The 115,343-nt window shown below is 72.3% G+C and carries 102 protein-coding genes and 1 pseudogene (1 of these 103 running past the window's edge); 40 read left to right on the top strand and 63 right to left on the bottom strand.

The features are described 5' to 3' along the window. Both AB0F58_RS23350 and AB0F58_RS23345 read left to right on the top strand, forming a co-directional pair. Positions 1-407: the 3' end of an amino acid adenylation domain-containing protein gene (locus AB0F58_RS23350; RefSeq protein ID WP_357146590.1), read on the top strand. The gene continues 10,639 nt to the left of window position 1, outside the view; only the last 407 of its 11,046 coding nucleotides appear in the window; the start codon falls outside the window, past its left edge; its stop codon occupies positions 405-407. 27 nt (positions 408-434) lie between these two features. Further along, on the top strand, positions 435-1,076 hold the full coding sequence (locus AB0F58_RS23345) for a methyltransferase domain-containing protein (RefSeq protein WP_357146587.1): 642 nt from the start codon (positions 435-437) through the stop codon (positions 1,074-1,076). A 141-nt stretch (positions 1,077-1,217) separates the two neighbouring features. Here AB0F58_RS23345 and AB0F58_RS23340 read toward each other — a convergent pair whose 3' ends face one another. The 9 genes from AB0F58_RS23340 to AB0F58_RS23300 form a co-directional block, all read right to left on the bottom strand. Beyond that, complete coding sequence (locus AB0F58_RS23340; protein ID WP_357146584.1) at positions 1,218-2,429, bottom strand: hypothetical protein; 1,212 nt, start codon at positions 2,427-2,429, stop codon at positions 1,218-1,220. Between the two features lie 342 nt (positions 2,430-2,771). Beyond that, complete coding sequence (locus AB0F58_RS23335; protein ID WP_357146581.1) at positions 2,772-3,707, bottom strand: NAD(P)-dependent oxidoreductase; 936 nt, start codon at positions 3,705-3,707, stop codon at positions 2,772-2,774. Beyond that, a complete protein-coding gene (locus AB0F58_RS23330; protein WP_357146578.1) occupies positions 3,704-4,558 on the bottom strand; it encodes a class II fructose-bisphosphate aldolase in 855 nt (284 codons plus the stop codon). Before AB0F58_RS23330 ends, AB0F58_RS23335 begins: the two co-directional genes overlap by 4 nt. A gap of 5 nt (positions 4,559-4,563) precedes the next feature. Beyond that, complete coding sequence (locus AB0F58_RS23325) at positions 4,564-6,084, bottom strand: FGGY family carbohydrate kinase (RefSeq protein WP_357146576.1); 1,521 nt, start codon at positions 6,082-6,084, stop codon at positions 4,564-4,566. After that, entirely contained in the window at positions 6,081-6,968 is an 888-nt protein-coding gene (locus AB0F58_RS23320) for a MurR/RpiR family transcriptional regulator (RefSeq protein ID WP_357146573.1), read from the bottom strand. The genes AB0F58_RS23325 and AB0F58_RS23320 overlap by 4 nt, the downstream gene beginning before the upstream one ends. Next, positions 6,965-7,771: an MBL fold metallo-hydrolase gene (locus AB0F58_RS23315; protein ID WP_357146570.1), complete on the bottom strand. Its 807-nt coding sequence runs from the start codon at positions 7,769-7,771 to the stop codon at positions 6,965-6,967. Before AB0F58_RS23315 ends, AB0F58_RS23320 begins: the two co-directional genes overlap by 4 nt. Then, complete coding sequence (locus AB0F58_RS23310; protein ID WP_357146567.1) at positions 7,768-8,706, bottom strand: hypothetical protein; 939 nt, start codon at positions 8,704-8,706, stop codon at positions 7,768-7,770. The genes AB0F58_RS23315 and AB0F58_RS23310 overlap by 4 nt, the downstream gene beginning before the upstream one ends. Then, positions 8,703-9,386, bottom strand: coding sequence for a deoxyribose-phosphate aldolase (gene deoC / locus AB0F58_RS23305; protein ID WP_357146564.1), 684 nt, complete (start codon positions 9,384-9,386; stop codon positions 8,703-8,705). Before deoC ends, AB0F58_RS23310 begins: the two co-directional genes overlap by 4 nt. After that, positions 9,373-9,954 carry a glucose-6-phosphate isomerase family protein gene (locus AB0F58_RS23300; protein ID WP_357146561.1) on the bottom strand — a complete coding sequence of 194 codons (582 nt, stop codon included), beginning with the start codon at positions 9,952-9,954 and terminating at the stop codon, positions 9,373-9,375. The genes deoC and AB0F58_RS23300 overlap by 14 nt, the downstream gene beginning before the upstream one ends. Positions 9,955-10,392: 438 nt before the next feature. Here AB0F58_RS23300 and AB0F58_RS23295 point away from each other — a divergent pair, with 438 nt between their 5' ends. The 7 genes from AB0F58_RS23295 to eda are packed head-to-tail and all read left to right on the top strand — an operon-like array spanning position 10,393 to position 18,001. Further along, positions 10,393-11,457: a sugar ABC transporter substrate-binding protein gene (locus AB0F58_RS23295; RefSeq protein WP_357146558.1), complete on the top strand. Its 1,065-nt coding sequence runs from the start codon at positions 10,393-10,395 to the stop codon at positions 11,455-11,457. A gap of 19 nt (positions 11,458-11,476) precedes the next feature. Continuing rightward, complete coding sequence (locus AB0F58_RS23290; protein ID WP_357146555.1) at positions 11,477-13,030, top strand: sugar ABC transporter ATP-binding protein; 1,554 nt, start codon at positions 11,477-11,479, stop codon at positions 13,028-13,030. Further along, positions 13,027-14,058: an ABC transporter permease gene (locus AB0F58_RS23285; RefSeq protein WP_357146552.1), complete on the top strand. Its 1,032-nt coding sequence runs from the start codon at positions 13,027-13,029 to the stop codon at positions 14,056-14,058. Before AB0F58_RS23290 ends, AB0F58_RS23285 begins: the two co-directional genes overlap by 4 nt. A 29-nt stretch (positions 14,059-14,087) precedes the next feature. Continuing rightward, positions 14,088-15,074, top strand: a complete 987-nt coding sequence (locus tag AB0F58_RS23280; protein ID WP_357146549.1) for a sugar phosphate isomerase/epimerase family protein — start codon at positions 14,088-14,090, stop codon at positions 15,072-15,074. Positions 15,075-15,079: 5 nt separating this feature from the next. Beyond that, positions 15,080-16,051, top strand: a complete 972-nt coding sequence (locus AB0F58_RS23275; RefSeq protein ID WP_357146546.1) for a hexose kinase — start codon at positions 15,080-15,082, stop codon at positions 16,049-16,051. After that, on the top strand, positions 16,048-17,391 hold the full coding sequence (locus AB0F58_RS23270) for an FGGY family carbohydrate kinase (RefSeq protein ID WP_357146543.1): 1,344 nt from the start codon (positions 16,048-16,050) through the stop codon (positions 17,389-17,391). Before AB0F58_RS23275 ends, AB0F58_RS23270 begins: the two co-directional genes overlap by 4 nt. Continuing rightward, positions 17,378-18,001, top strand: coding sequence for a bifunctional 4-hydroxy-2-oxoglutarate aldolase/2-dehydro-3-deoxy-phosphogluconate aldolase (gene eda / locus AB0F58_RS23265; protein WP_357146540.1), 624 nt, complete (start codon positions 17,378-17,380; stop codon positions 17,999-18,001). The genes AB0F58_RS23270 and eda overlap by 14 nt, the downstream gene beginning before the upstream one ends. Before the next feature lie 93 nt (positions 18,002-18,094). Here the strand turns inward: eda and fxsT are convergent, their stop codons facing one another. The 7 genes and pseudogenes from fxsT to AB0F58_RS23230 all read right to left on the bottom strand — a co-directional run bounded on the left by fxsT (position 18,095) and on the right by AB0F58_RS23230 (position 26,485). Continuing rightward, the gene (gene fxsT, locus AB0F58_RS23260; protein ID WP_357146537.1) at positions 18,095-20,302 is read right to left on the bottom strand and encodes an FxSxx-COOH system tetratricopeptide repeat protein; all 2,208 of its coding nucleotides are present in this window, start codon (positions 20,300-20,302) and stop codon (positions 18,095-18,097) included. After that, positions 20,299-20,736, bottom strand: coding sequence for a hypothetical protein (locus tag AB0F58_RS23255; RefSeq protein ID WP_357146535.1), 438 nt, complete (start codon positions 20,734-20,736; stop codon positions 20,299-20,301). Before AB0F58_RS23255 ends, fxsT begins: the two co-directional genes overlap by 4 nt. 157 nt (positions 20,737-20,893) lie before the next feature. Beyond that, positions 20,894-23,083, bottom strand: coding sequence for a transglycosylase domain-containing protein (locus tag AB0F58_RS23250; protein WP_357146532.1), 2,190 nt, complete (start codon positions 23,081-23,083; stop codon positions 20,894-20,896). Between the two features lie 143 nt (positions 23,084-23,226). Further along, entirely contained in the window at positions 23,227-24,009 is a 783-nt protein-coding gene (locus AB0F58_RS23245; protein ID WP_357146529.1) for a hypothetical protein, read from the bottom strand. A 208-nt stretch (positions 24,010-24,217) separates the two neighbouring features. Beyond that, positions 24,218-25,327 carry an SPFH domain-containing protein gene (locus tag AB0F58_RS23240; RefSeq protein WP_357146526.1) on the bottom strand — a complete coding sequence of 370 codons (1,110 nt, stop codon included), beginning with the start codon at positions 25,325-25,327 and terminating at the stop codon, positions 24,218-24,220. A 101-nt stretch (positions 25,328-25,428) separates the two neighbouring features. Then, positions 25,429-26,011 (bottom strand): annotated as a pseudogene (locus tag AB0F58_RS23235) (paraslipin); the annotation flags it as partial. 3 nt (positions 26,012-26,014) lie between these two features. Continuing rightward, positions 26,015-26,485 (bottom strand): NfeD family protein, encoded by a 471-nt coding sequence (locus AB0F58_RS23230; RefSeq protein ID WP_357146523.1) that lies wholly within the window; start codon positions 26,483-26,485, stop codon positions 26,015-26,017. A 92-nt stretch (positions 26,486-26,577) separates the two neighbouring features. On the opposite strand from AB0F58_RS23230, the gene AB0F58_RS23225 reads away from it, so the two are divergent. Further along, positions 26,578-27,894, top strand: coding sequence for a serine hydrolase domain-containing protein (locus AB0F58_RS23225; RefSeq protein ID WP_357146520.1), 1,317 nt, complete (start codon positions 26,578-26,580; stop codon positions 27,892-27,894). A 74-nt stretch (positions 27,895-27,968) separates the two neighbouring features. Here AB0F58_RS23225 and AB0F58_RS23220 read toward each other — a convergent pair whose 3' ends face one another. Further along, positions 27,969-28,796 (bottom strand): DUF3097 domain-containing protein, encoded by an 828-nt coding sequence (locus tag AB0F58_RS23220; RefSeq protein ID WP_357146518.1) that lies wholly within the window; start codon positions 28,794-28,796, stop codon positions 27,969-27,971. Positions 28,797-28,950: 154 nt separating this feature from the next. Between AB0F58_RS23220 and AB0F58_RS23215 the strand changes: the two genes are divergently transcribed. Beyond that, complete coding sequence (locus AB0F58_RS23215) at positions 28,951-29,742, top strand: hypothetical protein (RefSeq protein ID WP_357146516.1); 792 nt, start codon at positions 28,951-28,953, stop codon at positions 29,740-29,742. Between the two features lie 15 nt (positions 29,743-29,757). Here the strand turns inward: AB0F58_RS23215 and AB0F58_RS23210 are convergent, their stop codons facing one another. The 7 genes from AB0F58_RS23210 to AB0F58_RS23180 form a co-directional block, all read right to left on the bottom strand. Next, entirely contained in the window at positions 29,758-30,627 is an 870-nt protein-coding gene (locus AB0F58_RS23210) for an HAD-IIA family hydrolase (RefSeq protein ID WP_357146772.1), read from the bottom strand. Continuing rightward, positions 30,546-31,604, bottom strand: a complete 1,059-nt coding sequence (locus AB0F58_RS23205; RefSeq protein ID WP_357146513.1) for a ferrochelatase — start codon at positions 31,602-31,604, stop codon at positions 30,546-30,548. The genes AB0F58_RS23210 and AB0F58_RS23205 overlap by 82 nt, the downstream gene beginning before the upstream one ends. 111 nt (positions 31,605-31,715) lie before the next feature. After that, a complete protein-coding gene (fabI, locus tag AB0F58_RS23200) occupies positions 31,716-32,483 on the bottom strand; it encodes an enoyl-ACP reductase FabI (protein ID WP_357146510.1) in 768 nt (255 codons plus the stop codon). 39 nt (positions 32,484-32,522) lie between these two features. Continuing rightward, positions 32,523-33,227 carry a beta-ketoacyl-ACP reductase gene (locus AB0F58_RS23195; RefSeq protein ID WP_357146507.1) on the bottom strand — a complete coding sequence of 235 codons (705 nt, stop codon included), beginning with the start codon at positions 33,225-33,227 and terminating at the stop codon, positions 32,523-32,525. A gap of 629 nt (positions 33,228-33,856) precedes the next feature. Next, the gene (locus AB0F58_RS23190) at positions 33,857-34,807 is read right to left on the bottom strand and encodes a VWA domain-containing protein (protein ID WP_357146504.1); all 951 of its coding nucleotides are present in this window, start codon (positions 34,805-34,807) and stop codon (positions 33,857-33,859) included. Continuing rightward, the gene (locus tag AB0F58_RS23185) at positions 34,804-35,799 is read right to left on the bottom strand and encodes a DUF58 domain-containing protein (RefSeq protein WP_357146770.1); all 996 of its coding nucleotides are present in this window, start codon (positions 35,797-35,799) and stop codon (positions 34,804-34,806) included. The genes AB0F58_RS23190 and AB0F58_RS23185 overlap by 4 nt, the downstream gene beginning before the upstream one ends. Further along, positions 35,778-36,896 (bottom strand): MoxR family ATPase, encoded by a 1,119-nt coding sequence (locus AB0F58_RS23180; RefSeq protein ID WP_357146500.1) that lies wholly within the window; start codon positions 36,894-36,896, stop codon positions 35,778-35,780. Before AB0F58_RS23180 ends, AB0F58_RS23185 begins: the two co-directional genes overlap by 22 nt. Before the next feature lie 493 nt (positions 36,897-37,389). Here AB0F58_RS23180 and AB0F58_RS23175 point away from each other — a divergent pair, with 493 nt between their 5' ends. Then, positions 37,390-37,917, top strand: coding sequence for a PH domain-containing protein (locus AB0F58_RS23175; RefSeq protein ID WP_357146497.1), 528 nt, complete (start codon positions 37,390-37,392; stop codon positions 37,915-37,917). A 203-nt stretch (positions 37,918-38,120) separates the two neighbouring features. Continuing rightward, positions 38,121-39,401: a PH domain-containing protein gene (locus tag AB0F58_RS23170; protein ID WP_357146767.1), complete on the top strand. Its 1,281-nt coding sequence runs from the start codon at positions 38,121-38,123 to the stop codon at positions 39,399-39,401. On the opposite strand, the gene AB0F58_RS23165 is transcribed toward AB0F58_RS23170, so the two are convergent. Continuing rightward, a complete protein-coding gene (locus tag AB0F58_RS23165; protein ID WP_357146494.1) occupies positions 39,391-40,473 on the bottom strand; it encodes a phosphatase PAP2 family protein in 1,083 nt (360 codons plus the stop codon). The genes AB0F58_RS23170 and AB0F58_RS23165 overlap by 11 nt on opposite strands. Positions 40,474-40,549: 76 nt before the next feature. On the opposite strand from AB0F58_RS23165, the gene AB0F58_RS23160 reads away from it, so the two are divergent. Both AB0F58_RS23160 and AB0F58_RS23155 read left to right on the top strand, forming a co-directional pair. Then, on the top strand, positions 40,550-40,945 hold the full coding sequence (locus AB0F58_RS23160) for a hotdog domain-containing protein (protein WP_357146491.1): 396 nt from the start codon (positions 40,550-40,552) through the stop codon (positions 40,943-40,945). Continuing rightward, a complete protein-coding gene (locus tag AB0F58_RS23155; protein ID WP_357146488.1) occupies positions 40,942-41,772 on the top strand; it encodes an MBL fold metallo-hydrolase in 831 nt (276 codons plus the stop codon). Before AB0F58_RS23160 ends, AB0F58_RS23155 begins: the two co-directional genes overlap by 4 nt. Positions 41,773-42,403: 631 nt before the next feature. Here AB0F58_RS23155 and AB0F58_RS23150 read toward each other — a convergent pair. Together AB0F58_RS23150 and asnB are read right to left on the bottom strand one after the other, a co-directional pair. Continuing rightward, on the bottom strand, positions 42,404-43,336 hold the full coding sequence (locus tag AB0F58_RS23150; RefSeq protein ID WP_357146485.1) for a carbohydrate kinase: 933 nt from the start codon (positions 43,334-43,336) through the stop codon (positions 42,404-42,406). Positions 43,337-43,385: 49 nt separating this feature from the next. Further along, on the bottom strand, positions 43,386-45,347 hold the full coding sequence (gene asnB, locus AB0F58_RS23145; protein ID WP_357146482.1) for an asparagine synthase (glutamine-hydrolyzing): 1,962 nt from the start codon (positions 45,345-45,347) through the stop codon (positions 43,386-43,388). Between the two features lie 112 nt (positions 45,348-45,459). Here asnB and AB0F58_RS23140 point away from each other — a divergent pair, with 112 nt between their 5' ends. Both AB0F58_RS23140 and AB0F58_RS23135 read left to right on the top strand, forming a co-directional pair. Further along, complete coding sequence (locus tag AB0F58_RS23140) at positions 45,460-46,941, top strand: aminopeptidase P family protein (protein ID WP_357146480.1); 1,482 nt, start codon at positions 45,460-45,462, stop codon at positions 46,939-46,941. Positions 46,942-47,484: 543 nt separating this feature from the next. Beyond that, positions 47,485-49,101 (top strand): right-handed parallel beta-helix repeat-containing protein, encoded by a 1,617-nt coding sequence (locus AB0F58_RS23135; protein ID WP_357146477.1) that lies wholly within the window; start codon positions 47,485-47,487, stop codon positions 49,099-49,101. Between the two features lie 94 nt (positions 49,102-49,195). On the opposite strand, the gene pulA is transcribed toward AB0F58_RS23135, so the two are convergent. From pulA to AB0F58_RS23115, 4 genes are all read right to left on the bottom strand, one after another. Continuing rightward, positions 49,196-54,688, bottom strand: coding sequence for a pullulanase-type alpha-1,6-glucosidase (gene pulA / locus AB0F58_RS23130; RefSeq protein WP_357146474.1), 5,493 nt, complete (start codon positions 54,686-54,688; stop codon positions 49,196-49,198). A 144-nt stretch (positions 54,689-54,832) separates the two neighbouring features. Then, positions 54,833-55,510 carry a cellulose binding domain-containing protein gene (locus AB0F58_RS23125; RefSeq protein WP_357146471.1) on the bottom strand — a complete coding sequence of 226 codons (678 nt, stop codon included), beginning with the start codon at positions 55,508-55,510 and terminating at the stop codon, positions 54,833-54,835. Positions 55,511-55,622: 112 nt separating this feature from the next. Beyond that, positions 55,623-56,012 (bottom strand): hypothetical protein, encoded by a 390-nt coding sequence (locus AB0F58_RS23120; RefSeq protein ID WP_357146469.1) that lies wholly within the window; start codon positions 56,010-56,012, stop codon positions 55,623-55,625. A gap of 37 nt (positions 56,013-56,049) precedes the next feature. After that, positions 56,050-56,733 (bottom strand): hypothetical protein, encoded by a 684-nt coding sequence (locus tag AB0F58_RS23115; RefSeq protein ID WP_357146466.1) that lies wholly within the window; start codon positions 56,731-56,733, stop codon positions 56,050-56,052. A 19-nt stretch (positions 56,734-56,752) separates the two neighbouring features. Here AB0F58_RS23115 and AB0F58_RS23110 point away from each other — a divergent pair, with 19 nt between their 5' ends. Continuing rightward, positions 56,753-56,941, top strand: coding sequence for a hypothetical protein (locus AB0F58_RS23110; RefSeq protein ID WP_357146463.1), 189 nt, complete (start codon positions 56,753-56,755; stop codon positions 56,939-56,941). A 4-nt stretch (positions 56,942-56,945) separates the two neighbouring features. Here AB0F58_RS23110 and AB0F58_RS23105 read toward each other — a convergent pair whose 3' ends face one another. After that, a complete protein-coding gene (locus tag AB0F58_RS23105) occupies positions 56,946-58,616 on the bottom strand; it encodes a right-handed parallel beta-helix repeat-containing protein (RefSeq protein ID WP_357146460.1) in 1,671 nt (556 codons plus the stop codon). Positions 58,617-58,729: 113 nt separating this feature from the next. Then, a complete protein-coding gene (locus AB0F58_RS23100; protein WP_357146457.1) occupies positions 58,730-59,104 on the bottom strand; it encodes an ArsC/Spx/MgsR family protein in 375 nt (124 codons plus the stop codon). Positions 59,105-59,470: 366 nt separating this feature from the next. On the opposite strand from AB0F58_RS23100, the gene AB0F58_RS23095 reads away from it, so the two are divergent. Both AB0F58_RS23095 and AB0F58_RS23090 read left to right on the top strand, forming a co-directional pair. After that, positions 59,471-60,139 carry a C39 family peptidase gene (locus AB0F58_RS23095; RefSeq protein WP_357146454.1) on the top strand — a complete coding sequence of 223 codons (669 nt, stop codon included), beginning with the start codon at positions 59,471-59,473 and terminating at the stop codon, positions 60,137-60,139. A 450-nt stretch (positions 60,140-60,589) separates the two neighbouring features. Then, positions 60,590-63,445 carry an aconitate hydratase gene (locus AB0F58_RS23090; protein WP_357146451.1) on the top strand — a complete coding sequence of 952 codons (2,856 nt, stop codon included), beginning with the start codon at positions 60,590-60,592 and terminating at the stop codon, positions 63,443-63,445. Positions 63,446-63,538: 93 nt separating this feature from the next. Here the strand turns inward: AB0F58_RS23090 and AB0F58_RS23085 are convergent, their stop codons facing one another. Then, a complete protein-coding gene (locus AB0F58_RS23085) occupies positions 63,539-65,521 on the bottom strand; it encodes a right-handed parallel beta-helix repeat-containing protein (protein ID WP_357146449.1) in 1,983 nt (660 codons plus the stop codon). A 550-nt stretch (positions 65,522-66,071) separates the two neighbouring features. Between AB0F58_RS23085 and AB0F58_RS23080 the strand changes: the two genes are divergently transcribed. Genes AB0F58_RS23080 through AB0F58_RS23060 form a run of 5 tightly spaced genes read left to right on the top strand, consistent with a single transcriptional unit; the run spans position 66,072 to position 72,664 of the window. Then, a complete protein-coding gene (locus tag AB0F58_RS23080; RefSeq protein ID WP_357146446.1) occupies positions 66,072-66,758 on the top strand; it encodes a class I SAM-dependent methyltransferase in 687 nt (228 codons plus the stop codon). Between the two features lie 44 nt (positions 66,759-66,802). Then, a complete protein-coding gene (locus AB0F58_RS23075; RefSeq protein ID WP_357146443.1) occupies positions 66,803-69,091 on the top strand; it encodes an alpha/beta fold hydrolase in 2,289 nt (762 codons plus the stop codon). Further along, positions 69,088-70,086: a hypothetical protein gene (locus AB0F58_RS23070; protein WP_357146440.1), complete on the top strand. Its 999-nt coding sequence runs from the start codon at positions 69,088-69,090 to the stop codon at positions 70,084-70,086. Before AB0F58_RS23075 ends, AB0F58_RS23070 begins: the two co-directional genes overlap by 4 nt. Continuing rightward, positions 70,083-71,240, top strand: coding sequence for an AMP-binding protein (locus AB0F58_RS23065; protein ID WP_357146437.1), 1,158 nt, complete (start codon positions 70,083-70,085; stop codon positions 71,238-71,240). Before AB0F58_RS23070 ends, AB0F58_RS23065 begins: the two co-directional genes overlap by 4 nt. After that, positions 71,237-72,664 (top strand): DHA2 family efflux MFS transporter permease subunit, encoded by a 1,428-nt coding sequence (locus AB0F58_RS23060; RefSeq protein WP_357146434.1) that lies wholly within the window; start codon positions 71,237-71,239, stop codon positions 72,662-72,664. Before AB0F58_RS23065 ends, AB0F58_RS23060 begins: the two co-directional genes overlap by 4 nt. A gap of 92 nt (positions 72,665-72,756) precedes the next feature. On the opposite strand, the gene AB0F58_RS23055 is transcribed toward AB0F58_RS23060, so the two are convergent. The 8 genes from AB0F58_RS23055 to AB0F58_RS23020 form a co-directional block, all read right to left on the bottom strand. After that, on the bottom strand, positions 72,757-73,353 hold the full coding sequence (locus AB0F58_RS23055; RefSeq protein WP_357146431.1) for an ATP/GTP-binding protein: 597 nt from the start codon (positions 73,351-73,353) through the stop codon (positions 72,757-72,759). Further along, positions 73,334-73,720, bottom strand: a complete 387-nt coding sequence (locus tag AB0F58_RS23050; RefSeq protein WP_357146428.1) for a DUF742 domain-containing protein — start codon at positions 73,718-73,720, stop codon at positions 73,334-73,336. Before AB0F58_RS23050 ends, AB0F58_RS23055 begins: the two co-directional genes overlap by 20 nt. A gap of 6 nt (positions 73,721-73,726) precedes the next feature. Then, a complete protein-coding gene (locus tag AB0F58_RS23045; RefSeq protein ID WP_088983080.1) occupies positions 73,727-74,152 on the bottom strand; it encodes a roadblock/LC7 domain-containing protein in 426 nt (141 codons plus the stop codon). A 91-nt stretch (positions 74,153-74,243) separates the two neighbouring features. Further along, positions 74,244-76,757 carry a nitrate- and nitrite sensing domain-containing protein gene (locus tag AB0F58_RS23040; RefSeq protein WP_357146424.1) on the bottom strand — a complete coding sequence of 838 codons (2,514 nt, stop codon included), beginning with the start codon at positions 76,755-76,757 and terminating at the stop codon, positions 74,244-74,246. A gap of 98 nt (positions 76,758-76,855) precedes the next feature. Beyond that, complete coding sequence (locus tag AB0F58_RS23035; RefSeq protein WP_357146421.1) at positions 76,856-78,466, bottom strand: prenyltransferase/squalene oxidase repeat-containing protein; 1,611 nt, start codon at positions 78,464-78,466, stop codon at positions 76,856-76,858. Continuing rightward, positions 78,463-79,356, bottom strand: coding sequence for a terpene synthase family protein (locus tag AB0F58_RS23030; RefSeq protein ID WP_357146418.1), 894 nt, complete (start codon positions 79,354-79,356; stop codon positions 78,463-78,465). The genes AB0F58_RS23035 and AB0F58_RS23030 overlap by 4 nt, the downstream gene beginning before the upstream one ends. A gap of 14 nt (positions 79,357-79,370) precedes the next feature. Beyond that, the gene (locus tag AB0F58_RS23025; protein ID WP_357146764.1) at positions 79,371-80,693 is read right to left on the bottom strand and encodes a cytochrome P450; all 1,323 of its coding nucleotides are present in this window, start codon (positions 80,691-80,693) and stop codon (positions 79,371-79,373) included. Between the two features lie 225 nt (positions 80,694-80,918). Then, positions 80,919-81,836 carry a GNAT family N-acetyltransferase gene (locus AB0F58_RS23020; protein ID WP_357146415.1) on the bottom strand — a complete coding sequence of 306 codons (918 nt, stop codon included), beginning with the start codon at positions 81,834-81,836 and terminating at the stop codon, positions 80,919-80,921. A 76-nt stretch (positions 81,837-81,912) separates the two neighbouring features. On the opposite strand from AB0F58_RS23020, the gene AB0F58_RS23015 reads away from it, so the two are divergent. Beyond that, positions 81,913-82,161 (top strand): DUF2630 family protein, encoded by a 249-nt coding sequence (locus AB0F58_RS23015; protein ID WP_357146413.1) that lies wholly within the window; start codon positions 81,913-81,915, stop codon positions 82,159-82,161. A 122-nt stretch (positions 82,162-82,283) separates the two neighbouring features. Here the strand turns inward: AB0F58_RS23015 and AB0F58_RS23010 are convergent, their stop codons facing one another. Next, on the bottom strand, positions 82,284-83,228 hold the full coding sequence (locus AB0F58_RS23010; protein WP_357146410.1) for an RIO1 family regulatory kinase/ATPase: 945 nt from the start codon (positions 83,226-83,228) through the stop codon (positions 82,284-82,286). A 208-nt stretch (positions 83,229-83,436) separates the two neighbouring features. Further along, positions 83,437-84,288 carry a carbon-nitrogen hydrolase family protein gene (locus AB0F58_RS23005; protein ID WP_357146407.1) on the bottom strand — a complete coding sequence of 284 codons (852 nt, stop codon included), beginning with the start codon at positions 84,286-84,288 and terminating at the stop codon, positions 83,437-83,439. A gap of 92 nt (positions 84,289-84,380) precedes the next feature. Here AB0F58_RS23005 and AB0F58_RS23000 point away from each other — a divergent pair, with 92 nt between their 5' ends. The 4 genes from AB0F58_RS23000 (at position 84,381) to AB0F58_RS22985 (ending at position 87,442) form a co-directional block, all read left to right on the top strand. Beyond that, complete coding sequence (locus tag AB0F58_RS23000; RefSeq protein ID WP_357146404.1) at positions 84,381-84,953, top strand: helix-turn-helix domain-containing protein; 573 nt, start codon at positions 84,381-84,383, stop codon at positions 84,951-84,953. Positions 84,954-85,140: 187 nt separating this feature from the next. Continuing rightward, complete coding sequence (locus AB0F58_RS22995; RefSeq protein WP_357146402.1) at positions 85,141-86,067, top strand: TIGR04222 domain-containing membrane protein; 927 nt, start codon at positions 85,141-85,143, stop codon at positions 86,065-86,067. Continuing rightward, positions 86,064-86,918: a DUF692 domain-containing protein gene (locus AB0F58_RS22990; RefSeq protein WP_357146400.1), complete on the top strand. Its 855-nt coding sequence runs from the start codon at positions 86,064-86,066 to the stop codon at positions 86,916-86,918. The genes AB0F58_RS22995 and AB0F58_RS22990 overlap by 4 nt, the downstream gene beginning before the upstream one ends. A 65-nt stretch (positions 86,919-86,983) precedes the next feature. Next, complete coding sequence (locus AB0F58_RS22985; RefSeq protein ID WP_357146762.1) at positions 86,984-87,442, top strand: hypothetical protein; 459 nt, start codon at positions 86,984-86,986, stop codon at positions 87,440-87,442. On the opposite strand, the gene AB0F58_RS22980 is transcribed toward AB0F58_RS22985, so the two are convergent. Both AB0F58_RS22980 and AB0F58_RS22975 read right to left on the bottom strand, forming a co-directional pair. Next, positions 87,434-88,135 (bottom strand): hypothetical protein, encoded by a 702-nt coding sequence (locus AB0F58_RS22980; protein WP_357146397.1) that lies wholly within the window; start codon positions 88,133-88,135, stop codon positions 87,434-87,436. The two genes, AB0F58_RS22985 and AB0F58_RS22980, sit on opposite strands and share 9 nt — an antisense overlap. Before the next feature lie 155 nt (positions 88,136-88,290). After that, positions 88,291-92,424, bottom strand: coding sequence for a DEAD/DEAH box helicase (locus tag AB0F58_RS22975; RefSeq protein WP_357146759.1), 4,134 nt, complete (start codon positions 92,422-92,424; stop codon positions 88,291-88,293). Between the two features lie 290 nt (positions 92,425-92,714). Here AB0F58_RS22975 and AB0F58_RS22970 point away from each other — a divergent pair, with 290 nt between their 5' ends. Together AB0F58_RS22970 and mug are read left to right on the top strand one after the other, a co-directional pair. Next, positions 92,715-93,476 (top strand): SDR family oxidoreductase, encoded by a 762-nt coding sequence (locus AB0F58_RS22970; RefSeq protein ID WP_357146395.1) that lies wholly within the window; start codon positions 92,715-92,717, stop codon positions 93,474-93,476. A 50-nt stretch (positions 93,477-93,526) separates the two neighbouring features. Continuing rightward, entirely contained in the window at positions 93,527-94,099 is a 573-nt protein-coding gene (gene mug, locus AB0F58_RS22965; RefSeq protein WP_357146392.1) for a G/U mismatch-specific DNA glycosylase, read from the top strand. Between the two features lie 59 nt (positions 94,100-94,158). Here mug and AB0F58_RS22960 read toward each other — a convergent pair whose 3' ends face one another. The 3 genes from AB0F58_RS22960 to AB0F58_RS22950 form a co-directional block, all read right to left on the bottom strand. Then, positions 94,159-96,144: an ABC transporter ATP-binding protein gene (locus AB0F58_RS22960; RefSeq protein WP_357146757.1), complete on the bottom strand. Its 1,986-nt coding sequence runs from the start codon at positions 96,142-96,144 to the stop codon at positions 94,159-94,161. A 180-nt stretch (positions 96,145-96,324) separates the two neighbouring features. Beyond that, a complete protein-coding gene (locus AB0F58_RS22955; RefSeq protein WP_357146389.1) occupies positions 96,325-97,089 on the bottom strand; it encodes an enoyl-CoA hydratase/isomerase family protein in 765 nt (254 codons plus the stop codon). 46 nt (positions 97,090-97,135) lie between these two features. After that, positions 97,136-97,363, bottom strand: a complete 228-nt coding sequence (locus AB0F58_RS22950; RefSeq protein ID WP_007072022.1) for a helix-turn-helix domain-containing protein — start codon at positions 97,361-97,363, stop codon at positions 97,136-97,138. Between the two features lie 240 nt (positions 97,364-97,603). Between AB0F58_RS22950 and AB0F58_RS22945 the strand changes: the two genes are divergently transcribed. Both AB0F58_RS22945 and AB0F58_RS22940 read left to right on the top strand, forming a co-directional pair. Beyond that, complete coding sequence (locus AB0F58_RS22945; protein ID WP_357146386.1) at positions 97,604-98,206, top strand: cadmium resistance transporter; 603 nt, start codon at positions 97,604-97,606, stop codon at positions 98,204-98,206. Positions 98,207-98,218: 12 nt separating this feature from the next. Then, complete coding sequence (locus AB0F58_RS22940) at positions 98,219-98,842, top strand: GNAT family protein (protein WP_357146383.1); 624 nt, start codon at positions 98,219-98,221, stop codon at positions 98,840-98,842. A 43-nt stretch (positions 98,843-98,885) separates the two neighbouring features. Here the strand turns inward: AB0F58_RS22940 and AB0F58_RS22935 are convergent, their stop codons facing one another. Further along, entirely contained in the window at positions 98,886-100,490 is a 1,605-nt protein-coding gene (locus AB0F58_RS22935) for an ABC-F family ATP-binding cassette domain-containing protein (RefSeq protein ID WP_357146379.1), read from the bottom strand. A 229-nt stretch (positions 100,491-100,719) separates the two neighbouring features. Between AB0F58_RS22935 and AB0F58_RS22930 the strand changes: the two genes are divergently transcribed. Next, positions 100,720-101,634 (top strand): neutral zinc metallopeptidase, encoded by a 915-nt coding sequence (locus tag AB0F58_RS22930; protein ID WP_357146376.1) that lies wholly within the window; start codon positions 100,720-100,722, stop codon positions 101,632-101,634. 176 nt (positions 101,635-101,810) lie between these two features. After that, positions 101,811-102,671, top strand: coding sequence for an iron uptake transporter permease EfeU (gene efeU, locus AB0F58_RS22925; RefSeq protein ID WP_357146373.1), 861 nt, complete (start codon positions 101,811-101,813; stop codon positions 102,669-102,671). Here efeU and AB0F58_RS22920 read toward each other — a convergent pair. After that, the gene (locus tag AB0F58_RS22920) at positions 102,637-102,876 is read right to left on the bottom strand and encodes a winged helix-turn-helix domain-containing protein (protein ID WP_357146370.1); all 240 of its coding nucleotides are present in this window, start codon (positions 102,874-102,876) and stop codon (positions 102,637-102,639) included. The genes efeU and AB0F58_RS22920 overlap by 35 nt on opposite strands. 308 nt (positions 102,877-103,184) lie before the next feature. Between AB0F58_RS22920 and AB0F58_RS22915 the strand changes: the two genes are divergently transcribed. From AB0F58_RS22915 to AB0F58_RS22905, 3 genes are read left to right on the top strand one after another with little or no spacing between them, the layout of a single operon-like run. After that, complete coding sequence (locus AB0F58_RS22915; RefSeq protein WP_357146367.1) at positions 103,185-103,460, top strand: DivIVA domain-containing protein; 276 nt, start codon at positions 103,185-103,187, stop codon at positions 103,458-103,460. Positions 103,461-103,462: 2 nt separating this feature from the next. Beyond that, entirely contained in the window at positions 103,463-103,726 is a 264-nt protein-coding gene (locus AB0F58_RS22910; RefSeq protein ID WP_357146364.1) for a hypothetical protein, read from the top strand. A gap of 16 nt (positions 103,727-103,742) precedes the next feature. After that, the gene (locus tag AB0F58_RS22905) at positions 103,743-104,276 is read left to right on the top strand and encodes a hypothetical protein (protein WP_357146362.1); all 534 of its coding nucleotides are present in this window, start codon (positions 103,743-103,745) and stop codon (positions 104,274-104,276) included. A gap of 104 nt (positions 104,277-104,380) precedes the next feature. Here the strand turns inward: AB0F58_RS22905 and AB0F58_RS22900 are convergent, their stop codons facing one another. From AB0F58_RS22900 to AB0F58_RS22855, 10 genes are all read right to left on the bottom strand, one after another. Next, positions 104,381-105,028, bottom strand: coding sequence for an acVLRF1 family peptidyl-tRNA hydrolase (locus AB0F58_RS22900; RefSeq protein ID WP_357146359.1), 648 nt, complete (start codon positions 105,026-105,028; stop codon positions 104,381-104,383). Between the two features lie 96 nt (positions 105,029-105,124). Next, positions 105,125-105,736, bottom strand: coding sequence for a LysE family transporter (locus AB0F58_RS22895; RefSeq protein ID WP_357146356.1), 612 nt, complete (start codon positions 105,734-105,736; stop codon positions 105,125-105,127). 324 nt (positions 105,737-106,060) lie between these two features. Next, positions 106,061-106,426 carry a metal-sulfur cluster assembly factor gene (locus tag AB0F58_RS22890; protein ID WP_357146754.1) on the bottom strand — a complete coding sequence of 122 codons (366 nt, stop codon included), beginning with the start codon at positions 106,424-106,426 and terminating at the stop codon, positions 106,061-106,063. Positions 106,427-106,617: 191 nt separating this feature from the next. After that, the gene (gene sufU / locus AB0F58_RS22885; RefSeq protein WP_357146353.1) at positions 106,618-107,091 is read right to left on the bottom strand and encodes a Fe-S cluster assembly sulfur transfer protein SufU; all 474 of its coding nucleotides are present in this window, start codon (positions 107,089-107,091) and stop codon (positions 106,618-106,620) included. Then, complete coding sequence (locus tag AB0F58_RS22880) at positions 107,091-108,395, bottom strand: cysteine desulfurase (RefSeq protein WP_357146350.1); 1,305 nt, start codon at positions 108,393-108,395, stop codon at positions 107,091-107,093. Before AB0F58_RS22880 ends, sufU begins: the two co-directional genes overlap by 1 nt. 20 nt (positions 108,396-108,415) lie before the next feature. Further along, positions 108,416-109,189 carry a Fe-S cluster assembly ATPase SufC gene (gene sufC, locus AB0F58_RS22875; protein WP_357146347.1) on the bottom strand — a complete coding sequence of 258 codons (774 nt, stop codon included), beginning with the start codon at positions 109,187-109,189 and terminating at the stop codon, positions 108,416-108,418. Continuing rightward, positions 109,189-109,515 (bottom strand): non-heme iron oxygenase ferredoxin subunit, encoded by a 327-nt coding sequence (locus tag AB0F58_RS22870; protein WP_357146344.1) that lies wholly within the window; start codon positions 109,513-109,515, stop codon positions 109,189-109,191. Before AB0F58_RS22870 ends, sufC begins: the two co-directional genes overlap by 1 nt. Continuing rightward, complete coding sequence (gene sufD / locus AB0F58_RS22865) at positions 109,515-110,666, bottom strand: Fe-S cluster assembly protein SufD (protein ID WP_357146341.1); 1,152 nt, start codon at positions 110,664-110,666, stop codon at positions 109,515-109,517. Before sufD ends, AB0F58_RS22870 begins: the two co-directional genes overlap by 1 nt. 94 nt (positions 110,667-110,760) lie before the next feature. After that, positions 110,761-112,191, bottom strand: a complete 1,431-nt coding sequence (gene sufB / locus AB0F58_RS22860) for a Fe-S cluster assembly protein SufB (protein ID WP_357146338.1) — start codon at positions 112,189-112,191, stop codon at positions 110,761-110,763. After that, positions 112,188-112,946 (bottom strand): transcriptional regulator, encoded by a 759-nt coding sequence (locus tag AB0F58_RS22855; RefSeq protein ID WP_357146335.1) that lies wholly within the window; start codon positions 112,944-112,946, stop codon positions 112,188-112,190. The genes sufB and AB0F58_RS22855 overlap by 4 nt, the downstream gene beginning before the upstream one ends. 99 nt (positions 112,947-113,045) lie before the next feature. Here AB0F58_RS22855 and AB0F58_RS22850 point away from each other — a divergent pair, with 99 nt between their 5' ends. Further along, positions 113,046-114,044, top strand: coding sequence for a COX15/CtaA family protein (locus AB0F58_RS22850; protein ID WP_357146332.1), 999 nt, complete (start codon positions 113,046-113,048; stop codon positions 114,042-114,044). 79 nt (positions 114,045-114,123) lie between these two features. On the opposite strand, the gene AB0F58_RS22845 is transcribed toward AB0F58_RS22850, so the two are convergent. Both AB0F58_RS22845 and AB0F58_RS22840 read right to left on the bottom strand, forming a co-directional pair. Then, complete coding sequence (locus tag AB0F58_RS22845) at positions 114,124-115,029, bottom strand: hypothetical protein (protein ID WP_357146329.1); 906 nt, start codon at positions 115,027-115,029, stop codon at positions 114,124-114,126. Positions 115,030-115,043: 14 nt separating this feature from the next. Beyond that, on the bottom strand, positions 115,044-115,313 hold the full coding sequence (locus AB0F58_RS22840; RefSeq protein ID WP_357146751.1) for a hypothetical protein: 270 nt from the start codon (positions 115,311-115,313) through the stop codon (positions 115,044-115,046). Positions 115,314-115,343: the final 30 nt, after the last annotated feature.

The following is a 115,343-nucleotide window of genomic DNA, read 5'->3' as shown; positions in this document are numbered from 1 at the left end:
CCCGCACCGACCGGGCGTTCCTGGACGCGCTGCGCCACCAGCCGGCGCCGGTGGGGGCGATCTACTCGGCCGTCGACCCGGCGTGGCGACCCGGGGAGCCGCCGCCGGTCGGCACCGCCCTGTTCGGCTGGAACCCGGGCCTCCCGTCGTTGCGACTGCCCGGCCTGGACACGGAGGTGGTGGACCTGGGCCTGGCCTGCGCCCGCCGCGACCTGGGGGTGGTGTTCTCGCCCGTCGGGTCGGTGCTGCGGGGGGTGGTGGAGTACTCCACCGACCTGTACGACCGCTCCACGGTGGCCCGCTGGTGCGCCGAGTACGTCGACCTGCTCACCGCCGCCCTCGCCGACCCGGGCCGCCACCGGCTGCCGGCTGCCGCCACCGGGGAGGTGGCCGGGCGACGTCCGTGACACCGGGGGCGCGACTATCGTCAGCCGGTGACCGACCACCATCTCGACAGTGTCCGCGTGCTGTACGACACCGTCGCGGAGAGCTACCACGACCTCGTGCCGCCCCGTTTCGCGACGGACGCGGTCGGTCGGGGCATGCTGACCGCCCTCGCCGAACTGGTCCTGGCCGACGGCGGCCTCCCGGTCGCCGACCTCGGCTGCGGGCCGGGCCACGTCACCGGGCATCTCGCCGCCCTCGGCCTGTCGGTCACCGGCATCGACCTGTCGCCGGCGATGGTGGCGATCGCCCGCCGCTCCCACCCCGCCCTGCGCTTCGAGGTCGGGTCGATGACCGACCTGCCGCTGCCCGACGCGCGGCTCGGCGGGATCGTCGCCTGGTGGTCGATCGTGCACACCCCACCGCAGGTCCTCCCGACCGTCGTCGCGGAGTTCCACCGCACCCTCGCGCCCGGTGGGCACCTGCTCCTCGGGTTCCACGCCGGCGACGAACTGGTGCGCCGCGACCACGCCTACGGCCACCCGGTCACCGTCGAGTCCTACCGGCATCCGCCGGAGCGGGTCGCCGGGCTGCTGGAGCGGGCCGGGTTCACCGTCACCGCGCGGCTGGTCAGCGGGGAGACCGGTGTCCCGCAGGCGTGCCTGCTGGCCCGCCGGCCCGTGGCCGACTGACCGGTCCGCGCGGTTCCCGGCCGCCAACGGTAACGGCGGGACCATTCCTCACCTGCGGCTTTCCTTGACGTGCGGGGCCGGGCGAGGTGCGGTGCCGGCGCGGCCGTGACGGAGGTCGCGCCGGCACCCTGCGGGATGGGATCAGCCGGGTAGGCGGTCGAGGATCCAGACGCAGAGTTCCTCGGTGACCGCGGTGTGCGCGGTGGTGGTGGAGGAACAGAGGAACTCGTCGAGTTCGCTCTCGTTCGGGTCGAGCGCGTCGACCTTGGCGTACAGGTCGTCCTGGTCGTCGAGATCCCGGATCGCGACCGCACTCACGGTGGGGACGAAGCACACGGTCGGTTTGCGCAGGTCGACCCGGCCGCCGTTCTCCTTCAGCGCCTCGGCGATGATCCGGTAGGAGTCCAGGGTGCCTCCCGGTGCGCCGTCGATCTCCGGGAATCCGCTGGTGGTGATGACCTTGCGGGCGGGTGGGAGGGTCCGGACCAACTCGGCGACGGTGACGTCGTCACCGGCCGCCTGGATGCGGAAGTTGGTGCCGGGAAAGAGCAGTCCGTCGACGGTCAACGCGAACTCACCCGGTTCGACGGGAATCGGCATACCCTCGCCCGAGCCGTTGGCGACCCCGATCTTGCGGGGGCCGACCGGCCATCCGCCGACGGCCCGCAACTGGTCGAGGAACTCGTCCCGGTCGGGGTGGCGACGGCTCGTGCCGTCCTCGCTGTCGTAGTGCCGCCACAACATCTCCTTGGCGGCGGGACTGTTCATCTGGATGGCGAAGTCGTTCGCGGGCCCCGGGATGAAGTGGGCGAACGCCTGGATGCCGATCGGGATGTGGCCGCCCCGGTGCGGAGTGTCGTAGGAGAAGTAGAGACCGGTCCGGTGCGTGATGTTCTCGTGTTCCATCCTGGCGAGCGCGTAGCGGGTGATGAGACCGCCCATGCTGAATCCGCCGACGGTCAGGGGGACGTCGTCGACCTGGGCCGCGATGGTCCGCTGGATCACCGCGATCGCCGCCTGAGCGTTGACCGTGATCGGTGCGGTGCGTTCGTCGAAACCGAGGAGGATCACGGTCCTGCCCTGCCGCCTCAGCGTGGTCAGCAACGGGAAGACCCCGTCCAGCCCCTGATAGAGCCAGTCCAGGTCGCTGCGGCCGAGGTTGAAACCGTCGGCCATGATCACCGGTCGCCGGATTCCGGGCGGGCCGTCTCCGTAGTAGACCCGGGCGAAACCGTGGGGTATTCCCTCGTTCCATTCCTCGTTCGCCGCCGGCACCTCGACCGGTACGGCCGGCGCGCCGGCCACCCGAGCCGCCAGGGATGTCCTGCCCACCGCCTGCTCCTGTTCGGACACGCGTTCTCCTTCCTCGTACCCGCACGCCGTTGCGCAGACGGAAATCGCCTACCCCACGGGGGATTGCGAGACTGCGACAACCACCATTACGAGGACGATAGACCAGAAAATGCGCCCGCCAATTCCCCCGAAAGCGTGAAAACGCCGTACGCGGAAATTCCACGACAGAATTAGTGAATGTTCCACGACATGATTCGCCGGATCGGAATCGTCCTCGAATTCAGGTCACAGACATTGTTCGGCCGGGTCGGATGGCCGTGACCTGCGCCGGTCCCTGTCCGGGACAGGGTCGGACGCCCCGCCCCCCGTCGTCGTGGTCAGGAGGACGGGCACCAGCCCCGGCTACCCGCCCCGGACCCCGAGGGTGGCGAGGGTGGCGAGCAGGTTGTCCACCGCCGCGTCCGAGGCCCGCCGGACGCTCTCGACCGTCGCCGCGCCCAGGTGCGGCGTCGGCACGACCCGGGGGTGGGCAAGCAGGGCCGACGGCTCCGGCGGCTCCCGGTCGAAGGCGTCGACCGAGTACAGCGCGATCTGGCCGGACTCCAGTCGGGCCAGCAGGGCCACCTCGTCGACGAGGGTCGACCGGGCGGTGTTGAGCAGGACCACGTCGTCGCGGAGCAGGGCCAGTTCGGCGGCTCCCAGCAACGGCCCGTCCGGTGACGGCGGGACGTGCAGCGACACCACCTCGCTACGGCTCAGCAGCTCCGCCAGGGGCAGCAGCGGCACGTCACCGCCGTCGGTGACGTACGGGTCGTGCGCCACGACGAGCATGCCGAGGCCCTGCGCCAGCTGGGCGAGCCGCCGCCCGATCGCGCCGAACCCGACCACCCCGAGGGTCCGGCCGGCGGCCTCGCGCCCGGTGCTGCGTCGCCAGTGACCGGCGCGGAGGGCCGCGCTGGCCTCGGGCAGTCCGCGCAGACCCGTCAGGGCGAGCGCGAGGGCGAGTTCGGCGACGCCCTGTGCGTTGGCGCCCCGGGCGGTGAGCACCTGGACACCGGCCGCGTCGGCGGCGGTGGCGTCGATGGCGTCGCGGCCGGCACCGTTGCGACTGATCACCTTCAGGGCGTCGGCGTGCGCCAGCACGTCCGCGCCGATCCGTTCCACCCCGGCGACCCAGCCGACGACGCCCGGGACCGTCGCGGCGAGGTCCGCCCCGGTCGGCTGGCGCCCCGGAGTGGGGGTGACCACGGTGAAGCCGGCCGCCCGCAACCGGGCCACGGCGGGCGAGTCCGGGGTCGACATCGACCGGGGGGTGACCAGGATCCGGGGCGCGGTCACGACCGGGCCGCCGGTGTGGCCGGGCCGAGCAGCGTGATCAGGCGCTCGACCTCCTTCGCCATGGCGTCGCGGGCCGGGGCGACGTACTTGCGCGCGTCGAGCAGCTTCGGATCGGCGGCGAGCCGGTCGCGCACCACACCGGTGAACACCTTGTTGAGGTGGGTGGCGATGTTGACCTTCGTCATCCCCCGGGCCACCACGGCCCGCAGGGTCCCGTCGTCCACCCCGGAGGAGCCGTGCAGCACCAGGGGCACCGGCACCAGCTCGGCGATCGCGGCGACCAGGTCCAGGTCGACCACCGCGTCCCGGGAGGCCATCGCGTGCGAGGTGCCGACCGCGACGGCGAGCGAGTCGACGCCGGTCTCCTCGCAGAACCGGCGCGCCTCGGCCGGGTCGGTCCGCACGCCCGGGGCGTGTACGCCGTCCTTGCCGCCGACCTCGCCGAGTTCCGCCTCGACCGCGACGCCGTGGGCGTGGCAGTGGGCGACGACCTGGCGGGTGACCGCCCGGTTCTCGTCGTCGGGCAGTCGGGAGCCGTCGTACATGACGGAGGTGAACCCGAGATCCACCGCCTCGTGCACGAGGTCGACGTCCTCGGCGTGGTCGAGGTGCAGCGCCACCGGGACCGCCGCCGCCTCGGCGAGGCTCCGCGCGGCCAGCGCGAGCGGACGCAGCCCGCCGTGGTAGCGGACCGCGTTCTCGCTGATCTGCAACACCAGCGGAGCGCGGGCCGCCTCCGCCCCGCTGACGAGTGCCTCGGCGTGTTCCAGCAGGGTCGCGTTGAAGGCCCCGACGCCGTGTCGCGCGCTGCGGGCGGCGGCGAGGATGGGACGTGGGTCGGCGAGGGGCATGCTGACTACTCCTGGGTCGGTGTTCGGTCGTGTTCGGCCGCGGTCGCGGCGTGCGTCCGGGTCGCCGCACGGGCGGCGTCGAACCGGGCGCGGGGTGCCGCGTAGGCGGCGGTGAGCTCCGGTCGCGGGTCGACGCGCAGCGCCGTGCGCCGGGCCGACCGCAGGGGTGCGGTGTCCGTCCAGATGCCCGTGCCGAGCAGGGCGAGGGCCGCGGCGCCGAGCGCGGCTCCGTGCTGCGCGGCCTCCGGACGGGCGACCGGACGGCCGACGAGGTCGGCGAGCACCTGGAGCATCAGCCGGCCACGCGCACCGCCGCCGGTGGCGGTGACCTCCCGGTCGGCCGGCGCTCCGGCGAGCATCGTCCGCGCGGCGTCGGCCAGGCTGAAGCCGATCCCCTCCACCAGGGCGCGGGTCAGGTGGCCGTGCGTGTGCCCGAGGTCCAGCCCCAGGTAGGCGCCCCGCACACCCGGCCCGCCCTCGGCGACGGTCCCCCCGGCGAGGGTGGGCACGCAGGTCAACCCGCCCGCGCCCACCGGCACGGCGGCGGCCTCGTCGAGCAGGGCGTCGAGGTCGTCCTCCCGGCCGAGCAGGGCGGCCAGCCAGGTCAGGCTGCTGCCACCACCGAAGGTCGACAGGGCCGAGATGTAGAGGCCGGGCAGGACGTGGTCGAAGACGTACGGTCGGCCCACCGGGTCGAGCACCGGTTCGGTCCCGGCCACCGTGACCCAGTTGGACGAACCCAGCGAGACGTACGCCTGGCCGGGCCGGTCCAGGCCCGCGCCGAGCGACATGCACGAGTTGTCGACCCCGCCGGCCACCACGGGCACCCCGGCGGGCAGGCCGGTGGCGGTCGCGGCGTCCGGGGTGAGCCGGCCGACCACCCCGGCCGACGGCACGACCGGCGGCCACCAGTCGGCCGGCAGCCCGAGGGCGGCCAGCACGTCGGGCAGCATCCGCCGGCTGGCGAGGTCGTACGCGCCGCTGCCCGAGGCGTAGCTCGGGTCGGTGCGCTGGACCCCGGTGAGGCGGGCGTTGACCCAGTCCTTGCTGCCGAGGATCCGCGTCGTCCGGGCGGCGACGTCCGGGTGCGCGGCGCGCAGCCAGGCGGCCTTGAAGACGGTGTACATGCCGCGCGGGAAGCCGTTGCCGGTGCGGGCGTACCAGTCGGTCTCGTCCGCGTCGGCGAAGTACGCCGCCGCCGCGTCCTCCCCCCGGGTGTCCGACCAGATCGGCACCGCGTCCAGCAGCGGCGTGCCCTCCGCGTCGACCGGCACCATCGCCAGGCTGTGACCGGAGAGCCCGACCGCGACGACGCGGTGCCGGCCGGCGTCGGCGGCCAGCAGGTCCCGGGCCGAGCGGACGACCGCGGCCCACCAGTCCGCCGGGCGCTGTTCGTGCCGTCCCGGTGCCGGATAGCTGGTGGGGTAGGCGGCGAAGGTGGTGGCGACCACCCGGGCGGCCGGGTCGACGAGCGCGGCCTTGCAGCCACCGGTGCCCAGGTCCACGGCGAGCACGACGTCGCTCACGCCAGCTCCCTCCGCTTCGGGACGCCCTGGTACGGCAGTCCGGAGCGCATCTGCGCCAGCATCGTCTTCATGTCGCGCACGTCCCCGAGCGCCGACTCGCCCCGGCGGAGCAGGGTCATGGTGGCGATGGTGTCGACGACCACGAGCTGCGCCAGTCGCGAGATCGTCGGCGTGTAGACGTCGGTGTTGTCCAGGGACTCGACGACCAGGGCGATGTCGCTCAGCTCGGCCAGCGGGGACAGGCCGCCGGTGATGGCGACGACGGTCGCCCCCCGGTCCCGGGCGACCCGCGCGGTCTCCAGCAGCGAGGTGGTGCGACCGGTGTTCGAGATGGCCACCAGGACGGTGGACGGGGTGCTGGTGGAGGCGGCGATGAACTGCTGGTGCGTGTCGACGTACGCCGAGCAGGGCACGCCGAGCAGCGGGAACTTCTGCTCCGCGTCCATGGCCACGATGCCCGAGGCGCCGAGCCCGATGAAGATGACGCGGCTGGCCGCGGCGATGGCCCCCACCGCCCGGTCGAGCGCGTTCAGGTCGAGGTGACGTCGGACGTGGTCGAGCGAGGTGATCGAGAAGTCGAAGACCTTGCTGACCGTGGTGGCGGTGTCGTCCTGGGCCTCGATCACCGACTGGGTGGCGGGGATGCCGAGCGCGACGCTCTGCGCCAACTGGATGCGGAAGTCGTGGAATCCGTCGCAGCCGATCGCGTTGGTGAACCGGACTATCGTCGGCTGGCTGACCCCGACCGTCTCGGCGAGTTCGGCCAGCGTCATCCGCACCGTCCCGTGCGGGTCGGCGAGCACCGCGTCAGCGACCTTGCGCTCGGAGCGGCGCAACGACTCCAGGCCCTTGTTGATGCGCTCCAGCACGGTTCCGACGTTCATCGGGCGACCGCCAGGGCGAGGGTGCCGTCGTGGCGGGGGACGCGGACCGTGACGCCCCGCCGGGCGGCGGCGTCGAGGTCGAAGGTGGCCGGATCGACGGTGTTGAAGTCAAACATGCCCCAATGATGTGGCACCAGGGTGTCGATTCCGGCGCGCGCACAGAGCTCGACGGCCTCGGCGAAGTCGAAGTTGCCGGGCACGCCGTGGGCGAGGCGGTGGGCGTCGCGCCCGTTGACCGGCAGCAGCGCCACGTCGACGGCCAGGGCGGCGAGCAGCTCGGGCTGACCGTCCCACGGGGCGCAGTCGCCGGAGTGGTAGACGCGGACACCGCCGGCCTCGACGACGTAGCCGAGGAAGTGGTCGTCGCCGTTGCCGTCCCGGACGCGCTCCTCGTGGGCGGCCGGCACCGCCGTGACCGTGAAGGGCCGGTAGTCGACCCGGTCGCCGTCGGCGAGGCCGTCGATCCGCGACCGGGGGACACGGGAGCGGCGCAGCGCCTCGTCGAGGACCGCGCGGGGGCAGGCCAGCCGCAGGTCCGGCTGGGCCGCCATCAGCGGGACGAGGGTGTCCGGGTCCATGTGGTCGGTGTGCGCGTGCGAGCAGAGCACCGCGCGCAGCGGTGGCAGCTCCGTCGGGGTGACCGGGGCGGGGAGCATCCGCAGGTGCGGGAACGTCGTGCCGGCGTACTTGCGGGCCAGCGAGTCCGACAGGTACGGGTCGACGAGCAGGTGCGCGTCGCCGCCGGGGCCGGTGGCGGTGAGCCAGAACCCGGCCTGCCCGAGCCACCGCACCCGGAGGGTCACCGGACCTCCCGGGCCGCGTCGTCGAGCCGCTCGAAGTCCGGGCCCTCGGTCGGGATGTCGAGGTCGAAGACCGCGTCGATGGCCCGGGTCCAGCCGTGCACGAAGTAGCGCCAGCCGTCGGCGACGGTCAGCGCGTCGGCCTCGGCCCGCGCCCGGGCCTGGCGCAGGAAGCCCAGTTCCCCCCGGTAGTTGAACTCCCAGGCGTAGCCGCCGGGCGGGAAGGTGGCGTCGTCGCTGAGCGGGGAGCCGGGCCGGTCCTTGCCCATGCCGGTGGCGTTGACCACCAGGGCGCCCGGGGCGAGGCCGGCGAGCAGGTCGTCGTGCACGTCGCCGGGGGCGAGGCGGTGGGTCCGCCAGGTGATCGCCGGGTCGCCGGCGGCGACGTCGTCGGTGATCGCCGCGAGTCGCTGGTCGGCGATGTCGGTGACGACGACCCGGCCGGGGGCGTCGGCACCGGCCCGGTGGGCGAAGTAGTCGCAGAGGGCGAGGGCGGCACCGCCGGCCCCCATCACCAGCACGTCCCGGCCGGCCATGTCCGGCACGATCGACCGCAGGGCCATCTGACTGGTGACGGTGTCCAGGGCCAGGCCGTCGACCCAGCCGTCCCGGGCCACCAGCGCGCTGGTCTCGCGCAGCCGGGCGGCGTCGTCGTTCACCCGGCGGAACAGGTCGCGGCTGGCCGCGTAGAGGTCGAGCTTGTGGGTGGTGACCAGCGCGCCGCGCGAGTGTTCGTCGTCGCGCAGGTGGGCGACGACCTGCCGGTAGACGGCCGGATCCGCGCCCACCGGTACGTCGATGCCGACCAGGTCGACCTCCTCCAGACCGAGGAGGGGACGCCACGCCGCGAAGACCCGGTGGATCGCCGACGACGTGGTGCTGACGCCGATGAAGTACATCGTCGGCCGGGTGGCCGGCCGCAGGTCGTCGGGGGTCACGACCCCGCCTCCGCGACCAGCTGGACGGCGCACGCGGTGTTGATGCCGAACCGGGTCGCCCCGGCGTCGAGCAGGGCGTGCACCTGGGTCAGCGACCGGATGCCGCCGGATGCCTTGATCTCCCGCTCCGGGCCGGCGATCGCACGGATCACGCGGACGTGCTCGGGTGTCGTCGGCACTCCCTGCCAGCCAGTGCCGGTCTTCAGCGAGGCGGCACCGGCGTCGACGGCCACCCGGGCCGCGTCCCAGAGCTGCCCGTCGTCGAGCAGGCCCACCTCGAGGATGACCTTGACGGGTACCCGGTTGTCGACGGCCTCCAGCACGGCGGCGACGTCGCGGGTGGCCGCGGCGAGTTCGCCGGAGCGGACCAGCCCGACGTTCATCACCACGTCCATCTCCTGGACGCCCGCGTCGAGCAGCCAGCGGGCCTCGGTCACCTTGACCGGGGTGGCCGAGCCGCCGGAGGGGAAGCCGACCGGCGATCCGGCGTTGGTGTGCGACCCGGCGAGCAGCGGGCGCAGCACCGGCACCCAGGACGGCAGGACGTGCGCGGCGACGAAGTCACCGGTCAGGGCGTGGCGGGCCAGCTCCTCGACGTCCGCGCGTCCGTGCTGGGCCTGGACGGCACTGATGTCGATCATGCGGGCCAGGGCGGGGCCGGTCAGCTCAGCGGGGGACATAGGACCCGTTCTCCTTCAGGCGCCAGCCGTCGCCCTCGGCCACGACCCGGTGCCGCATGCCGCCGGAGCGGGCGATGATGTCGTAGTCCTGGCCGGCGTCGGCCGGGTAGCAGAAGAGCGTGACCAGGTCGGTGTCGCCCAGGTTCACGCTGCGGTGGATGTGCACCGGCGGCACGTACGCGACGACGCCCGGACGCATCTCGGTCACCACGGTCTGACCGTCGAGGGTCTCCATCAGCATCAGCCCGTGGCCGGACAGGCAGTGGTAGATCTCGGTGCGGTCCTGCTGGGCGTGGATGTGGCCCCGGGTCATGTGGAACTCCGCACCGACCCGGCCGGGCGACAGGGTGGAGATCCCGGTGATCAGGTCGCCCGCCTCGGTCGACGGTCGGAACTCGTCGACGTGGTAGATGACCCGGTCCGCCTCGGTGGCCAGGCGCGCGGTGAACGCCGCCTCGTCGGTGAACAGCCCGCTGAGGTCAGCCAGCCTCTTCTCGTAGCGACCGGTGCGCCCGACCATCCCCCCGGGGGTGATGACCAGGTCGGGTCCCTGGTGCGGTGTGGTCACCGTGTTCCTCCTGCTCCGGTCGACGCGGACCCCGATGCGGTGCGCGCCTGTCGGCTCACTTTGTAGCAAAGTTACAACCTCGTGTCACCCTCTCGCATCTCGCCCGTGGGCTGTTTGTAGCAGAACTGCCATGATTCGCCCCGATTGGCAGAACCCTCCGGGGCGCTATAACCGATATCTCTGCATATACAAGACATAGAGCGGTAGCGAGACTACTAAGTGCCTGCTCACCGCGCTAACGTTCAGGAAACCTACCGTTGACAACCGGAGCCCCGAATGTAGTGTTGCTCCCTAACAGCCGGCCCCCGGGTACCCCGCGTGCGGGAACCACTACCGCCGGGGCCCACCACCACCCACGGGCCACGGCCCTGCGGCGGAGCACCGAATCCTCGACGACCACCGGGGTCACGCCCCAGCCCCACCACCCCTGGAGGAACGATGTCCAACCGGACACGCGGCAAGACGCTCGCCCGTAGCGTCGCCGCACTGCTGACCGTCACCCTGGCCGTCGCGGCCTGCGGTGGCGGGGACGACGCGGGCAACGGCGAGGCGGCCGAGCCGATCGCCGGGCGTCCCACGCCCACCGACCAGGCCCCGGACTCCGAGGTCAAGATCGCGATGATCGGCTTCGCCAACAACCCCTACTGGGTCTCGGTGAAGTCCGGCGCCGACTACGCCGACCGGGTCCTGGGTGACAAGAAGGGCAAGGTCGACTGGATCGTCGCGGGCGACAACATCGACGTCCAGACGGTCTCCAGCGCGATCCGCGCCGCCGACGCGCAGGGCTACAAGGGCGTCGGGTTCTTCATCGCCGGCGAGGGCAACTGCGCCGACATCAAGAACCTCTCCGCCAAGGGCATCAAGATGGGCGCCTACAACACGCTCTTCGACTGCGTGGGCACCTCGGGCGGGACCATCAACTACGCCCAGGAGCAGTACAAGGCCGGCCAGACCGCGGCTCAGGAGATGGTCAAGGCCGCCGGTGACAAGGCCGGCAAGGTCGGCATCATCGTCAGCCAGTTCACCGCGCCCGGCTCCGAGCAGCGCCGCCAGGGCTTCATCGACGGGCTCAAGGGCTCGAAGCTGACCCCGGTCAACCAGGGCGTCGAGGCCAAGGACTCCGCGTCCAACACCTTCTCGGCCGCGCAGAACTTCCTCCAGTCCAGCCCCGACCTGGTCGGTATCTACGCCACCGCCGGTGGCCCGTTCGGCGCGGCCCAGGCCGTGGCCGCGGCCAACAAGCAGGACACCGTGAAGGTGATCGGGTACGACATCACCACCGAGAACATCGAGGCCATCAAGAACGGCTCGATGTACGGCGTGATCGGCCAGGACGCCTTCGGCCAGGGCTACAACCTCGCGATCGAGCTGTTCAACGCGGCGGTCACCGGTGACCAGCCGGCCCAGGTGAAGCAGGAGGCCGTCGCCCCCTTCGTCACCAAGGACAACCTCGCCGAGCACGACCCTTCGACCCTGCCGCTCGGCACCCCGGGCGCGTCCTGATCGGGAGAGCCATCCCCTCATGGAACCGACACCCCATGTGGACGGCGTCAGGTCGGCGACCCTCGTGGCCGTCGGCCTGACCAAGTCCTTCGGCGCCGTCCGGGCGCTCCGCGACGTGTCGCTGGAGTTCCCGGCCGGCCAGGTCACCGGCCTGCTCGGCGAGAACGGCGCCGGCAAGTCCACCCTCATCCGTCTCTGCTCCGGCCAGATGCAGCCGGACACCGGTCGGCTCGTCCTCGACGGCCGGGAGGTCTCCTTCGGCAACCCGCTGGAGGCGATCGCCGCCGGGGTGGTCGTGGTGAACCAGGAACCGCTGCTGATCAGCGAGCTGACCATCGCCGACAACCTGTTCCTCTACGACCTGGGGGAACGGTCCGGCTTCGGCGTCGCACGACGCGGGGCGAACGTCCACCGGGCCCGGGAGCTGCTCGCCCGGTTGGGGATGAGCGACTACCTGCCCGATCCGTCGACTCTTTGCCGTGACCTGTCGGCGGCGTCCCGGCAGATGGTCGACATCGTCCGGGCGCTCTCCCGCCAGCCGAAGGTCCTCTTCCTCGACGAGCCGAACTCCAGCCTCACCCACGAGGAGTCCGAGCGGCTCTTCGCGGTGATGGCCCGGCTGCGGGACGAGGGGGTGGCGGTCGTCCTGGTCAGTCACCGGCTGGCCGAGGTCTACTCGATCGTCGACAACGTCGTCGTACTGCGCGACGGCACCTTCGTCGCCGCCGGGCCACCGGACGAGATCGACCAGCAGCGCGCCGTCGCGCTGATGGCCGGTGAGCGCAAGCGGGCGGTCGTGGCGGAGGTGGTCGCCGACCGGGCCGACTCGATCGCCGGGGCCGAGGTGGCCCTGGACGTGCGCGGCCTGACCGGCGAGGGCTTCACCGACGTCAGCTTCACCGTCCGCCGTGGCGAGATCGTCGGCATGTCCGGGCTGGTCGGAGCCGGTCGTACCGAGATCGCCGAGGCGGTGATCGGCCTGCGCCGAACGACCCGCGGCAGCATCAGCGTCGCGGGCCGACCGGTGCGGATCTCCGGCCCCGGCCGGGCCCAGCGGCTCGGTCTCGCCTACGTCGCCGAGGAGCGCCGTACCGAGGTCTTCCACGCCCAGAGCGTCGGCTACAACCTGACCGTCCGGGTGCTGTCCAGCCTGGGTCGGCTCGGCTGGGTCTCCCCCCGCCGCACCAGTGCCAAGGCGCGGGAGCTGACCGAACGCTTCGGTGTGAAGGCCGCCTCCAGCGAGGCGCTCATCACCTCGCTCTCCGGCGGCAACCAGCAGAAGGTGCTGCTCGCCCGGGTACTCGCCGCCCGGCCGAAGGTGCTGATCCTCGACGAGCCGACGCGCGGCGTCGACGTGGGCACCAAGGCGGAGATCTACGCGACGCTGCGCGCCCTCGCCCACGAGGAGGGCCTGGCGGTGTGGTTCATCTCGTCCGAACTCGAAGAGGTCGTCGAGCTGGCCGACCGCGTGGTGGTCGTTCGCAACGGACGCGTCACCCTCGATGCCCCGAACAACGCCGGACCCCAGCCCATCGTCGCCGCGGCCATGGGCGCGACCGAAGGAACGACATGAGTGCCACTCTCGCCAAGCGGCAGGAGCGCTCCTGGAAGGACAGCGCCCTGTCGCTCGTCAAGCGCCAGGAAACCGGACTGTTCGGTGTGATCGTCGTGCTGGCCCTGGCGGTCAGCCTCGCCAACGAGAACTTCCTGCGCAAGGACAACCTCTACAACGTCCTCCAGACCGTGGTCGTCGTCGGCATCATCGCCGTCGGTCAGACGTTCGTCCTGATCGCCAAGGAGATCGACCTCTCGGTCGGCTCGGTGCTGGCGCTCTCGGCGGTCACCGCCGGCTCGGTGTACGGCAGCGGGGCCAACCCCTGGGTGGCCGCGGCCGTCGGCGTCGGCGTCGGCGCGCTGTGCGGTTTCGCCGTCGGGTCCGTCGTGGTCCTCGGCCGGGTCAGCTCGTTCATCGTCACCCTGGGCATGCTCTCCATCGCGCGGGGCCTGACCCAGCTGATCACCGGCGGCCTGCCGCAGAGCATGCCGAGCGAGCTGTCCTTCATCGGTCAGGGCCGGGTCTTCGGCGGCATCCCGGTGAGCGTCATCATCTTCCTGGTGCTGGTGCTGCTCGGCCAGCTGCTGCTCACCCGTACCGTCTTCGGCCTGCGGGTGACCGCGATCGGCGACAACGATGCCGCCGCCCGCACCGGCGGCATCCCGGTCGCCTGGACCCGGGTGCTCACCTTCGTCCTGATCGGCACCCTCGCCGGTGTCGCCGGCATCGTCTTCTCCACCCAGGTGGGCGTGGCCGAGGCGCAGGCCGGCCTGGGCTACGAGTTGGACGTCATCGCGGCGGCCGTGATCGGCGGCGCCAGCCTCTCCGGTGGCCGGGGCTCGATCGTCGGCGCGTTCCTCGGTGCCTGCCTGCTGGGCGTGCTGCGCAACGCGTTCATCCTGCTCGCGCTCTCGCCCTTCCTCCAGCAGCTCAGCATCGGCCTGGTCATCGTCCTGGCGGCGATCTTCGACCAGTGGCGCCAGGGGAACCTGCGTCACCTGCACCCGCGCACCCTGCGTCAGCAGCTCATCCGCCGGAAGGCGTGACCTCCGCTACGGGGAAAGGACCCGCCACCATGAAACCGCAACCCTTCCGCCAGCACGACCAGCGCGTCGTCCGGGCCTTCGTCGAGGCCCGACGCGGCCACACCGCCGACGAGCCCCGGCTGAAGTTCGGCTGGAGCAACTGGGGCTTCGGCACCGAGGAGCTGGCGGCCACCGCGGCCCGCCTGGAGCGCAACGACGTGCGGTACGTCGAGCTGCACGGCAACCTCTACTCCCCCGACCTCGGGTACCGGCCCGACGAGACGCTCCGGGTCCTCGGCGACCACGGCATCACCGTCTCCGGGGTCTGCGGCATGGTCACCCCGAACCAGGAGTTCGCGCACAACCTGCCGCACGTCCGGGCCCGTGCCATCGAGTACTTCCGCCGTCAGGCCGAGTTCACCGCCGCGGTGGGCGGGTCGTACCTGCTCTTCGGCGCCGGTTCGGTGGGCCGTCCCACGGCGTTCGACTCCTACGAGCTGGAGCGGTCCGCCCAGACCATGCGCCTGGTGGCCGACGACTTCGCCGCCGCCGGCATCCGGGGCGCGGTCGAGCCGATCCGGCCCGAGGAGACCAGCGTGGTGCACACCTTCGCCGAGGCGCTGCGCCTGCTCGACCTGGTGGACCACCCCGCCATCGCACACATCAACGGGGATCTCTACCACATGCTCAGCGGAGAGCTGCACATCGGTGCCACCCTCCTCGACCACGGCGACCGTATGATCAACCTGCACCTGGCCGACACCAACCGGCGGGCCCTCGGGCACGGCCTGCTCGACCTGGACGTGGTGATCATGGCGCTGTACGCGGTCGGCTACCAGCGGGGCGACAACTACTGCTCGGCGGAGCCCCTCGGGGCCGGCGGCAACCCGTACGCGGCGATGAACCTGCCGCCGCAGCCCGAGCGCCTCGACGACCTGGTCCGGGACACCGTGCGGACGTTCCGCGAGCGCGAGGACGAGGTGCTCGGCGCGAGCGACGAGGAGTTGTACGCCCTCTACCAGCTCGACTCCGAGTAGTGACGATGCCGGCGTTCACGCTGCACGTGGTCTGCCCCAACCCGGCCGTCGACCGGCTCCAGGTGGTGGAACGGTTCCGGCCGTTCGAGGTCAACCGGGTGGCGGAGGTCCGCAGTCTGCCCGGCGGCAAGGGGCTGATCGTCTGCCGGGGGGCCCGTCGCCTCGGTGCCACGGTCACCGCGCACGGCTTCGTCGGCGGCGCCACCGGGCAGGTGATCCGCGACGGGTGCGGCGACCTCGGCGTGCACGACCGGCACGTCGGGATCACCGGGGAGACCCGGGTGACCCCGGTCGTCATCGACCGGGCCACCGGTCGGTCGACGGTGCTCAACGAACGCGGCCCCGAGGTCACCGACGCCGACCAGGAACGGCTGCTCGCCGGCCTGGCGGAGACGGTGTCCCCGGGGGACGTCGTGGTCGCCACCGGCAGCCTGCCGCCGGGGTGCGCCGCCGACCTGCACGCCCGCGTCGCCCGGCTGGCGCTCGACCGGGGCGCGACGGCCATCGTCGACGCCCACGGCGAGCCCCTGGCCCGGGTCGTCGACGACGCCCGGGACACCCGGCCCGCCGGCCGGCTGGTGGTCAAACCCAACGCCGAGGAACTCTCCGGCGTCCTGGGCCGCCCGCTGCCCGACCGGGCCGCGACCACGGCCGCCGTCCGCGAGCTGCACGCCCGGACCGGTGTCACCTTCGTGGTGACCCTCGGCGTCGACGGGGCGGTCTGGACCGACGGCACCGACGACCTGGTGGTGGACACCCCGCGCGTGGCGACGGTCAACGCGACCGGATCCGGCGACTCCTTCCTGGCCGGTCTCGCGGTCGCGCTCGGCCGGGGCGACGACCCGGCGGCGGCCCTGGTCCTCGCCTCGGCGATGGGGGCCGCCAACGCCGCGTCCCTGGAACCCGACGTCGACCCGGCACTGGTCGAGCGGCTCCGGGAGCGGGTCACCGTGAGCCGGGGGGCGGACGCGGGATGAGTCAGTTCATCGGCGTCGACATCGGCACCACGCGGACGAAGGTCGGCTGCTACGACGCCGACGCCGGCCGGCTGGTCGCCCTCCGGCACGCGCCCACCCTGGTCGAACCCGACCCGTGGGGCGGCCGTCGGGACGCCACCCGACTCGCGGCGGCCGTCGGTGAGCTGCTGACCCGACTGCTGGCCGACCCGGCGGTACGCCCCGCCGAGCTGGCCGGGGTCGGGGTCGGGTCGGTCGGTGAGGAGGTCGTGCCGCTCGCCCCCGACGGCACCGTCACCGCGCCCGTGCTGGCCTGGTTCGCCGGGCACGGCCAGCAGGCCAGGGCCGCCCTGGGCGACGACAGCGGGTGGGCCGACACGGACGAGACCTTCTCGGTGTTCAAGCTGCGCTGGTTGGCCGAGCACCTTCCCGACGGCCTGGCGACGGCGCGCACCTTCACCTCGCTCGCCGACTTCGTCGCCCGGGACCTGCTCGCCGACCGCGCGGCCCCGGTGTTCCTCAACGTCTCGCACGCCTCGCGCACCGGGCTGCTCGACGTCCGCGCCGGCCTGCTGCGCACCGACGCCCTACCGGACCTCGGCCTGACCGCGCTGGCCCTGCCCGACCTGGTCGACAGCGCCACGGTCGTGGGCCGCACCTCCGGCGCGGGCGTGTTGCCGGCCGGGGTGCCCGTGGTGGCCGGCGGCCACGACCACATGTGCGGGGCCTTCGGCACCGGTGTCCGCGCCGCCGGTGACGTCTACGTGTCGGCCGGCACCTCCGAGGCGCAGGTGCTGCTGGTCGACGCCCTGCCCGACGTGGTCGATCCGGGGCTGGACACCGGGGTCTTCGTGGCCGGCGGCCTGCGGTTCGTGCACCGCGCGACCCCGTCCGGCCGGTACTACCAGGCCTGGCACGACATGCTCTACTCCGGCGTCGCCGACGAGACGATGTGGGCGGAACTGGACCGGGTCGTCGAGCAGGTCGACCCGGCCACCATCGAGGCCGAGTCGCGGAGCCTGCGAATCGCCGCCATGCCGATGGACGCCACCCGGGCCCACGTGATGACCAGCCTGCTCAAGGGACTCGCGGTCGAGGCCGAGACGACCACCGCCCGGTTGGGACGGCTCGGCGGCGTCGACATCGCCGACGTCACCGTCGCGGGGGTGGCCGCCGGCTGGCCGACCTGGCGTCGGCTGCGGCAGGACGCCACCCGCCGCCGGCTCCGGTTCGTCGACGAGCCCGAGGCGACCGTCCTCGGCGTCGCCGTCCTCGCCCAGTACGGCGTCACCGGCCGGGCCGACGTCCCGGTACGCCTGACCACCACCCGACCCCGAGAGGACCCCGATGGAAACGACTGAGCTGCTGCGCGCGTACCGCCTCGTTCCGGTCGTCGTCCTCGACGACGCCGCGCACGCCGAACCCCTCGCGGACGCGCTGGCCACCGGCGGCCTGCCGGTCGCCGAGGTCACCTTCCGCACCCCGGCGGCGGCCGAGGCGATCGCCCGGATGGCCGCCCACGGCGGCGTCACCGTCGGCGCGGGCACCGTCACCAGCGTCGACCAGGTGGACCAGGCGGTCCGGGCCGGCGCACGCTTCGTCGTCTCTCCCGGCTTCAGCGCGGCCGTCGTCCGTCGCTGCCAGGAGCACGGGATCTTCGTGCTGCCCGGCGCGAGCACCGCGACGGAGATCATGACGGCCCTCGACGCGGGCGTCGACGTGCTCAAGTTCTTCCCGGCCGGCACCTCCGGCGGGGCCCCGGCGGTCGCCGCGCTCTCCGCGCCGTTCCCGCAGGTTTCCTTCGTCCCCACCGGCGGCATCGGCCCCGACTCGGCCGCCGACTACCTCCGGCTGCCGTCGGTGCTCGCCGTGGGCGGCAGCTGGATGGTGCCCCGGAAGGCCATCGCGGCCGGCGAGTTCGCCCACGTCGCGGACCTGGTCCGCACCAGCGTCACCGCTGTCGCCCGCTGACCTACGCCGGTCGGCCGGTCTGCGTCCCGGTCGCCTCAGGCCAGCCCGACCGCCGCCGTCAGTCGCGCATGTACCCAACCGGAGAACCGGCCGTCATCGACGACGCCGCTTCGGGACGCCCCTCCCGCCCATCGAGCCAGCGATCCGGTTCAGGTGCAGACGTGCCCAGCGGGTGAGGAAATGCTCGTTCCCGAACACCGTCCGTAGTCCGTTAAAACCCTGCTCAGCCAAGCGTCGGGCCGGAATCCTCTGATTGAGGGCCGCGAGGGTCACCGCGAGGTCGACGGCGGCAACGGACGTGTCGAGATGGTCCTCACCCAATAACCGACGTCGCCGCTCCAGCACGTCCTCTTTCAGACGCCGCGCCGAACCAAAGTCACCCAGAGCGTGAAGCGTATCCGCCAGGTTGGCGACCGCATGCAAGATGTACGGATGGTCCTCACCCAACGACAGACGCCACCGTTCCAGCACATCCTCCACCATCCGCCGCGCCGAACCGAGTTCATCCAAGCTACGGAGCGTGTTCGCCAGATTGACCACCGAATGCAGCGTGTCCGGATGATCCTCACCCAGCAGCCGGCGCCGCCGCTCCAGCACATCTTCCTCGATACGCCGCGCCGCCTCGAACTCATCCTCGCCGGAGAGCACGACGCCAAGGTAGCTGGCCGATCGCAACGTGTCAGGATGATCCTTACCGAGCGTCGATTCCTGCCGGGCCAGGGTGTCCTCGATGAGAGGCCGTAGCCGATCCATCTCGCCCAGGTCACGGTATGCCCAGACCAGCTCGGTGACCGCTTTGAGGGTGTGTGGATGGTCCGGCCCGAGGCTGTTCTTCCACTGCCCGTAGAGATGCTCGGCCAAGCGCTGCGCAGACCGGGTGTTGCCGCGGGCCATCATGAATATGATTGCCCGACAGGCGAGGTCCCGCACGCCGGTGTTGTCCGAGGCGGCGGGGTCAGCAGCGAGCAGGTGCGGCAACAGCCGTACCCAACCCGGCCAAGCGGTGGGATCTCGCGGGTCACCGGGTTCTGCTGTGCCGAGGACGTTCGCGATCCTCGCGCGCAGGTGGCCGGCGGTCGTGGGCGACAGCTGGTCGCGGAGCACAGCCTGCACCAACCGATGCACGGTGATGCCCTCGACGGATACCTTGGCCAGGCCGTAGTTGCCGATCCGGGCGATACTGCGCCGCAGTGACAGGGGCTTGTCGACGACTGCCGTCAGAGGGCCGAGGCCCCACGAGTCGTCCTGCCCAGCGCTCTCCAACTTCACGATCGGGACCAGCAGGTCTATCGGTACGGGCTCCGGGGCCAGGAACGCGCACAACCGGAGGATCGCCAACGACGCCGGATCAATGTCGGCCAGCCGGGTGGTGCTGACCGCGACCGTGGCGGCCAGCGACCGAAGATAGCTGGGCGGCCGTCCCTCGTCGAGCAGTTCAGCGGCCACGTCTGCCAGCGCTTCCCGGTACTCCTGCGTCGACATCCCGGTCTCGGCGAGGAAGCTGGCGGCCTGCACCAACGCCAGCGGCAGATCACCCAGCGCGTCGGCGAGCTCGCCGGCCTCGCCCGAGTCGAGCATCGCGTGGTGGGCGGTCAGCAGGAGGACGGACTCCTCCCGGGGCAGCACGTCGACCTCGACCGCCACGGCGATCTGCTGCCAGCGTTGGTGCCGGGAGGTGATGAGAACGTGCCCCGGCCCTCCGGGCAGCCACTGGCTGATGTCCCCCGGTGATACGGCGTTGTCGAAGACCAGCAGCCAGCGGTTCCGGCTGCGCAGATAGCTCCGGACGGCGTGGGCCGCGATCGCGCTGTCGGTATCCGCGTCGACGACACCGAGGCTGGCACCGAGGGCGGCGTACTGCGCGCCGATCAACCCGGCCTGTTCGGCCGGTATCCACCACACGACGTCGTAGTCGGCGGCGTGGCGATGGGCGTACTCGGTGGCGAGTTGGGTCTTGCCGATCCCGCCCATGCCGTGCAGGGCCTGCACCACGGCCGCGCCACCCGTACACAACTGTTCCCGGAGCCGGGCGAGTTCCCGTTCCCGGCCGGTGAAGCCGGGGTTGCGCGGGCCCACGTTCCAGACCGGGGGCAGGGCGCCCGCGACCCGCTCGGCCAACGTGGCCGGCGGCACGCTGCCGTCGACCGGCCCAGGTTGGGTCGGTGGCGTGTTCAGGAACACGTTCAACTGGTTGCCCGAGCCCTGGGCACCGGTGCTGCCCTGGTCGCTGGTCCGCACCGTCTGGGTGACGCCGGGGACGGACCGCGTGTCCCCACCCGGCCCGGTGCCGGCCGTCGTCACGCCCGGCCGCCACGACCGCCGAAGATGTTCGTCTGCTGGCCGTGGCCCTGCACCGCCTGCTGGCTGTGGTCGTGGGCGGTCGCGTGCTGCGTCACGTGCCCCGCCGACTGGTTTCCGGCGGCCTCGGTGACCTGCCGCACCAGCGCACGCAACTCCTCGGCGGCCTGCGGGTGCTCGGTCAGCAGGTCCTCCAGCCGGGCGGTCCAGGCCGCCTCCTGCTGCACGCGCACCCGCTCGTCCTGCGGCCCGGCGGCTTCCAACGCCGCGCGGGTGCCCTCCAACCGCTCCTCGACGGCACTGGTCCGGTGCTGGTCACCCCGCCCGAGCAGCCGGCCGAATCCTCGCTTGGTCACCTGCCAGCCGTCGGTGGCCACCGCCCCCACCAGTGCCGTGCCCCCGGCGGCAGCCAACGCGCCCAACGTCTCCGCCAACATGCGGTCCTCCACAGTGCTCGATCGGCGTCCCGTGTCAGGCATATCCGATCGACGCTAGTGGCCGGAACCCGGCGCCCCCACACACCGAGTCCGACACCCGACAGAGGTCATCCGCAGAGGACGGAAGGGAACGGGACGGCGGGTGCGGTACTCCGGCTCAGCGGGGCGTACGGAGCCGGTCGAACCAGTCGCGCAGGTCGAGGTCGAGCGGGTCATCGGAGCGGGTGGGCGGAGTTCGCCGCTCGGGTTCGTCGCCGAGGGCCATGTCCCGGCTCGGCGGCGTGAAGTCCACCTCCGGCTTGCCCTCGGTGGCGGTCACGACGACCCGGGCCACCGCCGCCACCACGCCGGACTGCGCCGCGATGCCCACCCGGTCGGTGGGGTCGTCGGGGTTGGCCGCGATGCCGGCCACCGCGACCTGCGGGGTGTACGCGACGAACGACTTGGCGGCGTCCTGGTCCGAGGTGCCGGACTTGCCGGCCAGTGGGCGACCGTCGACGATCCGGTCGGCGTCGGTGGCGGTCCCACCGGTGCACCGGCCGTACGCGGGATCCTGGCCGACCGGGCAGCGGGCCGCGTCGGTGGCCGCCCGCGCCACGTCGGCGTCGAGCACCCGCCGGCAGGACGGGTCGCCGACCGGCAGCTTCGTGCCGTCCGGTCCGGCCACCGAGAGCACCGGCAGCGGGGCACAGTACGTGCCCTCGGCGGCCACCGTGGCGTACGCGTTGGCCAGGTCCAACGGGGTGGTGGCCGACACGCCCAGGGTGAACGCCCCCCAGTCGGCGGCGTCGGTGCGGGCCAGGTTCTCGTCGAGGTCGGAGCGGAACCTGATGCCGAGCCGCTGCGCCATCTCGACCACCTTGGCCGGTCCGACGTCCTCGGAGAGGCGGACGAAGTAGGTGTTCACCGAGCGGCCGAAGCCGTCCCACATGGTCCGGTAGCCGTTCATGCTGGCCGGGTCGGCGTTGGCCGGGCACCACCGGTCACCGCAGACCGCCGTCGTCCCCTCGGCGGGGTACCGGGTGGGCAGCCGGGTCGGCGCGTAGTACTCGGTGTTCAGGGGCAGCCCCGACTCCAGGGCGGCGAGCATGGTGAACAGCTTGAACGTCGAACCGGCCTGGTAGCCGTCGATGGCCCCGCCGCCGGCAACGAGCTGGTTGACCGTGTTCGGGCGGTTGTCCTGACCGGCGGGGTTGGCGGCGAGACTGTAGTTCCGGTTGACGGCCATCGCCAGTACCCGGCCGGTCCCCGGCTCGACGGCGGCGATCGGCAGGGCCCGGGGCTCGTCGGCGTCGAAGACCGCCAGCGACTGACGCACCGCGCTCGCCTGCACCTGCGGGTCCAGCGAGGTCACGATGGTGTACCCGCCCCGGCGCAGGGCCTGCTCGCGTTCGGCGACCGTGCTGCCGAAGGCCGGCTGCTCCAGCCACCAGCTGCGCAGGTAGTCGCAGAAGAAGCCCCAGTCGGCGTGGCCGCCGGGAATGGCGGTGCAGCCGTTGGGCTGTTCGGTCGGGTCGAGCGTCAACTCCTCGGCGCGGGCCTGCTCCGCCTGCTCGGCGGTGATCGCGCCGGTCACCACCATCGAGTCGAGCACGTACGAGCGGCGGACCAGCGCCGCGTCCCGGTCGCCGTCGATCGGGGTGTACTCGTTGGGCGACTGCACCAGACCGGCCAGCAGGGCGGCCTGGGCGAGGGTCAGCTCCGCCGGGGTGACGCTGAAGTACCGCTCGCTGGCCGCCGCGATGCCGTACGCCCCGGAGCCGAAGTACGCGATGTTGAGGTAGCGGTTGAGGATCTCGTCCTTGTCGAGGGTCTGCTCCAACGCGGCGGCGTACCGCATCTCCTGGAGCTTGCGCCCGACGCTGACCTCGGTCGCGTTCTCCCGCTCCTCGGCGGTGCGCTCGGGATCGCTCTTGAGCACGTTGCGGACGTACTGCATGGTCAGCGTGGAGGCGCCCTGCGTCGTCCCCTCCTTGGCGTTGGTGACCAGGGCGCGGGCCAGCCCGCGCAGGTCCACCCCGCCGTGGGAGTAGAAGCGCCGGTCCTCGGCGGCCACGATCGCCTGCCGCATCACCGGTGCGATCTCGGCCAGCGGCACGTCCCGGCGGTTGACGTCGTAGAAATTGGTGATCGGCGTCCGCCCGTCCCGCGCGTAGACGACGGTGCGCTGGGCGGGATCCGGGGTGCGCAGTTCCTGGGGCAGGCCACCCCAGGTGTCGCTGGCCGACTTGACGGCCAGACCGAACAACAGGTTGCCGGGGAGGACGGCGGCGGCCAGGACGAGCCCGGCGAGGACTCCGCAGAGCACCACGGTAGCCAGCCGCCCCACCAGCGATCGGGAACGCATTTCCCCAGGTTGACGCGGTTTCACCAGGATCGCCCACTCCTTGACGCAGGTTGCCAGGAAACTCACGCCGGCCCGTCGGCCGTCGCTGCCCGGTCCGGGATCCGGTGGCACCTGTCGTCCGGTTCGGCCCGGGGGCGGTCCGCTCATCGGGAGCCGGCCGGGGGCGCGGGGGTGGCGAGACTCGCGGCGGCGGCGTCCCGGACGATCTGCTTCGGCACCAGCCGGCCCGCCCGGTAGGCGATGCCGATCCCGGCGACCAGGGCGAACATCGCGCCGAAGGTCTGCAACGAGCCGAACAGGGCGCCGCCGAGGCCGAGCAGGGGCGCCGCGATGACCAGCATCATCCCGTCGCCGATGCTGAACACCCCGGAGCGGGCGACCGCCCAGCCGGTGAGGGCCCAGCCGGCGCTGTAGCAGGCCGCGCCGATCAGGACCAGGCTCCGGGCGGTGGTGCCGAAGACCGGGGTCTGCTCGGTGAGCCCGGCGAACGGCAGCATGAGCACCGTCCCGGCGAGGCTGACCAGCAGCCCGGTGGCGGCGCTGCGACGGCTGCGGGTGGTCACCAGCAGCCCGGCCAGCGCCAGCAGGGCCAGCAGGCCGGTCCAGACCGCCGCCACCCAGCCGACCAGGTAGAGCGGCCGGCCGTCGGCCGGGTACGGGTCGTTGCCGACGCCGCCGTCACTGGCCAGGGCCACCGTGCCGTAGAGGATCGCGTACACCGGCAGCAGCCACACCGACGCGCGGGCGAGCCGCCGCATCGACCAGGCCCAGGTGGCGTTCGTGGCCGGGCCGCCCGGCGTCGGTTCGACGACGAAGGGCAACACCCCGAACCCACCCCCGGTACGGCGTGAGCCGACCGGCCCCGTGGGGTCGTGCGCCCCGGGGACGGCCGCGCGGGAACGGACCGGTCTCGTCGGATCGTTCATGCGTCACCTCGCTCACTGCTCCGGGGCCGGTCGGCCCCACCGGCCACACGGGCGGCGAGGTGGACCGGCCCGGTGGCCAGGCACGCGTACGGCGCTCCGGCACCTGGTCACCATCGGTCTCATCACCGATCGTGGCAGGCACCGGAGCGCCGTATGAGCGATATTCGCTTTTTGCCCCCGGTCCCGGGGGCGGTGCCGTTCGCCCTGGTCAGCCCCGTTCGCGCTGGTCGGCCGGGTCGCGCAGCATGCTCTCCGGGGAAACCGGCTCCGGCGCGGGCAGCCCCTGCGGACCGTTGCCGCCGGTGACCTGCGCCTCGGCGACGCGGACCTCGTCGTGGATCTTCTGGGCGGCGGCAGCGGCGGCCTGCGCGGCCTCGGCCGCCTCCCGCTCGACGTCGCTCGCCCCGGACGAGGCCTGCGGCGTCGGGACGTCACCGACCATCTGGCTCAGACCGCCGAGCGCGCCACCCATGCCCTCCAGGGCCTTGGTCAGCTCGGCCGGCACGATCCAGACCTTGTTGGCGGTGCCGTTGGCGATCTGCGGCAGCGCCTGGAGGTACTGGTAGGCGAGCACCTTCTGGCTCGGGTTGGCCTGGTGGATCGCGTCGAAGACGGTGCGGATCGCCTTCGCCTGGCCCTCGGCCTGGAGGATCCGGGCCTGCCGGTCACCGTCGGCGCGCAGCACCGCGGACTGCTTCTCGCCCTCGGCGGTGAGGATCTGCGACTGCTTGTGCCCCTCGGCGGTGAGGATCGCGGCGCGGCGGTCCCGTTCGGCGCGCATCTGCTTCTCCATCGAGTCGCGGATGCTGGCCGGCGGCTCGATGGCCTTGATCTCCACCCGGGTGACCTTGATGCCCCAGCGGCCGGTGGTCTCGTCCAGCACCCCGGAGAGGTGCCGGTTGATCTCCTCCCGGCTGGTCAGCGCCCGCTCCAGGTCGAGCGAGCCGATCACGTTCCGCAGCGTGGTCACGGTGAGCTGCTCGATCGCCTGGAGGAAGTTCGAGATCTCGTAGGTGGCCCGGACCGAGTCGATCACCTTGAAGTAGAGCACCGTGTCGATCGAGACGACCAGGTTGTCCGAGGTGATCACCGGCTGCGGCGGGAAGCTGACCACCTGCTCGCGCAGGTCGACCTTCGTCCGCACGGCGTCGACGAACGGGACCAGCAGGTTCAGCCCCGGGTTCAGCGTGCGCCGGTAACGACCGAACCGTTCCACCACGTCCTGACGCTGCTGCGGCACGATCCGCACCGCCTTCGCCAGCGCCACCACCCCGATCAGGGCCACGGCGATGAGCAGTACCGCGATCACCAATTCCATACCGTTCACCCTTCCGACTGGGGAGACTCCCCCGGAGAATTATCGTCGTGCCACACCAGAGCGGTCATGCCTCGGACCTGGAGCTGACCTGCGCGACCCGGCTCGGCCGGGTGGACGCGGGCCCGCCGGTCACCACGGGCGCGCATCTGTTCTTTCCTCGGACCCCGGATACCCGGGCGGCGGCTCGATCGACCCGACCTCCGCCCGACTCACCCGCACGCCCCAGCGGCCGGTGGTCCGGCCGAGCACGCCCAGGAGCTCCCGGTTGATCTCCTCCCGGCTGGTCAACGCCCGCTCCAGGTCGAGCGAGCCGACCACGTTCCGCAGCGTGGTCACGGTGAGCTGCTCGATCGCCTGGAGGAAGTTCGCGATCTCGTAGGTGGCCCGAACCGGGTCGACCACCGTGAAGTGGAGCACCGTGTCGATCGAGACGACCAGGTTGTCCGAGGTGATCACCGGCTGCGGCGGGAAGCTGACCACCCGCTCGCGCAGGTCGACCCGGTTACGCACCGCGTCGATGAACGGCACCAGCACGGTCCGGCCCGGACCGAGCGTCCGGTCGTACTTGCCGAGCCGCTCGACCACGTCCTGATGGTCCTGCGGCACGACCCGCACCGCCCGGACCAGCCCGCTCAGCGCGATCAGCGCCAGGATGCCGACCAGCCCCGCGACCACCGGGTCCATGCGCTACCCCACCGACGGGGGAAGCTCCCCCGGGGAGACGTCGTCCTGCCAGACCAGGGCGGTCGCACCCCGGACCTGGATGACCTGCACCCGCTGGCCCGGGGTGAACACCTGCGTGGCGTCGTACGGCCGGGCGCTCCACAACTCACCGTCGATCTTGACCAGCCCGCTGTCGGTGTCGACCTGCTCCAGCACCAACGCGGTCGCCCCCTCCAGCGCCTCCACGCCGAACGCCTGCCCACCGTCCTCGGTCGTCGAACGGCGGTGCTTCCTGATGGTCGGCCGGGCCGCGAGCACGGTCAGCGCCGAGACGGCCGCGAAGACCACCGCCTGGATCGCCACCGGGGCGCCGAGCGCCGCCGCGCCGGCTGCGGCGAACGCGCCGACCGCGAACATGATCAGGAACAGCGTCGCCGTGAAGATCTCGGCGACCGCCAGCACCACACCCAGCACGATCCAGAGCACTGCGTCCACGTCTCCGATACTGGCACGCCGACGCACCCCTCTCCCACTTTGAAGATCAGTAAGCTCGGGGTGACGTCCCGTACCCGCCCTGAAGGAGCGACATGTCCCTGTTACCCGAGACCATCCGTCGAGTGGACGGCCTCGTGGCCGAGGCCCAGCTCACCGGCCGGGCCCCCGCTCTGCTGATCGGCGTGGTCCGCGACGGGGCACTCGTCCATCTCAGCACCGCCGGAGAGCACCCGCGCCCGGACGCCGAACTCCAGTTCCGGCTCGGATCGATCAGCAAGACCATGACCGCGGTGCTGGTGATGCAGGAGCGCGACGCCGGGCGGCTGGCCCTCGACGACCCTCTCGACCGGCACCTGCCCGGCACCCCGTTCGGCGCGCTCACCCTGCGCCAACTCCTCGGCCACGCCAGCGGCCTGCAGCGGGAGCCGGACGGCCAGTGGTGGGAACGCGCCGAGGGCGTCGACCTGCCCACCCTGCTCGCCGGGGTGACGGCGGAGAAGCTGGCGTACCCGCCGCACCGGGGCTACCACTACTCCAACCTGGCGTACGGGCTGCTCGGCGGAGTGCTGGAGACGATCACCGGTACGCCGTGGTTCGCGCTGCTGCGGGAACGGATCCTCGAACCGCTCGGCATGCGCCGCACCACGTACCAGGCCACCGAGCCGTTCGCCCGGGGCTACGTGGTGCACCCCTGGCACGGCACGCTCCGCGAGGAGCCCCGGACCGACACCGGCGCGATGGCCCCCGCCGGCCAGCTCTGGGCGACCGCCACCGACCTGGCGACCTGGGCGGCCTTCCTCGCCGACCCGGCACCGGAGGTGCTCGCCGCCGCGACCCTGACCGAGATGTGCTCGCCCGTCGTGATCAGCGACCTCGACTCCTGGCGCGGCGGCCACGGCCTCGGGCTGGAGCTCTGCCGCCAGGGCGACCGGGTGTACGTGGGCCACGGCGGCTCGATGCCCGGGTACGTCGCCGCCCTGGCGGTGCACCGCCCGTCCCGCACCGGCATCGTCGGCTTCGCCAACTCCTACGGCTTCCGGGCCGGCTCGATCGGCGCGCTCGGCCTGCAGGTGCTCACCACCGTGCTGGACACCGAGCCGACCCGGACGGTGCCGTGGCGGCCGGCCACCGCACCGCCCCCGGCCGAGGTGGCCGAGCTGACCGGGCGCTGGTGGTGGATGGGTCAGCCGATCGACGTCACCTGGGACGGCGGCACGGGGCACCTGGTGACGTACGGCCGGGGCGAGCGGATGCTCCGCTTCGCCCCCGAGGGGCCGGACCGCTGGCGGGGCTGCTCCGGCGGGGAGGACGGCGAGGTCCTCACCGTGCTGCGCGACGGCAGCGGCCGGGCGGTCGCCCTGGACGTGGCGACCTTCGTCTTCACCCGCACCCCGGACGAAGCCCCCTGACCGTCCCCGGCCCGAGGCGGGGCCGGGTGACGAAGCCCCCTGACCGTCCCCGGCCGAGGCGGGGCCGGGTGCGGTCAGTGGTCGGAGGGGACGGGCGGCTCGGTGACGAAGTCGATGAGGCGTTCCATCGCGTTGATCAGCGGGGTCTCCACGTCGGCGAAGCTGTCGACGTGGGAGAGGATGTGCCGCCACATGTCCGCCGGGCCGCCCACCCCGAGGGCAGCACAGACCCCCTCCTTCCACGGGCGTCCCGGCGGCACCACCGGCCAGGCCCGGATGCCGAGCGCGGCGGGCTTCACGGCCTGCCAGACGTCGACGTAGGGATGCCCGGTCACCAGCACGTGCGGTGACGCGACCCGGGCCACGATCCGGCTCTCCTTGGAGCCGGGCACCAGGTGGTCGACGAGCACCCCGAGCCGTCGGGTCGGGCCGGGGGCGAAGGCGCGCACCTCGGCGTCGAGGGCGTCGATGCCGTCCAGCGGCTCCACGACGACCCCCTCGACGCGCAGGTCGTCGCCCCAGATCCGTTCCACCAGGGCGGCGTCGTGCACCCCTTCCACCCAGATCCGGCTGGCCTTCGCCACCTGGGCGCGGACCCCCTCGACGGCGATCGAGCCGGAGGCGGTGCGGCGGCGGGCGGCCGGCACCGGGGCGCGCGCCGGGCGGCGCAGCGTGACCGGTTCGCCGTCGAGCAGGAACGCCGCCGGCAGCAGCGGAAAGTTGCGCCGCCGGCCGTGCCGGTCCTCCAGTACCACCGCACCGGCCTCGAACCCGACGACCGCGCCGCAGAAGCCCGAGTCGGCGTCCTCGACCACCAGGTCCGGTTCGGCGTCCACCTCGGGCACCGTCCTGCGTCGCCGCCAGTCCCCGGCCAGCACGTCCTCGCCGTATCGCCTCCCCATGGCCGTGACGGTAGCCGCCCGTCCGGGCCGGACGGCGCAGGCACGCCGCCCGGTGCCCGGTTCACCACGGGTCGAAACAGGGCAAGCCGGGGCAGGCGGTACGGCCCCCGCGACGGTCGAGACAGAGCCGCCGTCACGACGTACCCTTCTCTGCATGTCTCCCGCAACGGGCGCGGTCACTCTCGCTCCGCGCCGGTCGAGCCGGTTCGTGGCCTGGGTGCGTGCGTGGCGCGCCGGACTCGTCCCGTTCGACGAGGTGCCCGACGCGGTGGCCGGCGACGAGGAACACCTCGTCGCCGACGCCCCCGGCACCTGGACGGACGTGTCGCTGCGCGACGCACTGCCCACCCTGGCCCGGCTCTCCCCGGACGAGATCCGGCTGGTGCTGCCCGCACCCGGCGACCCACGCGGCCTGCCCGGTCCGGGAGACTTCACCGGTGCGGCGCTGCTCGCCGGTGAGGCGGTCGTCGCCGGCGGGCTGGGCCTGATCCCGGAGGTCCGCTCCCACACCTCCGGTTCCGGGATGACCTGGGAGACGGTGCTGTGGCGGTGCTACCCGCTGCCGGTCGACGCCCCCGCCGCCTCGCTGGCGATGCCCTGTGCCGCCGAGGCGGAGGCGGAGCTGGCCACCGCCCTGGCCGAGACCACTGCCGCGCTGACCCGGCTGGACGTCGCCCAGTGGCGACCCGAGTTGGCCGGCGCGCTGGCCGCGCTGCGCCGCCCGGACGGCACGACCGATCTGCCGCCCGGTTTCGACCCCCGGTCGCGGCGACTGTTCGCCCGCGCCGCCGTCCTCGACCGGGTACTCGCGCTGGCCGAGCACGCCGCGCCGGGCGGGTCGGTCAACGGGTACGAGGCCCAGCAGCGCGACGCCGCCCTGCGCCCGCTGACCACGGCGTGCCGGCGTGCCCTGGCCGCCGCCTGCAACGCCCCGCTGCGCCCCTGAGCGACCGGGTACGGCTCAGATCTCGTCGATCAGGTCGACCACCGAGTCGACGATCCGCGACGGCCGGTACGGGTACCGTTCCGCCTCCTCCCGGGTGCTGATCCCGGTGAGTACGAGGATCGTCTCCAGCCCCGCCTCGAGGCCGCAGAGGATGTCGGTGTCCATCCGGTCGCCGATCATCGCGGTGTTCTCGGAGTGCGCCTCGATGGTGTTCAACGCCGAACGCATCATCATCGGGTTCGGCTTGCCGACGAAGTACGGTTCCACCCCGGTCGCCTTGGAGATCATCGCCGCGACCGAGCCGGCCGCCGGCAGCGCCCCCTCCACCGACGGACCGGTGACGTCCGGGTTGGTGCAGATGAACCGGGCCCCGCCGTTGATCAGCCGGACCGCCTTGGTGATCGCCTCGAAGCTGTAGGTGCGGGTCTCCCCCAGCACCACGTAGTCCGGCTCGAAGTCGGTGAGCACGTACCCGACCGCGTGCAGCGCGGTGGTCAGCCCGGCCTCGCCGATCACGTACGCGGTGCCGCCGGGACGCTGGTCGGCCAGGAACTGGGCGGTGGCCAGCGCGGCCGTCCAGATCGCGTGCTCGGGCACCTCGAAGCCCATCCGTTTGAGCCGGGCGCAGAGGTCGCGTGGGGTGTAGATGGAGTTGTTGGTCAGCACCAGGAACGGCTTGCCGGAGGCGCGCAGCCGGTTGACGAACTCCGGGGCACCCGGCACCGGCTGGCCCTCGTGCACCAGCACGCCGTCCATGTCGGTGAGCCAACTGGCCACCGGCTTCCGTTCGATCATCGGGTTCCTCAGGGGTGGTCGGGGCGGGCGTCGGTGGCGGGTCGGGGGCGGCGGGCGGGGGCGCAGCACGCCGTCGGGCAGCTGTCCCAGCAGGGCAGTTCGCCGAGTCGTCGCGGCGACGCGGCGTCCGGGTCGAGCCGCTCGGTGACCAGTTCCCGGACCATCGTCACGAACCGGGGGTCGGTGCCGGGGGTGCCGGCCCGGACGAACTCCAGGCCGAGTTGCCGGGCCGTGGCCAGGGCCTCGGTGTCCAGGTCCCAGACCACCTCCAGGTGGTCGGAGACGAAGCCGATCGGGCTGACCACCACGCTGGTGACGCCCTCCCCGGGGAGCTCGGCCAGGTGGTCGTTGACGTCCGGCTCCAGCCACGGCACCTGCGGCGGCCCGGAGCGGCTCTGCCACACCAGGTCGTACCGCAGGTCGGGGGCTGCGGCGGCGGCGACCAGCCGGGCCGTCTCGCGCAGTTGGGCCTCGTACCGGCCGCCGTGCGGACCGGCGCTGGCCGCCATCGAGGTGGGCACCGAGTGCGCGGTGAAGACCACCCGGGTGGTGGCCCGCCGCGCCGGGTCGAGCCGGGCCAGCGCCGCCCGGACCGCGTCGGCGTGCGGCTCGACGAAGCCCGGATGGTCCCAGAACTGGCGGAGCTTGTCGACCACCGGGGCGTCCGGACCGACCGCCGCCCGCGCCGCAGCGATGTCCTCCTGGTACTGACGGCAGGAGGAGTAGCCGCCGTACGCGCTGGTGACGAAGGCCAGCGCCCGGCGTACCCCGTCGTCGCGCATCTGGGCGACGGTGTCGGCGAGCATCGGGTGCCAGTTGCGGTTGCCCCAGTACACCGGCAGGTCGAGGCCGTTGGCGGCGAAGTCGGCCCGGATCGCGGCGAGCAGGTCACGGCACTGCTGGTTGATCGGGGAGACCCCGCCGAAGTGCTGGTAGTGCTCGGCGACCTCGGCGAGCCGCTCCGGGGGGACGCCCCGGCCCCGGGTCACGTTCTGGAGGAACGGCATCACGTCCTCGGGCCGCTCCGGGCCACCGAAGGAGACCAGCACCACCGCGTCGTACGCCATGGCCCCATTCTTCCCCGAGCAGCCGGACGACCGGGCGACGGCCCCTCGCCCCCGTGCGGCAGCCGGGCCCCCGCTGTGGCGCAGCCGACAGCGGGGGCGTCGTGCGAGCGGTCAGGCGCCGAGGGCGTGGTACCCGCCGTCGACGTGGACGATCTCGCCGGTGGTGGCCGGGAACCAGTCGGAGAGCAGCGCCAGGCAGGCCCGCGCGGCCGGCTCCTGGTCGGTGAGGCTCCAGCCCAGCGGGGCCCGCTCGGTCCACGCCGTCTCGAACTGGTCGAAGCCGGGGATGGACTTCGCCGCGATGGTGCGCAGCGGGCCGGCGGCGACCAGGTTGCTCCGGATGCCCTTCGGGCCGAGGTGCAGGGCCAGGTAGCGGGAGGCGGACTCCAGCCCGGCCTTGGCCACGCCCATCCAGTCGTAGACCGGCCACGCCTTCGTCGCGTCGAAGGTGAGGCCGACCACGGCGCCGCCCGGGGACATCAGCGGCAGCGCCGCCATGGCCAGCGACTTGTAGGAGTACGTGGAGACGTGCAGCGCGGTCGCCACGTCCTCCCAGGGAGCGTCGAGGAACCCGCCACCGAGGCAGCTCTGCGGGGCGAAGCCGATCGAGTGCACCACCCCGTCCAGGCCGTCGGCGTGCTCACGGACCTTGTCCGGGAGGCCGGCGAGCTGCTCGGCGTTGGTGACGTCGAGTTCGATCACCGGCGCCGGCTGGGGCAGCCGCCTGGCGATCCGCTCGACCAGCGAGAGCCGCCCGTACCCGGTGAGCACGACCTGCGCACCGTTCTCCTGGGCCAGCTTCGCCACCGAGAAGGCGATCGAGGCGTCGGTGATGACGCCGGTGACCAGCAGCCGCTTACCGGCCAGCAGTCCGGACATGAGGGTCCCTCCGTGGTTGTGTCGTGCGGGTGGCCGGCGTCAGTGGCCCATGCCGAGGCCGCCGTCGACCGGGATGACGGCGCCGGAGACGTACGCCGCGCTGTCGCCGGCCAACCAGGTGACGACCCCGGCCACCTCGTCGGCGGTGGCGAACCGGCCGGCGGGGATGGCGCTCAGGTACTGGTCGCGCCGCTCCTGCGGCAGCGCCGCGGTCATGTCGGTGTCGACGAACCCGGGTGCGACCACGTTGGCGGTGATGTTGCGGGAGCCCAGCTCACGGGTGATCGACCGGGCCACGCCGACCATGCCGGCCTTGCTGGCCGCGTAGTTGACCTGGCCCATGCCGCCGTAGAGGCCGACCACCGAGGAAACGAAGACCATCCGGCCCCAGCGGGCGCGGAGCATCTTGCGGGAGGCGCGCTGTGCGCAGCGGAAGGCGCCGGTCAGGTTGGTGTCCAGCACCCGGGTGAACTGCTCCTCGGACATCCGCATGAGCAGCGTGTCGTCGGTGATGCCGGCGTTGGCGACCAGGACCTCGACACCGCCCAGCTCCGCCTCCACGGCGGTGAACGCCTCGTCGACCGAGGCCGAGTCGGTGACGTCGCAGCGGACCCCGAACAGCCCCTCCGGGGCGTCCCCGGAGCGGTGGGTCACCGCGACCCGGTCGCCCTGCTTGGCGAAGGCCTGCGCGATGGCCAGGCCGATCCCCCGGTTACCCCCGGTCACCAGCACGGTACGGGCCACGAGTCCCCCTTGCGCGAAAACGACTGCACAGACGGGTTGGAGACTAGGGGTTACCGGCAGGTAAGCGTGAACCCGGGCGGGGTCGTGCGCGTGGCGCGACCCGGCGGGGGCCACACCGGACGCCGTTGTACGATGATCCGCGTTCCGGACCCCGCCGACCGCTGGAGGTGATCGCTGTGCGAGATAGCGATCCTCCCAGTCGTGGCCGGGCCGTCCGTCAGTTCCGCTGAGTCACGACTCAGCCTGAACTGACCCGTTCCCGCTCCCCGCACCGCCGCTGCGGCCACCCTGCCGTGGCGCCGGTCGACCCGTCAGCCGGGTGGTCGCGGGTGGAGCCCCCCGGTCACGAGTGGTGTGCGCGTCCTGTCCCCCTCCCCCGGTTCCGGCCCTGCGCCGGGGCCGTCTCGAGTCGCCACCGGAGTGCGTCCATGAGCCGCTACGTCGCCCCGCTGGGCTTCACCCTCGCCGCCGTCTGGGTCGCCGTCCTCTTCGTCCTCACCAGCGGAAGCCACTGAACCCCCGGGCGGGAGTCGCCCGCGTCCGCCGCCGTGGCCACCGCCCGGCGGCGGGACCGCCGTCGGCACGCGCCCAGCGCGGCGACGGCGGTCCCGCACCGGCGGGCGTCCGGCTCAGAGGATGCGCGAGGTCCAGAGCAGACTCGCCCCGGCCGCCGCGAGCGCGAAGAGCAGCGCCACCCCCGCGTACCACTGGGTGATCTCCCGGGGTTCGGTCCGGAACCCGATCGAGCTGCCCATGTCCTGATACACCTGCTTCAACTCGGTCACCGAGGCCGCCTCGTAGAAGTGCCCCTCGGTGGTCTCCGCCAGGTCGGCCAGGGCCAGCCGGTCCACCGGCACCCGCTGGACCTGTCCGCCGATGTCCACCTGACCCGAGTCGGTGCCGAAGGCGATCGTGGAGACCGACACGTTCGCCGCCTGGGCCGCCGCCGCGGCCTCCTCCACCGACCGGCCCGCAGTGCGGAACCCGTCGGAGAGCAGCACGATCCGGGCCGGCGGGATACCCGCCGCGCCGTCGGCCGGCACCGACCGGATCGCCTCCAGGCAGGTGAAGACCGCCTCGCCGGTGGCCGTCGCCTCGGCCAGCACCAGCCCGTCGATGGCCGCCGTCACCGCCGCCCGGTCCTTCGTCGGCGGCACCAGCACGTTCGCCGACTTGGCGAAGGAGACCAAACCCAGGTTGTACGTCTCCGGCAGCTCGCCGACGAACTGCTTCGCCGCCTCCTGGGCGGCCTGCAACCGGTTCGGGGTCACGTCGTCGGCCTGCATGGACAGCGACACGTCGATCGCGAGCATGACGGTCGCCCGCTCCAGCGGCTCCCGGGTGTCGATCGCCGGCCGGGCGGTGGCGGTGGCCAGCGTCAACAGGCAGAGCAGCAGCGCCGCCGCCGCCGCGTGCCGCCGCCAGCCCAGCCCCTTCGGCGCGAGCGTGCGCAGCAGGTCCACGTTGGTGAACCGCATCGCGTACGCCCGGCGGTGGCGTTGCCGCCAGACGTACAGCGCGGCGACGGCGAGCACGGGCAGCAGGCTCAGCAGCCACCACGGTTGCATCAAACGGATCATCGAGTCGTCCCCCGGGTGCGGGCGTGCCGTTGCGCGGCCACGAAACGCACCATGTCCAGCAGCCAGTCGGTGTCGGTACGCAGACGCAGGTGGGCGGCGCCCGCCGCCCGCAGCTCCCGGGCGATCGCCGCGCGCTGGGCGGCGGCCGCCTCGGCGTACCGGCGGCGCAGCCGCGGATCGGCGGTCTGCACCTCGTGCAGTTCCCCGGTCTCCGGGTCCACCACCGGCAGCACCCCCACGTCGGGCAGGTCCAGCTCACGCGGGTCGACCACCTCGATCGCCAGCACGTCGTGCCGGACCCGCAGCTTACGGACCGGTCGTCCCCACTGCTCCGGCGGTGCGAGGAAGTCCGAGATCACCACCGCCACGCCACGGCGCCGGGGCGGCCGGTTGAGCAGGTCGACCAGGGCGCCGAGGTCGGCCCGGCCCGGTCCGATCTCGGTGCCGGCGACGGCCCGGACCAGCCCCTGGGCCTCCTTGCGCCCGCTGCGGGCCGGCAACCGCCGCACGACCGGGGCGGCGGGAGGCGCAGCACCCCACCGGCGGGACGCGGGCCGTGCCCCACCGGTACCGACCACCGCGCCGATGCGGTTGCCGCCCCGGACGGTCAGGTGCGCCAGGGCCGCCACCGCCGCGACCGCCACCTCGCGCTTGAGCCACTGCCCGGTGCCGAAGTCCAGGCTGGCCGAGAGGTCCACCGCGAGCCACGTCTCCAGCTCCCGGTCGGCCACCGTACGCCGCACGTGCGGCGTCGTCGTCCGCGCGGTGACCGGCCAGTCCATCCGGCGCACGTCGTCGCCGGGGCGGTACTCGCGGGACTCCCCCGCCTCGCTGCCCGGCCCCGGCAGGAGCCCGGCGTAGTCGCCCTGGAGCAGGCCGTCGAGTTTGCGGGTGACCAGGAGTTGCAGGCGGGAGAGGACCGCCTCGCTCCGTCCGGGGGTGGCGCCGGCGGGCTGGCGGACGGGTGGGGTCACGGCCGCTGCCCGGGCCAGCCGGCAGGGGCCGGGCCGGCGTTCGGCGGCCCGCCCGGCGCGGGCCCGGCGGTCGGCGTCGCCTGCTGCCGGGGTGCCACCGACGGGAGCGGGATGGTCGACATCACCCGGTGCACGATGTGGTCGGCCGGGACGTCGTCGGCGAGCGCGTCGTAGCTGAGCACCAGCCGGTGCCGCAGGATGTCCGGGGCGATGTCCTGCACGTCCTGGGGCAGCGCGTAGTCCCGGCCCCGCAGCAGGGCCAGCGCGCGGCTGGCCCGGACCAGGCCGAGCGAGGCCCGGGGACTCGCGCCGTACTGGATGAGCTGGGCGACGTCGGGCATCCCGTGCTCAGCCGGGGTACGGGTGGCCAGCACCAGCCGGACGGCGTAGTCGATCAGGGCGTTGTGCACGAAGACCTGGTCCGCCCGGCGTTGCAGGGCGAGCAGGTCGGTGGTGGTGAACACCGGCGTCGGCACGGGCGCGGTGACGCCCATCCGGTAGACGATCTCCCGCTCCTCGGCGTCCGTCGGGTAGCCGACGACGATCTTCATCAGGAAGCGGTCCCGCTGCGCCTCGGGCAGCGGATAGACCCCCTCCTGCTCGATCGGGTTCTGGGTGGCCATCACCAGGAACGGGTCCGGCACCCGGTGGCTCTCCCCGCCGATCGACACCTGCCGCTCGCTCATCACCTCCAGCAGCGCCGACTGCACCTTCGCCGGTGCCCGGTTGATCTCGTCGGCGAGCAGGAAGTTGACGAAGACCGGCCCCAGCTCCACGTCGAACTTCTCGCTGGACTGCCGGTAGATGCGGGTGCCCATGATGTCGGCGGGCACCAGGTCGGGGGTGAACTGGATCCGGGCGAAGGACCCGCCCACGACCGTGGCCAGGGTCTCCACGGCCAGTGTCTTGGCCACCCCCGGCACGCCCTCGATCAGGCAGTGACCCCGGGCCAGCAGGGCGACGAACATCCGCTCGACCATCCGGTCCTGCCCGACGATGACCCGCTTGATCTCGAACAACGCCCGCTCCAGCAGGGTGGCGTCCTCGGCGGGTGTGCTCGGTGGCGCCGGGGCGGCGCCGGTCGCGGTCGGGTCGGGCGTGGTCGGCTGGGCCACCGGTCCTCCACAGCGTGCTCGTGATCTCGGGCGACGGGGTGCGGGTCAAGCCTCGCATGCCCGGCTGAGTGCCAGCCGGGCGAGAAGCCGATTTTGACCGCGCCGCGTCCGGACGCCGAATCGCCGGCCAGGGGTGTCCGAACGTCGCCGCCACGTGTACGATTCAGCCGTCGCCGGGCGGCTCCCCCCGTGGCCGCCCGGCGCTCAACCTTCCGGTGTGCCACCTAGACTGGCCCCGATGACCGACTCCGCCCCCGCTCCCGACGGCCCTCCCGTCTGCTCGGCACGCGGCTGCCGCACCCCGGCGGTCTGGTTCCTGCGGTGGAACAATCCCCGGTTGCACGACCCCGACCGACGCAAGACCTGGCTCGCGTGCGCCGAGCACCGGGACACGCTCGGTGGATTTCTCACCGCACGGAGCTTTCTCCGGGAGGTCGAACCGGTACCCGGATCGTTACGCTCAACGGGTGAGTGATCGCAGCGGGGCACGCCGGTGAGCACCGAGCACGACGACGGGCCCGTCCCCACCCCGGCCGACCCGCTCGAACCATGGCCGGAGACGGTCGACTGGCAACGGGTCTCCACCGACCTGATCTGGGTGGAACTGGTCCGGCTGGGCATCGGCGTCTCCGTCGTGGTGGTCGGCCTCGCGGTGGCCTGGGCGCTGAGCGGGCACTGGCTGTTCGGGGCCGGGCTGGGGCTCGTCGTGTTGCTGAGTCTCTGGCGGGCGGTGGCGATCGTCCGGGCCGTACACGCCTGGGGGTACGCCGAACGCGACGACGACCTGCTGGTCCGGCACGGGCTGCTGGTCCGCCGGCTGTCGATCGTGCCGTACGGCCGGATGCAGTTCGTGGACGTGACCGCCGGCCCGTTGGAACGGGCCTTCCGGCTGGCCACCGTGCAGCTGCACACCGCCGCCGCCGCGAGCGACGCCCGGGTGCCCGGACTGCGTCCGGCCGAGGCGTCCCGACTGCGCGACCGGCTCACCGCGCTGGGCGAAGACCGCGCGGAGGGCCTGTGAGCGGCGGCCCGGCCGAGGAGACCGGGCCGGAGACCCCGCACCCGTCGCCCGTTCCGGCCGCCGCCCCGGCGCCGGAACACCCGAGCATTCCGCACCTGTCGCCCGTCCCGGCCGCCGCCCCGGCGCCGGAACACCCGGACGCACCGCAACCGTGGCCCGTCCCGGCCGCTCCGGCGCCGGAACACGTCGAGCCACGGCAACGCCTGCACCCGCTGAGTCCCGTCCTGCACGGGGCGAAGTCGCTGGTGGTGGTGATCGCCGGACTCTCCTGGTCGACGCTGTCCCGGGTCGGCTTCGGCACCTTCGCGGCGATGGTCGCGGTGCTCGCCCTCGGCGCCACGGTCCTCTCGGTGGTCAGCTGGTACAACACCGGCTACCACGTGGTCGGTCGGGAACTGCGCGTCTACGAGGGCCTGGTGTGGCGGCGTACCCGGGCCATCCCGCTGGAGCGGTTGCAGGCCGTCGAGGTGGTCCGTCCACTGCTCGCCCAGCTCACCGGTCTGGCCGAGCTTCGGCTCGAGGTGGTCGGCGGCGGCAAGACCGAGGCGCCGCTGGCGTTCCTGAGCGTGGCCGGCGCGACCGCCCTGCGGACCCGCCTGCTCGACCTGGCCGGTTCCGCCCCGCACCGCGCACCCGCCCCGCAGACCACGGCGGCCGGGCCGCCGGAGCCGGTCGGCGGGCCGCTGCACGCCGTCGGCAACCGCGACCTGCTGGTCAGCCAACTCCTCACCCCGCAGGCGTTCCTGTTGCCGGTGGGCGTGGCGTTCGTGGTGACGCAGTTCCTCTCCGAGGGTTCCTGGTCGTTCATCGCGGTGGCCAGCACGGTCACCGCGATGGCCGGGGTGCTGCTGCAACCGGTCCGGCGGGTCCTCGACGACTGGAACTTCCGGCTCGACCGGGACGGCGACCGGCTACGGATCCGCAACGGCCTGCTGGAGACCCGGGTGCAGACCGTACCGCTCAACCGGGTGCAGGCGGTCGGCGTGACGTGGCCGCTGCTCTGGCGGGCCAAGGGCTGGCTGCGGTTGCGGCTGGAGGTGGCCGGTTACTCGGCGGCCGAGCCGGACGACCGCAACCGTCCGGACCGGCTCCTGCCCGTGGGCGACCTGCCCACCGGCGAGATGATCGCCGCCGAGGTGCTGCCCGGCGTGGTCGTCTCCGCGCTGCCGCTGACCGCACCGCCGCCGCAGGCCCGCTGGTTGCGGCCACTGAGCCGGCGGGTCCTCGGCGCCGGGCTGGCCGAGCGGGTCTTCGCGGTCCGTTCGGGTCTGGTCACCCGGCAGCTCACCATCGTGCCGTACGCCCGGATCCAGAGCGTCCGGGTGGTCCAGGGGCCGCTGCAACGGCGGCTGGGCCTGGCCACCGTGCACGCCGACACGGCGGGCGGGGCCGGCGCGGCAGCCGTGCACCGGGACCTGACCGAGGCGTGGGCCCTCGCCGCCGAACTGACCGCGCGGGCCCGTTCCGCCCGGCTCAGCGGCTGACCGGCACCGTCGGCTCCCCGGTCGGGGACGGTCCGTTGCCGACGGTGCCCCCGGTCGGCCCGTCGTCCGCCCGGGTTCCGGCGTCGGCGGGGTCGGTCCCGACCGGCCCGGTCGGGGCACGGCGGGCGCGCCGGGCCGCCCACCACCGCTCCGCCAGGCCGACCACCAGGAAGGTCATCCCCACGTACGCCCAGCCCACCAGCACGTCGATGATGTAGTGCTCGCCGGAGTAGACCAGGGTGAAGGTCATCGCCAGCGGGTACGACAGCAGCAGCGGCCACCAGCGGCGGCGGGTCGAGGTGAGGAAGAACAGCACCACGAACAGCGCCCAGGCGGTGTGCAGGGACGGCATCGCGGCCACCGGGTTCGAGGCGATCTGCCCGGCGTTGAGCATGTTGCCCGCACCGTGCATGCCGAACTCCTTCCACCCCCGGGTGGAGATCCGGGCGACCTCGCCGAGGAGCCCGTTCTGCGCCGCCCACCAGGGCGGGGCGGCCGGGTAGAGGAAGTAGGTGGCCAGACCGGCGGCGCAGAGGAACCCCCACCGCCGCATGTACGCCCCCCAGCGGGCACGGTCGCGCATCCAGAGCACCACCGCCGCCGCCAGCGTCGCCACGAAGTGCGAGAAGTAGACCCAGGCGGCCAACACGTCCCACCACTGCACCTGCGGCTTGTAGAACCGCTCCTGCAACCAGATGGTGGGGACCTCGCCGCCGGTCGCCCAGCCGACCAGGAACCGGTCGGCGACGATCAGGTCGTAGGAGTAGGGGATCGCGCCGTTGTCGGCGAACCCCCGGGAGAGGTTGTAGGCGGCGAGGAGCAGCACCACCGGCAGCCAGTCCCGGGCGAAGCGCAGGTGGCTACGCCACGGGCGACCCCAGTTCCAGGCGATGACGGCGGACCAGATCCAGACGAAGGCGTACGCCGGGTCTGTCGGTAGGCCGATCGTCAACCAACCGGCGACGAACAGGGCGCTCCAGATCGACATGGCGACCACGCGGCGGCGTCCGCCGTCGGACGACACCGGTGGACCGGACGGGGCAGGGGGCTGGGGGTCAGTGACTACGGACATCACCATTCAGGTTAACGGCGGCCAGTACATCGACGAACGCCGACCGGCGGTACAGCGGTCGGCGTAGGCTGTCGCCATGCCGGAGCAGACTGTCACCCCCGGGCTCAGGGCCCGGGTCGAACTCACCGTGACCGACGCCGACACCGCGCAGGCGGTCGGCTCCGGTGACGTGCCGGTGCTGGGCACGCCCCGGGTCCTCGCGCTGGCCGAGGCGGCCACCGTCGCGGCCACCGCCCGGCACCTGCCGCCGGGCACGACCACCGTCGGCGTCCGGGTGGAACTGGAGCACCGGACACCCACCCCGGTCGGACGTACCGTGTTCGCCGAGGCGCGGCTGGACGAGGTGGACGGCCGGCGACTGGTCTTCGTCGTCACCGTCGACGACGGCGGCGAGACGGTGGCCCTGGGTCGGGTGGAACGGGTACTGCTGGACCGGCAGCGCTTCGTGGAGCGCGCCTCCGGGTCGTCGTGACCATCCGGTTCGTCGAGATCCGCGACGGCGTGCACGTGCTGCGCGAGCCGCTGCTCGACGTCAACGTCACGCTGGTCGTCGGCGACGGGGCCGCGCTGCTGGTGGACACCCTCTCCACGGCGGGGCAGGCCACCGCGCTGGCCGCCGCCGTCCGGGCGGTCACCGGGCACCCGTGGACGCTGGTGAACACCCACCACCACTTCGACCACTGCTTCGGCAACGCCACCCTCGCCGCCGACCCGCCCCGGCCGGTGTACGCGCACGAGCTGACCGCCGGTTGGCTCCGCGACCGCCCCGACGAGCTGCGCCACCTGGCGTACGCGGAGATGCGGGCGGAGCAGCCGGCCCTCGCCGCCGAGCTGGCCCGGACGCCGCTGCTGGCGCCCACCCACACCGTGCACACCGAGACGGTGCTGGACGTGGGGGGCCGTCGGGTGGTGCTGCACCATCCCGGCCGGGGACACACCGCCGGTGACCTGGTCGTGCACGTGCCGGACGCGGACGTCCTGGTCGCCGGGGACCTGGTGGAGCAGAGCGGGCCGCCGGCCTTCGAGGAGTCGTACCCGTTGCAGTGGCCGGAGGCGGTGGCGGCGCTGCTCCGGCTCACCACCCCGACCACCACGGTCGTGCCCGGCCACGGTGACCCGGTGGACGTCGCGTTCGTCCGGGCCCAGCACGGGCAGCTCGCCGACCTGGCCTGGCTGATCCGGGCCGGCCACACCGGTGGTGCGCCCCCGGAGCGGGTCGCCGCCGAGGCGCCGTTCGGGGCCCGTGCCGCGCTGGTGGCCGCCCGACGCGGGTACGCCGAACTCGACGGCACCGGCTGACCACCCGCCGGATGCCGGTGACCGGGCCGCCGGATGCCGGGCACCGGTGGCCGGGCCGCCGGATGACCTGGCCGCCGGTGGCCGGGCCGCCGGATGACCTGGCCGCCGGTGGCCGGGCCGCCGGATGACCTGGCCGCCGGGCCGGCATGTCACCCCTGGCATCCTTCGGAGCTGCCCGCACGAACGGGGCAGCGATCGCCGCCCATGGCTACTGCGTGGTCGCCAGCTCCTCCGGGAACCCACGGGTGCCGTGCCGGTCGGTCACCGGGCTGCACTCTCCGGCGCGCTCCAAGCCGCACTCCGCCGCGCTGCCCACCGTGCCCACCGGGTGTACTGCCGGGCGCGCCCGCGCCGACCGCACAGACGGGGCAGCTCGACAGCGTCCGACCAGCGACACCGTTCCGCCGGAGCGAGGACGTCGCGGCACGGATCGATCCGCCACCGACCAGCACGTTCGGTCGCACGGCCGACCGCCGACCCCTCGAGGGCACGCTGACGGCTGGGGCGAGCCGGCCGCTCCGAGCGATCCGCCGGCTCGGGGTCGCAGGCCGACCGCCGGGGCGGGCCGACCCCGGGGAGCCGTTGACCGTCGAAGAGCAGGCCGACCGGGCGACGGGAGGCCGGAGGTCGGTCAGGTGGGGAAGCGGCGGGCGACCTGCTGCCGGGTGGGCATGGCGACCGCACCGCCGGGGGCCTCGCAGACCACGCCGGCGACCTGGAGCGCGAACGTCACCCGGTCGCTCCAGTCGGCCGGCTCGGCGGGCTGACCGTCGGCCAGTAGACCGGCGACCAGCGCGGCCATCACCGAGTCACCCGCACCGGTGGCGTCCACCGCGCGGACGGTGGGCGCGGGCACACGTACCGGATCGGTGTCGGCCGTGACCAGCGCGCCCTGCGCGCCGAGGGTGACCACGACGGTGCCGGCGCCCAGGTCGCGCAGGTGGGCGGCGACCCGCTCGACCGGCTCGCCGGGGTAGAGCACCTCGGCGTCGGCCGCGCTGAGCTTGACCAGGTGCGCGGTGGCGGCGAACTCGGCGGTGGTGTGGCGTACCGCCGCGAGCGCCTCCGGCCCGGCCAGCAGCCGGGGACGGATGTTCGGGTCGAAGACCCGCACGCCGGTGGCGAGGCACCAGGCCCGCCGGGCGGCGGCGAGGGTCGCCGGGCAGAGCAGCACGATCGACCCGCAGTAGAGCACGTCCGCGCCCTCGACCAGCGTCACGTCGACGTCGTCGGCGGTCAACTGCCCGTAGGAGGGCGGCTCGCCGTAGAAGCGGAAGTCGGGTTCCGCCCCGGCGAAGGTGGCCACGGCGAGCGCGGTCGGCGCGGGCACGGTGACCGTTCCGGCGACGTCGACCCCGGCCGTGGTGAGGAACGCCCGGATCCGGTCGGCGAGCACGTCGTCGCCGAGGGAGCCGACGAACCGGGCGTCCCCACCGAGGCGGGCCACCCCGACCGCGACGTTGAGCGGGCCGCCGCCGATCGCCTGCCGGTAGACCGGCTCGCCGGCGCACTCGGCGTCGAGCAGGTCGACCAGTGCCTCACCGAGCACCACCGCGTAACCCATCGCCTCCCCATCCCTCTCCCCCACGCCGGGGGGTGCCGTGACCGCTGGGTCAGCGGACCATGGAACCCACCACGGGCTTGGTCAGCAGCGCCGACTGGTTGCGCTGGATGCCCGGGTCGAGGGTCTTGGCGACGAAGATGGCGTGCCAGATGCAGAAGATCAGCACCGTCCACACCTTGCGGGAGTGGTCCGCCTCCTCCCGCTTGTGCTCCTCCAGCAGCCGCATCGCGTACGACAGGTCGAGCAGGTCACCGGCGCCGGAGGTGGAGAGCACCCAGCGGGCCCACTCGTACATCTCGCCGCGCAGCCAGACCCGGGTCGGGGTCGGGAAGCCGAGCTTGCGCCGGTTGACGATGGCCGGGGGCACCACGCCCTGCAACGCCTGCCGCATGGCGTACTTGGTGGCGTCGGAGCGGGGCGGCAGCTTCAGGTCGACCGGGATGCCGGCGGCCACCTCGAAGACCTCGCGGTCCAGGAAGGGCACCCGCACCTCCAGCGAGTGCGCCATCGAGATCCGGTCCGCCTTGACCAGGATGTCCCCGCGCAGCCAGGTGTAGAGGTCGACGTACTGCATCTTGGTGACGTCGTCCAGCTCGGTGCACTCGGCGTAGATCGGGGCGGTGACGTCGGTGTAGCGCACCGAGGGGTCGTACCGGCGCAGCAGGTGCTGCTTCTCCTCCTCGGTGAACATCCGGGCGTTGCCGTAGTAGCGCTGCTCGATCGGGGTGGTGCCGCGCTCCAGGAAGCTCTTGCCCTTGACGCCCTGCGGAATGGCCTTCGACACCGCCCGCAGCCCCTTCTGCACCCCGTCGGGCAGGCCGTTGACGCTGCTCAGCGAGAGCGGCTCGCGGTAGATCGTGTAGCCGCCGAAGAACTCGTCGGCGCCCTCGCCGGAGAGCACCACGGTGACGTGCTCGGCGGCCTTCTTGGCGACGAAGTAGAGCGGCACCAGCGCCGGGTCGGCGACCGGGTCGTCCAGGTGCCAGACAATCTTCGGCAGCGCCTCGATCATGTCCTGCGGCCCGATCTTGGTCGGGATGGTGGTCACCTCGAGGTGCCGGGCCGACTCCTGGGCGACGTCGATCTCGGAGTAGCCGGGGACGTCGTACCCGACGGTGAAGGTGAGGATGTTCGGGTTGAACTCGCGGGCCAGGGCCACCACGGCGGTGGAGTCGATGCCGCTGGAGAGGAACGAGCCGACCGGCACGTCCGAGCGCATGTGCATCCGGACGCTCTCCCGCAGCGTCTCCCGGATCTGGTGGTAGAGGCGCTGCTCGTCGGAGACGGGGGCGGGCCGGAACACCGGCCGGTACCACCGTCGCACGTCGATCCGGCCGCCCGGGGTCCAGGTGAGGTACTCGCCCGAGCCGATCCGACTGATGCCCTGGTGCAGGGTGCCGGGCTCCGGAACGTACTGCAACGTCAGGTAGTGCGAGAGGTTGGCGGTGTCCACTCCGGCGTCGCCGGCGTAGGCGGACTGCGCGAACGGCAGCAGCGCCTTCTTCTCCGAGGCCAGGTAGAGACCGTCCATGGTCTCCAGGTAGTGCAGCGGCTTGATGCCGAAGTGGTCCCGGGCGCCGAAGGCCCGCCGCTCCTGCCGGTCCCAGATGACGAAGGCGAACATGCCGCGCAGCCGGGTGAGCACCTGCTCGCCCCAGTAGTGGTAGCCGGCGACGATCACCTCACCGTCACCGGCCGTGGCGAACTGGGCGCCGAAGTTGCGGATCAGCTCCTCGCGCAGCTCGATGTAGTTGTAGATCTCACCGTTGAAGGTGAGCAGGTACCGGCCGCCCGCGTAGGGCAGCGGCTCGTGGCTGGACGCCACGTCGATGATGGCGAGCCGCTTGTGGGCGAACACCCCGTCCGCGTACCGGCCGGTCGCGTCACCGACCAGCTCGACCCCGGTCTCGTCCGGCCCGCGGTGGTGCAGGCATTCCAATGCTCCGGCGATGGCGTCGCGGTGCGCGCCGGCGTCGCCGCGCGCGCTGAAAAAGGCCAGGAGTCCGCACATGTTGGCCATCTTTCCACGCGCCCGAACGCCCCGTCGCGGCACCACGGGCTCTCCCGGTGCCCGGTGCGCGCGGTACCGTCTGCACGAGCGACGCCACCGGAGGGAGCGGACCATGGCTGAGAAGCGGACCGACGCGAAGCCGACGGACGGCACCGAATCGCACGACCCGGACTTCCCGGAGGCCTTCCTGGCCTTCATGCGTCAGGGCTGGCGGGACACCACCCTGCCGGTGGGTCCACGCCCCGAGGTGCCCAACTACGCCAAGCGGCGGGCGGCGCTCTCGGCGGCCTTCCCCGGCGAGACGCTGGTCGTCCCGACCGGTGGGGAGAAGGTGCGCGCCAACGACACCGAGTACCGCTTCCGGGCCGGCAGCGACTTCGCCTACCTGACCGGTGACCACGACCCGGACAGCGTGCTGGTGCTGCGGCCGAACGGCTCCGGCCACGACGCCGTCCTCTACATGCGCCCCCGCTCCTCCCGGGAGAACGACGAGTTCTTCCGCAGCCGGCACGGCGAGCTGTGGGTCGGGCGGCGGCACACGCTCGCCGAGAAGTCGACCGAGCTCGGTCTGCCCACCGCCGACCTGACCGAACTGGACGCGGTGCTGGCCGACGTCGCGCCGGGGCGTACCCGGGTGCTGCGGGGTTTCGACGCCCGGGTGGACGCGGCGGTACGGCCGTGGGACGGCGCGCGCGCCGAGGGAGAGCCGGGCCGGGACCACGAGCTGGCCGCCGCGATCTCCGAGCTGAAGCTGGTCAAGGACGAGTGGGAGATCGCGCAGCTCCAGGAGGCGGTCGACGCGACCGTCCGGGGCTTCGAGGACGTCGCCCGGGTGCTCCCGGCCGACCGGGGGGTCTCCGAGCGGCTGTTGGAGGGGATCTTCGCGCTGCGGGCCCGCCACGACGGCAACGACGTGGGGTACGGCTCGATCGTCGGGGCCGGCGAGCACGCCACGATCCTGCACTGGGTGCACAACCACGGCACCACCCGCCCGGGTGAGCTGCTGCTGATGGACATGGGGGTGGAGAACCGCCACCTCTACACCGCCGACGTCACCCGGGTGCTGCCGGTGGGTGGCCGGTTCACCGCTCTGCAACGTCAGGTCTACGACGTGGTCTACGCCTCCCAGCAGGCCGGCATCGAGGCCATCCGCCCCGGGGTCGCGTTCAAGGACGTGCACCGGACCTGCATGCGGGTGCTCGCCGAGGGCCTGGCGGACCTGGGCCTGCTGCCGGTGAGCGTGGACGAGGCGATGGACGAGAAGTCGACGATCTACCGGCGCTGGACGCTGCACGGGTTCGGGCACATGCTCGGCATCGACGTGCACGACTGCTCGAACGCCCGCAAGGAGAAGTACCGCGACGGCACCCTCGGCGAGGGGTTCGTCCTCACCGTCGAGCCGGGGCTGTACTTCCAGCCGGAGGACGACCTGGTCCCGGAGGAGCTGCGCGGCATGGGCATCCGGATCGAGGACGACGTCCTGGTGACCGCCACCGGCGCGGTGAACCTCTCCGCCGGCCTGCCCCGGCAGGCGGACGAGGTGGAGACCTGGCTGGCCGAACAGCGTGAGGCGGGTCCGCGCCTGCCCGGCTGACCGGCTCTCCACCGGCCCCGGCGCTGCCCGGATCTTCCCGTCCTGGGGTTTCCCGGCGGAATCCGGCAGCGCTGCGCTCTGCGTCACCTATCGTGTGGTCGGAAACGTCTTCCCCTTCGTGGCGGTCCGGGAGCTTCCGGCCCGCCGCACCCGTCCACTCCGTGCCCGGCCTGCCCGGCCCGGAGCGCTCCGCCGGTGCCGAGGCAACCGGCTGATCCACATATATCGAGACGGCCCCTTCCCGGTACGGCGGGAAGGGGCCGTTCGCCGTGCGACCGTTTCATCGCGCGCTGGGGCACCCGTCCCTCGAAATCCCCCAATGCGGGCAACTTTCGGATATGCCCTCATAGCGAGCAACCTTCTCATACGGTGTGGTTCAGCAGCTACAACCGATTTGTAGCGAAGGGCGCCTCGCATGGCGGAGCGACCTTGTCTGGTACGAGGAGAGGGCAGAGAGCTCCGATGTCCAACTACCTATCAAACAACGAAGCCTCCGACCGGGCGGCGGCCAGGCGCCGTCGCCGGCTCCGGATCGTCAGTGGCGTGGCGGGGTTGACGGGCGTGGTCAGCATGGCCGCGGTGGGCGTCGCCGGCAGCGCCGGAGCGGTCGGAGTGAGCGGGCTGAGCTGGGCCGCCGCGCAGCAGGCCATCACCGGCGGCGACCAGGGCGGCAACGAGACGAGCCGTCCCGGCAAGGGCGGCAAGGAGAGCCCGGAGGGCGGCAAGGAGAGCCCGGAGGGCCGCAAGGGCGAGAACGGCAACAACGGCGAGAACGGCAAGGGCGACAAGAAGGAACCCGGGCGGGACCACGAGCAGGGGAAGGAGGTGCCCTGTGACACCGACAAGCTCATCCAGGCGATCCTCTTCGCCAACAACAGCGACGGTGGGGTGCTGAAGCTCGCGAAGGGGTGCACCTACAACCTGTCCCGCAACGACTACGGCAACGGGCTTCCGGTGATCGAGGAGCACATCACCCTCAAGGGTGACCACACCACGATCGGCCGGGAGGTCACCGCCGACGAGTTCCGCATCCTCAACGTCGGTGCCGGCGGTCACCTCACCCTCGAGGGGCTCACCATCAAGGGCGGGCAGACCGACCGGTACCTCAACGCTCCGACCCCGGAGGCGGTCTGGTCGCTGTACTCGAACTCGGTCCAGATGACCAGGGCGGCCGCCGCCGGGAAGTCGGTCGAGCAGGCGGCCGTCGGCGCGGACAAGGTGCAAACCGCGAAGAAGGCCGTGGTCAAGGCCACCCCGCGCGCCGGCGTGGTCCGGCCGCTGGTCGAGGAGCCGGGCGTCGCCGACGGGGCCGGCATCCTGGTGCAGGCCGGTGGCAGCGCCGACATCGTGAACACCGCGATCGTGCACAACCACTCGGGTGGCAACGGTGGGGGTCTGGCGAACTTCGGCACCACGAAGCTCAGCCACAGCACCGTCTCCGGCAACAGCGCCTTCTTCTTCGGCGGCGGCATTCTCAACGCCGGCCTGCTGAAGGTCGACGAGTCGAAGATCGAGGACAACAGCGCCATCATCGGCGGTGCCGGCATCTCCAACGGCGCGCCGCGGATCTTCGAGGACGACATCGACGCCGGGACGATCCTGCTCGAGAAGACCAGGATCACCGACAACGAGACGCTCGGTTTCGGCGGCGGTCTGCTCGACCTCGGGGGCACCACCAACGCCCGTCACGCGCAGATCAGCGGCAACTCGGCGCTGCTGGCCGGCGGCGGGGTGGCTGCGGTCGACGCCCAGGTGACCCTGAGCCACACGTCGGTCGACAAGAACAGCACCGCCGGCGTCGGCGGCGGCCTGGCCGTGGCGTTCGGCAGCGCGGTCACGCTGGACAAGAGCGGGGTCAAGGACAACACCGCCGGGTTCTTCGGCGGCGGCATCTTCAACACGCTCAGCGTCGTGACGATCCGGGACAGCCACATCGCCGGTAACGAGGCCCTCGGGCCGTTCGGCGTCGGCGGCGGCATCTTCAACCTGTTCGGCCAGGTCACCCTGGACTCGTCGAAGGTCAACCACAACTTCGCCCGGCTCACCGGTGGTGGGGTGTTCACCTTCCCGAACGGGGTGACGGTCGACGAGGAGTCGGCCATCACCGCGAACGACCCGAACAACTGCGCGGGCTCGCCCGTGCCGAACTGCTTCGGCTGACCGCCGCCGTACGGCCGGCACCGCCGGCACGACGGGGGAAACCAGAACCGGCCCCCTTCCGCGAGACGCGGAAGGGGGCCGGTTCACCGTCGGCTCACCGCTGGACGAAGACCGCCACGCTGCGGGCCGGAACCGTGAACGTACCGTCGGCCCGGTCGAACGAGGCGGTCCGCAGCACCGGATCCGCCGAGTCCCGCAGCACCGGGTGCAGCGCCACATCCGCCCCACGCAAGCCGGTGACCTGCTGCTTCGCCGTCTGCGGGGTGCTGTTGAAGACCACCGTCACCGACGTCCACTGCCGGTCCAGCCCTCGACCGTCGAGCGTCATGGTGAGCACGCCCGGCGTCTCCTGTGCTCCGGAGAGCGGGAAGGCCACCCGCTTCTGCACCGCAGCGGCGTCGGTCAGCCCGAAGACCGGCGACGATCCCCGCACGCGCAGCAGCTCGGCGTACCGGGCGTCGGTCAGGTTCACCGCCGCGCAGTCCGGCACCAGCTTCGGATCCGCCAGCAGCGGCTTCGCGTACGGCCACTTGTCCTGGTTGTCCGCCGCCGGGGGCAGGCCGGCGCCGAAGCCGTTGCCCTGGGCGCAGTCCCACCGGATCTGGTTGAACCAGTCACCGGAGTTGTACGAGTTGCGGTCCAGCGACTTCGACCGCAGCCGCTCGGTGCCGGTGGTCACGAAGCCGCTCCCCTGCCCCAGCACCACGGTGGAGAGGGCGAGCACCTGCATCCGGGCCCGGTCCGTCATCGGGGTGTCCTGCGGCAGCTTGTACGCCAGCGCGTCGTACAGGATCTCGTTGTCGTGCGCGTCGACGTAGGTCACCGCCTCCCCCGGCGCGGCGGTGTAACCGGCCGGCGAGCCGTTGTAGTCGACCTGTGCGCCGGTCACCGTCCGGCCCGAGGTGTCGGTGAACCGGTAGCCGGCGAGGTTGCCGACCAGACCGACCTTGATCTGGTCCTGGGAGTGCAGCAGCCGGGCACGCTGCTGCTCGGCGGTGCCGTTGACCGGGTCGCCGTTCGGGTCGGTGAACAGCCCGGAGGCGAAGCCCTGCACCCGTGGGTTGGCGTCGAACGGCCCGCCACCGCGCACCGCGTCGCGGAGCCGGTCGTTGAAGGTGCCGATGCCGGTGCCGGCCATGTTGGCCTGGGTGGCCTGGACGAACCGGGCGTCGTTCGCCACCTCGCCGAAGTTCCAGCCCTCGCCGTAGAGCAGGATCGACTTCCCGTCCACCCCGTCCCGGGCGGGGGTCAGCCGGTCCAGCGCCCGACGCACGTCGAGCATGTTCGCCTTCGGGTGGTGACCCATCAGGTCGAACCGGAAGCCGTCCACCTTGTACGCCTTCGCCCAGGTGACGACGGAGTCCACCACGAGCTTGCCCATCATGGCGTGCTCCGGGGCGGTGTTGGCGCAGCAGGTGGAGTTGGCGACCGCGCCGTCCTCCAGCAGCCGGTGGTAGTAGCCGGGCACCACCTGGTCGAGCACCGACTTGGGGTCGGTACCGGCGGCCGAGGTGTGGTTGTAGACCACGTCCATCACCACCCGCAGTCCGGCCTGGTTGACCCCGGCGACCATCTGCCGGAACTCGGCGGTCCGCGCCGCGCCGCCCGGGTCGGCGGCGTACCCGCCCTCGGGGACGGTGTAGTGCAGCGGGTCGTACCCCCAGTTGTAGCCGTCGGTGTCGGCGACCCCGGCGACGCACTTCTGCTGCTGGTCGGAGTCCGGCGGCAGCGTCGCCAGGTCGCAGGCGGGCTGCTTCTGCTCACTGCGCCGCTCGGGGATGGTGGCGAAGTCGAACACGGGCAGCAGGTGCAGGTGGGTGACCCCGGCGGCGCCGAGCTTGCGCAGGTGGGTCATGCCGGCGGTGGCCGGGTCGGTGAAGGCGAGGAAGGTACCCCGACGCCGCTCCGGCACGGTGCTGTCGGCGATGGAGAAGTCCCGCACCGACAGTTCGGTGATCTGCACCTTCGACGACGGCACCGCCGCCGGCTTGCGCAGCTTCGCCCACCCGGCCGGGGCGAGCGCCGGGTCGGTCAGGTCGACGAGCTGGCTGTGCGTGGAGTTCGGCGTCAGCGCCACCGAGTACGGGTCGGTCACCGAGGCGGTGACCAGCTTCTGCGCGGCGGGCTGCCAGGCCTGCACCCGGTAGCGGTAGTACTTTCCGGTCCAGTTCCGCTCGCCGCGGACCGACCAGACGCCGGTGCGGTCGTCCCGGCGCATCGACACGACACGCGGCTGTGCCGTCGGCTGGTCGAACAGTTCCAGCGCGACGGTCCGGGCGGTGGGCGCCCAGACCGCCAGCGTGGGGCGCGACCCGTCGAAGGTGGGGCCCAGCTGTGCCGAGGTGGCCCGGGAGTAGACGTCGTCGAGCACGCCGGGGATCTGCACCCCGGTCGCGCCGAGCAGGGTGCCCTCGTGGTCCCGCTCGGTCACCAGGAGCTGCCCGCGCAGCGCGGCCGGCACCTTCGCCAGGTCCCGGTCGGTGAGGGTGAACGCCTGGTGGGCCCAGAGGTGCGGGAACCGCGCGCGCTGGGCCTCGGTGAGCCCGTTGCGCACCGCGGTCAGCGGCAGCGAGGTGTACGTCCCGGACAGCTCGCCGTCGACCACGGTCACCCCGCCGGCGGCGGCACTGACCAGGGCGTACGTCGTGCCGTCCGTCGGGCCGGTGGCCCAGGCCACGGTGGACCGGTCGATCCAGTGCGCCTTCTGCTTGGTGATGTCGACGTCCTTCGCGGCGCCGCTGGTGGTCGCCGGGAGCAGCCGACCCGGGGTGGCGGCCAACAGCCACACCTCCCGCCCGGCGCTGGCGAAGTCGAGCCGCTGGTCCTGCGGCAGGTCCTTCTCGTCCCCGGAGTGGATGATGTAGCTCAGTCCGGTGGCCCCGGCCGCGAGCGGCACCCGGAACACCGCGCCGAACGCGTCGACCTTCGCCGGCCGCAGCGGTGCGGCCCAGTCGGTCGGGTTGGCCGCGCCGTCCCAGAGGTGCAGGCCCCAGCCGTCGTAGTTGCCGTCGGCCCGCCGGTAGTGGATCAGCGCGACCCCCTCCTCGACCGGCGGGGCGGGCTGCCCGACGGCGTCGGAGTAGCTGAGGTGCACGGTCGGGTCCCCCTGTTTGATCCAGACCTCCCCGGTCCGCGTGACGTCGATGGTCCGGTCCTGGGCGACGTCCTTGTTCCCGTCGGCGTCGACCATCAGGAAGCCCACGGACTGCGCGCCCGGCTTGAGCTTCACCCAGGCGAACCGGCCGTAGGCGTCCTGCCCGGCGAACGGCTGCCCCTTGGGCCACTCGGTGACGTACGCCGGATCGATGTCGCCCCAGGCGTAGAGGCTCCAGTCGGCGTAGTCCCCGTCGGGGCGCTGGTAGTGCACGATCGCCCAGTCGCGGGAGGCGCCCTGGTCGGGGGTGCCCACGATGGCGGTGGAGCGGGTGCTCGCGGTGCGGCCCCCGCCGTCCCGGACCACGGCCTTGTACTCGATCCTCGTCCCGCCGGGCAGCCCGGTCAGGTCGTGGTGCAGCGTGTACGGGGCCTGCTCGGCGGTGCCGAGCAGCGTCCACTGTCCGCCGCCGACCCGGGCGGCGACCGCGACGGTGGCGATCGGGTCACCGGTGACCCGCGCGGTGACCGCGGCGCGGGTGGCCACGGCGGCGTCGGCGGCCGGTGCGCTGATGGTGATGCCCAAAGCGGCGGTCGGCTGCGGGATCGGCGTGCCGGCCCGGTGCACCACCGCCGACAGCGGCGGCACGGTGACGGTCAGCTTCCCGTCCCCGGCGGCGGTCGTGGTGCCGGTGGCCCCGTGGACACCGGTGAAGGTGGCGTTGGCCGACCAGGTGTCCACCGTGACGGTCTGCGCGGTGCCGGCGTTGTTCACCGCGACGACGTACTCGACGCGCTGCTTCGGGTCGATCCGGGAGAAGGCGAAGACCCCGGGACCGTCGGCGGCGTGCCGGGTGACCTGGATGCCGTCGCGCAGCGCCGGGTGCGCCCTGCGCAGCGCGCCCAGCCCGGCGATGGTCCGGTAGAGCGGGTGGTCGCGGTCGTACTGGTCGACGGCGTGGGTGCGGTCGGTGCCGATCAGGTCGTCGTCGAGGTAGTCGGGGGTCCTCGACGCGAACATGTCCTGCCGGGCGTCCTTGTCGCCGCCGGGGCCGGTGAAGCCCTGCTCGTCGCCGGAGTAGACCACCGGCTGCCCCCGGGTGAGGAACATCAGCTCGTGGGCGAGCTGGTCGCGGCGCAGGTGGGTGCCCGGGTCGGTGCCGCCGCCCGCGATGAAGGAACCGATCCGGCCCATGTCGTGGTTGCCGAGGAAGGTGGTCGACCGGTCGGCGTCGGTGTCCCGCGAGGAGTAGAGGTCGTCACGGGCGTACACGTCGGCGAGGGCCTTCGCCGAGCCGTTGCCGGCGGTGTAGCCCCGGGCCGCCTCCTGGAACCCGAAGTCGAGGGTGGCCGGCAGGCCGCCCTGCCGGACGTAGGTGGAGGTGATCTCCGGGTCGGCGCTGTAGACCTCGCCGAACATGAAGAAGTCCTTCTTGCCGGCCTTCTCGGCGGCGCGTTCGACGCCCTGGGCGAACTGCGGCCAGAAGTCGAGGTTGACGTGCTTGACGGTGTCCAGCCGGAACCCGTCGACGCCGGTGCTGGCGATCCAGTCGCCGTAGACCTTGGTCAGCCCGCGCACCACCTCGGGGCGCTCGGTCCACAGGTCGTCGAGGCCGAAGAAGTCGCCGTACTCGCTGTTCTCCCCGGCGAAGGTGGAGTCGCCCCGGTTGTGGTACATCGTGGCATCGTTCAGCCAGGCCGGGACCTTGACCGTCCGGTCCGCCCCGCTGGCGAAGGTCGGGGTGTACGGGCCGGCGTCCGGGGTCACCTTGGGGAAGTCCCGGCTCCCGTCGGCGTAGTTGCGGTCCTCGAAGGGGCGCCCCTGCGCGTCGGTGTACGGGCTGGTCTTCTTGTCGACGTACGCGTACTTGTCCTCGGCGTACCTGATGACGTCGGCGGTGTGGTTGACGATGACGTCCAGGTAGACCTTGATCCCCCGCCGGTGGGCGAGCTGGACCAGGCGCCGGAGCTCCTCGTTGGTGCCGAAGTGCGGATCCACCTGGGTGAAGTCGGTGATCCAGTAACCGTGGTAGCCGGCCGAGACGTCGTCGCCGGTGCCCTGCACGGGCCGGTTCTTGAAGATGGGGGCGAGCCAGATCGCGGTGGTGCCGAGCCCCTGGACGTAGTCGAGCCGGTCGATCAGGCCCTTCAGGTCGCCACCGTGGTAGAAGCCCTTGTCGGCGGGGTCGAGACCGGTCTTCAGCCGGTCGCCGGTCAGGCCACCGCGGTCGTTGCGCGGGTCGCCGTTGGCGAACCGGTCCGGCAGGACGAAGTAGAACTGTTCGGCACGCGCCTCGTTGGCGCCGGCCCGGAGCATCGCCTCGGCGCTCGGCTCGCTGCGCCACTGTGGCGCACCGGCCACGGCGAGGGGGTCGGGTCGCCCGGCGCTGTCGGCACCGCGGGGGTTCGCGGCAACGGGGGTGCCGACGAGGGCCAGGGTGAGCAGGGAGACCAGGCCGAAAAGGGCCTTGGAGGATTGTCGCGGGGGTTTCATCGACGGCCTTTCCGTGGTCGTAGATTGGCCCGCACGCTAGTCCTTACCGAAAGGTTCTGCAATAGTTTGCAAACCAAGTCGAAATGTTGCGACCGACTTGCAGAGGGAGGTCCCGTCCGGTGTCCCCCGCCACCATCCGGCGGGTCAGCGACCGCAGGGGGCGCCGTCGACCGCGCAGCTCGTGGGACGGGTGGCGGCACCGGTGTCGGCCAGGTGGAACCGCAGCGACGCCGAGGCCCCGGGGGCGAGGGTGGCCCCGCTGGTGAAGGTGAACAGGGATCGGGAACCGGCGACCTCGGCCTGCGCCGAACCGTCCACCCAGGCCGACACCAGGCGCGCGCCGGACACCTCCACCCGCACCGTCCAGGGGCGGGGCGCGTCCGAGGGGTTGGTCAGCCGCACCTCACCGATGAACGCCCCGGAGTAGGTCTCCACCGCCCGGTAGACCCCGGTGACCTGCGCCGACGGGGACGACGGCTGGCTGAGCAACGGAGCCGGGCCCGACTCGACCGGGCTGGGGCTGCGCGACGGGGTCGGGGACGCCGTACGGGTCGGACTCGTCGACGGGGTCGGGGTGGGACGGGCCGACCGGCTCGCCGTCGGGGCCGCGCTGCGCGACGCGGCGAAGGAGGACGCGGAGATCGCCGGCAGCGGCTCGGCCCCCAGGGGCGGCCCGGGTCGGTCCGACGGCCGGTCGCCGACGGCCGTGCCGAGGGCGACGCCCAGCAGGACGACCATCACCAGCACACCGACCGACACCACCGCCCAGGGCGAGAGCAGGGCCACAGTGGACCCGTTCCGCGCACGACGCTTCCCGGCCATGGTCCTCCCTCGTCGGTCCCCGACCGGGAAGCCTAGCCAGCCCGGCCGGTCGCCGCACCCGCCCGGGGCCCACCCGGGGCGACACCCGGCCCTTCGGTGCCCGCCCGACGGATCAACCGGCCCGGATGACGGTGCAGATCACCGGCCCGTCGTCGGTGGCGCGCAGCAGGTAGCGGTACCGCTCGCCGGGCACCGCCCGACCCAGGCTGTCCAGGAACTCCCACTGCACCGCCACCAGGGCCAGCAGCGGGGAGACCGGTTCCACCTGGAGGATCACCGCGTTGGCGGCGACCAGTTCGCGGTCCTGGTAGTCGGGTGCGGCGCCCACGAACGAGAGCGCCACCGCGGCGGGGGAACTGAACGAGAAGCTGTAGGTGTCGGCCACCACCAGGCCGGGCAGGGCGTAGCAGCCGGCGATGGCGGAGATGTCACCGGTGGTCAGCGCCACGCCGTACCGGTCGAAGAAGTCGGTGAGCGTGTCAAGGTCGGTGGAGGCTGTCACGACGCCAGGAGTTGCCGCGCGGAGGTCCGAGCAAACCTCACCGGGCGGGGATCTGCACCTCGATCTCGGCGCCGAGCGTCGCACCCGCCTCCAGGCCGAGGTCGTCGCCGCTCCAGAACCGGCCCGGGTCGTACCAGTTCGGCCGCCGCCCCGCCGGGAGCAGTCCCATCGCCTCGTAGGTCACCGCGACCACCTCCGCGCAGTACGCGGTCTCCAGCGAGCGGTCCGCCATCGGTGCCGGCCCGCCGACGGGTGCCGGCGCAAGGGGGCGCCAGCCGGGCAGCGCCGGTCGGGGCAGCGCCGGAACCCGGCCACGCAGCCAGCGCCAGGCGAGCTGGGCGGTGGACGGGAAGGGCGTACCGTCGAGCCGGGCCACGGTGCGCAGCACGGCCTCCTCCATCGCCGGAGCGGCCGGCGGTTCGAGCTGCCGCAGCCAGGCCCGCTGACCGTACCGCTCGGCCCAGACGCAGACCGCGTCCCGCAGGTCGTGCAACTGCACGCCACGCTGGTGGGTGCCGGTCCACATGTCGGGCAGGGAACGGCCCAGTTCCGCGTGCCACATCAGCGGCGGCAGGTCGTCCAGCACCACGGCCATGCCGACGTGGTTGACCGGACTGTTGGTGGTGAGCTGGATGGCGCGGTCCGGCACGCTGCGGCCCCGGAACACCCACACGTCGCCGGTACGGGTCAGCTCGACCGCCTCGTCCAGGCTGATGCTCATGGGGCACTACCCTAGGCGCATGCGGCAACGGATGCAGTGGTGGAAGCTCCTCGGGCTGGCCGGTGTGGTCGGCGTCGCGGCGACCGGCGTGGTCGTCGCCCGCGCGGAACGGCGGCGCCGGGCGTACACCCCGGAGGAGATCCGGGCCCGGCTGCGCGACCGGCACGCGGGAGCCACCACGACCGCACCGGCCGACGGGGAGAGCTGAGCGGTCACCGCTGGTCGGTGTGGTTGCGGTGCCAGTGGCCGCCCACCGGTGGGGTGTCCAGGCGCAGGGCGTCCACGATGTTGCCGGCGAGGTCGTTGTCCTCGACCCGGCAGGCGACGCACCGCCCCCGCTCCGTGATCCACAGCCCGTGGGTCTGGGTACGCTCGGCGCGGTTGTCCCAGATCCGGTTGCCCCGCACGGTGGCCGAGTCGACGCTCGCGTTCACGGTGATTCCGGCCCGCACCGCCGGTGCCGCGGGCAGGTCGTAGGCCGTACCGGGCGACGGGACGTCCTCGTTCCAGCCGGTGGTGGTGTCCGGACGCAGTTCGGCCAGCCTCAGCTCGGTCGCGGTGTTGCCGCTCACCACCGCCTGCCGGGTGCCGACCCGCACCACCTTGCCCCGGTGCCCGTCCACCGGCCAGTGCGCGGCCGGGTCGGTCACCGACCGGTGGCCGTAGCGGACCGACCCGCCGCTGCCGCCGACCGCGGCGGCGCACCGCCGACCGTTGTTACGGATCCGGTTGCCGGTGATCGTGACGTCGACCATGGGCCGGTCGACCCGGATCGCGTCCAGGGCGTTGTCCCAGAACTCGTTGCCGTCGATGGTGACGTCGCTCGCCGGCCCGGTGTACCCGTGGCCGAGGTCGTGCTCGTGGTAACCGTGCGCTCCGTTCCGGCTGATCCGGTTGCCGCGCACCGTGTACGGACCCGGCGTGTTGCCCATGCTGACCCCGTCCCGGACGTTGCCGTCGATGACGCAGTCGCTGACGATCCCACCCCGGCCGGCGACGCCCGCGGTGCCGTTGGCGGAGACGTCGAAGCCGGCCTCCAGGTTGCCGATGAGGGTGCAGGCCGACACGATCAGCCCGTCCACGCCCCAGTCGGAGATGCCGAAGCGGTTGCCCTCGCTGTGGCAGCCGACGATGCGGTAGCCGCGCGGCGGGGACCAGAAGTCCTTCTGGAGTTCCAGGAAGATGCCGTTGGTGCCGTTGCCGACCGTGGTGCAGTGGGCGATGGTGCACCGCTCGACCCCGCCCCAGCCGCCGACCCCGATGCCGATCCCGGCCCCGCCCATCTGCTGGCCGTTGTCCAGGCGACCGCAGCCGACCACCACCACCCCCTCGATCAGGCTGTCCTGGAGGAAGTCGCAACCGAGTCCGGTGGCCCCGGTGTGGTGGATGTAGAGGTTGCGGAACACGCCCCGGACCACGTACTGGAGGCCGAGGCCCTTGGCGAGGTAGTTGTAGTCGGCGGTCGCCACCCCGGAGCCGTCGATCTCGAAGTCGGCGAAGGTGCAGTCGGCGATGTGCCGGTCCCGGTCCGCGCCGTGCTGGACGGTGGTCCAGAAGGCCAGCGGGGTGGGGTCGGCCCGGTTGCCCTCGTTGCTCAGCAGGAACCGGGTGGCCGCCGGACCGGAGCCGACCAGCGACACCCCGCTGCGCCAGACCGTGCCGGCGTCCCGGATCGAGTAGCTGCCCGGTGGGCAGTGGATGACGCGGGGCTGGCCGTCGGCGGCGTACGCCTCGCCGAGGCGGTCCACCAGGGCGGCGAGTGCGGGTTGGTCGTTGGTGACCCCGTCTCCCCGGAGTCCGAACTCCCGCGCGTCGCACCACAGCGGCGCGGCGGACACCCGCGTCCGCCGTTCGGGCGCGGCGGTGGACACCTGGTATGGCACCGGACTCTCCCCTCGTCGGCCGGTCGTCGCCGCCCGCTTTCCCGTACCCGGTGTGCGGAAACACCGGGCCCCGGAGGGCGACACCCACGCCCCGGGGCCGGCCCGTGGTTCCGTCAGCGGGTCGCGCCGGACCGGTCCACCGCCTCGGCCACCGCCTCCGGGGTACGGGCGACCAGCGCGCCGCCGTCGTCGAGCAGCAGGATCGGCCGCTGGATCAGCTCCGGCGCGGCCACCATCGCCTCGATCCAGCGCGGTACGGACGCCTCGTCGCGCGGCCAGTCGGCCATGCCCCGCTCGACGGCGGTCCGCTCACCGAGCCGACAGACGTCCCACGGCCGGGCGTCGAGGCGGCGCAGCACCTCGGTCAGTTCCGTCGCGCTCGGTGGCCGGTCCAGGTAGGGCCGCAGCCGGTACGGCACCCGCGCGGCATCGAGGGTCTCCCGCGCACCGGCGCACTTCGAACAGGACGGGTTGTGCCACATCTCCATACCGGGCATGGTGGCAGATTGCCCCCGACCGGTGACGACCGTGATGTCCGCGACGCCGGCCGGCTCACCGGTGTCCGGTCCGGCCTCGGTGGGCTGCGGGAATCGGCCCGGGGGTGGGGGCGTTGTACAAGGTTCGCCCCCGCACCCCGCCGACCCGGCCGGGTACCCCGGTCCCGGAATGCCGGCCCGTACGGTGGCGTTGTATCTCCCCGGCGCACCCGAGTCGGCCGAAGCCCCGGACCCGCGCCCTTTTCACGTCTTCTCCGCACCCCCGTGGATCGTTGCCGTGGCACCCCCGTGCCCGGCCCTTCCCCGCGCGTGGCCCCCTGCGTCACGCACCCCCGAACGGAAAGGCAGGACACCCCCATGACCACGCTGATCCGTAAGGCCACCCTGACCATCGCCGGCGCCACCCTCGTCGGCGGCGCCATCGCCGCCCCGGCCACCGCCTTCGCCGCCACCACCTCGCACACACCGACCTCGTCGGTCGGCGCCGACCGTGGCGGCCACGACCGTGACGGCGGTAAGCGCGGCAAGGAGCTGCGCGTGCGCTACGAGTCGCAGCCGAACTTCTACTACTGCGGCCCCGCCGCCGCCCGCAACGCCCTCACCACCCTCGACAAGAACACCAGCCAGGACGACCTCGCCCGCGAGATGGGCACCACCGAGAACGGCACCGACAGCGTCCACCAGATCACCAAGGCCCTCAACGCCAAGGCCGGCACCGACAACTGGCGCACCATCGAGATCCCCACCCCCACCGCCGACGACAAGCAGACCGACACCCTCCGCAAGGACGTCCGCAACGCCGTCGACAACGGCCGCGCGATCGTCGCCAACATCGCCGGCACCGCCACCGACACCGACGGCACCCCGCACTCCTTCGAGGGCGGCCACTACATCAGCGTCGTCGGCTACCGCGACAACGCCGACACCGTCAAGATCGCCGACTCCGCCAACCCCGACCAGTCCTCCTACTGGATCACCACCGAAGCCCTCGCCGACTGGACCGCCACCCGCGGCTACGCCGCCTGACCCAGAACCACCACCCACCGATCGACCGACCCACCACGCCGGGCCGGCCCCGCACCCCAGGGGGCCGGCCCGGCGTCGTGCGCACCCGGCGACAGCGGCTTCGGTGGCCCGGCGGCGGCCTTCGGTGGCCCCGGCGGAGGGGGTTCGACGTCCCGGGCGGCGGCCTTCGGTAGCCCGGCGAAGGGGCTTCGACGTCCCCGGCGGCGAGCGGGGCCCGGTCGGGCCGCAGAGAAGGCCCGGGAGGCGTCCCGCGCCCCGCACGGGCCGGCCAGTGGGCCGTGATGGATCATGGAGCCACCTCCCCGTCCCAGAGCCTGACACCCGGTTGCACGAATAGCAAGACGGACGTACGGTTTTGTAGGACGACGGAATCGCTGGTTAGTGTCGCCTAACCGGGGCGGCACCCCGACCGGTGCGACAGACTGCTCAGGACTACTCACGGTCGCTGGTGTGAAGGAGTACGACGTGGCGAGCCTCGACACCTTCGGTGCGAAGACCCAGCTACGCGTCGGAGACGCGAGCTACGAGATTTTCAAGATCAGCAAGGTGGACGGCCACGAACGGCTGCCCTACAGCCTCAAGATCCTGCTGGAGAACCTGCTGCGGACCGAGGACGGCGCGAACATCACCGCCGACCACATCCGCCAGCTCGGCGCGTGGGACGCGAGCGCCTCCCCGAGCGTCGAGATCCAGTTCACCCCGGCCCGGGTGCTGATGCAGGACTTCACCGGCGTGCCCTGCGTGGTCGACCTGGCCACCATGCGCGAGGCCGTCCGCGACCTGGGCGGCGACCCGGCCAAGGTGAACCCGCTCGCCCCGGCCGAGCTGGTCATCGACCACTCGGTCATCGCCGACCTGTTCGGCCGCGAGGACGCCTTCGCCCGCAACGTCGAGCTGGAGTACGAGCGCAACAGGGAGCGCTACCAGTTCCTGCGCTGGGGCCAGACCGCGTTCAACGAGTTCAAGGTCGTGCCGCCGGGCACCGGCATCGTGCACCAGGTCAACATCGAGTACCTGGCCCGTACCGTGATGGAGCGCAACGGCCAGGCGTACCCGGACACCGTCGTCGGCACCGACTCGCACACCACCATGGTCAACGGCCTGGGTGTGCTGGGCTGGGGCGTCGGCGGCATCGAGGCCGAGGCGGCGATGCTGGGCCAGCCGGTCAGCATGCTCATCCCGCGCGTGGTCGGCTTCAAGCTCTCCGGTGAGATGCCCGCCGGCACCACCGCCACCGACCTGGTGCTGACCATCACCGAGATGCTGCGCAAGCACGGTGTGGTCGGCAAGTTCGTCGAGTTCTACGGCCCCGGCGTGAGCGCCGTGCCGCTGGCCAACCGGGCCACCATCGGCAACATGTCCCCGGAGTACGGCTCCACCGTGGCGATCTTCCCGATCGACGCCGAGACCGTCCGCTACCTGGAGCTGACCGGCCGCGACCCGCAGCAGGTCGCGCTGGTCGAGGCGTACGCCAAGGAGCAGGGCCTCTGGCACGACCCGGCGGCCGAGCCGGACTACTCCGAGCGCCTGGAACTGGACCTGGGCACCATCGAGCCGTCCCTGGCCGGGCCGAAGCGTCCGCAGGACCGGGTGCCGCTGGGCAACGCCAAGACGCTGTTCCGCTCGGCGCTGACCGACTACGTGGCCGCCGACGAGACCGGCGGCGACGACCGGAAGCCCGGCGTCCCGCAGCAGGAGAAGCCGTTCGGCGTGCAGGGTCGCGCCGACGAGGCCAGCGCCGAGTCCTTCCCGGCCAGCGACTCGCCCGCCGTCGACGGGGCGAACGACCCGGCCGACGCCCCGCGCGAGCTGGTCAACGGCGCGGTCGGCGCGGGGGGCCGGGCCAGCAACCCGACCCGGGTGACCGGGGCCGACGGCACCGAGTTCGAGCTGGACCACGGCGCGGTGGTGATCGCCGCGATCACCTCCTGCACCAACACCTCCAACCCGCAGGTCATGATCGGTGCGGCGCTGCTGGCCCGCAACGCGGTGGAGAAGGGCCTCAACCGGAAGCCGTGGGTGAAGACCACCCTCGCCCCCGGCTCCAAGGTCGTCATGGACTACTACGAGCGGGCCGGCCTCACGCCGTACCTGGAGAAGCTCGGCTTCCACCTGGTCGGCTACGGCTGCACCACCTGCATCGGCAACTCGGGTCCGCTGCCGGAGGAGATCTCCGCCGCCGTCAACGAGGCCGACCTCGCGGTCGTCTCGGTGCTGTCGGGCAACCGGAACTTCGAGGGCCGGATCAACCCGGACGTCAAGATGAACTACCTGGCCTCCCCGCCGCTGGTGGTGGCGTACGCCCTCGCCGGCACGATGGACATCGACCTGGCCAACGAGCCGATCGGCGAGGACACCGAGGGCAACCCGGTCTACCTGCGGGAGATCTGGCCGAACACCGCCGAGATCCAGGACGTGATCGCCTCGGCGATCGGCGCGGCCGGGTTCAGCGCGGCGTACGCGGACGTCTTCGCCGGTGACGAGCGCTGGCAGTCGCTGCCCACCCCGACCGGCGACACGTTCGCCTGGGAGGACGGGTCCACCTACGTCCGCAAGCCCCCGTACTTCGAGGGCATGGAGAAGGACCCGACGCCGGTCGTCGACATCGACGGCGCGCGGGTGCTGGCCAAGCTGGGCGACTCGGTCACCACCGACCACATCTCCCCGGCCGGTTCGATCAAGGCGGACTCCCCCGCCGGGACGTACCTCGCCGAGCACGGCGTGCCGCGCCACGAGTTCAACTCGTACGGCTCGCGCCGGGGCAACCACGAGGTGATGATCCGGGGCACCTTCGCCAACATCCGGCTGCGCAACCAACTCGTCCCCGGCGTGGAGGGCGGCGTCACCGTCAACCACCTCACCGGTGAGCAGAGCTCGATCTACGACGCCTCGGTGGCGTACCAGGAGGCGGGCATCCCGCTGGTGGTGCTGGCCGGCAAGGAGTACGGCTCCGGTTCGTCGCGGGACTGGGCGGCCAAGGGCACCATGCTGCTCGGCGTCCGGGCGGTCATCGCCGAGTCGTACGAGCGGATCCACCGGTCGAACCTGATCGGCATGGGCGTGCTGCCGCTCCAGTTCCCGGCCGGCGAGACCGCCGACAGCATGGGTCTGACCGGCACCGAGACCTTCTCGATCGCCGGAGTGACCGCGCTGAACGACGGCGAGACCCCGCGCACCGTGAAGGTCACCACCGACACCGGCGTGGAGTTCGACGCCGTGGTCCGGATCGACACCCCGGGCGAGGCGGACTACTACCGCCACGGCGGCATCCTCCAGTACGTGCTGCGCCGGATGATCGCCGGCTGACGCACCCGTTCGCTGCCAGCAGGGGTCCCCGGTTCATCACGAACGATGAACCGGGGACCCCTTCGGCGTCCGGGACGGGTGGCCGTCGGACGGTCAGAGCCGGCCCACGCCGGCACCCGCGGTCACCAGGGCGGGCACGTTCGCCGCCGGGTCGAGGGTGTACGGGTAGTACACGCGCGGCTCGGTCACCGTGCCGGCGGTCTCCGGGGCACCGGAGTTGACGAAGACGTTGTTGCGCTGGACCGCCCGCCCCGGGCCGCTGTCGGCGTATCCGCTGGCCGAGTGGATCGGGTGCGGCACGTCGCGGAAGTAGTTGCCCTCCACCACGACTCCGGCGTTCTCGGTGGAGGCGACCCCGTACAGCTCGTTGCCGAGGAAGTAGTTGTTGTAGACGTGCACCGGCTCGGCGAACCGGATCCTGGGGTGCCGCTGCCGGCTGTTGTCGAAGAAGTTGTGATGGATGCTGACCTTCAGCTTCCCGATGTCGGTCGACCCGGAACCGTCGGAGTGGCCGATCAGCATGCTCTTGTCGGAGTGGTCGAAGTGGTTCCAGGAGACCGTCACGTAGTCCGCGCCCCGGACCACGTCGACCGAGCCGTCCACCGCACCGGAGAACCGGTTGTGGTCGATCCAGATGTGGTGCGAGTTCTGGCCGACGTTGATCGCGTCGTCCTCGGCGTCCGTGAAGTTGATGTTCCGGACGATCACGTTGTACGACCGGTAGAAGTCCAGGCCGCCTCCGGTGATCTCGGCGTTCCCGACGCCGATGATGGTCTTGTTCGGGCGGACGCCCTGTTTGCTGCTGATCTGGATCCGACCGGTGACCTGGATGATCATCGGCCCGACGGTGTCGATGTACTCCAGGAAGTCGTTCGCGTTGGTCGCGGTGACCACCGGGCCGCCGACGCCGCCGGTGGTGCCGTTCTGGCCGAGCGCGTCGACGCCGGCGAACCCGTCCGCCTGGGCGGTGCTGCCGGGCGCGGCGGTGGAGGCCGCCCCGGTGGTCGGTGAGATCCGGCCGACCCCGGCGCCGGCCGGGACGATCGTCGGCACGTTCGCCGCCGGGTCCAGGGTGTACGGGTAGTACGTGCGCGGGTCGGGCACGGTGCCCCGGGTCTCGATGGCGTGGTTGCAGGCGACCAGGATGTTGCCGCGCTGGACGATCCGGCCCAGGGGCCCGCTGAAGTCGACCCGGCCCGGATTGTTCACGCTGTAGAAGTAGTTGTTCTCCATCAGCACGGCCGAGTCGTTGGTGGAGGCGACGCCGTAGCTGTTGTCGTAGTAGTAGTTGTTGTAGACGTGGGCCAGCGCGGAGAAGCGCACCCGGGGGTTCCGCTGGTCCGAGGCGTTGAAGTAGTTGTGGTGGTAGGTGACCCGCAGCCGCCCGACGTCCTGCGCCGCGTTGTCGTCGTCGTGACCGAGCAGCAGCGTCTTGTCGTGGTCGTGGAAGTGGTTCCAGGAGACGGTGACGAAGTCGGAGCCGCGTTTGATGTCGACCGCGCCGTCGTCGCCGTTGGAGAACTCGTTGTGGTCGATCCAGATGTGGTGCGAGAACATCTGGACGTTGATCAGGTCGTCGGTGGCCCCGGTGATGTGCACGTTCCGGATGATGATGTTGTGCACGGCGTTCGCCGGGGGCGAGGTCACGTCGTCGTCGACCGGTAGGCCGATGTTCAGCCCGCCGCCGGAGAGGGTGGCGTTCGCGCCGAGCCCGACGATGGTCTTGTCGGAGGCGACGTCGTGCATCCCGTCGTTGGCGCCGGCGGGCAGGTTGATGGTCCCGGAAACCTGGACGACGTACGGGCCGGGGCGGGAGACGTAGTCCAGGAACTGGGCGGCGGTGGTGACGGTGACGACCGGCCCACCGGCGCCACCGGTGGTGCCGTTCTGGCCGAGGGCGTCGACGGTGGCGAACCCGTCCGGGGTGGCGGCGGCCGGGGCGGGTCCCACCGGGGCGGCGGTGGCCGCGGCCGGCTGGGCCAGGGCGGCGGCGGAGAGGGTGAGCGCGGCGATCAGACCGGCGGCGGCGTGCTGCCGCCATCGGGGCGGGCGGGGCGGTGTGCTGGTGGTGGTCACGGAGTTCCGCCTTTCGCGGGGCGGACGCCAGGCGGGCGGGACGCGCGGGCAGAGCGGGACCTGCGCCGGGCGATCCGGGACGGGACGGTCCGGTTGCGGGTGCCTGGCGATCCGGCGGGTGGTGGCCTACGATCTGGAAAGCGCTTTCCTCGCCCATGGTAAGAACGCGCATCGCCTTATGTCAATAAATAGCCGCCGATGTACCGACCCCTCCTCGGCGACCGCCAACCTCAGGGCGGCACGGCGAACCAGCACGGTGGCACTTCCCGGCGCAGCATCCCCGACCGGCCCGGCACGGCATCCCGGCCGATGACGACCCGCTCCGGCGGCGCCCGCCGCCCCTGATGGAGCAATTTGCAGATGTGAATGTCAAAGCGGGTATGGAAGCAACTCCCAAATGATCGAGACATGGACGTGTTTCGATTACATAACGCTTGCCGAAGCGAGGCGGACCACCCCGACGCACCGTGTCACGATGCCCTTCGCAACCACGCGATCATGAATCGACTTCTGCCGACCCGCGCACAAGCTCCCACCAGGAGGGTGCCGCATGGCACGTCCGCCCGCCAACGACAAGGATCTCTGGAATCCCGAGTCGTACGACGGACTACGACGTCAGCTCATCCCCTCGTTCGACCTGCTCTACTCGAGCGCGGCGGAGGCCGTCGCGGCGGTCGTCCCGCCCGACGGCAGGATTCTCGACCTCGGTGCCGGGACCGGTCTGCTCAGCGCCACCCTGCGCCGTAGCCTGCCGCATGCACGGTTGATCCTGGTCGATCGCTCCGAACTCATGCTGACGAAGGCGCGGCAGCGCTTCGCCGGTGACGGCGGCATCGACATCCGGGTCACCGATCTCACCCAGGCGCTGCCCGACGAGCCCTTCGACGCGGTCGTCTCCGGACTGGCCATCCACCACCTGCCCCACACCGACAAACAGGATCTCTTCAAACGGATCCTGAGCGCCCTGAGACCCGGCGGCGTGTTCGTCAACGTCGACCAGATCCTGGCTCCGTTCCCGGCGTTGGAGGCGGTCTACGACCGACGCCACGAACGGCACGTGATCGACTCCGACACGCCACCCGACGAGTGGGCGGCGGGTCGGGAACGCATGCGGCACGACATCTGCGCCGACCTGGAGAGCCAGTTGCGGTGGCTGCGCGAGGCCGGCTTCGACCACGTCGACTGCCTGGTCAAGGACTGGCGGTTCGCCACCTACGCGGGCTGGGCAGCCGCCTAGCCCCGGTCGGGGTGCCGTACCCACCGACGACGAGGGGGAATGCCGTGCTCCAGGACGCCGTGCGCGCCGTCGCCCACCGCGACCCGCGGGCTCCCGCGGTCCGCACCACCGACGGCGACACCGCGACGTACGCGCAGCTCTGCGCCATGGCCGACCGGGTGGCCGGCGGTCTCAGCCGGGCCGGGGTGGGCGACGGCCACGTGGTGGCGGTCTCGATGGACAACAGCATCGGCTACGTCGCCCTGATCCTGGCCGTCGCCCGACTCGGGGCGAGCTACGTGCCGATGATCCGGGAGTTCGGCCCCGGCGACGTGCGTACCGCGCTGGAGCTGACCGGGCCGACGGTGGTCGTCGCGGACGGCCGCCGCGCTCCCCTGCCCGGCACGACACCGGTGCTGGACCTCGCCGACCTGCTGACCGCCGACCCGCTCCCGCCCACGTCGGACCCGCCCGCCCGGGGCCGCTTCCGGCTGCTCTGGACCTCGGGCTCGACCGGCTTCCCGAAGATGATGGCCTGGCGGCAGGACCGGTTCGTGGCCGAGCGCCGCCGGTGGATCCGGCACACCGGGCTCACCGCGCAGGACGTCTTCTTCTGCCGCCACCCGCTGGACGTCGCGCACGCCACGGACCTGCACGTCTTCTCCGCCCTGCTCGGCGGCGGCGAGCTGGTGCTCGGCGACCCGCAGGCCGGCCCGACGGCGCAGCTGCGGGCGCTGGCGGACAGCGGGGCGACCGTGACGAGCGCGCTGCCGCGTCACTACGAGCAGCTCATCGAGGCCGCCCGGCAGACCGGCGGCGCGGATGTCAGCTCGCTGCGGCTGCCCTTCTGCGGCGGCACCTACGTCAGCCCGCAGCTGATCCGCGACTGCGACTCGGTGCTCGGGGTACGGATCCGGCAGCTCTACGGCTCGACCGAGTTCGGTCTGGCGGCGGTGAACCTGACCGACACGGTGCAGACCGACGCGGACATGGCGCTCGTGCGCGGGGTGAGCGCCCGGTTGGCGCCGGTGTCGACCGGCGACCCGGGCCCGGCCGGGGCCTGCGTCGGGGAGCTGGTGCTGCGCTCCGCGTACACCAGCGAGGGCTACCTCAACAACCCGGAGGCGCACGCGCGCACCTTCCGCGACGGCGAGTACTGGACCGGCGACGTCGCCCAGCGCAACGCCGACGGTTCCTACCGCATCCTCGGCCGGGTCAGCGAGGCGCTGGCGGCCAGGGCGGGCCTGCTCCTCGCGCCGATGCTGGACGAGGAGATCCAGCAGCACTGCCCGGTACGGGAGTCGGTCGCCCTGCCGGTCGAGCCCGGCGCCGGTGGCAACCGGGTCGTCATCGTGGCCCGCCCCGAGCCGCAGGTGGCCCCGGCGGAGGTCGAAGCGTCGATCCGCGCGGTGCTCGACGGGCACGCCCTGACCGGTCCGATCCATCTCGTGACGGCCCTCGCCTACACCGCGGTGGGCAAGCCGCACAAGTCGCTCCTGCGCAGGCAGTGGGTGTCCTCGTCGGAAGGGGAACCAGCCGTGGCCACCGACCGGAGCGCGAACCTGCTCCGCCACCGCCGACTGAGCCGTACCCCGACCCTGTTGTTCGTCCCCGGCCTGGCGATGACCTCGGCGTACTTCGACGAGGTGGCGACGGACCTCAGCCAGGACCACGACGTGCTGCTGGTGGATCTACCCGGTCACGGCGGCAGCCCGGATCCGCAGCCGGGCTGGACCATCGACGACGCGGCGCGGTCGGTCCGGGCCGTCGTCGACCGCCTCGACCTGCGGGACGTCACCCTCGTCGGCTGGTCGCTCGGCGCGGGCGTCGCCTGGACGTACCTGGACCTCTTCGGCACCGACCGGGTGTCCCGGCTGGTCTCGGTCGAGATGTCGCCTCGGATCCTGGCCGACGGGGACTGGACGCACGCCGCCTTCGGCGGTCTCGACGCGGCCGGCGCGATCCACACCCAGCGCGCCATCTGGGCCGACCCGCAGGGGTTCCTCGACGACCTGGTCCGCCGCTCCTTCGCCGCCGGAACCGAGCCCGACCCGGCGCGGCTCCAGCGGCTCGTCGCCGAGACCAGGAGGTGTTCGGTCGTCGCCGTGCTGGCGCTCTGGCTGGACGTGCTGACCCGGGACTGGCGGGAACAGCTGACCACCACCTCGCTGCCCACCCTCCTCGTCCACGGGGCCCGCAGCCAGGTCTACCCCACCGAGGTAGGCGCCTGGCTGCACGGGGCGATGCCCGACGCCCGGCTGGAGAGCTTCGCGCACAGCGGGCACATGCCGTTCCTGGAGGAGCCCGAGAAGTTCACCTCGGTGCTCCGCGACTTCGTCAAGGAGACCCGTTGACCACATCGCCCAGCCCCGCGACGAGACTGTGCTGGATCTACCCCGACCGGGGCACCGCCTGGCAGCGCGACTACGAGGAGCAGGGCGTCTGGGGCGCCTACCGCGAGATCGCCACCACCCTCGGGCTGCGGATGAGCCTGCACAAGCCGGAGGAGGTCGCGGTCGACGGCACCGACCCGGCGCGGCCCAGGGTGTACCTCAACGGCGAGCGGGTCACGCCGGAGGACACCATCTTCGTCACGGCCATCTACTCCCTGCCGCACCAGGTGGTCGACGTCGCGAACCAGGTGTACCTCTTCACCGTCCTGGAGACGCTCGGCTTCTACCTGCCGATCCCGCCCTGGCTGACCTACCTCGGCGAGGACAAGCTGGCCACCGTCGTGCACCTGGCGCAGAGCCCGGTGCCACCGCTGCCCACCGTCCGGGTGGCCAGCGGGCGCGAGGCGATGACCGGGCACTACGACGAGGCCTTCGCCGGCCTCGACTACCCGATGATCGTCAAGCCGGCGAACTGGGGCATGGGCCTCGGCATCTCCGTGGTGCACAACGTGCACGACCTCCGCGGCGTGATCGGTCTGGCCGGTGGTGCCGAGACGCCGCTGGTGGCCCAGCCCTACGTCAGGGATCCCCGCGAGACCCGCGTCTACGTGGTCGACGGCCGGGCGCACACCGTGTTGCAGGGCACCAAGGAGGGCTACTGCCTCATGGTCACCAAGACCGTGGGCGGTCGGCACGAACGCGGGTTCACCGACCTACCGGCCGAACTCGACAGCACCATCGCCTACCTGACCGAGCGCCTGCCCACGCCCTACTTCTCGGTCGACTTCATCTCCGACGGCGAGCGGTTCTGGCTCTCCGAGATCGAGGTGGACGGCGCGATCGGGTTCTCCATGGACGCCGAGCAGGACGTCGTCGCCCGCTCCCTGGTCAGCGCCCGGTTCGAGGCGTACCAGCGGGGTCACGCGCGCTGGCTGGCCGACCGGGTCAGTCGATGACCATCGGCGAGCTGCCCTGGGAGGCCCTGCTGGTCCAGGCGAAGGAGCTGGCCGCGATCGGCGGGGCACCGGTGCCGGACTCCGTCACCGGGCTGGCGGATCTCGCCGTCACCGGGCCGGCCGAGATCCTCGCGGTGTCACGGCACCTCACCGCCGACGGCGGGGCGGCGGTGATGTCCAGCGGCGGCACCACCGGACGGCCGAAGCTGACCTTCGTCGCCCACCACCAGGCCATCGACCGGCTGCACCGCGTCTGGCGGCCCCTCGAACCGGGGAACGTGCTGCTCAACCTCTTCACGCCGGGGCGGCTGTGGGCGTCGCACTACTACATGCAGACGCTGGCCGAGCGTAGCCGGTGCCACGTCGTGCCGGCCGGGCCGTACCACCCGGACGAGATCGCGGACTGGCTGCCCGTCTTCCGGGAGGTCGGCGTCGACGCGCTGGCCGGTACGCCCACCGCCCTGACCGACCTGGCCCGGGGCGTGCTCGACCACGGTGTCGGCCTCGACGTCCGTCGGGTGATCTGGATGGCCGAGCCGTGGACCCCGGCGAAGGAGGCCACCGTCCGAGCGGCCTTCCCGCAGGCGCGCTTCTGGGCCAACTACGGGTCGGTGGAGACCTTCGTCATCGCCACCAACGACCCCGGCTGTGACCTGTCCGTCCTGCACCTCATGCCGGACCAGGTCCTGGAACCCGACGACGACGGGGCGCTGCTGTCCCGGACCGGCGACGGGTGGACCGTGCCGACGATCCGCTACCGGCTCGGCGACCGGGTCGCCGCCGCCTCGTGCCGGTGCGGGCGACCGCGGGCGCTACGGGTCGTCGGCCGGGCCGACGACGCCATCAAGCTGTACGGCTCGCTCTTCGGCATCGGCGAGATCCTCGCCGGGGTACGGGAGCATCCCGGCGTGACCGAGGCGCAGCTCGTCCTCACCCGCAGCCCGGAGTCGCGACACTCGGTACGCCAGATGGCCGTGCACGTCACCGGGGAGGCGGATCCGACCCGGCTCCGGGAGTGGCTGGTACGGACCTGGTACGACCTCCCACCGATCCTGCAGACCTACCCGGAGGCGGTGACGGTCGCCCGGGTGGAAAGACTGCACCGCGTGGAACGGACCAACAAGGTGCCCCCGATGATCTGGCGTGACCGGTGACGACGAGACTGCGCGGCAACCCGTGGGCCATCCTGGCCGTCCTGTGCCTGGCGTACTTCATGTCCCAACTGGACATCGCGGTGCTGGCCATCGCCGTCCCCGACATCGTCCGGGACCTCGACGCCTCCCTGGACCAGGTGGTCTGGGCGTTGAGCAGCTACCTCCTCGCGCTGGCCGCCCTGCTGATCACGGCGGGCCGGCTCGGTGACCTGTACGGGCGCCGGCGGCTCTTCCTCATCGGCGTCGGGATCTTCACCGTCTTCAGTCTCGCCGGCGGCCTGGCCGACAGCCCGGCCCAGCTCGTCGCCGCCCGCGCGATCCAGGGGGTAGGCGCGGCGCTCTTCGTCCCGCAGACGATGGCCCTGCTGGTCGAAGCGTTCCCGCCGGAACGGCGCGGCATGGCCCTCGGCATCCGGGGCGGCGTCGGCGGCTCGGCGGCGGTGCTCGGCCCGGTCGTCGGCGGTTTCCTGGTCGGCAGCCTCGACTGGCGCTGGGTCTTCCTGGTCAACATCCCGATCGGCGTGGTCATGCTGGCACTCGCCGCGGTGACCATCCCGACGACCGGGGGGAGGAAGGAACACCGACTCGACGTCGTCGGCGTCGTGCTGGCCACCGTCTTCCTGCTCCTGCTGGCCTTCGGGGTCAGTCAGGGCGCACGCTACTCGTGGAGCGGCGGCATCTGGGCGGTGATCGCGGCCGGACTGGTGGTCTTCGCCGTCTTCCTGGCGCAGCAACGGCGACGCCAGCACCGCGAGCCGCTGGTGCCGTTCGCGCTCTTCCGGGACCGCAACTTCGCGGTGATGAACGTCTTCTCGGTCGTGGTCTCGCTGACCGTGATCGGGCTCATCGTCGTGCTCTCGGTGACGTTCCAGTCCGTGTTGCAGTTCGGCGCCTGGCGGGCCGGGTTGCTGTTGATGGTGGCGTCGATCTTCTCGGTCGCGTTCGACCCGGTGGCCGGCAAGCTCTCCGAGCGGGTCGAGGGCAGGCACCTGCTGCTCTTCGGGATGGCCGCCACGGTCGCCGGCCTGCTCTGGACGTTCACCCAGATCAGGGCGGAGGCCGGCTGGGCCGGACTGGTCGGGCCGATGGTGGTGATCGGGACCGGCAACGCCTTCCTCTTCACCCCGCTGGCCACCGTCGCGCTCCACCGGGTCCGGCCGGAGTCCGCCGGCGGCGCGGCCGGGGTGCTGGTCACGTCCATGCAGGTCGGCTCGATGGTGGGTACGGCGGTGACGGGGGCGCTGCTCCAGGGGGGCAGCGGCACCGTCCCGACCGTGGGCACCGTCCGCGACGTCCTGTTGCTCCTGGTCGGCACGGCCGCGCTCGGCGCGCTGGTCTGCCTGGCCGTCGAACGGTCCGCGGGACCGGACGCCGCCGCGCCGGCCGAGGTGTCCCCGGCGCAGATGAGCGATGACCGGGCGTAGCGGCGCACCCGTCGGGCCACCCCCGCCACCCGGCCGGGCCCGTCAGCCCGGTCCCCGTCGCGGCCCGCCGTCCCCGGGCGGCGGGCCCGTGGTCACTCCGCGGTGTTGCGCGCGGCCCGCGTCTTCATCGCGTGCTCCAGCAGGGTGATGAGCACGTCCTTGCTGGACTGCCGCTGCCGGGCGTCGCAGAGCAGCACCGGGACGTCCGGGTCCAGGTTCAGCGCCGCCTGCACCTCGTCCAGCCGGTACCGCCGGGCCCCCTCGAAACAGTTCACCGCCACCACGAACGGGGTGCCCCGCCCCTCGAAGTAGTCGATCGAGGGGAAACAGTCGGCCAGCCGGCGGGTGTCGGCGAGGACCACCGCACCGATCGCCCCGAGCGCCAGCTCGTCCCAGACGAACCAGAACCGGTCCTGGCCCGGCGTGCCGAAGAGGTAGAGCACCAGGTCGTCGCTGATGGTGATCCGGCCGAAGTCCATCGCCACGGTCGTGGTCACCTTGTCCTCCACCCCGGACAGGTCGTCGATGCCGACCCCCGTCTCGGTGAGGACCTCCTCGGTGCGCAGCGGGCGGGTCTCGCTGACCGCACCGACCATGGTTGTCTTGCCCACGCCGAAACCACCCGCGATCAGGATCTTGATCGCGGTGGGCACCGTCTCCGCCGGATGCTCAGAGTGCCCGAAGTCCATTGATAACCGCCTCGAAAATACTGTCGTCGGGAAGGCCGCCGGTGGCCCGCGGCTCGCGGACCTGCACCAGGTTGCGGGCCACCAGGTCGCCCAGGAGCACCCGGATGGTGCCCACCGGCAGGTCGAGATGCGCCGCTATCTCCGCGACGGACTGCATCCGTTGACAGAGCCCGACGATCGCGAGGTGTTCCGGCCCGAGACCCGCCTCCGGTGTGACATCCGACTGGATCGCCGTCACGAGGGAGATCAGGTCGAACGTACCGGTGACCGGCCGGGCCCGTCCGCGGGTCACCGCGTACGGGCGCACCACCGGTCCCGCGTGGTCGTCCACCCACTTGTCTTCCATCGGCCCCCCGGTAACGGTCATCTCGGGCTACTTCTCGGCGACGGCCGACTGCTCCGACGACCGGGAGGGCGAGGCGACGTACTTGCCGACCCGGGTCACGAGCATCGCCATCTCGTACGCGATCAGCCCCACGTCGGCGTCCTCGGAGGCGAGCACGGCGAGACAGGCGTTACGCCCGGCCGCCGTGACGAACAGGAACGACGACTGCATCTCGATGATGGTCTGCTGGACCTGCCCGCCACCGAACCGCTTGCCCGCCCCCCGGGCCAGGCTCTGGATGCCCGCGGCCATCGCCGCCAGGTGCTCGCCGTCGTCCCGACTCAACCCTCGGGACGAGGCCATCATGAGGCCGTCCGTGGAGAGAGCGATAGCGTGTTCGGCCTGCTTCACCCGGCCGACCAGATCATCCAACAACCACGTCAGGTCGGCACTCGAAGCCGTCTTCTGCGCCACTCGTCGTCCTCTTCTCAACCCGGCTGGTCGCCGTGCTCGTCTGGGCTCACTCCGGGGCCGGTGGACGGGCTCGCCCGCCACCGCACCCCGCTCACGTCGCTTGCCGATCCTCGTCGTGTGGCGTCTCCGCCTGCTCCGGAGCACCGGCCGGGCCACCCAGCAACCGGGCGGCGTCGGTGCGCCCCCGCCGGGTGCCGGTCTGGTACGAACTCATCATCCGTCGGACCTGCTCGGGTGGGCGGACCGTCTCGTCGTCCGGGGTGTCCACGGCGGGCGTCTCGTCCCGCAGCTCGGGCGCGAGGTTCGCCTGGCGGACCCGCATCGGCAGGCCGGAATCGGTCTTGGGCGGCTCGGCCGCCGGGCACGGGGTCGGGCCACCGTGCTCCACCTTCGGCCCGGTGCCGGGGCGCGGGGTGGCCACCGGCAGGCCGGTCGGGAAGGTGGGACCGTCCAGGGCGGACTGCTCCGACCAGCGCCGGGCCCGGGTCGGCAGCCCGGACCCGCCCTCGGTGGGCGTGTCCTGCGGTGCCCGGGGGCGCTCCAGCGTCGTCCGTACCCGGGTGGGCAGCTGCTGCGGCTCGTCGCCGCCGGTGCCCTCGGGCCCCTGGCGCGGCGCCTCGGGCGCCACCAGCGTCGCCGGACGCGGGCCGGACGGCCCGGCGCCGGTCGCGGCCGGTCCCGCCGCCGGGTTCGTCCCACCGGCGCGGGAGCCACCCGGCTCCTCCTCGTCGGTGGTGACCAGATCCAGCGGGATCAGCACGACCGCCGTGGTGCCGCCGTACGGGGACTCCTTCAGGTGCACCCGGATCCCGTGCCGCTCGGTCAACCGGCTGACCACGTAGAGGCCGAGCCGGGTGGCGTTGGCCAGGTTCAGTTCGGACCGGTCCACGATGCGATCGTTGGCGGCGGCGAGGTCCTCCTCGCTCATGCCCAGGCCCCGGTCCTCGATCTCGATCGCGAAACCGTTGCCGACCAGCTGCCCCCGCACCTCCACACTGGTGTGCGGCGGCGAGAAGGAGAGGCCGTTCTCGATCAGCTCGGCGAGCAGGTGGATGATGTCACCCACCGCCCGACCGGCGAGCGAGACCGACCCGAGGGGCAGCACGTTGACCCGGGTGTAGTCCTCGACCTCGGCCACCGCACCCCGGACCACGTCGACCATCGGGACGTTGCGCCGCCAGGCCCGGCCCGGCGTCGAGCCGGAGAGGACGATCAGGTTCTCCGCGTTGCGCCGCATCCGGGTGGCCAGGTGGTCGACCCGGAACAGGTCCTCCAGCTCCTCCGCGTCGTTCTCCCGCCGCTCCATCGCGTCGAGCAGGGTGAGCTGCCGGTGGACCAGGGCCTGGGTCCGCCGGGCCAGGCTGAGGAAGACGTCACGGACGTTGCGCCGCAGCTCGGCCTGCTCGACCGCGGTGCGGATCGCGGTCTCCTGCACGACGTTGAAGGCCTGGCCCACCTGCCCGATCTCGTCGTCACCGAACTCCAGGGGGGGCGCCTCGGCGGCGACGTCGACCTCCTCGCCCCGGCCGAGCCGCTCCACCACGTTGGGCAGCTGCTCCCGGGCCAGCTGGAACGCGGCCTCCCGCAGGCGCTCCAACTGCCGCAGCAGCGCCCGGGCGGTGGAGATCGAGACGATGATCGAGGCGACGACGGCGAGCAGACCCAGACCGGTGGCCAGCACCAGCCGGGTGATGACCCCGACGGCGACCGGCGTGGCCCGGTCGACCACGTCGTCACCGCCGGCCCCCACCACGTCGTTGAGCTGCTGCAACGCCGGGTCGACCGCACCCTGCCAGGAGTTCAGCTCGACCGGCGGACGCGACTCGGCGCTGCGGGCCTGGATGACCCGGTCCTCCAGGGTGCGCAGGCGCTGGTACGCCTCCCCCTGGGACATCTGCTGGTAACGGTTGCGGTCCGCCACGGGCAGCGCGCTGATGGTGCTGCCGGCGATGTAGCGCTGGGCGCCGACCAGCTGGGCGAACTGCGCCTGCTCGGTCGCGGTGATCCGGCCGGCGGCGAGCGCGCCGTGCAGCAGCGCGTCCTCCTGGGACAGCAGTTCCCGGGCGCGGTTGAGTTCGATCAGCGCGGCCGTGTCGTGGGCGACCTGCCGGTCGTCGAGACCGCCCAGCTCGTCGTAGAGCCGGAACATCGCGTCGACCACCTCCACGTAGGAGGTCAGCGCCGTCGTCCGGTCGATGCTCTTGTCGTCGATCTCCGTGCGGGTCCGGGTGAGTCCCTCCAGACCGGTGAGCACGTCGTCGACCGCCCGCTCGACCTCGGTGCTCGCCGGGATCTCGGTACGCCAGTTGACCGCGGAGGCCTCGAACGCGCGGGCCAGCTCGTCGGTGCGTTCCCGCTCCGCGCGCAGCGTCTCCAACTGCCCGGCCTCCGGCCGTCCCAGGTAGGCCAGGGAGAGTCGGCGCTCCTTCTGCAACTGCAACAGCAGCGGCTCGCTGGGCGCGAAGACCCGGGCGTTGAGGGTCTGGACCCCGAGCAGGTTGAAACCGTCCCCGACGGTCACCCACGCCGCGAAGCCCCAGAGCGCGACGAGCGACGCGAGCAGTGCGACGACTTTCGTACGGAGATTCGTACTGCGGGAACCCATTACACCGTCCTGGCCGGGGATTCGATTGACGTGCCCGAGCGTGGGCGGTCGACGCACCGATCGACCCCGGCGCACGCTAGCAGCGTCGGGAGGTTCACTCAAGCGATCCTGATCATGGCACTACGGGGGGACGTGCCCGCCTCGACCGGATCCGGACCGGCCCACCTGCGCCCCCACCAGGTCACCCCGAGCACCGCCGCGCGAACGATCAGTGACGGACGATACAGGTCCTTGTCGTGCCAGAGCGCCGGTCCACCGTCCGGGCCGCCCGTCGTGGCCAGCCACCGCCAGCCCCGGGCGATCGCCCCGGCACACTGGTCGGGCGAGGTCGGTCCGGCCGCGAGCAGCACCTGGAGCGCGTACGCGGTCTCCTCGGCGGTACCGCCCCAGCGGCCCCAGGAGCCGTCCGGGTGCTGACCGGCCAGCACCCAGCGCACCGCCCGCCGCACCACCGGCTCCACGGCCGCGCCGACGCCGTACCCGTGCAGGGCGAGCACCGCGCAACTGGTGGCGTAGTACGGCGAGGCGTGCCAGCGGTCGGAACTCCACGAGCCTTCCGGGGCCTGCCGGTCGGCCAGCCAGGTGGTCAGCCGACGCACCACGGCGGCGTGCTGCCGCGACCGCTCGCCGGTGTGCCGCAGGTGCCAGCCGAAGGCGTCCAGCACGTGCGCGTTGGTGGTGATGGAGGCGCCGTCCTCCTTCGGCCAGGTGCAGAAGTGTTCCCCGGTGTCGAAGGACCAGAGACTCGACGGGTCGACCGGGTGCCCGGCGCGGGCGAGCGCGTAGAGGGTCACCGAGGTGGTGTCGGCGTCCACGGGCAGGCCCGGGGCGGTGGCGGTGCCCGCCGGACCGAGGGTGTCGAGCAGGCTGGCCAGCACCGACGGCGGTACGGTCAGCGGCACCCCGGCCCGCGACAGCGCGCTGAGCACCCAGGACCGTTCGAAGACGCTGATCGGGCTGGTGCACGGGACCGGCCCGCCGTGCTGACGGACCACCCCCTCCAGATACGCCCGCGCGGCCCGGGTGCTGGCGTCCGGGACGCCGAGCCAGGCGGCCGTCGCCGCGGGCGAGGCGCCCACCGTGCCCGGTCCGACCGGTGCGACCCCGGCCGCCCGGCGTGCCGCCGGCCCGACGACCTCCAGCGCGTGCAGCAGCTTCTCGGGCAGCGGATGGCCCGATGCCAGGGCCGCGCGGACCCGGGCCAGCCGGGTGGGCGCCATCCCCGGTGGCAACGGCAGCCGGGGCGCGGCCGGCCACCGGTCCAGTCCGGCCACCGGGTCGTCCCGCATCGCGTCCAGATGGGCGGTGAGGGCCTCCACCAGGGCCGGAACGATCAGGTCGATGGCCGGCATGTCCGGCAGGGCCGACGCGGGAACGGCGGTGAGCCGCTCGGCGAGCACGGACAGTCCCCGGTCGACGGCGGCGACCGCACCGAGCGCCGGGGCCCCGGCCAGGTCACCCCGACGCAGCGCGGCGAGCAGCCCCTCGGTGGCGCTGAGCGTCGGCACCAGCCCGTAGCCGCCGGGGCCGCCCCAACCGCCCCTCGGGTGTTCCGCGTCGAGCAGGTAGCGGACCCGCTCGGCGTGCAGGGTCAGCCACGGCGACAGGCTCACCAGGCGGCCCGTCTCGTACACCGACACCGACGACTGCCCGGTCGGTGTCGCGGTCATCTCCCCGAGCAGGTCCCGGGTGGCCGCGAGGATGCTCACCGGGCCGACCCCCAGAAGTCCGTGGATCGGTAGAAGCCGCTGCTGAAGCCGACCTGCCGGGTGAGGTACGTCGCCGGCCGGGGGCAGTCGACCGCCAGGGCGGCCAGCAGTTCCTGGCAGCGTCCGGTGAGGACACCGACCCGCTGCTCGACCTCGGCCCGGTCGGGCACCAGCATGATCGCGTTGAGATCGCCCCATTCCAGGTCCCGCTGGTACGTGCCGAGGTCGTTGACCAGGCGCAGCACCCGCTGTGCCTCGTCGCTGGCCTCGACCAGACGGGGCAGCGCGCGGTGCGTCTCCTCGTCGCCGGTGCGGATCCAGTGCGCGACGTTGACCACGGTGCAGGCCAGGTTGTCGGCGTTGGCGAGGTACTCCTCGAAGGTGGGCAGCGTGCCGGTGAGGTCCCGGCGGGCCGCCCGCCACTGCCACTCGACCGCCATCGCGGCCAGGGTCCGGTGCACCGCCGCCCGCCACACGTCGCGCAGGCGCGGATAGGCCGGCACTGCGGCCAGGTCGGCACAGAGTTCGGCGAGGAACCGCGCGAGCGGGTCGTCCGCCGCCGGGGTGGCACCGTCGACCACCGCGAGGCTGGTCTCGACCAGACGGTCGATCTCCGTCCGGGACTTCGCCAGGTAGTCCACCTGCCAGTCGAGGGCGAACCCCCACAGCACCGCGCGGTTGGTGACCCGCAGTTCCGTCACGTCCGACCAGGGGGAGCTGAACGCGATGGCCATGGCGATGTTGCCGAAGAGGGCACCGTCGAAGGGCGCGCCGGAGAACAGTTCCGGGTACCCGGCGGCGCACTTCTGCAGGTCGCGCTGCCCCCGGGCGGCCAGGGCGCAGATCCGGCCCTGCTCGACGGCATCCGCAGCGTGGGCGTTGAGGTCCATTCCGTCCGTTTCGCTCAGGCGACGGCCGAGGACGCCGCACCGGTGAGGGTCAGTTCCACCCGGCGGCGGGGCCGCAGCGCCGCCGCCAGCCGTAGTCCGGGCACCCCGGGCTGCCGCAGCCGGAACCGGTACCGGCTCAGCATGGTGGCGACGATGAGCTGCGCCTCCAGGTAGAAGAGGTACATGCCGAGGCACTGGTGCGGGCCCCCGCCGAAGGGGAAGTGGGCGTAGCGGTGGCGGGCCCGGATCCGCTCGGGGCGGAACCGCTCCGGGTCGAACTCGTCGGGCCGGTCCCAGAACGCCGTCATCCGTTGGGTGATCAGCGGACTGGCCACCACGGTCGCCCCGGCCTCGATCTCCACGCCGCCGATGACGTCGGCGGCGACCGCCCGGCGGGGGATCAGCCACCCGATCGGATACAGGCGCAGCAGTTCGTCGAGGACCATCCGGGTGTAGCGCAGCTCGTCGAGGTGCTCTCGGCGGACCGGCTCGTCGCCCACCACCCGGTTGATCTCCTCGTAGAGCCGGTCGGCGACTTCGGGGTGCTCGTCCAGGTGCGGCCAGAGCCAGGTCAGCACGTTGATGGTGGTTTCCGTGGTGGCCGCGAACATCGCCACCGTGTCGTTGCGCACCTGCTGTTCGTCGAGCTGCCGGCCGTCGTCGGTGCGGGCCCGCCACAAGGTGGAGATGATGTCGTCGCCCTCCTCCGCCGTGGCCCGGGATTGCCGCACGATGGGAACGAGCACCTCGTCGACGACCCGGACCGCCCGGCGGAAGGTCCGGTCGCCCGGCATGGGCAACGACAACGGCGCGAAGGGCACCACGATCCGGGGGATCACCGCGCTGGCGATGGCGTCCTGCGCATCCACGACCCGCATCGCGTCGGCCACCGAGATCTTGTCGGCGAAGAGCACCTTCATGATCGCCCGGCAGACGATCCTGGCCTGCTCGTTGCCGATGTCGACCGGCCGTCCGGCCCGGGACGGGGAGTCCAGCTCGTCGACGGCCGCGGAGATCGCCTCGGCCATCCCGTCGATCATCGACTCGACCCGCTTGGCGGTGAACATCGGCTGGAGCATCCGACGGCTGGCCGACCAGATCTGCCCCTCACCGAGGATCCCCTCGCCGAAGAGCCGCTTGACGGGCCGCCAGAACAGCCCGTCGCCGGCCCGCTCGTAGTTCTCCGACCGCTCGCGCAGCACGTACTGGACATGCTCGGGATGGGTGACCAGATAGGGACGGAACGAGCCGAGGTTGATGCGGGCGAGCCGGCCTCCGGTCCGGTTCCCGGCGTCGATGAGCGCGCGGGCCGGATCACGGACCAGGGCGGGCAGCATCCGGCGCAGGGGGACCCTCGCGGGACGACTGGCATGCGCCGGGAAGGGGTGCGGCGTTCCCACCTTTTGGACTCCTCCCGGTATCACCACTGAGTCGCGGGACCGTCATTGCGAGTCACACAACCCGCTGAGCATGCCACCACGATGTCCGGTTCACCAGACGGGGGGCGAGAAATTTTCGCTGACAACATTTGCTGCGTCCACAAAGGACGACTGCGTGATCGGTCAGCGGGACAGCGTGCGCCGGTACCGCCACTCGGTGGCGACCGGGGCGTAGCCGAGCCGGTCGTTGACCGCCAACATCGCTGCGTTTCCGGCGTCGTTGCTGGTCAGAGCGATGGTGTAGCCCGCTTCGGCGGCCCGGCACAGGGCGGCGTGCTTGACCGCGCGAGCCAGCCCGCGCCCCCGGTACGCCCGCCGCACACCGGTCATCCCGGACTGGTAGCGCGTTGAGCCGTCGGTCAGCGCAAAGGTGAACGCCACCACCGCCCCGTCACATGTCGCGACGGTCGTCAGTGTCCGGTCCAGGTCGGGACGGTCCCAGTAGGTGACCCGCCAGTCGGGGTAGCGGATCGCGTCCATGCCGACGTCCCCCGGCTCGTCCCGGGAAACCTCCAGGTCCGCCTCGTAGAGCGGACGCGGGTCCCGGACCAGGATCTCCGCGGTGGTGATCCGCACGCCGGACGGGGGTGGCGGCACGGGCGGCACCCCGGCGGTCAGGTCCAACCCCAGGCGCGTGCGGCCCCGGCCGCGCCGGTAGCCGTGCCGCTCGGCGAAGGCGACCCCCGGCTCGTCGGTCACCATGGCGTGCGCCGCGCGCGCGCCGATCGCCCGCAGCCGCCGCTCGGCCGCTTCCAGCAGGATCGTGCCCACTCCCCTGCCCCGCCGCGGCGGCAGCACGTTGACGTTGGCGTACCCGAGTCCCGGTTCGGCGCTCTCGTGCAGCAGACCGGTCCGGGCGACCCCGACCACCGCGCCGTCGGCCTCGGCGAGCAGCATCCGGTGCCGCGCGGCCGGCGCACCGTGGGTCGCCTGCCAGCGCAGTGCCGCCGCACTGAACACCCAGTGCGGCGCGGCGGCCCGGAGCACCTCGGCCACCTCGGCCGCGTCCCCGGGCCGGAAGTCGCGGACGGTGATGGTCATCGTCCGGCAACCTACCGAATCCCGCCGACGCGTCGGAAGCCGGGCGCGGTCGGACGGCCTGTGCCAGGCTCGACCCATGGACGACAAGACCATCCTGAACCGCATCGCCGACATGGTCGACGAGGAACACCGGCTGCGGGCGGACGCGCAGGCCAGCCAGGCCGGAACCGACGACGACGCCCGCGCGCGACTGCGTGAACTGGAGGAGGGGCTGGACCAGTGCTGGGACCTGCTGCGCCGTCGACGGGCGGCCCGGCAGAACCACAACGACCCGGAGAGCCAGGGCGCCCGACCGGTTCCGGAGGTCGAACGTTACCTCCAGTGACCGGCCGCTCGGGCCTGCGCGCCACCGGGCTGGCGGCCTGCCGCGACGTCGGGGACCACCCCGGCGAACGGCGGACCGGGCCGGACCCGCCCGGTCGGGGCGGGTCCGGGCCGGTCGACGGCTCAGCGCAGTCCGGCCTCCCGGAGCAGTTGCCCGGTGAGCGCCGCCGGGTCGACCAGGTCGGCCGGCAGTCCCCGGGCGGCGAACCAGGTGGCCACCACGCGGACGTCCCGGGCGAGGAACTCCGCCCCCTGCGGGTTCGCCACCACGTCGACGGCCTGCGGCAGGTCGATGAGGACCAGCCGACCGTCGTGCACCAGGAGGTTGTACGGCGACAGGTCGCCGTGGGCGTGACCGGTTCGGGCCAGTACGACCAGCACGTCCACCAACTGCGTCCAGAGCCCGCGCAGCTCGTCCGGGCCGGGGCGCAGCTGGGCGAGGCGGGGCGCGGCCTGCCCCTCGGCGGCGTCGCCGATGAACTCCAGCATCAGCTCGGTGCCGATCAGTTGCACCGGATACGGCACCGCGACCGTACCGAGGGAGACCCCGATCTCCCAGAGCCGGGAGAGCACGGCGAACTCGGCCGCCGCCCACTGCCCGGCGATCATCTGCCGGCCGAAGGCGGTGCGGCCGGCCATCGCCCGGGTCTCCCGGGAGCGCCGTACCCGGCGGCCCTCCAGGTAGCCGGCGTCCCGGTGGAACAGCCGGTGCTCCGGAGCCCGGTAACGCTTGACCGCCAGCAGACAGGACCGGTCGGTGTCGGGCACCGCACGCCGGAGGAGGTGGACGTCCGCCTCCTTGCCGGTCTTCAGCACCCCGAGTTCGGTGTCCTGGGCGGCGAGTTCGGTGACCACCCAGTCCGGGTGCGGCTCGGGCCCACGGGTCGCCTGGTCCCAGGTCGACCAGCGGTCACCGACCAGCGGATGGTCGGGGTCCCCGTCGTCGGAGACGGGTGTCGGCCGGGCCTGCCGGCCGGGCTTCAGGAACTGTGGTTCGTCGTCGTCGAAGCGGCGCTTGCCGCGCGGTCGGCGCTCGCGCGCCGCCGGGGTGGAGTCGTATTCACGCACGGGTTCGGTGATCCCTTGGTCGAGGCTGATGGAGGCAGGTGGAACGACCCTGCGAAGACGGCCATGACCGACCCCCTCTCCTCGACCGGGCGACGCCCGGTGTGCGATCTGCGCGGACCATGCTCGCCACCGTCCGTCCGGCCCGCAACCGATTTACCCCCGCCGGACGGGCAACCCGACTCCGGGCACCCGTCCGGCGGTCCCGGGTTCAGCCGGTCACCCGCACCCGCTCCGCCCCCTGGTCGGACAGCCGGTCGGCGAGCATCGGGTGGTCGGCCCGGGTCCGGGCCAGCTGTTCCGGGTCGAGGGTCGCGACCAGCACGTCCTCGCCGGTGTCTGCGCCGCGTACCAGGCAGCGCCCCTCCGGGTCGTACACGGCGGCCCCGCCGTTGAACCGCCAGGGGGCGACGCCGTCGACGGAGTTGGCGAAGACCACGTACATCGTGTTGTCCAGCGCTCGGGCCGCGTAGTAGACGTCCCGCCGGTGCGCGGACCCGACCACGTAGCCGCTCGGGCAGAGGTAGCCGTGCGCCCCGTCGTCCGCCGCGGCGCGACCGTGCTCCGGGAAGCAGCCGTCGTAGCAGATGCCGAGGCCGAACCGCCAGTCGTCGACCGTCAGCGTCGCCCCGCGCCGGCCCGGGGTGAACAGCTTCCGCTCCTCGCTCCAGAGCTGCTGCTTGTCGTAGCCGACGCGGACCGTCCCGGCCCGGTCGACGACCAGGGCGGAGATGGTCCGCCGTCGGTCCGGGTGCCGGACGGCCGCGCCGACGACCAGCACGGTGCGCGTGTCCCGGGCCACCACGCGCAGCGGGTCGAGCCGGGGATCGGCGACCAGGCCGTCCGGGTCGGCCGCGACGTCGGTGCCGGCCGGGTCGGCGCCGAGGACCGGTGGATGGTACGCGGAGAGGAACAGTTCGGGCAGGACCACCAGTCGGGCGGCGGCGTCGACCGCCCGACGCACCAGCCGGGCGGCGCGCGACGCGTTACCGGCCACGTCACCCGGTACCGGGTCGGCCTGGACGGCGGCCACGGTCAACGTGGCGGAGGGCAGGGGGATCATTCCGCGATCGTAGGGCGCGGCCCCACTGCCGCACCCGACTCAAGCCGTACGTACGGTTTGCGTCGGGGCCGGCCACCTGGAACGATCGCACCGTGCCCAGAGTAAGTCAGGACCAACTCGACGCGCGCCGCCAGGAGATCCTCGCCGCCGCGCGGGCCTGCTTCGCCCGGCACGGCTACGAGGGCGCCACCGTCCGCCGTCTGGAGGAGGCGACCGGTCTCTCCCGGGGTGCGATCTTCCACCACTTCCGGGACAAGGACTCCCTCTTCCTCGCCGTTGCCGAGGACGACGCGGCGACGATGGTGGAGACGGTGGCCCGCAACGGTCTCGTACAGGTCATGCGGGACCTGCTCGCCCGCGCGATGTCACCGGACACCACCGGCTGGCTCGGCAGCCAACTGGAGGTGTCCCGGCGGCTGCGGACCGACCCGTCCTTCGCCCGCCGCTGGGCCGAGCGGTCCGCCGCGATCGCCGAGGCCACCCGGGAACGGCTGGCCCGCCAGCGCGAGGCCGGGGTGCTCCGCGAGGACGTACCGATCGACGTGCTCGCCCGCTTCCTCGAACTGGCCTACGACGGCCTGGTCCTGCACCTGGCGATGGGTCGCCCCGCCGGCGACCTCGGCCCGGTGCTCGACCTGGTCGAGGAGGCGGTCCGCCGCCGCTGACCGGTTCGGCGCACGCCGGCGACCGCGCGGGCCCCGATCACCGGGCGACGCGCGCGAACCCGGTTCACCTGTGGTTTCCATGCTGGCGGGCCTGCTCCACAATGAGGCCGCCATACCCTCGCGCGCCTGCCTCGCTCCGTTTCCTCCCCGGCCGGAAGGCCGGAGCGTCCACGGAAGGACCCTTCTGATGACCCTACTGGCGGCACCGGGCGACACCTGGGGCATCTCCGGCCCCACCTTCCTCACCGGCTACCTCGTGGTCGCCGCGCTGGTGGTGCTCGGCTCGACCCTGCACCGCGCCTGGCTCTTCGACGGTCGCCGGGCGCCCGGCTCCGACCAGCTCGGCCCGCAGCAGGTGGCGTACCTCAACGGCGGTGCACGGCTGGCCGTCTACAGCGCCATCGGTGCCCTGCGCAGCATCGGCGCGATCAGCGCGGACCGGCGCAGGCTGCTGCGGGCCAGCGGCCCGCTGCCCACCGGCGCCACGCCGCTCGACCGAGCGGTGCACCACGCGGCCGGCCGGGGCGTCCGCACCGGGGACCTGCCGCAGGACCACTGGGTGTCCACCGCGCTCGGTGAACTGCGGCAGGACCTGGAGCGCCGAGGGCTGGCCCTCGACGCCGACCGGCGGCGCGCCGCCCGGTTCGGTCCGGCGCTGCTGTTCGCGCTGCTCTTCGTCGGCGTCCTGCGCCTGGTCGCCGGAGTCACGAACGACCGGCCGGTGGGCTTCCTCGCCGCCACCATGGCCGTACTTGCGGTGATCGCCGTGGTGCAGGCCAGCCGGGTGCCGCACCGGACCCGCGCCGGCCGGGCCGCGCTGCGCGACCTGCGCACCCACTACCGGTACCTGGCGCCCTCCGCCGCGCCCGCGTACGGCACCTACGGCGCGGCCGGCGCGGCCATGGGGGTGGCGCTGTTCGGCGGGGCCGCCCTCTGGGCGCTCGATCCCACCTTCGCCGACGGCGCCGAGATCCAGCGGCAGGCCCTCGGCGGCGGCGGCGGTAGCTACGCCGGCGGGGGCGGGGACAGCGCGGGCGGGGGCGGCGACAGCGGGGGCGGCAGCAGCTGCGGCGGTGGCGGTGGCTGCGGGGGTGGTGGCGGGTGCGGGGGATGACCGGGCCACCCCGCACGACCGGCGCGAACCGGGCGGCGCAGCCGGCGGGGGTCGGGATCGGGTGGCGGCCGGAGATCGCCGGCTTCGTCGCCGACCTGCCCGGCCTGCGCTTCGTCGAGGTGATCGCGGAGAGCGTCACCCCGGGCGGCCCACCGCCGGTCGGACTCGCCGAGTTACGGGCGGCCGGCGTCACCGTCGTACCGCACGGGGTGCGGCTCTCCCTCGGCAGCGCGGAACCGGTCGAGCCCGCCCGGGTGGCCCACCTGGCCGGAGTCGCCGACCTGCTGGACGCGCCGCTGGTCAGTGAGCACATCGCCTTCGTCCGGGCCGGCGGGGTGGAGGCCGGTCACCTGCTACCGCTGCCGCGCACCCGGGAGGCGGTCCGGGCGGTGGCGGCCAACGTCCGACGGGCGCAGGCGGACCTGCCGGTGCCGATCGCGCTGGAACCCATCGCCGCCCTGTTCGACTGGCCCGACGACGAACTGGACGAGGGAGCGTTCGTCACCGAGATCCTGGACCGTACCGACGCCCTGCTGCTGCTCGACATCGCCAACGTGTACGCCAACGCCCGTAACCGGGGCACCGACCCGCTCGCCCTGCTCGACCGGCTGCCGCTGGAGCGGATCGCCTACGTGCACGTCGCCGGGGGTGCCGAGCACGACGGGCTCTACCACGACACGCACACCGATCCGGTACCGCCGGAGGTCCTCGACCTCGTGGCCGTGCTCTGCGCCCGGCACCGCCCGCCCGCACTGCTGCTCGAACGGGACGGGCGGTACCCCCCGGCGGCGGCCCTCCGCGCCGAGCTGGACGCGCTGGCCGGGGCGGCCGACTGGCCGGCGATCACATGAGCCACGAGCACCCCGTGCCCACCGCGGGCACCGCCGCCCGGCAGGCTGGGCCGACTCGGCAGGACGTGCGCGGGGATCTGGCCGCCCGGCAGGCCGCGCTGGTCGCGGCGCTGGTCGCCGGGGCCGAACCGCCGCCCGGCTTCGACACCCACCGGCTCGGCGCGGCCCGGGTGGCCCTGCTGCGCAAACGTGCCGGGGAGGTCGCCCGGCACTGGCCACTGCTCGCGGCCGGACTCGGCGACGCCTGGCCGGGAACCTTCGCCGGGTGGGCGGCGACGCGTCCCACCCGGGGCGGGCTGCGCGACGGCTGGGATCTCGCCCGCGCACTGCGCGCCGAGGGCGGGTTGCCCCGGCTGGCCGCCCGGGAACTCGCCGTCCGCGAGGCCACCCGCCGGTACGACGGGGAACAGCCGCCCCGACCGCGCCGGCTGCCGGCCGTCGTCCGGATCGGCGACACGGTCGCGATACAGCTCGCCGGTCGGGTACGCCTGAGCAGCCGCGCCGCAGACGGCGACTCAACCTGAACGGTCACTCCCCTGCCGGGAGTCGGCCGCCTCCCAGATGGCGTGGAACTGCTCCAGCCAGTAGTCGTACCACGGATCATCCTGGCCGCGCACCAACCGCAGGTGCATGCGCGAGGCGATGGTGTCGCTACGGAAACCGTGGAACTCGACGATGACGAAGCCGTCCCTGCGGGAAGGGTCGACGGACACGATGCTGAAACCGGGGCTGACCGAGATCGTCCGGTACGCGAACGAACCCGGCACCTGCCACCGCGCCATACTCGCCAGTCGTTGATGCGTCTCGCGCAGTGAGTCGGCCGCCTGTTGGACCGGGATCTCGAGCAGTTCGTCAAGCTGTCGCACGACGTGGGCGGAGTCCTCGGTGCCGGATCCGCCCAGCACCACCACACGCACCGAGCCGTCCTGCCTCGACAGCGGTCCGCTGCGCAACACCTCGCACCGCTCCCGGTTGAGGAGGTTCTCGCCCGTCGGAGCGAAAACGAGAACCTCCCTGGCCAGACGCAGCCTCTCGTTGATCGGATCCGTCAGGAACGCCGCACGGTCGAGCAGGACCCGGTCACTCGCGCCCGATGTCCAGGTGGCCGCGGCGGTCCGCAGGACCAACAGTCCGAGCGCACCGAAGAGCACCGACCACCGCACGTCATCCGGAAGATCGGCACCCACCATCGTCAGCGCCGCCACGACCAGGGTCACCAGCGCCACGGTGTAGAGGTCCAGGTTCCGCCAGTGCCGTACGTCCGCCCGAACCCGTCCGAGCATGGCCCGCATCTACGCCCCTCCCTGTCCCGTCGAAGTGGTCAGCGCCCTGCTCGCCGTCGCGTCACCACGAAACCGGCGGGACCGGCGCCTCAGTCCGCGTCGTCCTCGGAGGTCTGCACGCCGGACAACGCGCGGCTGGGCGCCATGTCGGGCATGCTGCCCGTGAACGGAGGTGGCGAGACCGGCCGGTCGGACGTGACGACGTGGCTCTCCGCGTCGATGACGCTGACCCGCAGATCGTTGAGGCGCTCGATGACCTCCGCCGGATCGAGACCGGCACCCCGGACGACGACCAGGCGCGCGATGAGGGAGAGAATCACCTCAGGTTGCACGAAGCGGGCGACCGTGGGCCTTCTGGCCAGCGCGTTGAAGCCGGATGGCCGCAGCCGCGAGCGCAGCACCACCAGGACGTCCCTGCCCGCGAACCACTCGACCTCCTCCTGCCCGAGCTCACCGGCAGGAACCGCGAGCGCTATCGATTCCGACCCGCCGCTCCACGACACTTCGAAGTGTTGTCCGTCCATCCGGGTCCCGACCTCGAGGCCCAGCCCCGAGCCGAGCCCGGCAAGCAGTTCGACATACTCGGCCAGGTCTGCCGCTGCCTGTAGCTCTTCTCCGAGGTCGTCGAACGTCATGCTGTCCGGTCCGGGCACCACGACGTTCGCCCATTCCCTCGACACCATGTGCCGGAACTCGGATTCCTCGCGTTCCCGCCGCTCCAGGCGCTCCCGGGCCACCTCACGCTGGGCTTCACTGATGGCAGGATGGTCCGAGATGCCGGGGAGATCCAGAATCGATGCCCACCCCTCGTTCACCGGAGGGGCCTCCCACAGTTTCGCCAACCTGTTGCGGTGCAGCGCGTCCAGGCGGAGCTTCGCGATCGGAGCGAGCCAGGCGGGGAGACCGACCTCGGTCTGCAACGCGAGCAACATCACCCGGCTGGACCAGTCGTGGCTGTCGGAGAAGGAGACACTGGCGGCACCACGGATCACCCCAGCCACCTGTTCGCACAGCTGCTCTATGTCGCTGTAGTGCAGACTGAGCTCGACCGGCCGCTCGTTCCGCCGGGACTCGTCCGACCGGATCGCTGCCGAGAACCTGGCCTTTATCTGCTCGAACGGGATGCCGCGGCTCCATTCGAAGGCGACCAGCGCCCGCAGGAGCGCGGTGGCGTCCCGATCCTCGACCTCCTCCACCCCGCGCTCGAGCAGCCCTCGAAGCTCCTTCGACATGACTGCCTGTCCCTCGGTGACGAACTGGTGAGGGAGGGCGTACCGCCGTTCGCCGAAGTACTGGGCGCACAGCGCTCTCCGCCCCGCGTCCTCGTGGCAGTAGGCCATCGCGTACGTCTGGATGTTCTCCTTGAGCGAGGGGTAGTGGCGCGGGTGCACACCGGGCAGCCCCACCCAGGCGGTGACGCTCTCGATCTCCTCGCTACGACACGCGTTGAAGAGCAGGTCGATGTCACCGGCGCCCTCGGTGGCGAGGCGGGCGAGGCGCTCCAGGATGTGCGCGCTGCGCAGGGAGAGCGCGGACCGGGCAAGGGCGTCACCGAGCCGGGTCGGCTGGTGCTTGGCCTCGTCCTCGCCCCCGATGAGCTTGAGAGCGCGGAGTTTCTCCAGGACCTCCGCGACGGTGGGCAACCGGGGGTCGGGCTCCTGGGCCGCCAGCAGAGCGTTGATGATGGAAGCCACCCGGGCCTCGAAGTCCGCAGCGCGCCGGCCGAAGCCGTCCGCGCTCAGTACCTGGAGGGCGAGCAGGGAGACGTCCTCCAGATCGCGGATCTGCCCGCTGACCCGCGGCGTCCGTTCCCGCCCGATCACGTAGTGTTCGTAGACCCCGTCGAGCGAGGACAACGTGCGAATCTGCGTCGCGGTCAACTCCGCGACGTTCTCGAGGTCCCGCTGACTCGGCACGAGGATGTAGAACTCCCCTCGGGGGCGCTGCATGACACCCCGCCGGCCAGCCCGTCCCGCCTTGTTGTCCAGCTCCGACGGCATGCTCAGACGCCGACGTCGGTCGGATCCGTAGCCGGAGATGCTGGTCGCGATCACCGCGTCGGCAGGAAGGTTCACGCCGATGGCGAGCGTGTCCGTCGCCACCAGCACGCGCAGGATGCCGTGCGGATCCTTGAACTCCTCCTCCAGGTCACGGCGAAGCTTGGGCGCGAGCCGAGCACTGTGGTAGGCGACGCCGCTCCGAAGCCCTCGGATGACGTCGTCAGCAAGCGGAAGATCGGAATTCTTGATCTCCAGCATCCGTGCTTCCGCGGCCTTCAGGTCAGCGTTGTCGGGTGCGAATCGCCCCACCAGCCAGGGGGAGCCACGGTGTCGGCACTTGCCGAGGGCCACGTCGAGGCTGCGCTGTATCGCTGACGCCAACTCCTGAGCAGCCGTTCGCCCCGGCACGAAGACGAGGATCCGCCTGGTGGAATCCTCGGTGAGCAGCCGCGTGACCAGCGAAATCGCGAGCGGCGCGGTACTCAGCCCGTGCACCTGCAAACTGCCGAAATCGGCCCCTCTCACGCGTCCGCCCAGGTCGTGCGGTTGGTCCTCGGGTGGCTTCACGACCTGACCGCTCTGTACGAGATTGAGCAGATGGGCGTCTCGCTGGATTCTCCACCGGTTGGAGTCCACCACGTACGTGTCGAGCGGGATCGGGCGCTTACTGCTCTGGATGAAGTTGAACTTCTCCACGCCCAACCATTTTCTCAGCAGATCGGTCGACTGCTCCGACATGGTCGCGGAGAGGCCCAGGATGCCGGGACGCTCGTCGGGGAGCATCAGGCGCACCATGGTGAGGAGACCCTCGAGCTTGGCGGCGCGTCGCCTGTCCTCCACCAGGGTCTGCAACTCGTCCACCACGAGGAGTTGGGTGCCCGCGAGGGTGCGTTGCCCCGAGATGAGATATCCCGACAGCTTCTCGTAGATGGCGATCGCGATCTCGAACCGGCCCTTCGACACCGGCGAGTCGTGCTCCGGGTAGTCGCGTGAAGATCCGTAGACGCGTATTTTTCGTTCCGCTTCCAGCCAGGCCTCGATCCAGGCTTCCCACTCCCGCACCTCCTGGGTGACGAGCGCCTTCGTGGGAAGGATCATTATCGCCGACCGGGCACGGTTGACCACGACGTTCATGGCCACCCGGGCCACCGTGGTCTTTCCGGATCCGGTCACCGCGCTGATCAGGGACGTACCGTTCTCGGCAAGGGCACGTAGGGCGGCGTCCAGCATGGCGTTCTGCGGATCGTCGCGCTCGGCGCGGATCCCGATCTGTCTCGTGACGGCCTGCCGGACGGAATCGGGAAAGTTCAGTGCGTCGTCGTCCTCGCCGGCCGCGTGCTTCGGGACCGTCGTCTCCTCGTCCACCTCGGCGGGCGGCGGGACGGCAGCGTCGAGGCCGAGGACGTCCCGCAGGAACACGGGAAGGTCCCCGAATTCGTCACCGTAGGGAAGGTAGGCCAGCCTTCCCATCAGCTTCTTCGCCGGTAGGTCCGCTCTCCGCACGAGCACGTAGGCCCGACGCACGGTCTTCTCGAACTTCTGGTTGAACCAACTCAGAAAAGCGTTGAAGTTCGGATCTTCCAGACCCGCACCATAACCCACGAACACGAGCGTGTGGTTCGCCGCCAGAGATTGCAGCACTTCCTTCGCCACGCCGGCGGAAGCAAGTCGCTCGTAGTCTCCGCCGGACAGGATGACGGACTCCACCGCCCCGTGGTGACCGTGGAGATGAAAGACGTAGTCGTGTGGGGAGTCATGGTACTGATCTATGCTGCCCTGATCCATCCAGGTGAAGCTCCGCCGCCCGCTCATCTCCTCGATGAGATCGTCGTAGTTCGTCGTCAGGACCGGGATCCGGCACCGGAAGACCGTCGAGAAGGAACTGTCGACGGATCGCAGACTGCCGACCGTCGACCGGAGCCAGTCCTTGCGTTCTCCCACGGACAGACCCTCGAGGGACCGCTGCAACCATTCGGATATCGCGATGTAGGTATTTGCACTGGGCTGGATGGACAACAGGCCCGAGAACGCCTCGCCCGCTTTTCGCAGATCATCGTCGATACTGCTGACATAGTCCAGACCAGACGCGATCAGCCCTCGCCAGGTCGCACTTTCCGCGCCACCGGTGGCCGAAGCACTGACACCAGCGCCGCAGACCAGGGCAATCTGCTTGGATTGGGCACGCGACGTCAGGTCATCCAGCCATTTCCGCTCCGCGTCCATACTGGACACCCTACTCATCCTGGGCATGGGGTAACACCCGCCTGGTCGGGGGATGCGGCCCCGGACCAGCGCTCGACATGATCAAGCCGTTTGCCGACAGAATTCAGCGGACGCGACGCTGCCGTGAACCCATGGAATGCCGGCAGGACCCGGGCGGTGCTTATTGTGAACGGCCCGCTCTCCAATTCATGATCCACGACAGGGATCCGTCACCGCAGGGCCGATGTCCAGCGCCGGTACCGGGGAGCCCGCCTGGCACCGGCCAGCCCGGCTGGGGCAGGATCGACGGCATGGATCTCGGACTCACCGACCGGGTGTACGTGCTGACCGGCGCCTCCCGCGGGCTCGGGTACGCGACGGCCGAGTGTCTCGTCGCCGACGGGGCGAAGGTGGTGCTCTCCGCCCGGGACCCCGACACGGTCGCCGCCGCCGCCGCGCGGCTCGGAGGCCCGGCGCACGCCGTCGGGACCGTCGGGGACCTGGCCGACCCGGCCCTGCCGCAGCGGCTGGTCGACACCGCCCGGGAACGCTTCGGCCGGCTGGACGGCGCGCTGATCTCGGTCGGCGGCCCGCCCCCGGGCACCGCCGCCGGGGTGACCGACGCGCAGTGGCGGGAGTCCTTCGAGACGGTCTTCCTCGGCACGGTCCGCGCGGTCCGGACGGTCGCCGCCGCGCTGCCCGCCGGCGGTGCGATCGGACTGGTGCTCTCCACCTCGGCGCGGTACCCGATCTCCGGGCTCGGCATCTCCAACGGACTGCGTCCCGGCCTGGCCGGGGTGGCCAAGGACGTCGCCGACGAGTACGGCCCCCGGAGTGTCCGGGTGGTCGGGCTGCTGCCGGGGCGGATCATGACGGACCGCAACCGGCAGCTCCTCGCCGCGAGCGGCGACGCCGAGCGGGCACGGGCCGAGGTGGAGGCCACCATCCCGCTGCGCCGCATCGCTGATCCGGCGGAGTTCGGCCGGGTCGCCGCGTTCGCCCTCTCCCCCGCCGCCAGCTACCTGACCGGGGTGACCATCCCGGTCGACGGCGGCGCGACCCGCGACCTGTGAGCAGCACGCGCAGCGGCGACCGAAGCGGCCCCCGGTCCCGGAACGGCCCGGTGACCGGTCGGCCGGTGCCCGCTCCCCGGCCGACCCGCGAGCAGCTCGCCGCCGCGGCGGACCGGACCATCCCCGACGTACTCGCCGACGACCTGGACGTGCTCTTCGTCGGCATCAACCCGGGGCTGTGGTCGGCGGCGACCGGCTGGCACTTCGCCCGCCCCGGCAACCGGTTCTGGCCGGCCCTGCACCGGGGCGGCTTCACCCCCCGCCAGCTGCACCCCCGCGAGCAGGACGACCTGCCCGCCCTCGGTCTCGGCATCACCAACATGGTGGCCCGCGCCAGCGCCCGCGCCGACGAGTTGACCACCGCCGAGCTGCTGGCGGGAGCGGACGTGCTCACCGCCAAGGTCCTGCGGTACCGGCCACGGTGGGTGGCGGTGGTCGGGGTGACCGCGTACCGGACCGGTTTCGGCCGGCCGAAGGCCGCCTTCGGGCCGCAGCCGGAGCGGCTCGGCGGCGCCCGGCTGTGGGTGCTGCCGAACCCGAGCGGGCTGAACGCCCACTTCACCGCCGAGACGCTCGGCGCCGCCTTCGGCGAACTGCGCGCGGCGGTACGCGGACCGGCCTGACCCGGTCCGCGTCACCACTCGTCGTGCGGGCGCGGCGCACCCCCGACCGGTCCGCCCGGTCAGTTCGCGGCGGACGGCGGCAGGGCCTGCTCGGCGACGTACGCGGCCATCGGCACCGTGGTGACCACCGGTTCGGGGCCGGTCGCGTCCGCGTACGGGGTGGGCGAGTCGGCCACCGCGAACTGGGTGCGGTACAGCTCGGCGTAGAGGCCGCCGACGGCGACCAGTTCGTCGTGGCGGCCACGTTCGACGATCCGCCCCTCGTCGAGGACGAGGATCTGGTCGGCGTCCCGGACCGTGGAGAGTCGGTGCGCGATCACCAGCGCGGTACGCCCGGCCAGCGCCACCGACAGCGCCCGCTGCACTGCGGCCTCGCTCTCCGAGTCGAGGTGCGCGGTGGCCTCGTCGAGGATCACGATCGACGGAGCCTTCAGCAGCAGCCGGGCGATGGCGATACGCTGCTTCTCGCCGCCGGAGAAGCGGTAGCCCCGCTCCCCCACCGTCGTCTCAAGCCCGTCGGGCAGGGTCCGCACCAGGTCGGCCACCTGCGCGCCGGCCAGCGCGGCCCAGAGTTCGTCGTCGGTGGCGTCGGGCCGGGCGTAGCGGAGGTTCTCGGCGATGGTCTCGTGGAACAGGTGGGAGTCCTGGGTGACCACACCGATCTCGTCGCGCAGCGAGGCGAGCGTGGCGTCCCGGACGTCCACCCCACCGACCAGCACCTGACCCTCGGTGACGTCGTAGATCCGGGACATCAGCATCGACAGGGTCGACTTGCCGGCGCCGGACGGCCCGACCAGGGCGACCATCTGGCCCGGCTCGACGGCGAAGGAAACCCCGCGCAGCACCGGTTCGTTGGTCCTCCGGTCCAGCGTGGTGACCTCCTCCAGGGAGGCCAGCGACACGTCGGCCGCGCTCGGGTACCGGAACCGCACGTCCCGGAACTCGACCCGGCCGTTGCCGCGCGGTACGGGTACCGCGTCCGGCTTCTCCTCGATACCCGGCTTCAGGTCGAGCACCTCGAAGACCCGGTCGAAGGAGACCAGCGCGCTCATCACGTCGACCCGGACGTTGGAGAGCGCGGTCAGCGGCCCGTAGAGGCGGGTGAGCAGCAGGGCCAGGGTGACCACGGTGCCGGCGCTGACCGCACCGGTGACGGCCAGCCAGCCGCCGAGACCGTAGGTGAGCGCCTGGGCCAGCGAGGCGACCAGCAGCATCGCCACGAAGAACGTCCGCGAGTACATCGCCGACTGGATACCGATGTCGCGGACCCGCTCGGCCCGGAGGGCGAAGCGGCGGGCCTCGACCTCGGGCGCGCCGAAGAGCTTGACCAGCAGCGCCCCGGCCACCCCGAACCGTTCGGTCATGGTCGCGTGCATCTGCGCGCCGAGGTCGTACGACTCCCGGGTGATCTCGGCCAGCCGCTTGCCGACCCGGCGGGCCGGGATGATGAAGATCGGCAGTAGCACCAGCGACAGGGCGGTGATCTGCCAGGAGAGGGTGAGCATCACCACGGTGGTGAGCACGAGCTGGATGACGTTGCTGACCACACCGGACAGCGTCGAGGTGAACGCCCGCTGGGCGCCCAGCACGTCGTTGTTGAGCCGGCTGACCAGCGCACCGGTCTGGGTACGGCTGAAGAACTGCAACGGCATCCGCTGGACGTGGTCGTAGACCCGGGTACGCAGGTCGAGGATGATGCCCTCGCCGATCCGGGCGGAGTACCAGCGCTGGGCCAGCGAGAGCAGCGCGTCGACGACGGCCAGGCCGCCGATGAACAGGGCGAGGCGCACCACGGTCGCGCCGGCGTCCGACCTGCCCGCGGTGATCGCGTTGATGACGTCACCGGCGAGCACCGGGGTGGCGACGCCGATGATCGCGGCGAGGACCACGGTGGCCAGGAAGACCACGATGTCCCGCCGGTACGGTCGGGCGAAGGCGACGATCCGCCGTCCGGTGCCCCGGTTGAGCCGGTGGGCGGAGACGTCGTCGGAGTTGCGCATCGACCGGAGCATGCTCCAGCCGCCCATGCCACCCATGCCGCCCATGCCGCCATTGGGATTCACGCGTCACCTCCGGGTCGCGCGGGAGTCCGCGCTGTCAGGTCGATTGTCCCGACGCCTACGACAACCTCGGCGGTAATCCGATTCTTCCCGGGCGGTCCTTACATTCGGAACGACCGGACGACCCTTACCTCGGGACCGGTCCGCCCGTCGGCGAGGAACGCGTCACTCGCCGCGTCCTGCCAGGTCCCGCAACCGCCGGACCTGCGCCTCGCGCTCGGCGCGCTGCTGGTCCGCCGGTGTCCGGCGCGCCGCGCCGGCGAGCAGGGCCTTGATCTCGACCACCGCGTCCCGGTTGCCGGCCAGCAGGGCGGCGGTCAGGTCCTCGGTCGCCCCGGTCAGCTCGGCGGTGGGCACCACGACGGTGGCCAGACCGATCCGGTCGGCCTCGGCGGCGTCGATCCGGCGGCCGGTGGCGCAGATCTCCAGGGCCCGGGAGTAGCCGACCAGGTCGACCAGGCGACCGGTGCCGGCCAGGTCGGGCACCAGTCCGAGGGTGACCTCGGCCATCGACAGGCGGGCGTCCTCGGTCAGCACCCGCAGGTCGCAGGCGAGGGCGAGCTGGAAACCGGCACCGATGGCGTGCCCCTGCACCGCCGCGACGGAGACGACGTCCGGCCGGTGCAGCCAGGTGAACGCCGACTGGAACTCGGCGATCCGTTCGGCGCACTCCTGCTCGGGCAGGGTGGCCAGCTCCGCGAAGGAACCCGGCCCGGACGCGGTGGCGACCGACAGGTCGAGCCCGGCGGAGAACGCCCGGCCCTCGCCGCGCACGACGACCACCCGGACGTCGCCGGGAAGAGTTCGGGAGAAGTCGCTCATGGCGCGCCACATGGCCGGGGTCTGGGCGTTGAGCACGTCGGGACGGCACAACGTCACGGTGGCCACCGGCCCGGCGCAGTCCAGCCGTACCCCGGGCCCGGTCGTCACCGGGCGGTCCGGGGCGTGGCGGGAAGGAACGACGTCGGCGGGCGGATCACGCCTTCTTGCGGCGACGGGCGCCGCCGCGCTGCCGGAGTTGCACCCCGGACTCGGTGAGCACCCGGTGGATGAACCCGTACGATCGGCCGGTCGAGGCCGCGAGGGCGCGGATGCTCTCGCCCCCGGTGTACCGCTTGACGAGGTCCTTGGCGAGTGTCTGACGCTCGGCTCCGACGATCCGGCGACCCTTCTCAGTGCTGGTGGCTGTGCCAGTGGCTGCCATGCTGATTCCTCACGTCGCAGACTGTGCGGTTCGGATAACGGTCCAACCTATTAGACCGCCTCGAACGATCATGCGCCAGATATCAACTCTTCGCCAATCGACACGCTATGCAGTGTCAGGTTCCCGATAGAGTGATGACAGGGCCGGACGGCCTCTCGCCGACCACGCCCACCAGACCCCGCTGACCAGGGCAGACATCGGTGTGCACCGGAGTCGGGACGGAACGCGTACCCTGCCCGCGTGACCGATCCCCTCGGCGCGGCGGCCGGTGCGGCGGTGGTGTTCGCCGCGACCAACGTCGACGACATCGTGGTACTCACCGTGTTCTTCGTGGCGGCCCACGCCACCGGTCGGCCCCGCCGGTGGCAGATCGTCGCCGGCCAGTACGCCGGCATCGCCGCGCTGGTCGCCGTCGCCGTGATCGCCGCCGTCGGTCTGCTGGTGGTGCCCGAGCCGTGGACCGGCCTGCTCGGTCTGCTCCCCGTCGCGCTCGGCGTGCGTGCCCTGCTGAGCCGGGACGACGACGACCGGGCCCCGAGGGTGGTCGGCGGCGTGGCGGGGGTGGCCGGCGTGACCATCGCCAACGGCGCGGACAACATCGCCGTCTACGCGCCGGTGTTCCGCACCCTCGGGCCCGCCGAGGCCCTGGTGTTCCTGCTGGTGTTCGTGGCCGGAGTCGGTCTGTGGTGCGCGGTGGGAGCCCGGCTCGGCGGGCACCCCCGGGTGGTCCGGCTGGTGGAACGGACCGGACACTGGCTGGTGCCGGTGATCTTCGTGGCCATCGGCGTGGTGATCCTGGTCGGTTCCGGGGTGGTCGGCCACCTGGTCGACCGGCTCGGGTGAGAGGAGAGAAACGTGTTCGCCGTCCCGCTCACCGAGGACGCCCAGCTCCGCCCGCTCGAACCGTGGCAGGCGGCCGAGTTCCTCGCGCACATGGACCGCGCCCGTGAGTACGTCGACCCGTGGGTCCCGTTCGCCGGGCTGAGCACCGACCTGGAGTCGGCCCGCGCGGTGCTCCAGCGACACGCCGACCGCCGGGCCGCCGACACCGGCGGGATCTACGGCATCTGGCGCGACGGCGTCCTGGTCGGCGGGACGCTCTTCGTCAGCCTCGACGCCCGCGGTGGCACCGGTGAGGTGGGCTGCTGGCTGGAGCGCTCCGCCGAGGGGCACGGACTGGTCACCCGGGCGATCCGTCACATGATCGACTGGGCGTTCCACGAGCGCGGCCTGCACCGGGTGCAGTGGGTCAACGCCGCGCACAACCTGCGCAGCGCCGCCGTCGCCCAGCGGCTCGGCATGCACCTCGACGGCGTGCTGCGCTCCGCGTTCCACTACCGGGGCCAGCGACACGACCACCAGGTCTGGTCGGTGCTCGCCGACGAGTGGCCCCCGCCGGCGACGCCCGCCGGACGCGAACCGGTCCGTGCCGGCCTGACGGGCACCGACGGCCGCAGCCCGGAGTCCGCGTCGACGTGACCGCACACCGGCGGCGGGCCGGGGGCACGGCCCCCGCCGCCGGTCAGGCCAGCTCGACCAGTTCGAGCAGGTCGTCGCTCCAGGCGTCCTCGTCGCCGTCGGGCAGCAGGATCGCCCGGTCCGGCTTGAGCGCGGTGACCGCCCCCGGGTCGTGGGTGACCAGCACGATCGCCCCCGGATAGCGGGCGATGGCGTCGAGCACCTGTTCCCGGCTGACCGGGTCGAGGTTGTTCGTCGGCTCGTCGAGCAGCAGCACGTTCGCCCCCGAGCAGACCAGCGTGGCCAGCGCCAACCGGGTCTTCTCCCCACCGGAGAGCACCCCGGCCGGCTTGTCCACGTCCTCGCCGGAGAAGAGGAACGCGCCGAGGATCTTGCGCAGGTCGGTGTCGGACTGCTCGAACGCGGCGCTGCGCATGTGCTCCAGCACCGTCCGCTCCACGTCGAGGGTCTCGTGCTCCTGGGCGTAGTAGCCGAGGCGCAGCCCGTGGCCCGCGTCGACGCTGCCGGTGTCCGGCTCGAGCAGGCCACCGAGCATCCGCAGGAGGGTGGTCTTGCCGGCGCCGTTGAGCCCCAGGATGGCCACCCGGGAGCCCCGGTCCACCGCCACGTTCACGTCGGTGAAGATCTCCAGCGACCCGTACGACTTCGACAGGCCGGTGGCGGTCAGCGGGGTCTTCCCGCACGGGGTCGGGGTGGGGAAGCGCACCTTCGCCACCTTGTCGGAGACCCGGACCTCCTCCAGCCCGGAGAGCAGCCGCTCGGCCCGGCGGGCCATGTTCTGCGCGGCGACGGTCTTGGTGGCCTTGGCCCGCATCTTGTCGGCCTGGGCCATCAGCGCGCCGGCCTTCTTCTCGGCGTTGGCCCGTTCCCGGCGACGACGGCGCTCGTCGGTCTCCCGCGCCTCCAGGTACGCCTTCCAGCCCAGGTTGTAGACGTCGACCACGCTCCGGGTGGCGTCCAGGAACCAGACCTTGTTGACCACCGCCTCCAGCAGCGAGGCGTCGTGGCTGATCACGATCAGCCCGCCCTTGTGGTTGGCGAGGAAGCTGCGCAGCCAGGTGATCGAGTCGGCGTCGAGGTGGTTGGTGGGCTCGTCGAGCAGCAGGATGCCGCCGCCGTTCTCCCCCGCGTCCCGGAACAGGATCCGGGCCAGCTCGATCCGGCGCCGCTGGCCGCCGGAGAGGGTGCCGATGGTCTGGGCGAGCGCCCGGTCGGGCAGGCCCAGGTTGGCGCAGATCCGGGCGGCCTCGGCCTCGGCGGCGTACCCCCCGAGGGAGGCGAACTGGTCCTCCAGCGCGCCGTACCGGCGGACCAGGCGCTCGTCGGTGTCGTCGGCGAGCTTGGCCTCGATCTCCTGCATCTGGGTCATCAGCACGTCCAGGCCGCGCGCGGAGAGCACCCGGTCCCGGCCGGTGACCTCCAGGTCGCCGGTACGCGGGTCCTGCGGGAGGTAGCCGATGTTGCTGCGCCGGTCGATCTGCCCGGCGTAGGGCTGCCCCTCCCCGGCGAGCACCTTGAGGGTGGTGGTCTTGCCGGCACCGTTGCGGCCGACCAGGCCGATTCGGTCCCCCGGTTGCACCCGCAGGGTGGTGTCGGACAGCAGGATCCGGGCGCCGGCACGAAGTTCCAGGCCGGTGGCAGTGATCATGGTGGCGAACTCGCTCTCAGGGGCTGGAAGGGCTGACTCAGGGCACGCGAAAGCGCCGGCGGGAGCGATTCACCCGTCGGCGCGGGGCGGTTCAGCCTTCGCAGAGCAGCACGCCTGCGAGTGTACCGGGCGCGCGGTCCGGTCCGGTCCGGATTACCCGACAAGATCATCGGGTACCGAACCGTCGGTCATCACCTCATCTGCGGAGCTGCAAGAGATCGGGGTCACCATGGAGCTGAACGAGAACGCGCGCGTCGACACCAGTCAGGTCGAGGACCGGCGGGGGTCCGGTGGTGGAGGCGGCCTGGGCATCCCCATCCCGGTCGGCGGCGGTGGCCGGGGTGGCCTGATCGGCCTGGTCATCGCGGTGGTGGTGGCGCTGGCCGGCGGTGGCTTCGGCCTGAACGCGGCCCTCGACGGCGGCGGTTCCGAGCAGGGTGACAACAGCTCGCTGGAGCAGAAGTGCTCCGCCGAGAACGCCCTCGAACAGCTCGACTGCCGCAACACGCTCTACGTCAACTCGATCCAGGCGTACTGGCAGACCGCGCTGCCGGAGCGCTTCGGCGAGCGGTACCATGCGACCGACACGGTCTTCTTCAGCCGGGCGGTCTCCACCGGCTGCGGCAACGCCGACTCCGGGGTCGGCCCCTTCTACTGCCCCGCCGAACGGAAGGTGTACATCGACCTGACCTTCTACCAGGTCCTCGCCGACCAGCTCGGCGCGGCCGGTGAGTTCGCCCAGCCGTACGTGCTGGCCCACGAGTACGGCCACCACGTGCAGACCCTGCTCGGCACCGAGCCGCAGGTGCGCCGCCAGCAGCAGCGTGACCCGGACAACGCCAACGCGCTGTCGGTGAAGATGGAACTCCAGGCCGACTGCTATGCGGGCGCCTGGGCGAAGAACGCCACCGGTACCGCCGACGCGAGCGGTCAGAAGATCTTCACCAGCATCAGCGAGCAGGACATCAGCCAGGCCATCGACGCCGCCGAGAAGATCGGCGACGACGCCATCTCGGAGCGGGCGAACCGGCCGGTGAACCCGGACGAGTTCACCCACGGCACGTCGGAGCAGCGTCGCCAGTGGTTCACCCGGGGGTACGAGACCGGCGACCCGAAGCAGTGCGACACCTTCAGCGCGAGCTGACCGGGAGGGACGTCGGGCCGCCGGGCCGCGCCCCGGCCATGGTGACGGCTGTCGATGGAATGGAGGAATTGACTGACTGTGGACGAGGTGCCGGGATCACCTTGACGGCCCCTCCGGTCAGGGGAAGTGTCGGTTGTCCATAGTGGACCCGCCCGCCCTCACGATCCGGAGTTGGGATGTTCGCGACCTACCTGATCGGTCTGCGCGAGGGGCTGGAAGTGGCCCTCGTCCTCAGCATCATCGTCGCCTTCCTGGTGCGGTCGCAGCGCCGGGACCGGTTACCCCACGTCTGGGCGGGCGCCGGTCTGGCGGTGACGCTGTCGGTGCTGTTCGGCTGGCTGATCGAGTACACCTCCACGACGCTGCTGGCCGGCGAGGAGGACCGCGAACTGTTCGAGGCGGTGACGTCCGCCGCAGCGGTGGTCTTCCTCACCTGGATGCTCTTCCTGATGCGCCGGGCCGCCGTGACCATCGTCGACGATCTGCACGGCAAGCTCAACGAGGCGCTGGCGGTCCGGTCCCTCGCGGTGGTCGGGGTGGCCTTCCTCGCGGTCATCCGCGAAGGGCTGGAAACCGCGCTGCTGTTCTACTCGGCGGCCCAGGGCGCGGAGAGCGACGTCGGCCCGTTGCTCGCGCTGGTCGGCGGCATCGCCACCGCCACGGTGCTCGGCGTGCTGCTCTACGCCACCACGCGCAGGATCGACCTGGACCGTCTGCTTACCTGGACCGGCGTGCTGCTGATCCTGGCCGCCGCCGGCATCCTGAAGAAGGCCGTGCACGACTTCCAGGAGGCCGGCGTGCTGCCCGGCGGGAACGACCTGGCCTACGACATCACCGGCGTGCTCGACCCCGACGCCTGGTACGCGACGGCGCTGGCCGGGATGTTCAACATCACCGCCGCACCCACGGTGCTGGAGACGATCGCCTGGGCCGGGTACGCCGTACCGGTCCTGGTGCTCTTCCTGCTGCCCGCCCGGCGCGGCACGCCGCCCGCCAGAAGGATCAAGGCTCCCGCATCCAGAGCGCCGGGTCGTTGACAAAGACACCCTTGCCCTGGTGCCGCCAGATCACACGCAGCGCTTCGAGCCGTACGTAGACCTGCTTGACGGTCGAGGGGCTGACCTTGTGCATCGCCGCAAGCTCAGTGATCGAGGGCAGCTTCTCGCCCGGTTTGAGCCTCTTGGCTCGGATCTCGGCGACGATCTCGTCGGCGATCCGGATGTAGTCGGCGGTAATCGGCATTACTCCCCCTGCGCGGCACATCAATTCGATCACGCAAGGGCACACACCGACAACTGTGTGTTCGACTAAGGTGACTGGGACAGCTAAGTTTGCTCGTGCCTCTCCCCTTGCGTGGCAACGAGGTAGGAGAGGTTCCCCCTGGTCGGGGCGGGTCGCTCGGGCCCGTCCCGACCCTTGGACCGCCCTGTCTCCGTACCGCTGACGAGGGCTGCGGTGGCCGGGCCGGGCGCGTCGCCGCCGGCCGGCGTGCGGCGACCCGCCCTCCCTTGCGCGGACCCTCCGCCCTCCCCCGCTCGGAAAGGACCGACGTGGCCCAGGTGTACCGATCCGGCCAGCCCTACGGCACCGGCCTGCCGCACCGGACGACCCCGCACGAGGTGCGCAGCCGAGAGTTCAGTCCACGTCGGCGCGGCGTCGACTCCGACGAGGTACGCGCGTTCCTGGCCGACCTCGCCGACGAGTTGGCCGACCTGTACCGGCGGCTCGGCCTGCTCGACCAGGAGAACGAACGGCTCAAGCGGGCGCTGCGGGACTGGCAGGCCCTGCACGCCCGGGAGTGCCGGCCGAACCGGGGGCACTGGTAGCGGTGCGGTTCAGGCCCGGCGATCTGGTGCGGGTCGACGGCTGCGCCTCCGTGCAGTTCGGCGGCGACCGGGCGTTGACCCTGCGGCTGGTCGCGGTACACCTCGACCGGCCGACGTTCGACGGCTGGATCTGGCTGACCGGTTACGTGCTCGACGCCGCCGGCCTGGCCACCGCCAAGCGGGAACTCTTCGTCCAGTGTGCCGGCCTGCACCGGCTCACCAGCGGGACGGCTCCGACCCGCTGCGAAGCGATCTTTCGTCCATAGTGGAAGAGTGGACGGCATGGCTGAGGATCTGCGCCGGTTGGCGGCGTTGCTGCGCGACCGTGAGGAGTTGGACGACCGGATCACGGCACTGATCGGGCGGCCCGCCCGCCCGGGAGAGATCGGCGAGTTCATCGCCGCGAGGGTGTTCGACATCGCACTCGCCGGCAACGCGGTGCAGGCCGGGTACGACGGCGTCTTCCGCTCCGGTCCGCTCGCCGGACGGACGGTGAACGTGAAGAACTACGGCGACGCCCTCTCCGGTCTGGACATCAGCTCCCACCCCTGCGATCACTACCTGGTGCTGAGCAGTCGGCCCCAGCCGCTGGGCACCGTGCGGCACCACCGTTGGGAGATCGCGGCCGTCTACCTCTTCGACGCCCACCGGCTGCGCGAGACGCTGACCGGTCGGGGCGTCAGGATCGGCATCGCGACGAGCATCCGGCGCGCCGACCTCCACGCGGCACAGGTCTTCCCCGCCACCAACCCGGCTGCTCCGCTGCGCCTGTCGCCCGAGCAGGTGGCCCTGCTCTCCCTCTTCACCCACCGGTGAGGATCTCCACCTGGCCGCGCTCGGGCCGGGCGTCTCGGTCGCCCCGCTGACCGGCTGCGTTCGACACCGGTCGGCCGGTCAGGCTTCTGATCCCGGTCGGCCGCTCACTCCGGGTCGGTGACCAGGACGTGAACGGCGCGGGCGGCGGGGATGGCAGCGAGCAGGACGGGGTGGCGGGGTTCGGGGACGTCGAGGAGGCGGTCGGCGCGTAACGCGGCCAGTGCGGCGAGGCGGCGGTCGGCGAGGATGGTGTCGATCCCCCGGCGGTCGCCGCCCGTCACCAGGGCGGTGAGGGTCGACGCCTCGGGCAGCAGGAGGCGGACGGCCAGCTCGGCGGCCTCGTCCAGGACCGCCTTGGCCTGGTTGTCGCGGCGGCGGGCGAAGCGCTGCTGCGACCAGCCCCCGGCGGCGGTACGGCCCTGCACGTACCGGGTGTCGACCTTGGAGACGACCAGCTTGTCGCCGTCGGCCACCCCCACGGCCACCCCGCCCTTGCGGGCCAGCAGCAGGCCGATCCGGCGGGGGACGGTGGCCGCCGCCGCGAAACCGGTGACGTCCGTGCCGGGCGGTGCACCGGGCGGGGTGTGCAGTTCGGCGGTCGCGCCGTCGGGCGCGGTGAGCAGGAGCCCGTACGGCTGGGCGGTGGTGGTCGGGCCGCCGTGCCGGGCGGCGAAACCCTCGACCCAGCGGGTGATCCGAGCCGGGTCGACCTCGACCCACCGTCCACCGCCCGGTGCCGGCCACGTACGCATGTCGCCGCCCTTCGCTCGTCCCTCATCCTGTCCCGACCGAGCTTCCCAGGACACGACCGCCGTGCACACCCGCCCCCCGGTGCCGAGCCGTCCGAGTCAGTCGAGCAGCATGCTGACGGCGAGGGCGACGATGATGACGCTGGAGGTCAGGGCGGTGACCAGGCGGCCCCGGGGTCCGGTGAGCACCCGGCCGACGAGGCTGCCGCCGGCCGCGACGAGAAGCTGCCAGCTCGCCGAGGCGAGAAACGCCCCGAGTACGAACAGGCCGGCGGCCAGCGGTTCGGTGACGTCCCGCCGACCGAGGACCAGCGCCGCGAAGTAGACCACGGTGGCCGGGTTGAGCAGGGTCAGCGCCAGGACGCCGAGGAAGGCACGGGCCGGCGTGTCCAGCCCGACCCCGCCCGGAGCCGACGCCGGTGACCGGGGGCGCAGCGCCCGCCAGGCCCCGTGGCCGGCGAGGGCGAGCAGCACCCCGGCGGCGACCAGCCGCAGCGGATCGGCGACCGGGGCGACGAGCCCGGCGAGGGTAGCCCCGCCCAGGGCGGCGAGGGCGGCGTAGAGCCCGTCGGCGGTGGCGACGCCGAGTGCGGCGGCGCTCCCCACCCGGAACGAGGTGCGCGCGGTCAGGCCGAGGACCAGCACGGCGATCGCACCGACCGGGACGGCGACGCCGTAGCCGGCGACCAGGCCGGCGAGGAACGCGGTCACGACGGCGGACGGCGAACCGGGACGTGACCGGGGCGCGACCGCTGTCGGCCTGCGGCGACGGCCACGGCGACAGGGGCGGCAGGCTTCCGGTTCGACTCGGTCATCCGGTCATCCTGCGTCCGCAGCCCCGCCCCCCGCGACCGGTTTACGGCCGCCGCCGGGGGCCGACTCGCCGTCCGGACGCCGTGCCGCCGGGGCCGCTCACCATTGTGGCGAAATGGGGGTGTCGGTGACCGGGGAGAGCCCGACATCGCCGAAACGGCGACACGACGGGCGAGGGTGCCGGCCCGGTGTGGGGCGGCACCCTCGATGACGATCGGTGGTTCAGACGTTGAAGCCGAGGGCCCGGAGCTGCTCCCGACCGTCGTCAGTGATCTTGTCGGGGCCCCATGGCGGGATCCACACCCAGTTGATCCGGAAGTCGGCGACCAGTCCCCCGCCCGGGCCGGTGGTCAGCGCCTGGCGGCACTGGGCCTCGATCTCGTCGGTCAACGGGCAGGCCGCCGAGGTCAGCGTCATGTCGATGGTGGCGATGTTGTCGTCGTCGACGTGCACGCCGTACACCAGGCCGAGGTCGACCACGTTGATGCCCAGCTCCGGGTCGACGACGTCCTTCATCGCCTCCTCGATGTCGGCGAGAGCGGCCTTGCCGCCCGCCGGGGCAGCGGGCGTGGCCTCCCCGTCCGCCACCGTCGCGGTGTCACCGGACGGCGACGTCACGGCCGCGTCGGACGCCGACGCCGTGGTTTCGCCGGACGGCGGCGCCGTGGCCGGGTCGGCGGACGCACCCGCCGCGTCCGACGGTGCCGGCGCGGTGCCGGCGGTCGGCGGCACCGCCGCCTCGGGCGACGGCGCGGGAGCCGTCACGGTGTCCTCAGAACTCATGCCTTCACCTCCGGGCTCGCGCCCACCCCCGCGCGTGCCGCGGCGTCCTTGAACGCCATCCACGGCAGCAGCGCGCATTTGACCCGGGCGGGGTAGCGGGCGACGCCCGCGAAAGCCACCCCGTCACCGAGTACGTCCTCGTCCGGCGTGACCTGGCCACGGCCGGACATCAGCTCGACGAACGCCGCGTGTACGACGAACGCCGCGTCGGTCTGGCGACCCGTCAGCAGTTCGTGCAGCACGCTCGCGGACGCCTGGCTGATCGAGCAGCCCATGCCGTCGTACGAGATGTCGTGCAGCACCGTGCCGTCGGTGGCGACCCGGACGGTCACCTCGTCCCCGCAGGTCGGGTTGACGTGGTGCGCCTCGGCGACCCGGTCCCCCGGCTCCTCCGGGTCGCGCAGACCTCGACCCTGCGGATGCTTGTAGTGATCCAGGATGATCTCCTGGTAGAGCTGGTCGAGCTGCATCAGGCGAACACCTTCCGTGCCTGCTCCAGGCCCGCCACCAGGGCGTCAATCTCCCCGGTGGTGGTGTAGAGGTAGAACGACGCCCGGGTCATCGCCGGCACCCCGAACCGCGTGCAGACCGGGCGGGCGCAGTGGTGGCCGACCCGCACCTGCACGCCGAGGGAGTCGAGCACCTGCCCGACGTCGTGCGGGTGCACGTCACCGAGGGCGAACGAGATGGTGCCGCCCCGGCCCACCGGCACGGCCGGACCGAAGATCCGCAGCCCCGGCACGGTGGCCAGGGCGTCCAGCGCGTACGCGGTCAGTTCCTTCTCGTGCCACTGGATGGCCCGCATGCCGATACCGGTGAGGTAGTCCACGGCCGCGCCGAGCGCCACCGCCTCGGCGATCGGCGGGGTGCCCGCCTCGAAGCGGGCCGGCGGGGCGGCGAACGTGGACCGGGCCATGGTCACGGTTTCGATCATCGAGCCGCCGCCGAGCACCGGGGGCATCGCCGCGAGCAGTTCGCCCCGCCCCCACAGCACACCGATGCCGGTCGGACCGCACATCTTGTGTCCGGTGAAGACGACGAAGTCGGCGTCGAGGTCGACCACGTCGAGCGGCATGTGCGGCGCGGACTGCGAGCAGTCCCAGAGCAGCAGGGCCCCCACCTCACGTACCCGCTGGGTGATCCGCGAGGTGGGATTGACCGTGCCGAGGATGTTCGACACGTGCACCAGGGAGACGATCTTCGTCCGCTCGGTGACCAGGTCCTCCAGGCCGGAGTCGTCGAGCCGGCCGTGCTCGGTGACCGGGAACCAGCGCAGGGTCGCGCCGGTCCGCTCGCAGAGCAGCTGCCAGGGGACGATGTTCGAGTGGTGCTCCATCTCGGAGATGACCACCTCGTCACCGGGGCCGAGCCGGAACCTCGGGTCGGCGTCGGCGCGCAACGAGGCGTTCGAGAACGCGTACGCCACCAGGTTGATCGCCTCGGTGGAGTTCTTGGTGAAGACCACCTCGTCCACGCTCGGCGCGTTGACGAACGCGGCGATCTTCGCCCGTGCCCCCTCGTACGCCTCGGTGGCCTCGGTGCCCAGGGTGTGCACCGAGCGGGACACGTTGGCGTTGTGCATCGCGTAGTGCTCGGCGAGGACGTCGAGCACCTGGCGCGGCTTGTGCGAGGTGTTGGCGCTGTCGAGGTAGACCAGCGGGTGCCCGTTGACCTCCCGACCGAGGATCGGGAAGTCCGCGCGCACCGCCGCCACGTCGAAGCGGGGCACGTCGTCGTACTGCGGCATCCCGTCGGGGATCGTGATGGTGGTCATCGCCCGTGACCGGTCCCTTCTCAGGCCCGCGCCGCGCCGGCCCCGGCGGCGTACCGCTCGTAGCCCTCGGCCTCGAGCTTGTCGGCCAGCTCCGGGCCGCCCTGCTCGACGATCCGCCCGGCCACGAAGACGTGCACGAAGTCCGGCTTGATGTAGCGCAGGATGCGGGTGTAGTGGGTGATCAGCAGCAGGCCGGTGTCGCCGGTGTCGCGGACCCGGTTGACCCCCTCGCTGACCACACGGAGCGCGTCGACGTCGAGGCCGGAGTCGGTCTCGTCGAGCACCGCGATCTTCGGCTTGAGGAGTTCGAGCTGCACGATCTCGTGCCGCTTCTTCTCACCGCCGGAGAAGCCCTCGTTGACGTTGCGCTGGGCGAAGGCCGGGTCCATCTGGAGCCGCTCCATCGCGCCGCGCAGCTCGCCGCCCCAGGTGCGCAGCTTCGGGGCGGTGCCGTCGATGGCGGTCTTGGCGGTCCGCAGGAAGTTCGCCACCGAGACGCCGGGGATCTCCACCGGGTACTGCATGGCCAGGAAGAGGCCGGCGCGGGCCCGCTCGTCGACGGACATCTCCAGCACGTCGGCGCCGTCGAGGGTCACCGTGCCGCTGGTGATCTCGTACTTCGGGTGACCGGCGATGGAGTACGCCAGGGTCGACTTGCCGGAGCCGTTCGGGCCCATGATGGCGTGCGTCTCGCCCGACCGCACGGTCAGGTCGACGCCGGCCAGGATCGGCTTGAGCTCACCCTCGGGCAGCTTGACCGACACCTTCAGGTCGCGGATCTCCAGGGTGCTCATTATCGGGTCACTCCATTGCTCGGCGTGAGACTGACGTAGATGTCGCCGTCTCGGACTTCGACGGGGTAGACGGGTACGGGTTCGGTGGCGGGCAGCCCGCTCGGCTCACCGGTACGCAGGTCGAAACGGGAACCGTGCAGCCAGCATTCCAGCGTGCAGCCGGACACCTCGCCCTCGGAGAGGGCCACGGCGGCGTGCGAGCACTCGTCGTGGACGGCGTAGAAGACGCCGTCGTCGGCGTGCACCACGGCGACCGGGGTGCCGTCGACCTCGGCGCTGATCACGGTGCCCTTCGGTACGTCACCGGTCGGGCAGATCCTGATCATCAGGCGCCGGCCTTGGCCAGCCGGGCCTCGATCGCCTCGCCGAGCCGCTCCCGCAGCGACTCGACCGGGATCTTGTTGAGGATCTCGGCGAAGAAGCCCCGGACCACCAGGCGGCGGGCCTCGGCCTCCGGGATACCCCGGGCCATCAGGTAGAAGAGCTGCTCGTCGTCGAAGCGGCCGGTGGCGCTGGCGTGGCCCGCGCCGGCGATCTCGCCGGTCTCGATCTCCAGGTTGGGCACCGAGTCGGCCCGCGCGCCGTCGGAGAGCAGCAGGTTCCGGTTGATCTCGTACGTGTCGGTGCCGGTCGCCTCGGCCCGGATGAGCACGTCGCCGACCCAGACCGTGTGGGCGCTCTCACCCTGCAACGCGCCCCGGTAGCCGACGTAGCTGCGGCAGTCCGGAATGGTGTGGTCGACCAACTGCCGGTGCTCCAGGTGCTGCCCGGAGTCGGCGAAGTAGACGCCGTACAGCTCGGCCTCGCCGCCCCGGCCGGTGTACTCCACGCTGGTGTACTGCCGGACCAGGTCGCCGCCGAGGGTGACCTGGATGTGCGTCACCCGGGCGTCCCGACCCAGCTTGATCTTGAGGTGCTGCGCCTGGACCGCGTCGTCGGCCCAGTCGGCGACGGTGACCAGGGTGAGCTTCGCGCCGTCGCCGACGGACACCTCGACGTTCTCGCCGAGCGTGCCGCTGCCCACCTGCTCCACCACGAGCACCGACTCCGACAGCGCGCCGGCCTCGACGAAGGTGTGCGCGAAGGAGAGCACGTCGCGGGAACCGCCCTGCACGGTGACGGTCACCGGCTCGCGCACCACGGCCTGCGGGGCGATGCGGACCAGCCGGCCGAGGTCCGCCTCGCCGTAGGCGCGGGCGCTGACCCGGTCGAACGGGGTCAGCACGCTGCCCCGGCGCGGGTCGTCCTTGGCCAGCGTGCCGACGGTCACCCCGTCGGGCAGCGGACCCACCTGGTAGGCGGGCCAGCGCGCGGACTCGTCGGTGACGGTGCCGTCGAGCAGACCCCGCAGCCGCTTGAGCGGGGTGAAGCGCCAGTCCTCCTCGAGGCCGGTGAGGGCCGGGAAGTCGGCGACGTCGTACGAACGCAGCGCCTGCGACTTGGTGCTCGGCGGCGGCGTGGAAGCCTGGGTAATCATCTCTTCCTTGATCAGTTCTCGCGACAACGGTGTCCGGGGCCAGTGGGCGGGCGGGCCGGTCGAGCCGACCGACCCGCCCGCGGGTGGGTCGGCGTCAGCCGACCGCGCCCTCCATCTGCAGCTCGATCAGACGGTTGAGCTCCAGGGCGTACTCCATCGGAAGCTCCTTGGCGATCGGCTCGATGAAGCCGCGCACGATCATCGCCATCGCCTCGTCCTCGCTCATGCCCCGGCTCATCAGGTAGAAGAGCTGGTCCTCGCTGACCTTGGAGACGGTCGCCTCGTGCCCCATCGACACGTCGTCCTCGCGGATGTCGACGTACGGGTAGGTGTCCGAGCGGGAGATGGTGTCGACCAGCAGCGCGTCGCACTTGACCGTGCTCGCGCTGTGGTGCGCCCCCTCCATCACCTGGACCAGACCGCGGTACGAGGTACGGCCGCCGCCCCGGGCGATCGACTTCGACACGATGGTGCTGGACGTGTGCGGCGCGGCGTGCACCATCTTGGCTCCGGCGTCCTGGTGCTGGCCCTCGCCGGCCATCGCCACCGAGAGCACCTCGCCCTTGGCGTGCTCGCCGGTCATGTAGACCGCCGGGTACTTCATGGTGACCTTGGAACCGATGTTGCCGTCGATCCACTCCATGGTCGCGCCCTCGTGGCAGACGGCGCGCTTGGTGACCAGGTTGTAGACGTTGTTCGACCAGTTCTGGATGGTCGTGTACCGGCACCGGGCGTTCTTCTTGACGATGATCTCCACGACCGCGCTGTGCAGCGAGTCGGAGGAGTAGATCGGCGCGGTGCAGCCCTCGACGTAGTGCACGTACGCACCCTCGTCGACGATGATCAGCGTCCGCTCGAACTGGCCCATGTTCTCGGTGTTGATCCGGAAGTAGGCCTGGAGCGGGATCTCCACCTGCACGCCCTTGGGCACGTAGATGAACGAACCGCCGGACCAGACCGAGGTGTTCAGCGCGGCGAACTTGTTGTCGCCGACCGGGATCACCGTGCCGAAGTACTCCTTGAAGACGTCCTCGTGCTCCTTGAGGGCGGTGTCGGTGTCCAGGAAGAGGACACCCTGCTCCTCCAGGTCCTCACGGATCTTGTGGTAGACCACCTCGGACTCGTACTGCGCGGCGACCCCGGCGATCAGCCGCTGCTTCTCGGCCTCCGGGATACCCAGCCGGTCGTAGGTGTTCTTGATCTCCTCGGGCAGGTCCTCCCAGCTGGTGGCCTGCTTTTCCGTGGAGCGGACGAAGTACTTGATGTTGTCGAAGTCGATCCCGGTGAGGTCGGCGCCCCAGGCCGGCATCGGCTTGCGGCCGAACAGCCGCAGGCCCTTCAGCCGCAGGTCGAGCATCCAGGCCGGCTCGTTCTTCTTGGCCGAGATGTCCCGCACCACCGCCTCGTTGAGGCCACGCTGGGCGGTCGCCCCGGCGACGTCGGAGTCGGCCCAGCCGTACTCGTAGCGACCGAGGGCGGCGAGCTGCTCCTCCTGGGTCAGGGGCTGGACGATCTGCTCGGTCATCTATCTGTCCTCACAGTGGAGACGGTCTTACCGGACGGAACACGCCCCGGCTGGCTGGGAATGTGCGTGGTGCACACCCCGTCACCGTGGGCGATGGTGGCCAGACGCTGCACGTGCGTGCCGACCAGACGGGAGATCACCGAGGTCTCGGCCTCGCACAACTGGGGGAACTCGGCGGCCACGTGCGCCACCGGGCAGTGGTGCTGACAGAGCTGGCCGCCGGAGGCGATCGTGGACGCGTTGGCCGCGTACCCCTCGGCGGTCAGCGCGCCGGCCAGTGCCTCCGCGCGGGCGAGCGGGTCCTGCCCGGCGTCCTCCAGCACCGCCCGGCAGCGGCGCTCCAGCGCGGCGACCTGCTCGGCGGCGAACGCCTCCACCGCCTGCGGACCGCCGGTGCGGGCGATCCAGCGCAGCGCGGCGGTGGCCATGTTGTCGTAGTGGTGGGTGCCGCAGCGCACCCGGGCGGAGTCGGTGAGCACGAAGACCTTGGCCGGGCGACCCCGACCCCGGTGCGCCCGCACCGCCTGCTCACGGGCGACCACGTCGCCGTCGACGAGCATCGCGTCGAGGTGACGCCGGATCGCCGCCGGGCTGAGGCCCAGCGCGTCGCCGAGCTGCGCGGCGGTGGTCGCACCCCGCTCCAGCAGGAGCTGGGTGACGCGCTCACGGGTGGACACGTCGGCGGCGGACGCGGACGCCCCGACGACCGGACCGGCCGCCGGCCGCTGCTCGGAGAGCGCCGCCACGTTTTTCACAACGCCCACGTTACGTAATTCGCCGGACGGCCGCAAACCCGGGCTCCGGTGATCCGAACCACCGCCCGCGCGGAGGCGGCCCCGAACCCGAGAACTACAGTGCGTAGGATTCGCGGTGTGATGCCAGCCGCCCGGTTCCCGGTCTCCGCCACCCTGCTGCGTCGACTCGCGCTCGCCTCGATCATCGCCAACGTCGGGATCGTGGTCACCGGCGGGGCCGTCCGGTTGACCGCCTCCGGCCTCGGCTGCCCCACCTGGCCCCGGTGCACCGACGAGTCGTACACCACCACCGCCGAGATGGGCGTCCACGGGGTGATCGAGTTCGGCAACCGGCTGCTCACCTTCGCGGTCGGCCTGATCGCGCTGGCCACCCTGGTGGCGGTCCTGCTGCACCGGCCCCGGCGGCGCGGGCTGGTGCCGCTGGCGGTCGCGGTCTTCCTGGGCATCCCGGCTCAGGCGGTGGTCGGTGGGATCACCGTGCTGACCAACCTCAACCCGTGGGTGGTCGGGCTGCACTTCCTCGCCTCGATGGCGGTGATCGCGGCGGCGTACGCGCTCTGGCGGCGGACGAAGGAGCCGGACGGCCCGGCGGTGGCCGTGGTGCCCGCCCCGCTGCGCGCCCTGGCCCGGATCACCACCGTGGTCAGCGTGGCGGTGCTGGTGATCGGCACCTGGGTCACCGGGAGCGGTCCGCACGCCGGTGACCAGGGCGCGGCGCGCAACGGGCTGGACCCGGAGACGATCTCCCAGGTGCACGCGGACAGCGTCTTCCTGCTGATCGGGCTGTCGGTGGCGCTGGTCTTCGCCTTCCGGGCGGTCGGCGCGGCCGGGGCGGCCCGGGCGGCGCTGGTGCTGGTCGCGGTGGAGCTGGGCCAGGGACTGATCGGTTTCGTGCAGTACGTCACCCACCTGCCGGCGCTGCTGGTGGGCGCGCACATGCTCGGCTCGTGCCTGGTGCTGCTGGCCACCCTGTCGGTGCAGTGGTCGACCCGCGAGCGCCGCCCCGCCGTCCCGGCCGGCGGGGCGCCCGGCGGAGACGTGCCCGCCGAGGCGGCCACGAACTCTCCGGCACCGTCGGTCAGCGCCGCCCACGGCTGATCCGCCCACCCGTCCCGCCCGCACAGCCGACGCTGCCGCCCGCTCCGGGTCGCGGAGCCGCGCGTCCGCACGCGCCCTACTACAGGCGGGCCGCCACGGCGTCGGCGAACCGGTCGGCGGCGCCCTCGGCGTGGCCGAGGAAGAGCGACGGCTCGGTGAGTTCCAACTCGACCAGGATCGACGTGCCGTCCGGGCCGGGGATCAGGTCGACCCGGGCGTAGAGCAGCCGATCGGCGCCACCGGGTACCGCGGCGAGGGTCCGTTCGGCCACCGCGAGCTGCTCGGCGGTGGCGGTGGCCGGATCGATCCGCTCGGCGTGGAACAGCTCCGCGGTGGGCCGGTCGGGGCCGGTGAGCATGGCGCCCTTCCGGATCGCGTGGCTGAGCACCGGGCCGGTCGGCCCACCGGCGAACAGCAGTGCGGTCTCCCCCACCGTGTCGACCGCGTGCAGGTACGGCTGGACCATGGCGACCCGACCGGCGGCGCCGAGCCGCGCCAGGTGGTCGGCGGCGAGCCGCCGGTGTTCGGGGTCGGCCAGGTCGTACCGGCCGCTGTCCAGGCTGCCCGCGCTGACCGCCGGCTTGACGACGTACTCGCCCCGCTCGGGCGGTTGCCAGGGCCCGCCGGGGGCGACCCAGGTGGTGGACACGGTCGGCACCCCGGCGGCGGAGAGCGCGTCGAGGTAGCGCTTGTCGGTGTTCCAGGCGACCACGTCGGCCGGGTTGGCCAGCCGGGGCACGGAACGCGCCCAGGCGACGAACTCGTCGCGACGCGCGACGTAGTCCCAGGTCGAGCGGATCACGACCAGGTCGTAGCCGGCCCAGTCCACGTCCGGGGCGTCCCAGGTGACGGTGTCGACGCGCACGCCACGGGCGGCCAGCGGGGCCAGCAGGAGCCGGTCGTCCGGTTCGAGGTCGGGCAGGTCGGTGCAGGTGACGAGAGCGACCCGGGGTTCCCCCCGGGTCGGCTGGTGGTCCTGGGTCAAGGTCGTGGCTCCGCCTATCGCGCCATGGTGCGCCGGGCCATCGACCGCCACAGGTCGTTACTCGGCCGCATCTGGTCCATCAGCTCCCGCTCCCAGTTGTTCTCCACGGCGACCCCGGCCAGCGCGCAGGCCTGCCGCGCCACGTCGGTGTCGTCGGCGAACTGGTCTGCCCACTCTCCGTCGGAGCCCACCAGCACGATGCGTGCGCCCCGCTTGCCGACGTACTCGATCACCGCCGTCGCGGGGCCGGGGGCGGGGGCGGCCCCCCCGCTGGCGGTGACCAAGGCGGCGGGGGGGGGGGCGGCCGCGGGGAG

The organism is Micromonospora sp. NPDC023956, from assembly GCF_040639195.1.
Taxonomy (GTDB): Bacteria; Actinomycetota; Actinomycetes; order Mycobacteriales; family Micromonosporaceae; genus Micromonospora.
This window is presented reverse-complemented; position numbering and strand designations above follow the sequence as displayed.

Coding starts and splice junctions, on each gene's coding strand:
- AB0F58_RS23015 (WP_357146413.1), top strand. CDS start 81,913: ATGGACGACAAGACCATCCTGAACCGCATCGCCGACATGGTCGACGAG.
- AB0F58_RS22990 (WP_357146400.1), top strand. CDS start 86,064: ATGACCGGGCCACCCCGCACGACCGGCGCGAACCGGGCGGCGCAGCCG.
- AB0F58_RS23065 (WP_357146437.1), top strand. CDS start 70,083: ATGACCATCGGCGAGCTGCCCTGGGAGGCCCTGCTGGTCCAGGCGAAG.
- AB0F58_RS23125 (WP_357146471.1), bottom strand. CDS start 55,510: ATGGCCGGGAAGCGTCGTGCGCGGAACGGGTCCACTGTGGCCCTGCTC.
- AB0F58_RS23280 (WP_357146549.1), top strand. CDS start 14,088: ATGAAACCGCAACCCTTCCGCCAGCACGACCAGCGCGTCGTCCGGGCC.
- AB0F58_RS23150 (WP_357146485.1), bottom strand. CDS start 43,336: ATGGGTTACGCGGTGGTGCTCGGTGAGGCACTGGTCGACCTGCTCGAC.
- AB0F58_RS23080 (WP_357146446.1), top strand. CDS start 66,072: ATGGCACGTCCGCCCGCCAACGACAAGGATCTCTGGAATCCCGAGTCG.
- sufC (WP_357146347.1), bottom strand. CDS start 109,189: ATGAGCACCCTGGAGATCCGCGACCTGAAGGTGTCGGTCAAGCTGCCC.
- AB0F58_RS23055 (WP_357146431.1), bottom strand. CDS start 73,353: ATGGACTTCGGGCACTCTGAGCATCCGGCGGAGACGGTGCCCACCGCG.
- AB0F58_RS23020 (WP_357146415.1), bottom strand. CDS start 81,836: ATGACCATCACCGTCCGCGACTTCCGGCCCGGGGACGCGGCCGAGGTG.
- fabI (WP_357146510.1), bottom strand. CDS start 32,483: ATGTCCGGACTGCTGGCCGGTAAGCGGCTGCTGGTCACCGGCGTCATC.
- AB0F58_RS23290 (WP_357146555.1), top strand. CDS start 11,477: ATGGAACCGACACCCCATGTGGACGGCGTCAGGTCGGCGACCCTCGTG.
- AB0F58_RS23225 (WP_357146520.1), top strand. CDS start 26,578: ATGTCCCTGTTACCCGAGACCATCCGTCGAGTGGACGGCCTCGTGGCC.
- AB0F58_RS23330 (WP_357146578.1), bottom strand. CDS start 4,558: ATGCCCCTCGCCGACCCACGTCCCATCCTCGCCGCCGCCCGCAGCGCG.
- AB0F58_RS23240 (WP_357146526.1), bottom strand. CDS start 25,327: ATGGAATTGGTGATCGCGGTACTGCTCATCGCCGTGGCCCTGATCGGG.
- sufD (WP_357146341.1), bottom strand. CDS start 110,666: ATGATTACCCAGGCTTCCACGCCGCCGCCGAGCACCAAGTCGCAGGCG.
- AB0F58_RS23250 (WP_357146532.1), bottom strand. CDS start 23,083: ATGCGTTCCCGATCGCTGGTGGGGCGGCTGGCTACCGTGGTGCTCTGC.
- deoC (WP_357146564.1), bottom strand. CDS start 9,386: ATGTCCCCCGCTGAGCTGACCGGCCCCGCCCTGGCCCGCATGATCGAC.
- AB0F58_RS23275 (WP_357146546.1), top strand. CDS start 15,080: ATGCCGGCGTTCACGCTGCACGTGGTCTGCCCCAACCCGGCCGTCGAC.
- AB0F58_RS23025 (WP_357146764.1), bottom strand. CDS start 80,693: ATGCTGCCCGCCCTGGTCCGTGATCCGGCCCGCGCGCTCATCGACGCC.
- AB0F58_RS23295 (WP_357146558.1), top strand. CDS start 10,393: ATGTCCAACCGGACACGCGGCAAGACGCTCGCCCGTAGCGTCGCCGCA.
- AB0F58_RS22870 (WP_357146344.1), bottom strand. CDS start 109,515: ATGATCAGGATCTGCCCGACCGGTGACGTACCGAAGGGCACCGTGATC.
- AB0F58_RS22920 (WP_357146370.1), bottom strand. CDS start 102,876: ATGCCGATTACCGCCGACTACATCCGGATCGCCGACGAGATCGTCGCC.
- AB0F58_RS23320 (WP_357146573.1), bottom strand. CDS start 6,968: ATGAACGTCGGAACCGTGCTGGAGCGCATCAACAAGGGCCTGGAGTCG.
- AB0F58_RS23005 (WP_357146407.1), bottom strand. CDS start 84,288: ATGATCCCCCTGCCCTCCGCCACGTTGACCGTGGCCGCCGTCCAGGCC.
- AB0F58_RS23220 (WP_357146518.1), bottom strand. CDS start 28,796: ATGGGGAGGCGATACGGCGAGGACGTGCTGGCCGGGGACTGGCGGCGA.
- AB0F58_RS23100 (WP_357146457.1), bottom strand. CDS start 59,104: ATGGAGATGTGGCACAACCCGTCCTGTTCGAAGTGCGCCGGTGCGCGG.
- eda (WP_357146540.1), top strand. CDS start 17,378: ATGGAAACGACTGAGCTGCTGCGCGCGTACCGCCTCGTTCCGGTCGTC.
- AB0F58_RS23165 (WP_357146494.1), bottom strand. CDS start 40,473: ATGTCCGTAGTCACTGACCCCCAGCCCCCTGCCCCGTCCGGTCCACCG.
- AB0F58_RS22935 (WP_357146379.1), bottom strand. CDS start 100,490: ATGATCACTGCCACCGGCCTGGAACTTCGTGCCGGCGCCCGGATCCTG.
- AB0F58_RS22950 (WP_007072022.1), bottom strand. CDS start 97,363: ATGGCAGCCACTGGCACAGCCACCAGCACTGAGAAGGGTCGCCGGATC.
- AB0F58_RS22960 (WP_357146757.1), bottom strand. CDS start 96,144: ATGGGCGGCATGGGTGGCATGGGCGGCTGGAGCATGCTCCGGTCGATG.
- AB0F58_RS22975 (WP_357146759.1), bottom strand. CDS start 92,424: ATGGACGCGGAGCGGAAATGGCTGGATGACCTGACGTCGCGTGCCCAA.
- AB0F58_RS23115 (WP_357146466.1), bottom strand. CDS start 56,733: ATGAGCATCAGCCTGGACGAGGCGGTCGAGCTGACCCGTACCGGCGAC.
- AB0F58_RS22900 (WP_357146359.1), bottom strand. CDS start 105,028: ATGCGTACGTGGCCGGCACCGGGCGGTGGACGGTGGGTCGAGGTCGAC.
- pulA (WP_357146474.1), bottom strand. CDS start 54,688: ATGAAACCCCCGCGACAATCCTCCAAGGCCCTTTTCGGCCTGGTCTCC.
- AB0F58_RS23190 (WP_357146504.1), bottom strand. CDS start 34,807: ATGATCCGTTTGATGCAACCGTGGTGGCTGCTGAGCCTGCTGCCCGTG.
- AB0F58_RS22995 (WP_357146402.1), top strand. CDS start 85,141: ATGACCCTACTGGCGGCACCGGGCGACACCTGGGGCATCTCCGGCCCC.
- AB0F58_RS23050 (WP_357146428.1), bottom strand. CDS start 73,720: ATGACCGTTACCGGGGGGCCGATGGAAGACAAGTGGGTGGACGACCAC.
- AB0F58_RS23110 (WP_357146463.1), top strand. CDS start 56,753: ATGCGGCAACGGATGCAGTGGTGGAAGCTCCTCGGGCTGGCCGGTGTG.
- AB0F58_RS23040 (WP_357146424.1), bottom strand. CDS start 76,757: ATGGGTTCCCGCAGTACGAATCTCCGTACGAAAGTCGTCGCACTGCTC.
- AB0F58_RS22880 (WP_357146350.1), bottom strand. CDS start 108,395: ATGACCACCATCACGATCCCCGACGGGATGCCGCAGTACGACGACGTG.
- AB0F58_RS22970 (WP_357146395.1), top strand. CDS start 92,715: ATGGATCTCGGACTCACCGACCGGGTGTACGTGCTGACCGGCGCCTCC.
- AB0F58_RS23285 (WP_357146552.1), top strand. CDS start 13,027: ATGAGTGCCACTCTCGCCAAGCGGCAGGAGCGCTCCTGGAAGGACAGC.
- sufB (WP_357146338.1), bottom strand. CDS start 112,191: ATGACCGAGCAGATCGTCCAGCCCCTGACCCAGGAGGAGCAGCTCGCC.
- AB0F58_RS23160 (WP_357146491.1), top strand. CDS start 40,550: ATGCCGGAGCAGACTGTCACCCCCGGGCTCAGGGCCCGGGTCGAACTC.
- efeU (WP_357146373.1), top strand. CDS start 101,811: ATGTTCGCGACCTACCTGATCGGTCTGCGCGAGGGGCTGGAAGTGGCC.
- sufU (WP_357146353.1), bottom strand. CDS start 107,091: ATGCAGCTCGACCAGCTCTACCAGGAGATCATCCTGGATCACTACAAG.
- AB0F58_RS23215 (WP_357146516.1), top strand. CDS start 28,951: ATGTCTCCCGCAACGGGCGCGGTCACTCTCGCTCCGCGCCGGTCGAGC.
- AB0F58_RS22930 (WP_357146376.1), top strand. CDS start 100,720: ATGGAGCTGAACGAGAACGCGCGCGTCGACACCAGTCAGGTCGAGGAC.
- AB0F58_RS23095 (WP_357146454.1), top strand. CDS start 59,471: ATGACCACGCTGATCCGTAAGGCCACCCTGACCATCGCCGGCGCCACC.
- AB0F58_RS22905 (WP_357146362.1), top strand. CDS start 103,743: ATGGCTGAGGATCTGCGCCGGTTGGCGGCGTTGCTGCGCGACCGTGAG.
- AB0F58_RS23140 (WP_357146480.1), top strand. CDS start 45,460: ATGGCTGAGAAGCGGACCGACGCGAAGCCGACGGACGGCACCGAATCG.
- asnB (WP_357146482.1), bottom strand. CDS start 45,347: ATGTGCGGACTCCTGGCCTTTTTCAGCGCGCGCGGCGACGCCGGCGCG.
- AB0F58_RS23205 (WP_357146513.1), bottom strand. CDS start 31,604: ATGGCGTACGACGCGGTGGTGCTGGTCTCCTTCGGTGGCCCGGAGCGG.
- AB0F58_RS23270 (WP_357146543.1), top strand. CDS start 16,048: ATGAGTCAGTTCATCGGCGTCGACATCGGCACCACGCGGACGAAGGTC.
- AB0F58_RS23245 (WP_357146529.1), bottom strand. CDS start 24,009: ATGAACGATCCGACGAGACCGGTCCGTTCCCGCGCGGCCGTCCCCGGG.
- AB0F58_RS23030 (WP_357146418.1), bottom strand. CDS start 79,356: ATGGACCTCAACGCCCACGCTGCGGATGCCGTCGAGCAGGGCCGGATC.
- AB0F58_RS23255 (WP_357146535.1), bottom strand. CDS start 20,736: ATGTTGGCGGAGACGTTGGGCGCGTTGGCTGCCGCCGGGGGCACGGCA.